The 82960-nt window shown below is 62.8% G+C and carries 81 protein-coding genes and 1 pseudogene; 32 read left to right on the forward strand and 50 right to left on the reverse strand.

All coding sequences use genetic code 11. The features are described 5' to 3' along the window. Positions 1 to 107 precede the first annotated feature (107 nt). Positions 108 to 500 (reverse strand): DUF4870 domain-containing protein, encoded by a 393-nt coding sequence (locus tag B7O88_RS10220; protein WP_088275763.1) that lies wholly within the window; start codon positions 498 to 500, stop codon positions 108 to 110. A gap of 150 nt (positions 501 to 650) precedes the next feature. Further along, positions 651 to 1370 carry a ribonuclease PH gene (gene rph / locus B7O88_RS10225; RefSeq protein WP_088275940.1) on the reverse strand — a complete coding sequence of 240 codons (720 nt, stop codon included), beginning with the start codon at positions 1368 to 1370 and terminating at the stop codon, positions 651 to 653. 120 nt (positions 1371 to 1490) lie between these two features. Here rph and B7O88_RS10230 point away from each other — a divergent pair, with 120 nt between their 5' ends. Further along, entirely contained in the window at positions 1491 to 2357 is an 867-nt protein-coding gene (locus B7O88_RS10230; RefSeq protein ID WP_088275764.1) for a YicC/YloC family endoribonuclease, read from the forward strand. 45 nt (positions 2358 to 2402) lie between these two features. Here B7O88_RS10230 and B7O88_RS10235 read toward each other — a convergent pair whose 3' ends face one another. From B7O88_RS10235 to puuE, 3 genes are read right to left on the reverse strand one after another with little or no spacing between them, the layout of a single operon-like run. After that, entirely contained in the window at positions 2403 to 2903 is a 501-nt protein-coding gene (locus B7O88_RS10235) for an ureidoglycolate lyase (protein ID WP_088275766.1), read from the reverse strand. A gap of 10 nt (positions 2904 to 2913) precedes the next feature. Further along, positions 2914 to 3759: a bifunctional allantoicase/(S)-ureidoglycine aminohydrolase gene (locus B7O88_RS10240; protein WP_088275767.1), complete on the reverse strand. Its 846-nt coding sequence runs from the start codon at positions 3757 to 3759 to the stop codon at positions 2914 to 2916. Then, positions 3756 to 4697: an allantoinase PuuE gene (puuE, locus tag B7O88_RS10245; protein ID WP_088275768.1), complete on the reverse strand. Its 942-nt coding sequence runs from the start codon at positions 4695 to 4697 to the stop codon at positions 3756 to 3758. The genes B7O88_RS10240 and puuE overlap by 4 nt, the downstream gene beginning before the upstream one ends. Positions 4698 to 4847: 150 nt before the next feature. On the opposite strand from puuE, the gene B7O88_RS10250 reads away from it, so the two are divergent. Together B7O88_RS10250 and B7O88_RS10255 are read left to right on the forward strand one after the other, a co-directional pair. Further along, entirely contained in the window at positions 4848 to 5591 is a 744-nt protein-coding gene (locus B7O88_RS10250; RefSeq protein WP_088275769.1) for an aspartate/glutamate racemase family protein, read from the forward strand. A 96-nt stretch (positions 5592 to 5687) separates the two neighbouring features. Then, positions 5688 to 7046: an NCS1 family transporter gene (locus B7O88_RS10255; RefSeq protein ID WP_088275770.1), complete on the forward strand. Its 1359-nt coding sequence runs from the start codon at positions 5688 to 5690 to the stop codon at positions 7044 to 7046. Between the two features lie 39 nt (positions 7047 to 7085). Here the strand turns inward: B7O88_RS10255 and B7O88_RS10260 are convergent, their stop codons facing one another. The 3 genes from B7O88_RS10260 to B7O88_RS10270 all read right to left on the reverse strand — a co-directional run bounded on the left by B7O88_RS10260 (position 7086) and on the right by B7O88_RS10270 (position 9647). Next, positions 7086 to 7841, reverse strand: a complete 756-nt coding sequence (locus B7O88_RS10260) for a GntR family transcriptional regulator (protein ID WP_088275772.1) — start codon at positions 7839 to 7841, stop codon at positions 7086 to 7088. Between the two features lie 114 nt (positions 7842 to 7955). Beyond that, positions 7956 to 8267, reverse strand: coding sequence for an EthD family reductase (locus tag B7O88_RS10265; RefSeq protein WP_088275773.1), 312 nt, complete (start codon positions 8265 to 8267; stop codon positions 7956 to 7958). A 102-nt stretch (positions 8268 to 8369) separates the two neighbouring features. Further along, positions 8370 to 9647, reverse strand: a complete 1278-nt coding sequence (locus B7O88_RS10270) for a DUF2254 domain-containing protein (protein WP_088275774.1) — start codon at positions 9645 to 9647, stop codon at positions 8370 to 8372. A gap of 128 nt (positions 9648 to 9775) precedes the next feature. On the opposite strand from B7O88_RS10270, the gene gmk reads away from it, so the two are divergent. From gmk to B7O88_RS10290, 4 genes are all read left to right on the forward strand, one after another. Continuing rightward, on the forward strand, positions 9776 to 10399 hold the full coding sequence (gene gmk / locus B7O88_RS10275) for a guanylate kinase (protein ID WP_088275775.1): 624 nt from the start codon (positions 9776 to 9778) through the stop codon (positions 10397 to 10399). A gap of 88 nt (positions 10400 to 10487) precedes the next feature. Continuing rightward, positions 10488 to 10748 carry a DNA-directed RNA polymerase subunit omega gene (gene rpoZ / locus B7O88_RS10280; protein ID WP_088275776.1) on the forward strand — a complete coding sequence of 87 codons (261 nt, stop codon included), beginning with the start codon at positions 10488 to 10490 and terminating at the stop codon, positions 10746 to 10748. A gap of 64 nt (positions 10749 to 10812) precedes the next feature. After that, entirely contained in the window at positions 10813 to 12957 is a 2145-nt protein-coding gene (spoT, locus tag B7O88_RS10285; RefSeq protein WP_088275778.1) for a bifunctional GTP diphosphokinase/guanosine-3',5'-bis pyrophosphate 3'-pyrophosphohydrolase, read from the forward strand. A gap of 17 nt (positions 12958 to 12974) precedes the next feature. Next, positions 12975 to 13355, forward strand: a complete 381-nt coding sequence (locus B7O88_RS10290; protein WP_088275779.1) for a RidA family protein — start codon at positions 12975 to 12977, stop codon at positions 13353 to 13355. 190 nt (positions 13356 to 13545) lie between these two features. On the opposite strand, the gene B7O88_RS10295 is transcribed toward B7O88_RS10290, so the two are convergent. After that, a complete protein-coding gene (locus B7O88_RS10295; protein WP_088275780.1) occupies positions 13546 to 14388 on the reverse strand; it encodes an SDR family oxidoreductase in 843 nt (280 codons plus the stop codon). A gap of 161 nt (positions 14389 to 14549) precedes the next feature. On the opposite strand from B7O88_RS10295, the gene B7O88_RS10300 reads away from it, so the two are divergent. From B7O88_RS10300 to B7O88_RS10310, 3 genes are all read left to right on the forward strand, one after another. Continuing rightward, positions 14550 to 15464, forward strand: a complete 915-nt coding sequence (locus B7O88_RS10300; protein WP_088275781.1) for a hydrogen peroxide-inducible genes activator — start codon at positions 14550 to 14552, stop codon at positions 15462 to 15464. Positions 15465 to 15482: 18 nt separating this feature from the next. After that, positions 15483 to 17558, forward strand: a complete 2076-nt coding sequence (gene recG, locus B7O88_RS10305) for an ATP-dependent DNA helicase RecG (protein ID WP_088275782.1) — start codon at positions 15483 to 15485, stop codon at positions 17556 to 17558. A 96-nt stretch (positions 17559 to 17654) separates the two neighbouring features. Beyond that, a complete protein-coding gene (locus tag B7O88_RS10310; protein WP_088275783.1) occupies positions 17655 to 19067 on the forward strand; it encodes an aminoacyl-tRNA deacylase and HDOD domain-containing protein in 1413 nt (470 codons plus the stop codon). A 51-nt stretch (positions 19068 to 19118) separates the two neighbouring features. Here the strand turns inward: B7O88_RS10310 and B7O88_RS10315 are convergent, their stop codons facing one another. The 3 genes from B7O88_RS10315 to rubA form a co-directional block, all read right to left on the reverse strand. Continuing rightward, positions 19119 to 19391, reverse strand: coding sequence for an HU family DNA-binding protein (locus B7O88_RS10315; protein WP_088275784.1), 273 nt, complete (start codon positions 19389 to 19391; stop codon positions 19119 to 19121). Between the two features lie 210 nt (positions 19392 to 19601). Further along, a complete protein-coding gene (locus B7O88_RS10320) occupies positions 19602 to 20756 on the reverse strand; it encodes an NAD(P)/FAD-dependent oxidoreductase (RefSeq protein WP_088275786.1) in 1155 nt (384 codons plus the stop codon). A gap of 42 nt (positions 20757 to 20798) precedes the next feature. Continuing rightward, on the reverse strand, positions 20799 to 20966 hold the full coding sequence (gene rubA / locus B7O88_RS10325) for a rubredoxin RubA (RefSeq protein WP_088275787.1): 168 nt from the start codon (positions 20964 to 20966) through the stop codon (positions 20799 to 20801). Between the two features lie 101 nt (positions 20967 to 21067). On the opposite strand from rubA, the gene B7O88_RS10330 reads away from it, so the two are divergent. The 4 genes from B7O88_RS10330 (at position 21068) to phoR (ending at position 24718) form a co-directional block, all read left to right on the forward strand. Next, positions 21068 to 21643 carry a chorismate--pyruvate lyase family protein gene (locus B7O88_RS10330; protein WP_235821149.1) on the forward strand — a complete coding sequence of 192 codons (576 nt, stop codon included), beginning with the start codon at positions 21068 to 21070 and terminating at the stop codon, positions 21641 to 21643. 29 nt (positions 21644 to 21672) lie between these two features. Continuing rightward, positions 21673 to 22563, forward strand: coding sequence for a 4-hydroxybenzoate octaprenyltransferase (ubiA, locus tag B7O88_RS10335; protein ID WP_088275788.1), 891 nt, complete (start codon positions 21673 to 21675; stop codon positions 22561 to 22563). Positions 22564 to 22671: 108 nt separating this feature from the next. Further along, positions 22672 to 23361 carry a phosphate regulon transcriptional regulator PhoB gene (gene phoB / locus B7O88_RS10340; protein WP_088275789.1) on the forward strand — a complete coding sequence of 230 codons (690 nt, stop codon included), beginning with the start codon at positions 22672 to 22674 and terminating at the stop codon, positions 23359 to 23361. A gap of 64 nt (positions 23362 to 23425) precedes the next feature. Then, entirely contained in the window at positions 23426 to 24718 is a 1293-nt protein-coding gene (gene phoR, locus B7O88_RS10345) for a phosphate regulon sensor histidine kinase PhoR (protein WP_268806998.1), read from the forward strand. Here phoR and B7O88_RS10350 read toward each other — a convergent pair. Both B7O88_RS10350 and B7O88_RS10355 read right to left on the reverse strand, forming a co-directional pair. Continuing rightward, positions 24715 to 25623 carry a response regulator gene (locus tag B7O88_RS10350; RefSeq protein WP_088275790.1) on the reverse strand — a complete coding sequence of 303 codons (909 nt, stop codon included), beginning with the start codon at positions 25621 to 25623 and terminating at the stop codon, positions 24715 to 24717. The genes phoR and B7O88_RS10350 overlap by 4 nt on opposite strands. A 189-nt stretch (positions 25624 to 25812) precedes the next feature. Beyond that, a complete protein-coding gene (locus B7O88_RS10355; protein ID WP_088275791.1) occupies positions 25813 to 26967 on the reverse strand; it encodes an iron-containing alcohol dehydrogenase in 1155 nt (384 codons plus the stop codon). Between the two features lie 280 nt (positions 26968 to 27247). Here B7O88_RS10355 and B7O88_RS10360 point away from each other — a divergent pair, with 280 nt between their 5' ends. Continuing rightward, positions 27248 to 27547: a c-type cytochrome gene (locus B7O88_RS10360; RefSeq protein WP_228246055.1), complete on the forward strand. Its 300-nt coding sequence runs from the start codon at positions 27248 to 27250 to the stop codon at positions 27545 to 27547. Positions 27548 to 27608: 61 nt separating this feature from the next. Here the strand turns inward: B7O88_RS10360 and phoU are convergent, their stop codons facing one another. The 5 genes from phoU to B7O88_RS10385 all read right to left on the reverse strand — a co-directional run bounded on the left by phoU (position 27609) and on the right by B7O88_RS10385 (position 34274). Further along, entirely contained in the window at positions 27609 to 28343 is a 735-nt protein-coding gene (phoU, locus tag B7O88_RS10365) for a phosphate signaling complex protein PhoU (protein ID WP_088275794.1), read from the reverse strand. A gap of 18 nt (positions 28344 to 28361) precedes the next feature. Continuing rightward, positions 28362 to 29195 (reverse strand): phosphate ABC transporter ATP-binding protein PstB, encoded by an 834-nt coding sequence (pstB, locus tag B7O88_RS10370; RefSeq protein ID WP_088275795.1) that lies wholly within the window; start codon positions 29193 to 29195, stop codon positions 28362 to 28364. Positions 29196 to 29222: 27 nt separating this feature from the next. Beyond that, positions 29223 to 30893 carry a phosphate ABC transporter permease PstA gene (pstA, locus tag B7O88_RS10375; RefSeq protein ID WP_088275796.1) on the reverse strand — a complete coding sequence of 557 codons (1671 nt, stop codon included), beginning with the start codon at positions 30891 to 30893 and terminating at the stop codon, positions 29223 to 29225. 17 nt (positions 30894 to 30910) lie between these two features. Continuing rightward, positions 30911 to 33187: an ABC transporter permease subunit gene (locus tag B7O88_RS10380; RefSeq protein WP_088275797.1), complete on the reverse strand. Its 2277-nt coding sequence runs from the start codon at positions 33185 to 33187 to the stop codon at positions 30911 to 30913. A 118-nt stretch (positions 33188 to 33305) separates the two neighbouring features. Next, on the reverse strand, positions 33306 to 34274 hold the full coding sequence (locus tag B7O88_RS10385; protein WP_088275799.1) for a PstS family phosphate ABC transporter substrate-binding protein: 969 nt from the start codon (positions 34272 to 34274) through the stop codon (positions 33306 to 33308). A gap of 246 nt (positions 34275 to 34520) precedes the next feature. Between B7O88_RS10385 and B7O88_RS10390 the strand changes: the two genes are divergently transcribed. The 3 genes from B7O88_RS10390 to B7O88_RS10400 are packed head-to-tail and all read left to right on the forward strand — an operon-like array spanning position 34521 to position 36890. Then, a complete protein-coding gene (locus B7O88_RS10390; RefSeq protein WP_088275800.1) occupies positions 34521 to 34913 on the forward strand; it encodes an acyl-CoA thioesterase in 393 nt (130 codons plus the stop codon). 40 nt (positions 34914 to 34953) lie between these two features. After that, positions 34954 to 35514, forward strand: a complete 561-nt coding sequence (locus B7O88_RS10395; protein ID WP_088275801.1) for a TRAP transporter small permease subunit — start codon at positions 34954 to 34956, stop codon at positions 35512 to 35514. Further along, positions 35514 to 36890, forward strand: coding sequence for a TRAP transporter large permease (locus B7O88_RS10400; RefSeq protein WP_088275802.1), 1377 nt, complete (start codon positions 35514 to 35516; stop codon positions 36888 to 36890). The genes B7O88_RS10395 and B7O88_RS10400 overlap by 1 nt, the downstream gene beginning before the upstream one ends. Positions 36891 to 36936: 46 nt before the next feature. Here the strand turns inward: B7O88_RS10400 and B7O88_RS10405 are convergent, their stop codons facing one another. From B7O88_RS10405 to B7O88_RS10430, 6 genes are all read right to left on the reverse strand, one after another. Then, entirely contained in the window at positions 36937 to 39000 is a 2064-nt protein-coding gene (locus B7O88_RS10405) for an LTA synthase family protein (protein WP_088275803.1), read from the reverse strand. A gap of 26 nt (positions 39001 to 39026) precedes the next feature. Beyond that, positions 39027 to 39431, reverse strand: a complete 405-nt coding sequence (locus B7O88_RS10410) for a diacylglycerol kinase (protein WP_088275805.1) — start codon at positions 39429 to 39431, stop codon at positions 39027 to 39029. Next, entirely contained in the window at positions 39421 to 40131 is a 711-nt protein-coding gene (locus B7O88_RS10415) for a lipopolysaccharide kinase InaA family protein (protein ID WP_088275806.1), read from the reverse strand. Before B7O88_RS10415 ends, B7O88_RS10410 begins: the two co-directional genes overlap by 11 nt. Beyond that, the gene (locus B7O88_RS10420; RefSeq protein ID WP_088275807.1) at positions 40128 to 40820 is read right to left on the reverse strand and encodes a class I SAM-dependent methyltransferase; all 693 of its coding nucleotides are present in this window, start codon (positions 40818 to 40820) and stop codon (positions 40128 to 40130) included. Before B7O88_RS10420 ends, B7O88_RS10415 begins: the two co-directional genes overlap by 4 nt. A gap of 138 nt (positions 40821 to 40958) precedes the next feature. Continuing rightward, positions 40959 to 42221 carry a sensor histidine kinase gene (locus B7O88_RS10425; RefSeq protein WP_088275808.1) on the reverse strand — a complete coding sequence of 421 codons (1263 nt, stop codon included), beginning with the start codon at positions 42219 to 42221 and terminating at the stop codon, positions 40959 to 40961. Then, a complete protein-coding gene (locus tag B7O88_RS10430; RefSeq protein ID WP_088275809.1) occupies positions 42218 to 42895 on the reverse strand; it encodes a response regulator transcription factor in 678 nt (225 codons plus the stop codon). The genes B7O88_RS10425 and B7O88_RS10430 overlap by 4 nt, the downstream gene beginning before the upstream one ends. 114 nt (positions 42896 to 43009) lie before the next feature. Here B7O88_RS10430 and B7O88_RS10435 point away from each other — a divergent pair, with 114 nt between their 5' ends. Genes B7O88_RS10435 through B7O88_RS10445 form a run of 3 tightly spaced genes read left to right on the forward strand, consistent with a single transcriptional unit; the run spans position 43010 to position 46411 of the window. After that, complete coding sequence (locus tag B7O88_RS10435) at positions 43010 to 44971, forward strand: LTA synthase family protein (RefSeq protein ID WP_088275811.1); 1962 nt, start codon at positions 43010 to 43012, stop codon at positions 44969 to 44971. Beyond that, positions 44968 to 45711 (forward strand): phosphatase PAP2 family protein, encoded by a 744-nt coding sequence (locus B7O88_RS10440; protein WP_172409663.1) that lies wholly within the window; start codon positions 44968 to 44970, stop codon positions 45709 to 45711. The genes B7O88_RS10435 and B7O88_RS10440 overlap by 4 nt, the downstream gene beginning before the upstream one ends. Beyond that, the gene (locus B7O88_RS10445; RefSeq protein WP_088275812.1) at positions 45698 to 46411 is read left to right on the forward strand and encodes a dual specificity protein phosphatase family protein; all 714 of its coding nucleotides are present in this window, start codon (positions 45698 to 45700) and stop codon (positions 46409 to 46411) included. Before B7O88_RS10440 ends, B7O88_RS10445 begins: the two co-directional genes overlap by 14 nt. A gap of 4 nt (positions 46412 to 46415) precedes the next feature. On the opposite strand, the gene lepB is transcribed toward B7O88_RS10445, so the two are convergent. From lepB to uvrD, 7 genes are all read right to left on the reverse strand, one after another. Beyond that, the gene (lepB, locus tag B7O88_RS10450; RefSeq protein ID WP_160003178.1) at positions 46416 to 47270 is read right to left on the reverse strand and encodes a signal peptidase I; all 855 of its coding nucleotides are present in this window, start codon (positions 47268 to 47270) and stop codon (positions 46416 to 46418) included. 54 nt (positions 47271 to 47324) lie between these two features. Next, positions 47325 to 47720, reverse strand: coding sequence for a DoxX-like family protein (locus B7O88_RS10455; protein WP_088275814.1), 396 nt, complete (start codon positions 47718 to 47720; stop codon positions 47325 to 47327). Beyond that, positions 47713 to 48114 carry a thiol-disulfide oxidoreductase DCC family protein gene (locus tag B7O88_RS10460; protein WP_235005772.1) on the reverse strand — a complete coding sequence of 134 codons (402 nt, stop codon included), beginning with the start codon at positions 48112 to 48114 and terminating at the stop codon, positions 47713 to 47715. Before B7O88_RS10460 ends, B7O88_RS10455 begins: the two co-directional genes overlap by 8 nt. A gap of 64 nt (positions 48115 to 48178) precedes the next feature. Then, the gene (locus B7O88_RS10465) at positions 48179 to 48580 is read right to left on the reverse strand and encodes a nuclear transport factor 2 family protein (protein ID WP_088275815.1); all 402 of its coding nucleotides are present in this window, start codon (positions 48578 to 48580) and stop codon (positions 48179 to 48181) included. 82 nt (positions 48581 to 48662) lie between these two features. Then, positions 48663 to 49124, reverse strand: a complete 462-nt coding sequence (locus tag B7O88_RS10470) for a GNAT family N-acetyltransferase (RefSeq protein WP_088275817.1) — start codon at positions 49122 to 49124, stop codon at positions 48663 to 48665. Between the two features lie 79 nt (positions 49125 to 49203). After that, positions 49204 to 50304: a TRAP transporter substrate-binding protein gene (locus B7O88_RS10475; RefSeq protein WP_088275819.1), complete on the reverse strand. Its 1101-nt coding sequence runs from the start codon at positions 50302 to 50304 to the stop codon at positions 49204 to 49206. Between the two features lie 171 nt (positions 50305 to 50475). Then, positions 50476 to 52650 carry a DNA helicase II gene (gene uvrD / locus B7O88_RS10480; RefSeq protein ID WP_088275821.1) on the reverse strand — a complete coding sequence of 725 codons (2175 nt, stop codon included), beginning with the start codon at positions 52648 to 52650 and terminating at the stop codon, positions 50476 to 50478. A gap of 207 nt (positions 52651 to 52857) precedes the next feature. Here uvrD and B7O88_RS10485 point away from each other — a divergent pair, with 207 nt between their 5' ends. Continuing rightward, the gene (locus tag B7O88_RS10485; RefSeq protein WP_088275822.1) at positions 52858 to 55725 is read left to right on the forward strand and encodes a putative bifunctional diguanylate cyclase/phosphodiesterase; all 2868 of its coding nucleotides are present in this window, start codon (positions 52858 to 52860) and stop codon (positions 55723 to 55725) included. A 7-nt stretch (positions 55726 to 55732) separates the two neighbouring features. Here B7O88_RS10485 and zwf read toward each other — a convergent pair whose 3' ends face one another. After that, complete coding sequence (zwf, locus tag B7O88_RS10490; protein ID WP_088275823.1) at positions 55733 to 57172, reverse strand: glucose-6-phosphate dehydrogenase; 1440 nt, start codon at positions 57170 to 57172, stop codon at positions 55733 to 55735. Positions 57173 to 57334: 162 nt separating this feature from the next. Between zwf and hexR the strand changes: the two genes are divergently transcribed. Further along, on the forward strand, positions 57335 to 58204 hold the full coding sequence (gene hexR / locus B7O88_RS10495) for a transcriptional regulator HexR (protein WP_088275824.1): 870 nt from the start codon (positions 57335 to 57337) through the stop codon (positions 58202 to 58204). Here the strand turns inward: hexR and arsJ are convergent. The 3 genes from arsJ to B7O88_RS10510 all read right to left on the reverse strand — a co-directional run bounded on the left by arsJ (position 58179) and on the right by B7O88_RS10510 (position 60845). Then, positions 58179 to 59411 carry an organoarsenical effux MFS transporter ArsJ gene (arsJ, locus tag B7O88_RS10500; protein ID WP_088275825.1) on the reverse strand — a complete coding sequence of 411 codons (1233 nt, stop codon included), beginning with the start codon at positions 59409 to 59411 and terminating at the stop codon, positions 58179 to 58181. The genes hexR and arsJ overlap by 26 nt on opposite strands. After that, complete coding sequence (locus tag B7O88_RS10505) at positions 59411 to 60418, reverse strand: ArsJ-associated glyceraldehyde-3-phosphate dehydrogenase (protein ID WP_088275826.1); 1008 nt, start codon at positions 60416 to 60418, stop codon at positions 59411 to 59413. Before B7O88_RS10505 ends, arsJ begins: the two co-directional genes overlap by 1 nt. 70 nt (positions 60419 to 60488) lie before the next feature. Beyond that, positions 60489 to 60845: a metalloregulator ArsR/SmtB family transcription factor gene (locus B7O88_RS10510; RefSeq protein ID WP_276527216.1), complete on the reverse strand. Its 357-nt coding sequence runs from the start codon at positions 60843 to 60845 to the stop codon at positions 60489 to 60491. Between the two features lie 98 nt (positions 60846 to 60943). Between B7O88_RS10510 and arsB the strand changes: the two genes are divergently transcribed. Together arsB and B7O88_RS10520 are read left to right on the forward strand one after the other, a co-directional pair. Next, positions 60944 to 62002 carry an ACR3 family arsenite efflux transporter gene (arsB, locus tag B7O88_RS10515; RefSeq protein WP_088275829.1) on the forward strand — a complete coding sequence of 353 codons (1059 nt, stop codon included), beginning with the start codon at positions 60944 to 60946 and terminating at the stop codon, positions 62000 to 62002. An 18-nt stretch (positions 62003 to 62020) separates the two neighbouring features. Then, a complete protein-coding gene (locus tag B7O88_RS10520) occupies positions 62021 to 62299 on the forward strand; it encodes a peptidylprolyl isomerase (protein WP_088275830.1) in 279 nt (92 codons plus the stop codon). Here the strand turns inward: B7O88_RS10520 and B7O88_RS10525 are convergent. Next, positions 62287 to 62856 (reverse strand): helix-turn-helix domain-containing protein, encoded by a 570-nt coding sequence (locus B7O88_RS10525; RefSeq protein WP_088275831.1) that lies wholly within the window; start codon positions 62854 to 62856, stop codon positions 62287 to 62289. The two genes, B7O88_RS10520 and B7O88_RS10525, sit on opposite strands and share 13 nt — an antisense overlap. Positions 62857 to 62979: 123 nt before the next feature. Between B7O88_RS10525 and B7O88_RS10530 the strand changes: the two genes are divergently transcribed. Further along, the gene (locus B7O88_RS10530) at positions 62980 to 64140 is read left to right on the forward strand and encodes a benzoate/H(+) symporter BenE family transporter (RefSeq protein ID WP_088275832.1); all 1161 of its coding nucleotides are present in this window, start codon (positions 62980 to 62982) and stop codon (positions 64138 to 64140) included. Here B7O88_RS10530 and B7O88_RS10535 read toward each other — a convergent pair. Next, complete coding sequence (locus B7O88_RS10535; RefSeq protein ID WP_088275833.1) at positions 64131 to 64685, reverse strand: DUF1003 domain-containing protein; 555 nt, start codon at positions 64683 to 64685, stop codon at positions 64131 to 64133. The genes B7O88_RS10530 and B7O88_RS10535 overlap by 10 nt on opposite strands. 32 nt (positions 64686 to 64717) lie before the next feature. Further along, positions 64718 to 65479 (reverse strand): TOBE domain-containing protein, encoded by a 762-nt coding sequence (locus B7O88_RS17800; protein ID WP_160003177.1) that lies wholly within the window; start codon positions 65477 to 65479, stop codon positions 64718 to 64720. A 76-nt stretch (positions 65480 to 65555) separates the two neighbouring features. On the opposite strand from B7O88_RS17800, the gene modA reads away from it, so the two are divergent. The 3 genes and pseudogenes from modA to modC form a co-directional block, all read left to right on the forward strand. Continuing rightward, positions 65556 to 66305 carry a molybdate ABC transporter substrate-binding protein gene (modA, locus tag B7O88_RS10550; protein ID WP_088275834.1) on the forward strand — a complete coding sequence of 250 codons (750 nt, stop codon included), beginning with the start codon at positions 65556 to 65558 and terminating at the stop codon, positions 66303 to 66305. A gap of 2 nt (positions 66306 to 66307) precedes the next feature. Further along, complete coding sequence (gene modB / locus B7O88_RS10555; protein ID WP_088275835.1) at positions 66308 to 67003, forward strand: molybdate ABC transporter permease subunit; 696 nt, start codon at positions 66308 to 66310, stop codon at positions 67001 to 67003. Continuing rightward, positions 67000 to 68073 (forward strand): annotated as a pseudogene (gene modC / locus B7O88_RS10560) (molybdenum ABC transporter ATP-binding protein); the annotation flags it as partial. The gene modB and the pseudogene modC, both read left to right, overlap by 4 nt. On the opposite strand, the gene B7O88_RS18290 reads toward modC, so the two are convergent. Next, positions 68069 to 68776, reverse strand: a complete 708-nt coding sequence (locus B7O88_RS18290; RefSeq protein ID WP_088275838.1) for a restriction endonuclease — start codon at positions 68774 to 68776, stop codon at positions 68069 to 68071. The pseudogene modC and the gene B7O88_RS18290 overlap by 5 nt on opposite strands. A 33-nt stretch (positions 68777 to 68809) precedes the next feature. Beyond that, complete coding sequence (locus B7O88_RS10570) at positions 68810 to 69112, reverse strand: ArsR/SmtB family transcription factor (RefSeq protein WP_088275839.1); 303 nt, start codon at positions 69110 to 69112, stop codon at positions 68810 to 68812. 101 nt (positions 69113 to 69213) lie between these two features. Here B7O88_RS10570 and B7O88_RS10575 point away from each other — a divergent pair, with 101 nt between their 5' ends. Together B7O88_RS10575 and B7O88_RS10580 are read left to right on the forward strand one after the other, a co-directional pair. Then, the gene (locus B7O88_RS10575; RefSeq protein WP_088275840.1) at positions 69214 to 70317 is read left to right on the forward strand and encodes an NADH:flavin oxidoreductase/NADH oxidase; all 1104 of its coding nucleotides are present in this window, start codon (positions 69214 to 69216) and stop codon (positions 70315 to 70317) included. 79 nt (positions 70318 to 70396) lie between these two features. Next, on the forward strand, positions 70397 to 71017 hold the full coding sequence (locus tag B7O88_RS10580) for a flavin reductase family protein (protein ID WP_088275841.1): 621 nt from the start codon (positions 70397 to 70399) through the stop codon (positions 71015 to 71017). Between the two features lie 2 nt (positions 71018 to 71019). Here the strand turns inward: B7O88_RS10580 and B7O88_RS10585 are convergent, their stop codons facing one another. The 6 genes from B7O88_RS10585 to B7O88_RS10610 form a co-directional block, all read right to left on the reverse strand. After that, a complete protein-coding gene (locus tag B7O88_RS10585) occupies positions 71020 to 71352 on the reverse strand; it encodes a DUF3325 family protein (RefSeq protein ID WP_088275842.1) in 333 nt (110 codons plus the stop codon). After that, a complete protein-coding gene (locus tag B7O88_RS10590) occupies positions 71349 to 72920 on the reverse strand; it encodes a PepSY-associated TM helix domain-containing protein (RefSeq protein WP_088275843.1) in 1572 nt (523 codons plus the stop codon). Before B7O88_RS10590 ends, B7O88_RS10585 begins: the two co-directional genes overlap by 4 nt. Beyond that, positions 72917 to 73219, reverse strand: coding sequence for an iron transporter (locus tag B7O88_RS10595; protein ID WP_172409664.1), 303 nt, complete (start codon positions 73217 to 73219; stop codon positions 72917 to 72919). The genes B7O88_RS10590 and B7O88_RS10595 overlap by 4 nt, the downstream gene beginning before the upstream one ends. Before the next feature lie 96 nt (positions 73220 to 73315). After that, complete coding sequence (locus tag B7O88_RS10600; protein ID WP_088275844.1) at positions 73316 to 75373, reverse strand: TonB-dependent receptor domain-containing protein; 2058 nt, start codon at positions 75371 to 75373, stop codon at positions 73316 to 73318. A 141-nt stretch (positions 75374 to 75514) separates the two neighbouring features. Beyond that, positions 75515 to 76849: a sensor histidine kinase gene (locus tag B7O88_RS10605; RefSeq protein WP_088275845.1), complete on the reverse strand. Its 1335-nt coding sequence runs from the start codon at positions 76847 to 76849 to the stop codon at positions 75515 to 75517. Next, the gene (locus tag B7O88_RS10610; RefSeq protein ID WP_235005771.1) at positions 76846 to 77556 is read right to left on the reverse strand and encodes a response regulator transcription factor; all 711 of its coding nucleotides are present in this window, start codon (positions 77554 to 77556) and stop codon (positions 76846 to 76848) included. Before B7O88_RS10610 ends, B7O88_RS10605 begins: the two co-directional genes overlap by 4 nt. Before the next feature lie 189 nt (positions 77557 to 77745). Here B7O88_RS10610 and B7O88_RS10615 point away from each other — a divergent pair, with 189 nt between their 5' ends. Further along, on the forward strand, positions 77746 to 79335 hold the full coding sequence (locus tag B7O88_RS10615) for an ABC-F family ATPase (protein WP_088275847.1): 1590 nt from the start codon (positions 77746 to 77748) through the stop codon (positions 79333 to 79335). A gap of 15 nt (positions 79336 to 79350) precedes the next feature. Here the strand turns inward: B7O88_RS10615 and B7O88_RS10620 are convergent, their stop codons facing one another. Genes B7O88_RS10620 through B7O88_RS10630 form a run of 3 tightly spaced genes read right to left on the reverse strand, consistent with a single transcriptional unit; the run spans position 79351 to position 82604 of the window. Then, positions 79351 to 80055: a DUF1294 domain-containing protein gene (locus tag B7O88_RS10620; protein ID WP_088275848.1), complete on the reverse strand. Its 705-nt coding sequence runs from the start codon at positions 80053 to 80055 to the stop codon at positions 79351 to 79353. Positions 80056 to 80097: 42 nt separating this feature from the next. Then, positions 80098 to 81246 (reverse strand): glycerate kinase, encoded by a 1149-nt coding sequence (locus B7O88_RS10625; protein ID WP_088275850.1) that lies wholly within the window; start codon positions 81244 to 81246, stop codon positions 80098 to 80100. Continuing rightward, positions 81246 to 82604: a GntP family permease gene (locus tag B7O88_RS10630; RefSeq protein ID WP_088275851.1), complete on the reverse strand. Its 1359-nt coding sequence runs from the start codon at positions 82602 to 82604 to the stop codon at positions 81246 to 81248. Before B7O88_RS10630 ends, B7O88_RS10625 begins: the two co-directional genes overlap by 1 nt. Positions 82605 to 82960 lie beyond the last annotated feature (356 nt).

Here is an 82960-nt window from a genome sequence, read left to right on the forward strand (position 1 = left end):
GATGATCCAGGGCCAGCACCCCTGGTGCAACAGAATCAATCGAGTTAGCCGCATAAACGAAAAACACCCCCGCAGCCATCGGCTCCGGGGGTGTTTTTTTGCTTCGGCTATTTAATCAACCGCCAGCAGAACGGATAGCGGTAGGCCTGACCCTCATTGGCCTTGATCGCGGCAATGATGGTCAGCACCAGCGCACCCACGCCTACGACCCACATCAGCAGCAGGCCGATAACCACCAGCGCCAGCAGCAGACAGACCAGCATCAGCAAGGCGACCGTGATCTGAAAATTCAGCGCTTCCTTGCCCTGATCATCCACGAAGGGATCCATGTCCTTTTTCAGTTGCCAGATGATCAAGGGACCAACCAGATTACCGAACGGAATAATGAATCCGAGCAGGGCTGACAGGTGCACGAACAACGCCCACTGACGCGCTTCCGGACCAGGGGCACCGGGCGGCGGTGGCGGCGTGTTGTCAACTTGGGTTACGGGATCAGTCATCGCAGGCACTCCTTGGCGTCAAAACAGATTCAGGCGAGTTTTAGCAGAGTTTACACACCCTGCCTATGGTGCTACCCGCGCCAGCGTGCATGCCACACAAAAAAAGGCCGCTCAGTGGCGGCCCTCATCGATATAACTACAGACCCGCAATCAGTCTTCCAGCGCAGCGCGCTGCAGCGCGAACAACTCGTCAGTCCCCTTGCGCGCCAGCGTTAGCATGGCGTTCAGATCCTCGGCACTGAAAGGTGCCGCTTCGGCGGTGCCCTGCACTTCGATAAAACCGCCCTTGTCGGTCATCACCACATTCAGGTCGGTATCGGCAGCCGAGTCTTCCGGATAGTCCAGATCCAGCACCGGCACACCCTGATAGATGCCGACCGAGATCGCGGCAATCATCTGCACCTCGGGCACCTTCTTGATCGCACCGCGCTGCTTCATGGCCCGCAGTGCATCGACCAGCGCCACGCAGGCACCGGTGATCGACGCGGTACGGGTACCGCCGTCGGCCTGAATAACATCGCAGTCGATGTACAGGGTGTTTTCACCCAGCGTCTTCAAATCAACCGCAGCGCGCAGCGAACGACCGATCAGGCGCTGAATTTCCAGTGTGCGACCACCCTGCTTGCCTTTGCTCGACTCACGCTGCATGCGCGAGCCGGTAGAGCGCGGCAGCATGCCGTATTCGGCGGTGATCCAGCCCTGACCGCTGCCACGCAGGAAGCGCGGCACCCCGGCCTCGACACTGACGGTACAGATGACCTTGGTGTCGCCAAACTCGACCAGCACGGAGCCTTCGGCATGCTTGGTGTAGTGACGGGTCAGGGTAACCTGGCGCATCTGGTCGGCGGCGCGTTCGCTGGGGCGTTTCATCATCTGGAATCCTTGTACTGCAGGTGGGAAGACCGCGGAGTATAGCACCCCGACGATACCCCCGGACCGCAGCAAGGCGCTACAATGCCCATCCGCCAACCAACCAGACAGAGGATCAGCATGGTTTACAGCATGACCGCCTTCGCCCGCAGCGAACTCAGCACCGATCAGGGCAACCTGGCCTGGGAACTGCGGTCGGTGAACCACCGCTATCTGGAAGTCACCCTGCGCCTGCCCGAAGCCTTCCGCGAGCTGGAAGGCCCCTTGCGCGAGCTGCTGCGCAAGCAAGTGGCCCGCGGCAAGGTCGAGTGCACCCTGCGCTTCAATCCGGCCGAGCAGCAGTCCAGCGAGCTCAGCCTGAACCAGCCACTGCTCGATCAGCTGATCCGCACCACCGAGCAGCTCAGCGCCCGCCTGCAGAACGCCGGCCCGGTCAACCCACTCGAGCTGCTGGCCTGGCCGGGCGTGGTGATTGGCGAGAAGACGGATCAGGGTGACCTGGTCAAGCAGGCACGCCAGCTGTTCGATCAGGCCCTCAAGGAACTGAAGGAACACCGCGCGCGCGAAGGCGCCGAGCTGAAGCAACTGATCGAGGACCGCCTGAGCAGCATCAGCGAGCGCACTGCAGTGATCCGCGAAATGATGCCGACCCTGCTGACCACCCACCGGCAGAAGCTGATCGACCGCCTCAACGACGCCAAACTCGAGCTGGACAGCACCCGCGTCGAGCAGGAAATCGTACTGCTGGCGCAGAAGATCGACGTGGCAGAAGAACTCGACCGCCTCGATACCCACGTCGCCGAAACCCGCCGGGTGCTCGACAGCAAGGACGCCATCGGCCGCCGCCTGGACTTCCTGATGCAGGAGTTCAACCGCGAAGCCAACACCCTCGGCTCCAAGGCCATCGACACCCGCAGCACCCAGGCGGCGGTGGATCTGAAGGTGTTTATCGAGCAGATGCGCGAGCAGATCCAGAATATCGAGTAAGCCCATACCGCTCCGTTGCGGAGCGGTATCAAACTCAGCGCAGGATCATTCCAGCGTCACCCGGATGTTGATCGGCTGCTCGTCACAGTTGTGCCCGGCCCCCCCGCGATCGACCACCAGAAACTCCCCTTCACGCTCCAGCACCGACTGGATGGCATGCCAGGTGCCAATGCGGTAGTTGACGCCCTGACGACCGTCAGTAATGAAAGCGCGTACCTCGGCCGGATCAATCACATCACCCGGCGGCGCCACCACAATCAGAAACTGCTCCTCGTGCAGCGGCATGAAGGCCTGACTGCCGAGCGGATGGCGCTCCAGAAAAGTCAGCTCCAGCGGCACGGTGACCGGCTGGCTGACAAAGATGCTGATCAGCACCCGTGGTGATTCACCGGCCACCTCGACCTTGGCCAGATCATGATGGCGACGGGTACGACCCGAGTTGATCAAGAAGTGCTCGGAGCTGCGTGAGTCGATCACCTCACCGAAGGCCGCGAAGGCCTCCGATGTCAGGGGCTGGGCAGTCAGTTGCAATGCGTCAGCGCTCATCCCCTGCTCCTCAACGGCCGAAGGTCGGCAGTTTCATGTGGCGGTTGACGTCTTTGTACAGCAGGTAGCGGAACGGGCCCGGGCCACCGGCATAGCAAGCCTGCGGGCAGAAGGCGCGGAGCCACATGTAGTCGCCGGCTTCGACTTCAACCCAATCCTTGTTCAGCAGGTACACCGCCTTGCCTTCCAGCACGTAGAGGCCGTGCTCCATGACGTGGGTCTCGGCAAAGGGGATTGCGCCACCCGGCTGGAAGTTGACGATATTCACGTGCATGTCGTGGCGCATATCGCTCATGTCGACGAAGCGGGTGGTGCTCCAGGCGCCGTTGGTGCCGGGCATTTCCAGCGGGGTAATGTCGTTTTCGTTGGTGACGAAGGCTTCCGGCACGTCAACGCCCTCGACTTTCTCGTAGGCCTTGCGTACCCAGTGGAAACGCACCACCGCGCCGCTGTTGTTACGCACCTGCCAGTCACTGTTCGGGGGGATAAAGGCGTAGCCGCCGACGCCCATCTGGTGGGCCGTGCCGTTCAGGGTCAGCGTCAGGCCGCCTTCGACAATAAACAGCACACCTTCGGCACTCGGGTCGGTCTCCGGCTTGTCGCTGCCGCCGCCCGGTTGCACTTCCATGATGTACTGCGAGAAGGTCTCGGCAAAGCCGCTGAGCGGACGCGACAGCACCCACAGACGGGTACCGGTCCAGCAGGGCAGGTGGCTGGTAACGATATCGCGCATCACGCCCTTGGGAATCACCGCGTAGGCCTCGGTGAAGACCGCGCGGTCGGTGGTCAACTGCGTCTGCGGCGGGTGCCCGCCGGTTGGTGCGTAGTAGCTGCGGGGTTCGGATTGCTTACTCATGCTGACTCCTGGTTCTGTGCGGGATGATGCTCGGCCCAGTGACGGGCGATATCGACACGGCGGGTAACCCAGACCCGATCATGGGATTCGATGTAATCAAGAAAACGCTGCAGCGCGCGGAAGCGGCCGGGGCGGCCGATCAGCCGACAGTGCAGACCGATCGACAGCATCTTCGGCAGCTCTTCACCCTCAGCGTAGAGCACGTCGAAAGCGTCTTTCAGATACTGGAAGAAGTGGTCGCCCGTATTGAAGCCCTGGGGTGAGGCAAAGCGCATGTCGTTGGTATCCAGCGTGTAGGGCACGATCAGGTGATTATGCAGCGCGCCGGCGCTGTCCGCCTCACGGGTCCAGAATGGCAGATCATCACCGTAATAGTCGCTGTCATACAGAAAGCCGCCCTGATCCAGCAACAGACGCCGGGTGTTGGGGCTGTCCCGCCCGGTGTACCAACCCTCCGGCTGGGCGCCGTAGAGGCGCTGGAAGATGTCCAGTGCACGCTGCAGATGCTCGCGCTCAACCGCTTCGGGGATGTTCTGGTAGTGAATCCAGCGCCAGCCGTGGCAGGCGATCTCGTGGCCCAGCTCATGGAACGCCTGCGCTACTTCCGGATGCCGCTCCAGTGCCATCGCCACGCCAAACACGGTCAGCGGCAGGCCGCGCCGCTCAAATTCGTTGAGCAGGCGCCAGACACCGACCCGCGAGCCGTACTCATAGATCGACTCCATACTCATGTGGCGATCATCGAACGCCGCCGCACCAATGATTTCCGACAGAAACTGCTCGGAGTGACTGTCGCCGTGCAGCACACAGTTCTCACCGCCCTCTTCGTAGTTGAGCACAAATTGAACGGCGATCCGCGCACGGCCGGGCCAACGGGCTTCCGGCGGGGTGCGACCGTAGCCGATCAGATCGCGTGGATACACAGCGCTATCGCTCATTAAGACACCTCTTTCGCTGAAGAAAGCCCGCAATTCGACCACGCAGCGTTTATTACGCGCGATAACTGCAGGGCATTTTGATTTTTTGACTCGAGTGATTGTATACAATTAGTCTATTGTTTTGTGTACATACATTGGCAGGCCAGATTCATGCATATTCGCGTCATCAACCCGAACACCACCCACGCCATGACCGAGACCATCGGCGCGGCGGCCAAAGCCGTTGCCGCACCCGGCACGCGGATCACCGCCAGCCAGCCAGACAGCGGCCCGGTGTCGATCGAGAGCCATTTTGACGAGGCGGTCAGTGCTCTGGGCGTTATCGAGGAAGTACGTGCGGGTGAGCGCGAAGGCACCGATGCCTACATCATCGCCTGCTTTGGCGATCCCGGCCTGTATGCCGCCCGCGAGCTGACCCGCGCCCCGGTGATCGGCATCGCCGAAGCCGCCTTCCATGTCGCCAGTCTGATCAGCACCCGCTTCTCGGTGGTTACCACCCTGCCGCGCACCCTGATCATCGCCGAGCACCTGCTCGACAATTACGGCTTCCGCCACAGCTGCCGACGCCTGCGCGCGGCCGACATTCCGGTGCTGGATCTGGAAGAGAACCCGGATATCGCGCTTGAGCGCATCATCGACGAGTGCCTGAAGGCCAAGCGCGAAGACAACATCGGTGCCATCGTGCTGGGTTGCGGCGGCATGGCCGACCTCACCCCGCAGATCAGCGATGCGGTCGGTCTGCCCGTGGTGGAGGGCGTCACCGCGGCAGTGAAGCTGGCCGAAGCCGTGGTTGGGCTGGGGCTGGGTACCAGCAAATTTGGCGATCTGGCGTTTCCGGGCAGCAAACGCTTCACCGGACGCTTTGCCGAGTACTCTGATCTGGCCCACGGCTGATCAGGTGACAGCACGCCCCGCGGGGCACACAAGAAACCGCAGGATCGGATGATCCGGGGAGACAACAATGCATAACACAGCCCACGGGGGAGTCTCATGAACACTGACGCCAGCACGCTCACCACCGGCAGCCAGCCGAGCAACGAAACCAAGGCCGCCGGCGAGGAGTCTCTTGCGCCCCAGAAAGTCCGCATCATGGGGCGCCTGTCCTATCTGCTGGCCTGGTTTGGCGGTTGCGTTTCCATCGGCACCTTTACCATGGGCTCCAGCGTGGTCGGCAGCCTCAACCTGATTCAGGCCACCATCGCCATCGCCATCGGCTGTTTCGTTATTGGTATTGCGCTGGTGCTCAACGGCGCCGCCGGTTACAAGTACGGCATCCCGTTCATGGTGCAGGCGCGCAGCGCCTTCGGCTTTGCCGGCACCCGACTGCCCGGTCTGGTACGCGCGGTTCCCGCGATCGTCTGGTACGGCTTCCAGAGCTGGATTGGCGCCGGCGCCCTGAACATGGTGTCCGCTACCCTGTTCGGCTTCGATAATCTGGTGTTCTTCTTTATCACCTTCCAGTTCCTGCAGATCGGCCTGTCGGTCATGGGCTTTCAGGGCATCAAGTGGCTGGAGAATGTCGGCAGCGCCTTTATCCTCGCCTCGCTGGTCTACATGTTCTACAGCACCGTGCAGCGTTACGGCGACGAACTCTCGAGCAGCCTGCTGACCATGCAGGGCTCATGGGGCCTGCCGTTCTGGAGCGCGACCATGCTGTTCCTCGGCATCTACAGCACCATGATCCTCAACGTCAGTGACTACGCCCGCGAGCACAAACACGGCACCGGCCCGGGTCTGCTGACCACCATCTACTCGATGTCGATTCTGCCCTGCACCCTGTTCATGGGCCTGATCGGCTACATGGTCTCCGAAGCCACCGGCGTCGCCGACCCGATCCAGGTGTTTGCCAACGCGGTCGACAACACCCCACTGCTGATGACCACCCTGCTGTTCATCGCCTTTGCCCAGGTCACCACCAACGTACTGAACAACGTGGTGCCGCCGACCTACGTGCTGATGGATGTATTCAAGCTGAAGTTCCGCCCGGCCACCGTCATCGTCGGCCTGCTGGCCTTTGCCACCTTTCCGTGGAAACTGGTCAGCGAGGATTCGGCCGCCGGCCTGCAGGTGTTCGTGCAGACCTACTCGGCGTTCCTGGGCCCGATCTTCGCGATTCTGGTGGTGGACTATTACCTGATCCGCAAGCGCACGCTGAATCTGGAGCACCTGTACGACGCCAACGGCCCGTATCAGGGCGTCAACTACGCCGCGCTGATAGCGACCGCCATTGGTGCCGCAGTCGCGCTGAACGTATCCAGTGTGTCGTGGTATGCCAGCCTGATTCCGGCCGGGCTCAGCTACTATCTGCTGATGCAATACTGGGGTCCCTGCCAGCGCTTCCTCCGCTGAGCCCCGAGGCTGCCGACGGTGCCTGCACCGTCGGCGTCATCAGCCGCGATAGGCGGCAAAGATATCCTGCAGATCCGGCGTGGTTTGCGGCGAGTCGGCAATCGCCAGCGAGCCCTCAATGGCATCCAGATGCTGCGCCATAAAGGCGGCAGCCGCCTCACCATCCCGACCTTCCAGCAGAGTGATCAGGCGGTTGTGATCGGTGCAATCGCAGCCCAGATTCCCGGCGTTGCCGTACACCGCCAGAATCAACGATGAACGCGAACACAGCTGGACGACAAAACTCGCCAGCGTCTGATTGCCGGCCAGCACCGCCAGCTGACTGTGAAACTCCGCCGAGCACTTGATCGCCGCACTCTGATCGCGCGCCGCCAATGCCTGCTGCTCCTGCTCGGCCAGCGCGCGCAAGGCCGCCAGTGCCGCCTCATCAATCTGCCGTGCCAATTGCCGCATCAGGCCACATTCCACCATCCGCCGCGCATCAAAGACTTCCCGCGCCTCCTCGGCGGAGGGCCGGGTGACACTGGCGCCCTTGCCGGGGGTCAGGGTAATCAGCTGATCCATGGCGAGGCGCTGCAGCACCTTGCGAATACCGGTCCTGCTGACCCCAAACACCTCGGCCAACGCATCCTCGCGCAAGCGCGCGCCCGGCTGCAGGCGGTGCTCGATGATGGCGTCGCTGATGGCCTGATAGATTCGATCCTGACGCAGAGCGCCAGCACCGGAGGCTGGCGTTCTGGAAACAGCTCTTTTGTCAGCAGCGCGCAACGCTGATGCAACCCGACGTGCGGTCATCAGGGGGGGTCCTCGACAGGATGAAAGGGCAAGGCGCCCTATTGTAGCGGGTTCAGGGCAACGGGTGCTGCCAGTTGATCCGCGCCCGATGATCAGGCGCGGCCAGCGGGAGAATCAGGCAACAACCTGACTGATGGTGACAACCGGCGTGATGTCCGTGTAATTGGCCATGTCCTGATTCAGCGCCTTGCCGCCGGCGGCGAAAGCGGCCTGAAACTGCGCCATATCGGCAAAGAACAGATGCGCGCAGGCCACAAACTGCGGCGCCTGCCCCGCGCCATCGGCCAGGCACTGGTCCACTTCGAGCTTGAGCAAGCCGTGTGCATCCAGCTGCTCATGGATCAATCTGGCGTGCTGCTGCTGGTAATAGCTGTGGTCAAAACGCGCATTGTCCTGCGCGGGGTAGGCAACGGTGATTCGAATCATGCTGCAGAACTCCACTATTTGTTTGAACGGTCTGGCGGGGTCGGTCCACGATAACACCCGTAACGGCGATATTGCCGTTACCCCGAGATGCCGAATGCGGCGCTATAACTGGCGCCGCAGAACGTCCTGGCCGGCTTCCAGCCGCTCGACCTCCGCGCCCAACCGCTCGCGGTCGACAGCCAGCGGCATAACCTGATCAGCCAGCGATCGGGCCTCGTGCGCCAGCCGCCGGGCGGGCGCAACGAATCGCTCATCCCGAGCGGCGAGCGCCTGCAGCGACTTGAGCAAGCGCAGCTGAACGTCAATCCGCGCCGCGCCATCACGGGCGATGGGGCCAAACAGGTCATCAAACAGATCGTCCAGCGCCAGCGTCACCAGCCAGACCTGCGGATAGCGCACCTCATCCGGTTGCGGCTCGCAATGATCCACCCAGGCCGACAACAGACGCACGCCACGGCCGAGAATGTCGATGGCCGTGCCAGGATCATTGACCGCCGGCGACAGCGCGCGTGAAGCGATCTCCGACAGAACCGACAACCCGAAGCGGGGATCCTGATCAAAGGAGCGCATGTCGCCCAGGGTAAAGGCGTCCAGCAGCTGCGACTGCACGGTTTCGTCGGCATCGCCTTCAAACCACAACACGGGCGCCGCCGGATGCACAAAGCAGCCGGGCTGCACAACCACGTACAAACGCAGGCTGTGCTCCTGCGCGCAATCGGCCAGCGCGCCGACATCCAGATGCTGCAGATAGAGGGCATCACAGGGATACAGCGGCCTGGCGCTGGACGGAAGCCGTTGCGGATCCAGCAGACGGGCACCAAGGCAGGCATTGGCTATGCGATCCGCCAGCGCCATGCGGGTGACCGCCTCGACCCGGGCGGTGGTATCGCCCACCCGCCCGAAGCGCGACAGGTGCTCAATCCAGCGCAGGATGGTGACCACGATCAGCACAATCACCAGCAGCGTTACGGCAAACAGCACAACGCGTCCGCTCTCGTCGTATGCCTCCGTGCTTAACGCAATCAACCCCACCAGGCTGAACAGAAACGCCCCGATAAAGGTTCCCAGTACATTCTGCGTGGTGGTGTCCTGCATCAGCAGCCGAGTTGCCCGCGGCGTCGCATTGGCAGTCGCTGCACTGTATGCCGCCACCATGACACTCAGCGAGAAGGTGGTCACCGCCAGCATGCTGGAGGCCAGAATGTCGAGAATGCGCTCGACCGCATCAGCCCCGATGGTGACCGGCAACGGGCCAGGCAGCAGCCGCTGGACCAGAATCGACAGCAGCGCCGCAACCACCGCCAGCAGGGCATACAGGGAAGCACGCACCCAGAGCGTGCGGGTCAACTGCGCCAGCAGCCATTGCCATTTTGAAATCATCCCTGCTCCTTCCTCCGGTTTCGACCTCAATCAACAGCTTAGCGGAAGCGACGACCAGCCATGACGCCACCGCACGAAATCCCTATAATTGCGCGCTTACCCATTACACACCGCAGGAACCCTGTCCGATGACCCATGCCACCGGCACGCTGTACATCATTTCCGCCCCGTCCGGAGCAGGCAAAACCAGCCTGGTCAAGGCACTGATCGAACAGACACCCAACCTGCACGTCTCGGTTTCGCACACCACCCGCCCGATGCGCCCGGGCGAGGCTGATGGTGTTAACTACCACTTCACCGACCGTGACAACTTCCTCAAACTGGTGGAAGCCGGTGATTTCCTTGAGCACGCCGAAGTGTTCGGCAACCTCTACGGCACTTCGCAAACCGCCGTAGAACAGGCCCTGGCCCGTGGGCATGACATCATTCTGGAAATTGACTGGCAGGGCGCCGAACAGGTTCGCCGCAAGCTTCCGCAGGCACACTCGATTTTCATCCTGCCGCCGTCACTCGAAGCGCTGCGCTACCGCCTTGATTCCCGTGGCCAGGATGATAACGACGTGATTGATCGCCGCATGGCCGAAGCCGTTGCCGAGATGAGCCATTACGTCGAGTTCGACAGTCTGGTCATCAACGACACCTTCGAGCACGCCCTCGACGACCTCAAGGCCATCGTACGCAGCTACCGACTAAAGACTACTGCCCAGAGCGCGCGTCACGCCTCCCTGCTACAGGCGCTCTTGTCAGACTGAAGCCTCAGCCAGTAAACTGTCAGGTCCTGCGTCCGGCCCCGTGCCGGGCGCGTCGATTTGTTCACTTGTTACCTTTCCGGAGTACCCCATGGCCCGCGTCACCGTTGAAGACTGCCTGGAAAATGTAGATAACCGTTTTGAACTGGTCATGCTGGCCTCCAAGCGCGCCCGTCAGCTGGCCACCGGCGGCAAGGAGCCCAAGGTAGCATGGGAAAATGACAAGCCGACCGTCGTTGCCCTGCGTGAAGTCGCCGAAGGCCTGGTTTCCAATGAAATCCTCGCCGAAGAAGCCCTGCAGGATCAGCAGGAGCCGCTGTACTCGCTGGAAACTACCGAACTGGCCGAGTAAACGGATTGCGCAGGCCGGGCATTCCTGAGGTCATCACCCGTTACCACGGGTGCGGGAGAGCTGCATGTCTGCGATAGAAGTTTTTGCCGACACCCTTGGCAATTACCTTGAGCCGGATCAGGTCAACCTGGTCCGGCGCGCCTATTTCTACGCCGAGCAAGCCCACGACGGCCAGACCCGACGCAGCGGCGAGCCTTACGTTACCCATCCCCTTGCCGTAGCCAATATCCTGGCCGACATGCACATGGACCATCAGAGCCTGATGGCGGCCATGCTGCACGACGTAATCGAAGACACCGGCATTCCAAAGGATGCTCTGGTCGAGCAGTTTGGCGACACCGTTGCCGAGCTGGTGGACGGGGTCAGCAAGCTGACCCAGATGACCTTCGAGAGCAAGGCCGAAGCCCAGGCCGAGAACTTCCAGAAGATGGCCCTGGCCATGGCCCGCGATATCCGGGTGATTCTGGTCAAGCTCGCCGACCGCCTGCACAACATGCGAACCCTGGGTGCGCTGGCACCGGAGAAGCGCCGCCGTATCGCCAAGGAAACCCTTGAGATCTACGCGCCGATTGCCAACCGTCTGGGTATGCACAGTCTGAGCACCGAGTTCGAAGACCTGGGCTTCAAGGCCATGTATCCGATGCGCTCGATGCTGATTGACCGCGCCGTGCGCAACGCCCGCGGCAACCGCAAGGAGCTGCTGAACCGGATTCTCGAGTCGCTGCAGGCCTGCCTGGAACGCGAGGGTCTTCAGGGCAAGGTGATGGGGCGCGAGAAGCACCTGTACGGCATCTACCAGAAGATGCGCGGCAAGAAGAAGTCGTTCAATGAAATCATGGACGTCTACGCCTTCCGCATCATCGTCGACAAGCCGGACACCTGCTACCGCGTGCTCGGCGCCGTCCACAGCCTGTACAAGCCATTCCCCGGCCGCTTCAAGGACTACATCGCCATCCCCAAGGCCAACGGCTACCAGTCCCTGCATACCACGCTGTTCGGCATGCACGGGGTACCGATCGAAATCCAGATCCGTACCGACGAGATGGAAGAGCTGGCCAACAACGGCATTGCAGCGCACTGGGTCTACAAGTCCAAGGACGAGGTCATCAACGGCAACCACGCCCGTACCCGTCAGTGGCTGAAAAGCGTACTGGAGCTGCAGCAGAACGCCGGCAACTCGCTGGAGTTCATCGAAAACGTCAAGATCGACCTGTTCCCGGACGAGGTCTACATCTTTACCCCCAAGGGCCGCATCATGGAGCTGCCCAAGGGGTCGACCCCGGTCGACTTTGCCTACGCGGTGCATACCGACATCGGCAACAGCTGCATCGCCTGTCGCGTCAACCGACGACTGGCGCCGCTGTCCGAGCCGCTGGAAAGCGGCGAAACCGTCGAGATTATTACCGCCCCGGGCGCCCGCCCGAACCCGGCCTGGCTCAGCTTCGTGATTACCGGCAAGGCCCGCAGCAACATCCGCCACTTCCTCAAGCACCAGCGCCATTCAGAGTCCATCGCCCTCGGCGAACGCCTGCTCGACAAGGTACTGGCGAGCTTCGGCACCCAGCTCAGCGACATTCCGGAAGCGCGCATTCAGGCCGTGCTGACCGATTGCCAGATGGAACTGATGGAAGATCTGCTGGCGGATATCGGCCTCGGCAACCGCATGGCATACGTGGTCGCCCGGCGCCTGCTGGCCGCCGAAGGCGCCAGCGAAGAGGAAGACACCCAGAAAATCAGCCCCGACAGCAACACCGACAACAGCGAGAAGCCGCTGGCGATCCGCGGCACCGAAGGGCTGGTGGTCAGCTTCGCCCGCTGCTGCAACCCGATCCCGGGCGACCCGATCGTCGGTTATCTGTCCTCCGGCAAGGGCATGGTCATCCACCAGGAAAATTGCCGAAATCTGGCGGATAACCGCCATAACAGCGAGAAGACCCTGCACCTGACGTGGGATAAGGACGTCAGTGGCGAATTTACCGTCGAGCTGCGCGTCGAACTGGAACACCAGCGCGGCATCATTGCCCAGCTCGCGACCGGCATCACCGTCGCCGACGCCAGCATCGACAAGATCAGCGTCGACGAACGCGACGGGCGCGTCAGCGTCGTGCAGCTGGTCGTTCGGGTACGCGACCGCCTGCATCTGTCGCAACTGATCAAGCGCATCCGCAACCTCAAGGGCGTGATGCGCATTACCCGTCTCAAAAACTGAATTCCGTCGGAGAACACATGAACAAGCAAGTCATTACCAGCGAACACGCCCCCTCTGCCATTGGGCCTTACTCCCAGGCAATCAAGGTCGGCAACACCGTATACCTGTCCGGCCAGATCCCGCTGGACCCGGCCACCATGGAAGTGGTCGAAGGCTTTGAAGCGCAGGTCTGCCGCGTATTCGACAACCTCAGCGCCGTTGCTGAAGCCGCTGGCGGCAAGCTGCAGGACATCGTCAAGCTGAACATTTTCCTGACCGATCTGGGCAACTTCGCCAAGGTCAACGAAATCATGGAACGCTACTTCGAGAAGCCCTACCCGGCCCGCGCCGCCATCGGCGTAGCCGCGCTGCCCAAGGGCGTGCCGGTCGAGATGGACGGGATTATGGTGGTGGGCTAACGCCCCCCCCCTGAGCGGCAAGCTACAAGCCGCAAGCTAAAAGACAAAACCGCGCGGTTTCGACCTGCGCGGTTTTTTTTCGGCCCCACTACCACAAACCGGCTTTTTGCTTTTGCTTTTGCTTGAAGCTTGTAGCTTGTAGCTTGTAGCTTGTGGCGGCTTGTGGCGGCTTGTGGCGGCTTGTGGCTAGCTAGTGATTAAGCAGCGTCGCATATCCCTCTCGATAGGTCGGATACTGCGGTGCCCAGCCGCTTTCGCGCGCCAGTTCGTTGCTGCAGCGCTTGCTGCCCATTCGAGTACTGGCCGGGCCATCGGCCCGAGCCTCTGCTCCGACCTGCTCGCGCAGCCACTGGACGACCTCGTGCAGCGGTGCCGGCTCATCGTCCACGCCAAGGTAACAAGGCGCCAGCAGCTCGCGTGCTTCAGCCTGCAGCAGCAGGTGCTCAAGCAAGCCGACGGCATCATCACGATGAATCCGGTTGGTGTATTGCGGCGGCTCGGCCGGAACCGTCATGCCGGCACGCGCCTGCTCGATCAGCCGGTTTCTACCTGGCCCGTAAATGCCCGCCAGCCGCACTACCGACGCCGGCACACCGCTGCGCAGGGCAACATCTTCCGCGGCCAGCAGGGCCCTGCCGGTCTCGCTGTCGGCCTCGGCACGGCTGTTCTCGGTGACCCACTCACCATCCTGCTGGGCATAGACACCGGTGCTGGAAACCTGCAGCAGATGGCGCAGCCCACGCTTGCCCTGCCCCAGCCAATCGATCACATGCGCCAGCCCCTGCACGTACAGACGCTGGTACAGCTCGGCATCGCGCTTGCCTGCTGCCGGACAAAACACCAGATAATCGACCTTCTCCGGCCAGTCCGCAGGGCACTCGGCAGCGCACAGGTCCGCCGCAATCGGCAGTACGCCGTCCGGCAACCTGGTGACATCACGACGCACACCGTAAACCTGCCAGCCACGCGCCAGCAGCCGCACCGCCAGCGCCGACCCCACATCCCCACATCCGGCAATGACCACGCGCCGCATCGGTTTCTCCCATTCTGTGTCCGCAAAGCGCCACTGTACCAGCCGGAGGCCGACGGCCACACCGCCAGCAAGGGCACTTCGATTGTTTTACTCTATCAACCAACCGGCTATGCTACAGCCCATTGTTTGACCCTCTTCCGTAGCCAGACAGACTGCAGCCAATGACCCTGACCGAACTCCGCTACATCGTCACCCTTGCCCAGGAACAGCACTTCGGCCACGCCGCCGAACGCTGCCATGTGTCCCAGCCGACCCTCAGCGTGGGAGTCAAGAAGCTGGAGGAAGAACTGGGCGTGATGATCTTCGAACGCAGCAAAAGCGCCGTTCGCGTCACCCCCATCGGTGAGCGCATTGTTACCCAGGCGCAAAAGGTGCTGGAGGAGGCGCTGGCTATTCGCGAACTGGCGACCGCCGGCAAGAACCAGCTGGCCGCGCCACTCAAGGTCGGCGCCATCTATACCATCGGGCCGTATCTGTTCCCGCACCTGGTACCGCAGCTGCACCGGGTCGCACCGGAAATGCCGCTGTACATCGAAGAAAACTTCACCCACGTACTGCGCGACAAGCTGCGCAATGGCGAGCTTGATGCGATCATCATCGCGCTGCCGTTCCAGGAGCCCGACGTGCTGACCAAGCCGCTCTATGACGAGCCGTTCAGCCTGCTGATGCCGGCCAGCCACCCCTGGGCGGCACGGGACAGCGTGACCCTGGACGAACTGGACGACAACAAGCTGCTGCTGCTCGGTGAAGGGCACTGTTTCCGCGACCAGGTGCTCGAAGCCTGCCCGACCCTGCGCAAGGGCGACGACCAGCACAAGCACACCACCGTCGAATCCAGCTCACTGGAGACCATCCGCCACATGGTCGCCTCGGGGATCGGCATGACCGTCTTGCCGATGTCTGCTGCCGACGACCGCTATTACAGCTCCGACCTGCTGGTTACCAAGCCGTTCAAGGCACCAGCGCCGTATCGCACCGTCGCCATTGCCTGGCGTGCCAGCTTTCCGCGCCCGAAAGCCATTGAGCTGCTCAGCGACTCGATTCGTCTGTGCTCGGTCAATCAACCGTCAAGCTGATGCGGAGCCAGAGACAGCGTGGGTGAACAGACACCGCTGACCGTGCTCAAGGGGATTGGTCCAGCCCTCGCGGACAAACTGGATCGGCTCGGCCTGTCATCGGTACAGGATCTGCTGTTTCACCTGCCGATGCGCTATCAGGATCGCACCCGTGTCACGCCGATTGGCGCGTTGCGCCCCGGGCTCGACGCGGTCATCGAAGGCACGGTGCTTGGCGCTGAGGTGGTCATGGGCCGGCGCCGCAGCCTGCTGTGCCGCATTCAGGACGGCAGCGGTACCCTCAGCCTACGCTTTTACTATTTTTCCGCCGCGCTCAAGGCCAACCTCAGTCGCGGCAGCCACTGGCGCTGCTATGGCGAAGTGCGGCCGGGCGCCTCCGGACTGGAAATCTATCATCCCGAGCTGCACAACCTCGACGGCGCCGAGGCGTTGCCGGTCAGCGATACCCTGACACCGATTTACCCCGCCACCGAAGGGCTGTCGCAACAGCGTCTGCGCAGTCTCAGTGACGCGGCGCTGGCCTGGCTCGCCAAAGGCAATCACCTGACCGAATGGCTGCCGCCGGAGCTGGCCGAGGCCTATCAGCTGCCGCCGCTGCGCGAAGCAGTGCAGTTGCTGCACCGCCCGCCGCCGGACATCGACCTCGAGGCCCTGCAGGACGGCCGCCACTGGGCCCAGCACCGACTGGCGTTCGAGGAGTTGATGGCCCATCAACTGGCCATGCTGCGACTGCGTGCCCAGATGCGGGCGCACAAGGCGCCGCCGATGCGCGCAGCCGGTGAGCTGGCCGAGCGTTTTGTCGCGCAGCTGGGCTTCCCGCTGACCGGCGCCCAGCGCCGGGTGGCTGACGAGATTCTGCTTGATCTGGCGCAACCACGGCCCATGCTGCGTCTGGTGCAGGGTGATGTCGGTGCCGGCAAGACCGTCGTTGCCGCGCTCGCCGCGCTGCAGGCCATCGAAGCCGGCTGGCAGGTGGCGCTGATGGCACCGACCGAGATTCTGGCCGAGCAGCACTTCAACAACTTCCAGCGCTGGTTTGCCGCACTCGGCCTGTCAGTGGCCTGGATCGCCGGCAAACTGAAGGGCAAGGCGCGCAGCAACCAGCTGCAACTGATCGCCAGCGGCGAAGCGGTAATGGTTGTCGGCACCCACGCGCTGTTCCAGGACGACGTGCAGTTCCGCAATCTGGGCCTGGCGATCATCGACGAACAGCATCGCTTTGGCGTCCAGCAGCGCCTGGCACTGCGCGACAAGGGTGCCGCCGGCGGTGTCTCGCCGCATCAGCTGATCATGACCGCCACACCGATCCCGCGCACCCTGGCCATGAGCGCCTACGCCGACCTGGACACCTCGATCCTCGACGAGCTGCCGCCCGGACGCACCCCGGTCAATACCGTACTGATTTCCGATAGCCGCCGCGCGGAGGTCATCGAGCGGGTTCGCGCCGGCTGCGCCGAGGGTCGACAGGCCTACTGGGTCTGCACCCTGATCGAAGAATCCGAACAACTGCAGGCGCAGGCTGCAGAGGCAACCTGGGAGTCGCTCTGCGAAGCCCTGCCGGAACTCTCCATCGGCCTGATTCACGGGCGCATGAAGCCGGCTGAAAAGGCCGAGATCATGGCCGCCTTCAAGGAAGGCGACCTGCATCTGCTGGTCGCCACTACGGTGATCGAGGTTGGCGTGGATGTGCCCAACGCCAGCCTGATGATTATCGAAAATCCGGAACGTCTGGGCCTGGCCCAGCTGCACCAGCTGCGCGGCCGGGTCGGACGCGGCAGCGCAGCCAGCCACTGCGTGCTGCTCTACCATGCGCCGCTGTCGGCCCTTGGGCGCGAGCGCCTGGGCATCATGCGCGAAAGCACCGACGGTTTCGTCATCGCCGAAAAGGATCTGGCCCTGCGCGGCCCCGGCGAGGTACTGGGGACCAGGCAGACCGGCCTGGTGCAGTTCCGTATTGCCGATCTGGTGCGTGATGCCGACCTGCTGCCGGACGTCCAGCAGGCAGCGCAGCAACTCGCGCGCAGCCACCCGGAGCGGGTACAACCGCTGCTGGATCGCTGGATAGCCGACGGCCAGCATTTTGCCCAGGTCTGAGTGCAGCTATGCTGCAATCAGACGAGCCGCTAGAATCAAGCAAGCATCCTGCAACACCGGGGCACCAGCACCGCCTGACTCAGCAAGGAACAGATAATGAATAATACCGCCGCTTCCGAGCCACTTGGCGCCAGCCTGCCCGATCTGATTGAAAAGCTGCTGCAGCAGCAGGGGATCGCCTATCAGCTGCGCCCCGCCAACGGCAGTTGGCCTGCCTCGCAGCGTATTCAGGCGAGCCTGCTATGCGACAGCGTTGGCACCGTCCTGACCCTGATCCCGAAAGATCATCTGCTCGACCTCAAGGCCCTCGGCGCGCTGCTCGGACGCCAGCTGGAGCCGGTGCGCAACCGCGAACTGCAGCGCATCCTCAGCAAGCATCAGCTGAACCAGCTGCCGGGCCTGCCAATCCTGTTCAACTCGCCCTGTGTCTGTGAGCGCAGCTTGCTGGATCACAGCGAGCTGATTCTCGACAGCGGGCTGGATGGCTGGAGTCTGGTACTTAATCAGGCCGATGCCCGCACGCTGCTGGCCAAGGTCAGTCTGGCCCAGTTTGCCGTCCCGCTGGCCAGCCTGGATACCCGGGCAATCAGCGCCGCGCAGGATGACGAGGACCTCAGCAACGCCGTGCAGAACTTCACTGCCCTGCGCATGAAGCAGCGCCTGGAAGAAACCATCGAGATCCCGCCCCTGCCGGAAACCGCGCAGAAGGTGATGAAGCTGCGGGTCAACCCGGATGCCGGTGTAGATGATCTGGCCGACGTGGTCGAAACCGATCCGAGCCTGGCGGCGCAGGTCGTCAGCTGGGCCGCATCGCCCTACTACGCCGCTCCGGGCAAGATTCGTTCGGTCGAGGACGCCATTGGCCGGGTGCTGGGCTTTGATCTGGTAATCAATCTGGCGGTTGGTCTGGCGCTGGGCAAGACCTTCAAGCTGCCCAACGATGCGCCTGACCGCGCTACCCCTTACTGGGAGCAGGCGATCTACACGGCCGCAGTGATCGAAGGACTGGCCAAGGCCATGCCGCGGGAACGGCGCCCGGAAATGGGCCTGAACTACCTGTGCGGCCTGCTGCACAACTTCGGCTACCTGGTGCTGGCGTATATCTTTCCGCCCTACTTCCAGCTGATCTGCCGCCACATCGAGGCCAATCCGCATGTCCAGCCTCACCAGATCGAGCAGCACCTGATCGGCGTTACCCGCGACCAGATCGGCAGCTGGCTGATGCGCTACTGGGACATGCCAGACGAGGTCTGCACCGCCCTGCGCCAGCAGCACAACGCCCATTACGCAGGCGACGATTGCGTGTACGCCAACCTGATCTACCTGTCACTGGCGCTGCTCAGCGAACACGATATCGGCAGCGGTCCGCGACTACACATTACGGATGCACTGCTGCAACGCCTCGGGCTGGAACGGGAAAGTGCAGACAAGGTAGTACACAAGGTGCTGGATGCGCGCGATGCGCTGCGCTCACTGGTTAGCCGCTATCAGGGCAATGCCCGGGACTGAGGTGAGCCGGGTGGCAGGGGCCCGACTGGGCCCCTGGCGCGGAAATCAGACTCAGTTGACCGCGTCGCGCAGGCTTTTGCCCGGCTTGAAGGAAACGGTATTGCTGGCCTTGATCTTGACCGGTGCACCGGTCTGGGGATTTTTGCCGGTGCGTGCGCCACGATGACGCTGCAGGAAAGTACCGAAACCGACAAGTGTTACGGAGTCCTTGTTGCTCAGCGCCTGGGTAATTTCGTCCAGCACGGCGTTGAGTACTCGATTAGCCTGATCCTTGCTCAGGTCCGCCTTTTCGGCAATCGCCGCTGCGAGATCTGGTTTGCGCATATAAAGCCTCATTGTCTGTTGTTTTTGTTGTGACCGCCGCGTCCTCGGGGCGGGCCTGCCAGACGCTCCCGAGCCCGGTCGGGCGGTCTGTAAAGGCTCGCTCAGCATGGCACGACTGAATTCGTTTCGCCAGTCGTCGCAGGCCTGAAGCCGGGCAAAATCACGGATTTTCCCGACAAAAGGCCAAACTGTCCCACATTGTCGGTGAGATCAGTCCAGCCAGGCGGGCAATTCGCGGGTCAACTGCAGCTTCTCCGCAACAGCGACACCGGTCAGCGCAAAGCCATGCAGCTGACCATTGGCGTCGACAAAACGCGCGCGTACGTCACGCCCCTCGACGTCGCACTGCCAGCTTCCGGCAACGCCACTCAACGGCGGCGTTACCACCAGAGGACAGGCCGGTGTCTTGACCATGATCGGCATCGCCGGATAGCCCACTTCGGTCGGCGTGCCGCTGAGGGTTTTTGCCAGCGCCCGCGCCGAGGTCATCAGCGGCATCACGTACATCAGGTTGAGGCCTGCCACCTCGGCGCAATCGCCCAGCGCATAGACATGCGGATCACTGGTGCGCAGCTGCCTGTCCACCTGCACGCCGCGCCCTGCCGCCAGCCCGGCGGCTTCAGCCAGTTCCGAGCGCGGCACCAGGCCAATCGCCGACAGCCCCTGATCAGCGACCAGCTCAACGCCGGAGTCGAGTCGCACCCGAAGGCCGTCGCCCTCCAGCGCCATATTCTCGATCGCACAACCGAGATGGAATTCAACACCAAGCTCTTCCAGCCCGGCCTGCACTGCAGCCGCAGCCTGCTCCGGCAACAGTTGCGGCATCAACCAGGGATCGGACGCCACCACAGTCACCTCGAAACCGCCGAGGCGCAGATCATTGGCGAACTCGCAACCGATCAGGCCGGCACCTACGATCAGCACACTCCGACGCCCGTTCAGCGCCGCACGGAACCGGCCATAATCGGCCAGGTCATTGATCGACAGAAGACGTTCGGCCAGCGCCTCCCGCCAGGGCAGTGTGCGCACCTGCGCCCCGGTGGCGAGCACCAGATCACTGTAGGGCAGGCTGCGCTCACCCAGGCGAACCAGGCGCTCACGGGTATCGATGGCAGTCACCTCCTGCCCGGTCAACACCTGGGCACCCAGCTGTTCGGCCATGGCCTCGCCATCCTGCATGGCCAGCTCGTCAGCCTCCTTGCCCTTGGCAAAGCCGGTCGACAACAGCGGTTTTGAATAGAACCGGCCGTCATCGGCACTGATCAGCATTAACGGGCGCTCGGCATCGAGCTTGCGAAATTCCTTGGCCAGGTTATACCCGGCCAGACCTGTGCCAATAATGACCAGGGGGGCGTTGTCAGACACGTGGCATCTCCTGCGGTGACATGAGTTGGATCAAAGGCAGGCTTAGCCGATCTCGATCATTTCGAAATCTTCCTTGCCGACGCCGCAGTCCGGACACATCCAGTCCGCAGGTACATCTTCCCAGCGGGTGCCAGGGGCAATACCGTCATCCGGCCAGCCTTCGGCCTCGTCATAGATGAACCCACACACGATACACTGCCACTTCTTCATGCTTGTTTCCCACGGTGTTCAGAATTAAGGTTTCGCGACACTACCGCAATTACCTTGCAAGTCCAAGGCCAGCCGGACCGTGCCCGCTGCAGAGGGCTTTCGTGGTACCCTTTACCCACTATTTCCACGCTGCCTGCGCGTCACCCATGCCCGATATGCTGCCTGACTGGTATCCCGCCAAGCGCCACCCCGCGCCTCCGGATGCTCCCCTGTTCGACTGGCTTTGCCACGAAGGATCGCTCACCCTCAGGTTGACCGAGGCCGGCGACCGGGACTTTCGTGTCGAACTGCTGAAGCAGGCACCCGAGCCCGCCCATGATGACGAAGCTGCGGCCCTCGGGCTGCCTCCCGGCACCCTGGTATGGACCAGAGAGGTATTGCTGCATACGGCCGGAGCGCCCCGGGTCTACGCCCGCTCGGTTGCACCGACCAGCGCGCTGGGCAATGCAGCGGTGGAGCTCGACAGTCTGGGCACAACCAGCCTGGGTCACCTGCTGTTCCGTAACCCGCAGATCCGCCGGGGGCCGATCGAGATCAGCCGCTACCCCGCCGACCGGCTGCCGGACAGCTGGCGCAGCGAGGGCCTGTGGGCACGCCGCTCGCACTTCTCGGATGGCAAGTTGCAGCTGCTGGTATGTGAAGTATTCTTGCAGGGCTGGCCGCTGGCCAGCACCTGAGTGTCTGTCTTCTCACGGGAGAACCGCTTTTGCTTGGCCTGCTGATCAAACCCATTGCGCGCATCAACCCCAAGGTCAATGACTACATTCAGCTGATGCGACTGGACCGCCCGATCGGCACCTACCTGCTGCTCTGGCCAACACTCTGGGCACTCTGGCTGGCCGCCGAGGGGGTTCCGGATATCAGCACGCTGATCATTTTTGTCGTCGGCGTCATCCTGATGCGCGCCGCAGGCTGCGTCATCAACGACTACGCAGACCGCCACTTCGACGGCCACGTCCAACGCACCCGCGAGCGCCCGCTGGCCACAGGGCGTATCAGCGAACGCCAGGCCCTGATCACCTTCGCCATTCTGGTCGGACTGAGCGGCCTGCTGGTGCTGCTTACCAACGCACTGACCATCAAGCTGGCCTTCGTTGGCGTAGCCCTGGCCGCCCTCTATCCCTTCTGCAAGCGCTTCACCTTTTATCCGCAGGTGATTCTTGGCGCGGCCTTCTCCTGGGCGATTCCGATGGCCTTTGCGGCCCAGGCCGAGGCACTGCCTTTGCCCCTGTGGCTGGTGTTCCTTGCCAATCTGCTCTGGACCGTGGCCTACGACACCGAATACGCCATGTGCGACCGCGAAGATGACTTGCGCATCGGCATCAAGTCGACCGCCATCCTGTTCGGCGAGGCCGACAAGCTGATCATCGGCCTGCTGCAAGGGCTGACTCTCATCTGCCTGCTGCTGACCGGGCTGCGTTTTGAGCTGGGGCTATACTACTACCTCGGCCTGCTGGGCATGACGCTGGGCTTTGCCTGGCAGCACTGGCTGATCCGGGACCGGGACCGTAATGCCTGCCTCAGCGCCTTTCTGGCCAACCACTGGGCCGGGATGCTGGTTTTCATCGGGATTGCACTGAACTATTGGCTTGCCTGATCCAGAGCGGCCACAGCAATGTCGGCCGGTCGTTGCAACGTCATACAACTGCAACAAAAGTGTTATCTAATCGGCGCATGACTCACAGCGGCAACAAGACGGTGAACCATGTCTGGCAAAAGCATTTTGATCGTTGATGACGAAGCTCCGATCCGCGAAATGATCGCGGTGGCCCTGGAGATGGCGGGCTACACCTGCCTCGAAGCTGAAAATACACAACAGGCCCACGCCTGTATCGTCGACAGCAAGCCCGATCTGATCCTGCTCGACTGGATGCTGCCCGGCACCACCGGTATCGAGCTGGCCAGACGCCTCAAGCGCGACGAGCTGACTGCCGACGTGCCGATTATCATGCTCACAGCCAAGGGTGAGGAAGATAACAAGATCCAGGGCCTGGAGGTTGGTGCCGACGATTACATCACCAAACCGTTCTCTCCCCGAGAGCTGGTAGCACGCCTCAAGGCAGTGCTGCGTCGCGCCGGCCCGGTCGACAGCGAGGCACCCATCGAGGTGGCCGGACTGATGCTGGACCCGGTCAGCCACCGGGTAACCATCGACAATGCCGCCGCCGAAATGGGCCCGACGGAATACCGCCTGCTGCAATTCTTCATGACCCACCAGGAACGTGCCTACACCCGCGGCCAGTTGCTGGACCAGGTTTGGGGTGGCAATGTTTATGTGGAAGAGCGTACCGTGGACGTGCACATCCGCCGCCTGCGCAAGGCGCTGGGTGAAAAATACGAACATCTGGTCCAGACCGTGCGCGGCACCGGCTACCGGTTTTCCACCAAAGCCTGACAGCCAGGCCGCGACACAGGCCGTTACCCTGATCGGGATGCCGTTGTTTTGAAGAGGATCTTCAGTGGCCAAGAATAGCTTCAGTCGTGTGCTCGGCCAGGTCCTGCTGCTGGTAATGATCTGTCTGCTGCTGGGCTGGATTGTCGGCCAGCCTGCCTGGGCGCTGGTAGTCGGCCTGGGTGGCTATCTGGTCTGGACCCTTCGCCAGATGGCCCGTTTCTCCGACTGGCTCAGTGCACACCCCAACGATCCACCGCCGGAAGCCCGTGGCGTATGGGGCGAGATTTTCGACAGCATCTACCACCTGCAGCGCCGCGACAACAAGATGCGCTCGCGGCTGCAGGCGGTGATCGACCGCATCCAGAGCTCTACCTCCGCCCTGCGTGATGCCGTGGTCATGATCGACAGCGAAGGGCACCTGGAATGGTGGAACCACGCCGCCGAACGCCTGCTGGGGCTGCGCACCCCGGACGACAGCGGCCAGCACGTCGGCAACCTGATCCGCGATCCGCGCTTCATCGAATACTTCGAGCGCGGCGAATTCCGTGATCCACTGGAGATTCCGGCGCCAACCAACCTTAACGTTCAGCTGCAGTACGCCATCACCCGCTACGGACCCGGTGATCGGCTCATGGTCGTGCGCGACGTCACCCGACTGCACAATCTGGAGCAGATGCGAAAGGACTTTGTCGCCAACGTCTCCCATGAGCTGCGAACACCGCTGACGGTGGTAGTTGGCTACCTGGAAACCTTGCTGGATATGGAAGACGAGCTCAATCCGCGCTGGAAACGACCCCTTCAGCAAATGCAGCAACAGGCCAACCGCATGCAGGCGCTGCTGCACGACTTGCTGCTGCTGGCCCGACTGGAAACGTCGGACAACCCCGGCGAGCAGGAGCGGGTTGATGTGCGCCCGCTACTGGAGCATATCCGCAAGGATGCCGAGGCGCTGTCCGGCGAACGCGGTCACCGCATCGCCCTGCAAATTGAGGGCAATACCCGAATGCACGGCATCGAAGGCGAACTGCGCAGCGCGTTTTCCAATCTGGCGTTCAATGCCGTGAAATACACCCCGGACCACGGCGAAATTACGCTGCGCTGGTGGAGTGACGAGCAGGGCCAGCATCTGAGCGTCAGCGACAATGGTGTCGGTATCGCACCGCAACATATCAACCGGCTGACCGAGCGTTTCTACCGGGTCGATACCAGCCGCAACAGTACCACTGGGGGCACCGGTCTGGGTCTGGCCATCGTCAAGCATGTGCTGCTGCGTCATCAGGGCCGACTGGAGATCACCAGCGTGCCGGAGCAGGGCAGCATCTTCAGCTGCCACTTCCCGCCAGGCCGGGCTGCCTAGGCGCTGGGCGAATAATGTGACTGGGCAGTGCCGGACGCGATCAGGCGAGACAGGTAATCCAGCTTCTCCGGGTCCTGATCGACGAACTTGATCGTCACCTTGACCCACTCGCAGTCCATCTTCGCTTCCAGCGCTGCCACCGCGTGCACATAGCCATTGATACGCGCAACCGAACGATCCGAATCCTGCTCCAGATCCAGCACTCCGCTTTCAAACACCTGCGGCAGCCGGTCGCCACGACGTACCACAACCAGGGCATCACGCAGGCTGAGGGTCTTGATTACACAGGCGAATTGCTCGCCGGCAAGACGCAGCTGGCCCTGCCCGCGTACCGACTGGGTACTGGTGGCTGGCGCGGCCTTTTCCGGCGCACGATTACTGTTCAGCAACGGCGAGCTGACCGGTGCTGCCGCCGGAGCGGAAGGCGCCTCGGCAGGGCGACCGGCGGTCAGGTTTGCGACCGATCCCGCGGCGATTCCCGTGCTTGGCCGTGGCGCTCCACCGACCTGAAACTGCGCCAGCTTGCCGGCACGATGCAGCGCCTTTTTAACCTTGGTAATCAACTGCTCATTGCTGAATGGTTTGCCGACATAGTCGCTGACACCCGCCTGAATAGCCTCAACAACATTGGCCTTGTCACCACGACTGGTCACCATAACAAACGGCACACCCGCGCCGTCGGGCTGTGCACGAAACCATTGCAGCAGTTCCAGCCCGCTCATCTCCGGCATTTCCCAGTCGCACAGAATCAGATCGAACTGCGCTCGCGCCAGCATCTGCTGAGCCTTGCGGCCGTTGGTCGCTTCCTCGATCTGCAGGCCCGGGAAGTAACTGCGCAGTGCTTTCTTGACCAGGTCGCGGATAAAAGGCGCATCATCGACGACCAGGACCGATACTTTCGACATAGTGAATTTTCCTGAAGTGCTGCGTCTAGCTTAACGCAGACTGGAGAAAAAACCGCACTTCGTATTGCGTTTGCAGCCGGCGCCTTATGTGCCGCATCAGCGCCGCTGATAGTTGCCAAGATCGTTTTGCCCATGAACACACGACATAAAAAAACCGGGCAAACGCCCGGCTTTCTCGGTACGGCGCAATTACAGCTCGCCGCGCAACGCCTTGAGGAAGATCGCCTGATACTGCTCGGCGTTGTAACGCTGCGGGTTGGTGCTGCCGGCAACATCCTTGGCAGACATCGCGCCAATGGTTTCTGCCTGGGCATCGTCGATGTTGATCTCGGCCAGGGTATGCGGAATACCCAGGTCGGCACGCAGATCCAGCACCCAGTCCAGCATGCCATCGAAGTTCTGCTTCTGCAGACCCAGATAGCGAGCGGCGCGCGCCATTTCCTCTTCGATCACCGGGCGGTTGGCCTGCAGCATATAGGGCATGACAATCGCGTTCAGCAACCCGTGGTGGGCGTCATAGACAGCGCCGAGGCTGTGGGAAACAGCATGAATACCACCCAGACCACGCTGGAAGGCAACCGCACCCATGCTCGAGGCAACCTGCATCTGCAGGCGGGCCTGGATGTCATCGCCCTGCTTGGTCGCGCGCGGCAGGAAGTCCTTGACCAGACGCATGCCTTCCAGCGCGATGCCTTCCGCCATCGGGTGGTAGACCGGCGCACAGAAGGCTTCCAGGTTGTGCGCCAGCGCATCCATACCGGTAGCGGCGGTCAGCTTGGCCGGCAGGCCAACGGTCAGCTCGGGATCCAGCAGCACGATACCCGGGACCATTTTCTGGTGGAAGATGACCCGCTTGACGTGGTTTTCGTCGTCGGTGATCACCACCGCCTGACCCACTTCGGAACCGGTACCTGCGGTAGTTGGCACGGCGACCACCGGCAGCATCTTGCTGGCATCAACCGAACCGGGGCCCGCTTCCCACAGCGTGCAATCCTGATGGGCAACCAGCGCAATGGCTTTGGCCGCGTCAATGGCGGAACCGCCACCAAAGGCGATGACACCGTCGTGGCTGCCGGCCTTGAGAGCGGTTACGCCATCGGCCACGTTGCCACCGGTAGGGTTACCCTTGATAGCGCTGAACAGCCCGACCTGCAGGCCGGCGTCACGGCACAGCTGCAGCGCAGCCTCAACCATCGGCAGGGCCGCCAGGCCCGGGTCCGTCACCAGCAACGGAGAGGTCATGCCCAACTGGCGGCAGGCTTTCGGCAGCTCACTGATGCGCCCTGCACCCACGCGCACGGCGGTGGGGTAATGCCAGTTCATGCTGTAAGACTTGATCTCCATGGTATCTCCGAATTATCAGGTTTTTATGGGTGCAGACGTCCGCCACTGGCGCCCGCCTGTTTTTTTATTGGTCTTCGGGTGCGGGCAAACGCAAGATACAAAATGCAATTATGTCCCGCAACATACTCAAATCTGCCTCTTTCGTCCATGCTTGCTGCGACAAAAGAGCACTTGTCAAAGCAACGCGCAGCGTCCATGTTAGGGACTCGTACCGCTACGATTACACAAGCAGGCCAACCTGCACATAACAGCCCGTGAGGAACACCTGATGAAACACCTGATGATCTCTGCCCTGGGCGCAGCAGCACTGCTGGCGTCAGGCTCGCTGTTCGCAACCGATGGCGAAACCCTCTACAAGACCAAGGCTTGCGTCGCCTGCCATCAGATCGACACCAAGGTCGTAGGACCATCCTACAAGGACGTCGCCGCCAAGTATGCCGGGCAGGACGGTGCGGTGGAAACCGTGGCCGGCCACATCAAGAACGGCATTTCCGGCCTTTGGGGGCCGATTCCGATGCCGGCCAACCAGGTGACCGACGAGGAAGCCCGTATTCTGGCCGAGTGGGTGCTCAGCCAGTAATAACAAAACTCCAACAAAAAACCCGCCACCAGGCGGGTTTTTTGTTGGCTCGGATACCGACTCACTCGTCAGCACCGTCCTTTTTTACTTCGGCTTCCATGCGCTTGAGGCCGATGTGACGGACATCGGTACCCTTGACCAGATAGATGACGTGTTCGGCAATGTTCCGCGCGTGGTCACCGACCCGCTCCAGCGAGCGCAGTACCCAAAGGATGTTCAGAACCCGGCCAATGGAACGCGGATCTTCCATCATGAAGGTCACCATCTCGCGCATCGCGGTCTTGTATTCCTGATCAACCGCCTTGTCCTCACGGGCAACGGCAAACGCCTGTTCGGTGTCCATGCGGGCGAAGGCATCCAGCGCTTCCTGCACCATGCGGCGCACGTGGTGACCGATATGGCGACACTCGACGTAGCCACGCGGTGCCTGCCCCTCCTCCACCAGATCAAGCGCACGCTTGGCGATCTTCGACGACTCGTCGCCGATGCGTTCCAGATCAACGATAATCTTGCTGATGCTCACGACCAGACGCAGGTCGCTGGCAGCGGGCTGGCGACGCGCCAGGATGCGCAGGCAGTCCTGATCGATATCCAGCTCCATCTGGTTGATCGCATCGTCCTTTTCACGGACTTGCTGAGCCAGCCTGGCGTCGCCTTCAACCAGTGCAACGATGGCATCGTTGATCTGCTTCTCGACCAGGCCACCCATTTCCAGCAGGTGGGTACGGATTTCCTCCAGCTCGTCGTTGAACTGCTGGGAAATATGCTGAGTAAACGCTTCTTTATCTGACGGCATGATGCATGTCTCCCTCGGTTAGCCGTACCGACCGGTGATGTAGTCTTCCGTCTGTTTCTTCGACGGATTGGTGAACAGCGTGTTGGTGTCACCAAACTCGATCAGTTCGCCCATGTACATGAAGGCAGTGTAGTCAGACACCCGCGCCGCCTGCTGCATGTTATGGGTCACGATCACAATGGTGAACTTGGACTTCAGCTCGTTGATCAGCTCTTCGATCTTCAGGGTGGAGATCGGGTCGAGCGCCGAGGCCGGCTCGTCGAGCAGCAGTACTTCCGGCTCAACCGCAATGGTGCGGGCGATACACAGACGCTGCTGCTGACCGCCCGACATACCGAGGGCCGACTCGTTCAGACGATCCTTGACCTCATCCCACAGCGCCGCACCCTTGAGTGCCCACTCGACTACCTCATCCAGCGTACGCTTGTTGTTTACACCCTGAATGCGCAGGCCGTAGGCGACGTTCTCGTAGATCGACTTGGGGAACGGATTGGGCTTCTGGAACACCATGCCGACACGGCGGCGCAGTTCGGTGACGTTCACGTCCTTGCCGTAGATGTTCTTGCCGTCGAGCAGGATTTCACCGTCTACGCGGCAACTGTCGACCAGGTCATTCATACGGTTGAAGCAGCGCAGCAGGGTCGACTTGCCGCAGCCGCTCGGGCCGATGAACGCGGTTACCCGGTTGCGCGGAATCCTCATGCTGACGTTGTGCAGGGCCTGCTTGGTGTCATAAAACAGGGACAGGTCCGGCACTTCCAGCGCAATGGACTCCTTGTCCATGTTCAGTTCCTGCTGGGAGCGCCCCAGGGCGCTCATATCCATGGCATGGGTTTTGGTGGTGTTAGACATAATTGTGCGTCCGCCTAGAAAGAGTGATCAGTTTTCCAGCGCCTTGTACTTTTCGCGCAGGTGGTTGCGAATCGAAACCGCAGCAAAGTTGAGCGCGGCAATGACGCCCACCAGCAGCAGCGCAGTGGCATATACCAGCGGCCGCGCTGCCTCGACGTTGGGGCTCTGGAAGCCGACGTCATAAATATGGAAGCCCAGGTGCATGAACTTCTGATCCAGGTGCAGATAGGGATAGTTGCCATTGAGCGGCAGGGTCGGTGCCAGCTTGACCACACCGACCAGCATCAGCGGTGCCACCTCGCCGGCGGCGCGGGCAACGGCGAGAATCAGACCGGTCATCATCGCCGGGCTGGACATCGGCAGAATCACCTTCCACAGGGTTTCCGACTTGGTTGCACCGAGGGCCAGCGAGCCCTCTCGCAGCGACCGTGGAATCCGGGTCAGGCCCTCTTCAGTCGCCACAATCACCACCGGCACGGTCAGCAGCGCCAGGGTCAGTGAGGCCCACAACAGACCGCCGGTGCCCAGGGTCGGCGCCGGCAGCGACTCGGGGAAAAACAGCTGGTCGATATTGCCACCGAGCAGGTAGATGAAGAAGCCGAGACCAAATACGCCGTAAACGATCGAGGGAACACCGGCGAGGTTGTTCACCGCGATGCGGATGGTGCGTGTCACCGCACCCTGCTTGGCATATTCGCGCAGGTAGACCGCAGCCAGCACACCGAACGGCGTAACGATGATCGACATCAGCAGCACCATCATCACGGTACCGAAAATCGCCGGGAACACCCCACCCTCGGTGTTGGCCTCACGGGGCTCATCGCTGACGAACTCCCACAGCTTGCTGAAATAGTGACCAACCTTCGCAGTCGGGCCCATGGCGTTGGGCTGGAATACGCGCACTACCGCACTCAGGTTGATGTCCTTTTCGCGGCCGTCCATCGCTCGCACGCGGATGCTGTCGCGATTGAACTCCCGATAGAGGTCGATCAGGTTGGCTTCCAGCTCCGCATACAGATCATTCTGAACCTTGCGCTCGGCTTCCAGCTGCGCCTTGCGGTCATCGGTCAGCGCATTGTCCAGTTCGTAGCCACGCTCGCGAAGACGAATGCGCTCCAGCTCGGCGTTGATCTTGCCGATAGCGCCGGTCTCCAGCGCATGGATCTCATCGTAAATACCCAGTGCCCGGTCAACCGCCGGCTGCAGTGCTGTCCAGGCCTGATCGCCTTCGGCGATGAGCTGACCGGCCTGCTTGACCTGCAGCAGATAGCCATAGAAGTTGCCCCACTCGCGACGCTCGATAACAACGATATCCTCGGGCGTGCGCTCGTTTTCCAGCCAGTCGGCGACGATCCAGCGGAAATCCGCGCCGTACAGGTCACGATTGCCGACTTTCAGCAGCTCGCGATCCATAAACTCGGTTTTTTCCGGATCCACCGGCAGGCCGGCACCATGCAGACGCTCGGTCGGCACCTGTTCGCGGGTAGTGACCTCACCGATCAGGGTAATGGTCGGCTGACCGGGTATGGTGTATTCCGCCTCGATGACGTCAGCCGGCCAGAAGTGGCTCAGGCCGCGCACAGCGATCAGCAGCAGCAGACCCAGGGTCATGATCACCGCGATGGCGACCGCGCCTGCATTCATCCAGACCCAGGGGCTGCCCGATTTGAACCAGGTTGTGAAGTTGCCTTGTTTCACTGTCTAGAGTCCTGTGGTCAGAGAGAGGCGTATTTCTTGCGCAGGCGCTGACGAATCAGCTCCGCCGCCGTGTTCATCAGGAAGGTAAAACTGAGCAGCACCAGCGCTGCCAGGAACAGCACCCGGTAATGGGTACTGCCCACTTCCGATTCCGGCATTTCGACCGCGATATTGGCCGACAGAGTGCGCATGCCTTCGAAGATGTTCCAGTCCATGATCGGCGTGTTGCCGGTGGCCATCAGCACGATCATGGTTTCACCTACCGCACGGCCCATGCCGATCATCACCGCGGAGAAGATACCCGGGCTGGCGGTCAGAATGACCACGCGACTGAGCGTCTGCCACGGGGTGGCGCCCAGCGCCAGCGAGCCTTGAGTCAGGTGGCGGGGCACACTGAATACCGCGTCTTCGGCAATCGAGAAGATGGTCGGGATCACCGCAAAGCCCATGGCCAGACCCACCACCAGTGAGTTGCGCTGATCGAAGTTGATGCCCATGTCGCGGGTCAGGAACACCCGCATGTCGCCACCAAAGAACCAGGCCTCGATATAGACGCTCATGGCAAAACAGGCCCAGCCCAGCAGCATCACCACCGGGATCAACAGCACCGCTTCCCAGCCCTCGGGTACCCGCAGCCGGATACGTGCCGGCAGACGGCTCCAGCCGTAGGCAAAGGCGATAAACACGATCGGCGTCAGGATCAGCAGAGAGACGATACCCGGCAGATTGTCTTCCAGCAGAGGCGCCAGCCAGAGACCGGCGAGGAAGCCGAGAATCACCGTCGGCAGCGCCTCCATCAGCTCGATAATCGGCTTGACCTTGCGGCGCAGCGCCGGCGCCATGAAGTAGGCGGTGTAGACCGCGGCGGCGATCGCCAGCGGCGTTGCCAGCAGCATGGCGTAGAAGGCCGCCTTGAGGGTACCGAAGGTCAGCGGCGCCAGGCTCAGCTTGGGTTCAAACTCGGAGGTGGCCGAGGTCGACTGCCAGACGTAATCCGGCTCCGGATAGCTTTCGTACCAGACCTTGCCCCACAGCGAGCTCCAGGAAATCTCCGGGTGCTCGTTATGCACGTCCCAGTAGCTCAACTCGCCGTTACCGTGCTCCACCAGCAGATGATCGGCACGCGGACCGATGGCTACGGCGCTCACCGTACCCTCGCCCAGCGGCTCGACCAGCAGATTATTGTGCGCGGTTGAGTTGTAGATGCCCAGCTGACCAGCCGTATCGACAGCAAGGAACACCTTGCGACGCTCTTCAGGCTGGATCAGCGCAATCGACTCGCCCTGCTGCTGATCGAAATCACGTACTTCGGTCAGCAGCGGGTGGCCGTTGCCACGCACCATAAACCATTGTTTCAGCTCGCCGCTGCTGTCACCGACAATCAGCGAAATACCGCCGAGCATCAGATTGACCGAAGTAATCGAGGTGCCCATGCCCTCAACCACCTTGTAGCGACCATTGAGCTCGCCCTTTTTGCGCAGCGCCAGCACATCGATGTGCTGCTCACCGTTGACCACATACATCCACTGACGCAGCGGATCGATCAGGATGCGAGTGACCTCGCCTTGAGCGGGGTCGAGTGCCAACCGGGATTCGCTGCGAGTTTCGGCACCGGTCATCATGTTGCGCTTGATGCTGACACTGGTCGCCACCAGATCGCTGCCGATGCTGCCGGCCAGGGTCAGACCGTTACTGTCGCTGCTCATGGCGACCTGATCCAGTGCACGCCCCTGCTCGTCCAGGGTGATCGCTTCCTGACCGTAGGGGAAGTTAAGGCTGGGCGTAATCAGCCGCACATCGTCCGGATAGGTCACCTTGTAGTCATGCTGGGCAATCAGCACCTGGCCATTGCTCAGCCCCACCACAAAGCGACGGGAATTGGGGGTTTCCACACTAAAGCTGGTCACCTGCGCACCGGCCGGAATCGGCAGCTGCTGTTGCAGCACCGCCTTGCCGTCACGGGCATTGAAAAAGCTCACCTGGCCGCTCCGGGCCACGCGAATCGCCACCTCGCCCTGCTCTTCCATCGCCAGCATCAGCGGCGGATCGTCGGCCTGCACCCAGCTTGCACTGTAACGCTCGCGTTCCTCGATCTCGGCCCCACCGAACAGCGGCAGCACCTCATACAGCAGATAGAGGAAAATCAGCAGGACAGCGACAATAACGCCAAGACCACCGACCGCAACGTACCAACGGGTAAAATGGTCCTTGAAATGACGCATGGCCCGATGGCGCTGCATCGCCGGAGTATTGAAGTCGACGCTGGACGTCTTGGATGGGGATTGGGTAGTCATGGCGCACACCCTACAGGGTCAATGTGACGAATTGATTACAGCCTGGTGACGGCAAAAAAGGGGCGTGTCAGTGACACCCCCCTTTTTTGCCCGGCATCCGTGCCCGACAGCTGCGAACTTAGAAACCCAGTTGCTCGTGGACGTTGTCCACAGCGCGCTTGGGCATCGGCACGTAACCGTCCTTGAAGACCACTTCCTGACCCTGCTTGGACAGCATCATCTTGACGAACTCGCGCTCCAGCGGAGCCAGCTCGCCGTTCGGGGCCTTGTTCACGTAAACGTAGAGGAAGCGCGACAGCGGGTAAGTACCGGCGATAGCGTTCTCTTCGTTGGCTTCGATGAACGGCTGACCTTCTTCTGCCGCCAGCGGGATGGCGCGAACGCTGGAGGTACGGTAGCCCAGACCGGAGTAGCCGACCGCGTTCAGCGACTGGCTGACCGACTGAACAACAGAAGCAGAGCCCGGCTGTTCGTTCACGCCGCTGCGGAAGTCACCCTTGCACAGCGCATTTTCCTTGAAGTAACCGTAGGTACCGGAAACCGAGTTGCGGCCGTAGAGCTGGATGTCACGATCAGCCCAGGCACCGGTCAGACCCAGCTTGCCCCAGGTATCCAGATCTTCACCACCGCACAGGCGGGTAGCAGAGAAGATACCGTCAACCTGAGCCATGGTCAGGCCTTCGATCGGGTTGTCCTTGTGAGCGAAGACAGCCAGGGCGTCGATAGCAACCGGAACAGCGGTCGGCTTGTAGCCATAACGCTCTTCAAATGCCTGGATCTCGCTGTCTTTCATCATGCGGCTCATCGGAGCCAGGTTGGAGGTACCCTCGGTCAGAGCCGGCGGCGCAGTGGACGAACCTGCGGCCTGGATCTGAATGTTGACGTTGGGGTACAGGCGCTTAAACTCTTCGGCCCACAGGGTCATCATGTTGGCCAGAGTATCGGAGCCGACGCTGGACAGGTTGCCGGATACACCGCCGACACGCTGGTAGTCTTCCAGGGCCGGATCAACGGCGGCAAAGCTGGAGCTGGCGGCGACGCCGGCGGCAGCGAAGGTCACAGCAGCGAACAAGCGCTTGAGTTTCATGTCATTCTCCTGTTGAGGTAGTGTTTGCAACACGCGACTCAGTATTGGGATGCGATGTGACAACTCTATTCAGGAATTATGACAATTGTGTGAAGGGCGCAAACTCCGCGAGATAGCGGGCACAACGCGCTCACACAACGATTGAGAGCCTGCCCCCAATCCCTTACCATAGGCGGCTTGCCGCGCGATCGGCGTTCCGCCGAAGCTTGGCACAACAATTACAATAGACCACTGTCGAGTCTACCAATGCACGAATTAGATACCGATCCCGTGCCACAGGGCGAACTGGCGCTGAAAATTACGGCCCTGCCGCGGGACTGCAACAGCTTTGGCGACATTTATGGTGGCTGGCTGGTAGCCCAGATGGATACCGCCGGCACCAGTATCGCGGCCCGCATAGCACGCGGCCGCGTTGCCACCGTTGCGATTGACCGCATGGGGTTCATGGTGCCGGTTCCGGTTGGCGCCCAGCTCGCGTTCCATGGCGAAGTACTGGATATCGGCCGCAGCTCGATCAAGATCCTGGTCGAAGTCTGGAGCGAAGATCTGGCCCACGACGAAAGCCGCAAGGTAACCGAAGCCACCTTCGTCTTCGTAGCCATCGACGATCGCGGCCGCACCCGGGTCATCCCGTCCTGATCTAGACGGCTGCCCGGCGGCCCTGACGGACTGCTGTCACATGTTCCAACGCCTTACCGCTGCGGGCCTCTCACTGGCCTGCCTCATCGACCGTGCCACCAGCCTGCTGGGGCGTAGCGTTGCCTGGCTGACACTGCTCATGGTACTGCTCACCTGCGCCGTGGTGGTGCTGCGTTACGGCTTCGATATCGGCGCCACCGCCACCCAGGAACTCATTCTCTACGCGCACTCGCTGGTGTTTCTCGGCGCCGCAGCCTGGGCTCTGCAGCGCGATGCCCATGTACGCGTCGACATTTTCTTCCGCCGCCTGCAGCAGCGCGGCAAGGCGCTGGTCGACCTGACCGGCAGCCTGCTGTTTCTGCTGCCCATGTGCCTGTTTCTGGCGTACAACTGCTGGGATTACGTCGGCATGTCGTGGCAACGACAGGAGCGCTCGGCCGATGCCGGCGGTCTGCCCTGGGTCTATCTGCACAAGAGTTTCATCCTGCTGCTGGTCGCCAGCCTGCTGCTGCAGGCCGTGGCACAGATCCTCAAAACGCTGGCGGTACTGAGTGGCGTCCGGCCAGGACACCTGCCAGCCAGTCATGAGGAGCACCTGTAATGGGCGGGGAATTCATGGCGATTGCGCTGTTCGTCTGTCTCTGTCTGGCGTTGATGGCCGGCTACCCGGTGGCTTTCACCCTGGGCGGCATCTCGCTGCTGTTCGCCGGTATCGGCATCGTCTTTGACCTGTTTGAGCCGAGCTTTCTGGGCGCCCTGCCGAGCCGACTGTATGGCACCATGACCAATCAGACACTGATGGCGGTGCCGCTGTTCGTGTTCATGGGTGTCATGCTGGAGAAATCACGCATCGCCGAGGATCTGCTCGACGCCATGGCGCGACTGTTCGGTGGTTTGCGTGGCGGACTGGCCTTCTCGGTCTGCATTGTCGGGGCGTTGCTCGCCGCCAGCACCGGCATTGTCGGCGCCACCGTGGTCACCCTCGGCCTGCTGGCGCTGCCGACCATGCTGCGCCGCGGCTACGACCCGGCGCTGGCTACCGGCACGCTGGCGGCAACCGGCACCCTCGGGCAGATTATTCCGCCGTCGATCATTCTGGTGCTGCTCGGTGACGTGCTGTCCAACGCCTATCAGCAGGCGCAGCAACGGCTCGGCATTTTTTCACCCAAGACCGTCACCGTCAGCGACCTGTTCGTCGGCGCGCTGCTGCCGGGATTGCTGCTGGTAGTGCTGTATCTGCTGTATCTGGCCTTTGTCGCCTGGCGCCAGCCGGAAAAACTGCCAGCGCCGACGCCGCAAGAGCGCAGCGCCGTCTCAATCGCCCAATTGCTGCGCAGCCTGCTGCCACCGTTGCTGCTGATCGTGGCGGTGCTCGGCTCCATTCTGGGTGGTGTCGCCACACCGACCGAGGCCGCCGCTGTCGGCGCGTTGGGGGCAGGTCTGCTGGCGCTGGGCAAGGGGCAGCTGAGTATCGTCAAGCTGCGCGAGGTGGCCCAGGCCACCGCCGAAATCAGCGCCATGGTATTCATGATTCTGCTCGGCGCGTCGATCTTTTCGCTGGTATTCCGCGGGTTCGGTGGCGACGAGCTGATCCACGAGCTGTTCCACTCGCTGCCGGGCGGCGCCTTTACCGCCACACTGGTGGTGATGCTGGTGATCTTTCTGCTCGGTTTTATTCTCGACTTTATCGAGATCACCTTCGTGGTCGTGCCGATTGTCGGCCCGGTACTGTTGAGCATGGGCATCGACCCAGTCTGGCTCGGAGTGATGATCGCGCTGAACCTGCAAACCTCGTTCCTCACCCCGCCGTTCGGCCTGTCGCTGTTCTATCTGCGCGGCGTCACGCCTGCCAGCGTCCCTACCTCGGCCATCTACCGCGGGGTATTGCCGTTTATCGTCATACAGTTGCTGATGCTGGTGATCGCCGCCTGCTGGCCAGGGCTGGTGACCTGGTTGCCCACACTGCTGGCGCAATAACACCGGCCCAACCGGGCACCCGCCCGGTCGGGCCGCCTGCAGCGCTTCAGCCATCCTTGCCGGCAGCCACCTCAACACCCACTCTATCCTCCAGCAGCGCACTGGTCGCGGTCTGCACATAGGCCTTGAGCTGCTCCTGCAGATCGTCCGGCACCTGTGCCTGCTCGGTGACAGTGGCCTGCGGACCGAGCTGGTAGCGGTAGGCACGGGGCTGCTCACCACGCGGCTGCACCACCAGTTCATCACCGCGCAACAGCCCCACCGTCTGACCGCCGCCTGACGGCTTGATCACGCCAAAGCCCTTGTCACCGGCAGGCAGCGCCAGCAGATCACGCCCCCAGCACTGCTGCTGCACCGCGCCGCCGAGGCGCCCCATGATGGTCGGCACTACGTCAACCTGGGTGCCGACAATGTCATTGCGCTGGCCAAAGCGCTCGGTGATACCGGGCGCGATCAGCAGCAGGGGCACGTTGAAGCGCAGCAGATCGAGATCGGTCAGCTGGCGCGGCGTGCCGAATCCATGATCGCCGATCACCACAAACAGCGTGTCCTTGTACCAGGGCTCATTGCGGACCTGATCGAAGAACCGGCCCAGCGCCCAGTCGGAATAGCGCATGGCGGTCAGGTGCTCGTCGTTAACACCCTGCCCGCTCACGGCACCCACCGGCAGCGGGTCTGGCAACGCGTAAGGCGTATGGTTGGACAGGGTCTGCAGCAGCGCGTAGAACGGGCGCGTATGATCCAGCGCATTCAGTTCGGTGACAGCGCGGTCAAACATGTCCTGATCGGATACGCCCCAGGTCGGGTCGGAAAAGACCGGATTGACGTAGTCATTGCGGCCGATGAAGTGGCGCATGCCCTGCTTGCCGAAAAAGCCCTTCTGATTGTCCCAGGCAAAGTCGCCGTTATAGACATACAGGTCGTCAAAACCGCGCTGGCTCAGCAGCTGCGGCAACCCGGAAAACGCATGGCCACCCTCCGGCTCCTGCATCAGGTACTCGAAGCCCGGCAGGTTGGGGAAGCAGGCCATGGTCGCGAACATGCCCTGATGGGTGTGGGTGCCGTTGGAGAAGTAGCGGGTAAACAGCAACCCCTCCCTGCTCAGCCTGTCGAACTCGGGGGTAATGCCCAGCGGCGAGCCCAGCGCACCGGTGTAGTAGCCGGCAAAGCTCTCCATCAGTACCACCACCACATTGCGCACCGGCAATACGCTATCGACAGCGGGTTCAGATACGCGACGCACCGGCGCCAGCTCAGCGTCAATCAGCCGGTCATGTTCGGTCAACAGCAGGCTTCGGGTAATCCCGGTCGCCTGGTCATCGTCCATCAAACCAAGCCAGGCGTTATTGCGATGATCAGAGAACTGCGCCTTGGCGGCCGAATACAGGGTCAGCGCCGGCGTCAGGCCGAGTTGATTGGCAAAGGTCGAATCGGTGGTGAAAGCGTCCCCCCAGCGCAGCGGCGGGCCCTGACGCAGGGTGCCACGAGCCAGAACCGTTGAACTGACCAGCAACAGCAGCAGCACCGAGATGCGAGCTGTCAGCGCACCCAGACGGCTGTGCCTACGGTTCGCTGCGGTCGCGGGCAGCCTGGTACTGCGGTCCAGCCAGCGAAAACCGCGATACATCAGCCAACTGACCAGCGCCATACCCAGCAGCAAGCGCACCACCGGAAAGCCATACCAGAGCATGCTCAGTACAGTCGCCGGATCTTCCTGCAGATACTGGAACACCAGCGTGTTCAGGCGCTGGTGAAACTCACGGTAGAAGCTCAGCTCGACAGTGCCAAGCAGGCAAAGCAGCACGGTTGCCAGCGTCAGCCACAGGCACTGCAGCGTGCGCATGGCCATCAGCCGCGCGCTGAGGACGGTCAGCATCAGCGGCGCACCGACGATAACGACGACCCGCAGGTCGAAACGCAGGCCGTTGAAGAAGGCTTCCAGCAAATCGCCACGGGTTACCTCGGCGGCCAGCTCCCAGTTCCAGGCCAGCAGCGCGCCGCGCAGCAGGGTCAGCATGAGCGTCAGCGCCGCCAGCGCACCGACGATAAATATCAGTTGACCGCGCAGGCCAACCACCGGCCGGCTGGCCGGAGCAGTAGAAAGGGTCATCAAACAGGTTCCACAGACAGGCCCGCTCAGGCGGGCGAGAACAGAATCAGGCTCCAGACGCTGGTGATCAGCAGCAACGCCAGCATTTGTGCGGCGCTGCCCAGATCCTTGGCGCGCTTGGACAGCGGGTGCAGCTCAAGCGAAATACGATCCACTACCGCCTCTATGGCCGAATTGATCAGCTCAACGATCAGTGCCAGCAGCACCACCCCGACCATCAGTGCGCGCTCTACGCCGCTGACCGGCAACCAGAACGCCAGCGGGATCAGCACTACGGCCAAAAACAGCAACTGGCGGAAGGCGGCCTCAAAGGTCAAGGCTGCCCGCAGGCCGGCGAGCGAGTAACCCGCCGCCTTGATGATCCTGACCACACCTCCGCGACTTTTCAGTTTCAGCGCATCGTCAGCGCCGGACAGGGGCTCAGGCCGCATGACGGCTGTCCCCGTTACCGCCGGTCAGGCTCTGATAGCAGGCCAGAAAATACTGCCAATCCTCGTCAGGCATCCCTTCGCGGTGGCGGCGCAGCTGGTCCAGGTCATGCCGCACCGCTCGACTGCGCAGCAGGCGACGACGGCTCTTCTCCAAATCCAGCAGTGCGACCTCGGCCCGGTCGCCGTTAACCCGGACATAGATATGCTTGGCGTACAGACAACCGTGCTGACGGCGCCCCCCGTGCAGCCGCCGCAGCACCACAGCCAACTGCTGCAGTACGGCACGTCGCCGGGTTACTGTCTCATCGCTGGCGTACCACTGGCCCAGACTGACAAAACCAGTCAGCTCTTCGGTCACCAGCAACCCTTGCCACTGTCCTTGATGCTCACGGGCAGCACAAAAAACCAGTTTGGGTACCGGCACACCAAGTTGCTCGCAGGCACGCAGCGCCAGCTCCTCCCTCAGCACCGTGGGCCGGCCAAGAGGGTGCAACCAGGTACGATAGACATGCCCAACCTGACGCTTGCTGTACAAGCGGGGCAAGCCGCGACTCTGGGGCGGCAGCAACTTGACCCCGCTCTGGCCACCGCGGCGCTGATTCGGCTCCTCTACCCACTTGCCGTCCATTTCCCACCAACGCTCGAAGCGTGCCTGACCAAAGGATGGCAATCGGCCCCGAGCCGAGATCACGGCGCTCATGCGTCCGCCTTGCGCAGCACGTAGACCCGCCACATGGCGTAGCCGGGCAGGAAATCGTGGTGGCTGATTTCGCTGAAGCCCGCCTCGCGAAACTCGGCTTCAATGACCTCGCGGGCCACAACAAAGCGGTTCTGATTCTGGCCGGCACGTCCTCGCTTTGCCCGGCGCGCTTCCAGACGACTGCGCTTCCAGGACTTGTAATTGCCATCGACCCAGAGCGAGATGATCAGGGTATCGCGGGTGACACGGGCGCATTCACGCAGCAGGGCAAGACGGTGCTCATGGTCGGCAACGTGGTGAATCAGCCGCATGCAGAAGATGCTGTCGACCGCGTTATCGCCCAGATCGATATCAAAGGCAGAGGTCTGGAACGCCTTGACCCGCCTTACCACCTCCGTCGGCTGGCCGGCCAGTGCGGTCTGGATCATGTCCGCCGAATTGTCGGCAGCCAGAATGACCCGATTCGGCGCCTCGGCCAGCAACGGCCAGAAGCGGCCAGCGCCGCAGGGCAGGTCCAGCACCAGATTGGGATCACCGGCGTCTTTCAGCGCGCGGCGGGCCAACTGCATGTCACGCCAGTTGGACAAACGACGCGACAAACCGGCCTGATGCTTGTCGAAATACTGTTGTGAGTGATCGCGGTCGTACTTGTCGGAGAACGCGAGCTCGATCGGTTTGCTTTCGGACATGACAATAACCCTGGTGGGAGTAGGTGCTGCCAGACTAGGCGCCCACGGATCAAGGTCGTGTCAAAGCGATGTCAAAATTTCGTGAAAAGCCAGAGGCCGAGCGATATCGGCCCGCGCGCTCGGCGGTGCAGCGGGCAATCAACCCAGCCGCACATCGAAACAGCTGCCGCCGGCGGCCAGCGAATGCATGCTGACTGACCAGCCCTGATGGGCGCAGATACGCTTGACCAGCGACAGCCCCAGCCCCAGCCCTTCACCACGGGCCTGGTTGCCACGGACAAAGGGTTCGAAGATGTCGCTTTGCTGGTCGGTTGGCACCCCGGGCCCGGTATCTTCCACGCGGAAGCAGCCCGCCCCCAGCAGCAATCGAACCTGCCCCTGTTCGGTGTAGTGCAGCGCATTGCGCAGCAGATTGGACATGACCGTGCCGAGCAATCCCGGATGATACTGGCCGCTATCCTCCGCCTCGACGATCAGCTCAAAACCCAGGCCCTTGTCGGCAAAGGCGCCCTGCCAGCGCTCGACCTGCTCCTGCGCAACCGAGAGCAAGGACGCATTGCCGGTCATCCTGACCGGCTGGCCCTTGGCTCGCGCCAGCAGCAGGAAGGTACCAACCAGCTCGCGCATCTCCTCGGCAGCTCGGGCGATGCGCTCGACCTGCCGTTGCTCGCGCTCGCTCAACTCGGCCGCTTCCAGCAGCTCGGTCGAGGTGGCGATAATCATCAACGGCGTGCGCAGTTCGTGACTGACATCGCCGGTAAACAGCCGTTCGCGCTCCAGCGACAGACGCAGGCGGCTGAGGGTGGAATCGAAGGCCTCGGCCAGGTGGCCAACCTCGTCGTCCGGGTATTCCGGCGCCAGTGGCGGTGCCAGCGGCAGCAATTGATCCCGGTGTCGCACCTGACCGGCCAGCCGGATGATCGGCGCCAGAATCTTTTGTGCCATCAGCAAACCCAGCAGACAGCCCAGCAGCACACTCAGCAGGAAGCCGGCAAATACTACGGCAAACAGCACCCGCTCGCGGGCCTCGAACTCAGCCTGCTCCTGAACCAGAATAAAACGCTGCGCGCCAATCTCGCGAACGTAGACATAGGCAGCCTGATCGTCGCCCACCAGTTCGCTGAAGCCCCCGTCGAGCGAGCGCAGCGACTCCGGTATCTCATAGCCCGGCATGTGAGAGGCATACAGCCGGGTCTTGCTGTCGAGCCGGGGCGGCTGACCGCGGGCCAGGTCCTGCTCCAGTACGGTAGTCAGTTCCTCGCTCATCTCCTGGGAGACCAGATGCTCCTCGACAAAATGCACAATGCCGACAATCCCCAGCGAAAACACCCCGCTGACCGCCAGCGTCATCAAGGTGAAGGCAATTACGATACGCCGGCGCAGCGGCTGTTTGCGAATCATTGCGCCGGCTCCGAAAGGCTGTAACCAACCCCGTGCACGGTGTGAATCAGCGGCGTTTCAAAGGGTTTGTCGACGATCTGACGCAACTGGTGAATATGGCTGCGCAGGCTGTCACTGTCGGGTAGCTCGTCGCCCCAGAGCGCCTCTTCCAGCACAGTACGGCGAATCACCGCCGGGCTCTTGCGCATCAGCACTTCCAGCAGCTTGAGCCCGACCGGGTTGAGCTTGAGCGCCTTGCCGGCACGGCTGACCTGAAGGGTATCAAGGTCATAGCTCAGATCGCCGACCTCCAGTCGATGACGACCGCCACCGCTGCTGCGGCGCAGGATGGCTTCAATACGGGCTACCAGTTCGGATAGCGCAAAGGGTTTGAGCAGGTAATCATCGGCGCCAACCTTCAGGCCCTTGAGCCGATCGTCCAGCGCATCACGCGCGGTCAGCATGATGATCGGCGTGTCACGACCGGCGTCCTCGCGCAGCCGCTGACACAGCTGATAGCCGTCCATGCCCGGCAGCATGATATCCAGCACAATCAGATCGTAGTGCTCGCTGACCGCCAGATGCAGCCCCGAAACCCCATCCTGGGCGCAGTCCACCGTGTAGCCCTTGAGCTGCAGGTAGTCCATCACGTTGGCGAGGATATCGCGGTTATCCTCAATGACCAGAATACGCATGCAGGAGCTCTCCAGAAAACCACACGGCTTGACGAAATTTTCACAGCGCGTTGACGCAGCGCCGACAGCAAGATCACCACACTGCGACGGTCGATTTCAACTATGGACTGTCACATGCCCCTGCTCAAATCCGCCCAGGCCCGTTTCCTTGGCTTGCTCGCAGCCCTCTGGCTCGGTGTTTTCGTTGTCACCCGTTCGATCCTGTTGCTGACCCACCTGGGCGAAGCGCAGCTCAGCGCCAGCGGTGTGCTGCGGCTGTATGGCGAAGGAATGATCTATGACCTGACCTTCCTGCTCTACGCCTTCGCGCCACTGGCGCTCTACCTGCTGCTGTGCCCTGCCAGGGTCTGGCGCAAGCGCTGGCATCTGCGTCTGCTGCAGGCAGCCATGACCTTCGGCGTCTTCCTGATGCTGTTCACTGCGGTCGCCGAATGGCTGTTCTGGGACGAGTTCGGGGTGCGCTTCAACTTCATCGCGGTCGACTATCTGGTCTACTCCGACGAGGTGATCAACAACATCCTCGAGTCCTACCCGGTCTATCCGCTACTGGCAGCGCTGACCGTCATCGCCGTGATCACCACCGCGCTGCTGCAACCACGAGTTCGCCGCATCGCCGCAGCCCCCTTGCTGAGCTGGCCCGAACGCGGCATCAGCCTGGCAGGCGCAGTTACAGCCGTCGCCCTGAGCATTCTGGTGGTTGGGCAGGGCTTTCCGCGCAGCAGCGGCGGCAACGCCTATCAGCACGAGCTGGCCAGCAACGGGCCGTACCAGTTCTTTGCCGCCTTCCGTAACAACGAACTGGACTACACCCAGTTCTACCCGCAACTGCCCGAGGCAACCGCTGCGAGCGCCCTGCGTGAGGAAGTCAGCGAAGCAAATGCCCGCTTTGTCGACACCGACCCGATGGGCGTTCGCCGGCAGATCGACAACCCCGGCCAGCCGCGCAAGCTGAACCTGATTCTGGTCACCATCGAAAGCCTCAGCGCCAAGTACATGGGCAGCGAAGGCGATGCCCGCAACCTGACCCCAAACCTCGATGCGCTGCGCAAGCAGAGCCTCTACTTCAGCCAGTTCTACGCCACCGGCACCCGCACCACCCGCGGCCTGGAAGCCATCACCCTGTCGATCCCGCCGACCCCCGGCCGCTCGATCGTCAAGCGCATCGGCCGCGAAACCGGGTTTGCCAGCCTCGGCCAGCAACTCGGCGCGCAGGGCTACGACAGCGTGTTTGTCTACGGCGGTCGTGGCTACTTCGACAACATGAACGCCTTCTTCGCCGGCAACGGCTACCGGGTAGTCGATCAGGCCAGCGTACCTGACGAGGAAGTGACCTTCACCAACGCCTGGGGTATGAGCGACGAAGACCTCTACAACCAGACCCTGAAGCTGGCCGACGCCGATGCCGCTGCAGGCAAGCCGTTCCTGCTGCAGCTGATGACTACCTCCAACCACCGCCCCTACAGCTATCCGGAAGGTCGCATCGACATCCCCTCCGGCACCGGCCGCGAAGGCGCGGTGAAATACACCGACTATGCCATCGGCCAGTTCCTCGCGCAGGCGCGTGAGAAACCCTGGTTCAAGGACACTGTCTTCGTGTTCGTTGCCGACCACACCGCCGGCAGCGCCGGCAGGGAAGACCTGCCGGTGCACAACTACCACATCCCGCTGTTCGTCTACGCCCCAGGCCTGATCGGCGCCCGCGAGGACAGCCGCGTGGCCAGCCAGATCGATCTGGCGCCGACGCTGATGGGCCTGCTGAACATGGATTACACCTCGACCTTCTTCGGCCACAACCTGCTGCGCCCGGATACCGGCCCGGGGCGGGCGCTGATCGGTAACTATCAACATCTGGGCCTGTTTGACGGTCAGGATCTGGCGATCCTCAGCCCACGCGGCCTGATCCGTCGGCACGACGACGCCATGGGCCTGAGCGTAGAAAAGGCGGCGCAGGCCACTGATCCGCTGGTCCGTCGCGCCATCGCCTACTACGAGGGCGCCAGCTACGACTACGGCCACCAGCTATTGGCGTGGCAACCTTCCAGCAGCCACCCTGTCCGTCAGGTAAGCCAGCGATGAGCCGCAGCGCGCGCCCAACCAGCCCCTTTCCGGTCGGACGCTGGCTGCTGATTCCGGCTGCGGTCATGGCGCTGATGCTGGTGTTTGACACCAGCACGCTGGACTTCTGGTTCTCCGACCTGTTCTACGTACCGGGCGACGGCTTCGTCGGCCGCCACAGTTTCTTCCTCGAAGATATCCTGCACGACCGGGTCAAGCAGGCGGTGATCGTGATCGGCGTGCTGGCGATTATCGGGTTTGTGCTGAGCCTGCTGCCGACCCGGCTGCGGCGCTGGCGGCCGGAACTGGGCTATCTGGTGCTGTCGCTGGCACTGGCTACCAGCCTGGTCACCCCGCTCAAGCAACTGACCAACGTGCCCTGCCCCTGGAGTCTGGTGCAATACGGCGGCACGGAGATTCACACACCGCTGCTGTCGGCCCGCCCGGACACTAACAAGGCCGGGCGCTGCTGGCCCGGCGGTCATGCCTCCTCCGGGTTCTCCCTGCTGGCCTTGTTCTTTGCCCTGCGTGACCGCTTTCCCCGGGCCGCCCGCGGCGCCCTGATCGGCGCACTGGCTCTGGGCACCGTGCTGTCACTCGGGCGCACCATGCAGGGCGCGCATTTCCTCTCGCACAACGTCTGGACCCTGTTGTTCGACTGGTGCATCTGTCTGCTCTGCTACCGGCTGCTGCTGTATCGGCCAGCCGTCGCAGCCCGTAACGTCAGCCAGGCTGGGGAGCTCCGCCATGAAGCCGCGTAACATATTGCTTGCAACCGGCCTGCCGTTGGCGCTGCTGAGCATCATCGCTCTGGCCCGGCCCGACGTCTTGCGCAGCGACCACGTCGACATGCCGGCCCCCACCCTCAGCGCCGGGCAGGCACGTCCAGCCAACTGGGCCACCCCGATTGATCCGCAGCTGCGTCTGTATCGCATGGGCCCCAACCTGTATCGCAGCGCCCTGCCGGACAGCGGAGACCTGTCGACGCTGCATGCGCAAGGTATCCATACCGTGATCAATTTCTACCAGCGCAACGACGACTGGCTCGACGGCAGCGAGCTGACCGCCATCCACGAACCACTGCACGCCGACCGGGTAACCGACACCGACGTGATCCGCGTGCTGCGCGCGATCCGCGCCAGTCAGCAGCAGGGTGGTGTGCTGATCCACTGCAAGCACGGGCAAAACCGCACCGGGCTGATGGCCGCCATGTACCGCATGGTGTTCGACGGCTGGAGCCGCGAACAGGCGCTGGCCGAGATGCTCGAAGGCGGCTTCGGCGACGGAGAGCTGATGACCGATGCGGTCGGCTACCTGAATCGGGTCGACGTGGCGGCCGTGCGCGCCGCAATAGACGGCGGCAGCTGCAGCACCAGCGTGCTGGCGCTGTGTCACGTCAGCGACTGGTGGCGCCACCAGAGCAGTGAGATCGATCAGCAGGTCGCGCAGCTGGAAGACTGAGCCATCAGGGTGCCGGGTGGTCCGGCTTGCTGATCAGCCAGACCATCTGGCCAACCACCCGCTCGGCAGCGACCGATCCCCAGTAACGGCTGTCGTTTGAGTTATCGCGGTTGTCACCGAGGAAGAAGTAATGCCCCTCCGGCACCCTGAAGGTCTGAATCGACTGCTGAGCCGCACTGTCCAGCTGCTGCACCCGATAGGATTGCCCGCCCAGTTGCTCGCGGTAGATTCGCACCCCATTGGCGTCTGACAGCAGCTCGCGCGGCAGGCGCTCACCATTGATCACAACCCCATCCCGCGTCAGGGCAATCACGTCACCGGGCAGCGCGATCAGCCGTTTGACGTAGAGCATGTCGTGGTCAGGCGGATAGAACACATAGACCTTTCCGCGCTGCAGGCGGGCCGCATCCAGGCGGTCGCTACCGGGCAGGGTGAAGCCAAACAGGCTGCGATGGGCAAAACCCCACTTCTGCGCCACAAACAGATTGCCCTCAACCAGCGTCGGGTGCATTGAGGCCGACGGCACCTGATAAGGCTCGTAAAGGAAGGTCCGCGCACCCAGAATCGCGAACATCACCGCCAGATAAAGCCCCACTGCCACGCTGGCACGATTGAACCAGCGGCGCGGCGTCGATGCATCGTGGCGGCGCGCGATCAGCACCGCGTGCAGCGGACAGATCAGGCTGAACGCCAGTGTCAGGGCCAGCTCGAAGTACCAGTCGATCCCGGCGACCACCAGCGTCACCGGAAGATAACCCCAGAACAGACGCGGGCGATTGACGTAGAGAAACACGAACGGCTGCAGCACGATACCCAGCAGCACAGTCAGCCAGAGGCGGGGTTTCCAGGGTGACGGCACAACAGCTCCTTGCATACAGGGCCAACGCGGCCCATCAGAGCGTTATGACCACAATCAGGCGGCCGTGTTGCAACCGGCTTCAAGGCGGATGATCAACACACACAGCAACAGCGCAGGCAGCGTGGTCGTTACCGGGTTGAATGCACCGACCAACAGCGCCGGGGTAACCCGGGCAACGCCGGCAAGCAGGCCGAGTAACCCGAGTGCGGCGGCGACCACGGGCCAGCGGCCAAACCAGCCGAACAGAATTACTAGCCCGAGCAGTACCTCGGCCACCCCGGCCAGTGATGAAATCACCTGTGCATCAAGCCCCAGACCGGCCGCCTCGATCATCTGCATTTCGACCGGACTGGGAAACAGCAGCTTGGGTATCAGACCGTGATAAATGAAAACAAATGCCAGCATCCAGCGGCACCAGCGGGCCATCTTCAGCAGGTCCGGGTTACTCATCGACAAAGCGCCCCGCGTGATCGGCCGAGGGCAGCCGGCACAGGTCATAGCGGCCAAACAGCCGGTAGCGATTCAGCGCAATACGGTCGTACAGCCAGTCGCGCAGCGGGCGCGGGATCAGCTGAAACACGCACAGAGCGCGCCATGGCCAGCCAAGCTGATGCATGACAACAAAGAACGCCGCGCTCTTCTCGAAGCGGCGCTCGCCATCCACCACCAGCATGGTTTCAAAGGTATCGGTCGGATAGTTGTGCTCCGCGAGCAGCCGCTGCCCCGCCGCCGACTGCACGCTGCACAGCCGGAACCGGCGCGCGGCATCGTGCTCGATAATAAAGTTGGCCCAGGCGCTGCAGAGCTTGCAGACACCGTCGAACAGAATGATGGGGGCGGGCACGATCTATCCTTTGCAGTTGCAGCCGGGAACACTCCCAAAGCATAACAGCCGCCAGCGGCAGATGTCAGATCACCTGCTGGTACAGTCCGGCCCGGTACTGGCAGTAAGTATCAAGGAACTCCCAGACCTCACAGATCTTTGCGTCGCAGCAGCGAAAGCGCAGCAGATACTGGTTCAGATAGGGCTCACCGCTGCAGGTCTGCGCCGTCAGCTCGAAATGCACGACGACATTGTCGCCTTCCCATATCAGCGCATGGCGACGGATCTGCAGGGTAGCAAAATCCAGCCAGCCGGCCCCCTTGGCCATCATCCCGAGAACACCGTCAATGCCGGAAAAAACGCTGCCGAAAGGGTGCGCCGGCGGCAGGTGCCAGCGAATATCCGCAGCCAGATAGTCGGTAATCGGTGCCGCACTGCGCCCCTCTACCGAATCGAAATAACGCTCAACCAGTTCCTTGCTGTTCATGTTCAGCCTCACAATGAATTCAGCAAAGCCTGCCCGAGCCTCTCGGGAAACAAATCGTTCAGATGGAGGAGACGTGCCGGCGTCAACCCGCCCCAAGCAACTTGCTGAAATGCAGAAACTGCCGGTCACGCTCCCAGCCACTGGCTTCGTACAATCGCTGCGCCGAAGTGTTGTCGGTCGCGGTTGCCAGCTCTATGCGCACCGCGCCCTGCGCACGCGCCTGATCTTCGGCAGCCGCCAGCAGGGCTCCGGCAACGCCCTGACGACGATGGCCGGAGCCGACATACAGGTCATACAAGATGCTGATTGGCGCCATGTCGACCGAACAGAACGTCGGATACAGCTGACAGAATCCGGCCAGCTCGCCTTCGCCGACCATCGCCATCAGCACCACTGAGTCGCCACGCTGCAGACGCAGGCGCAGATAGTCGATCGCGCCCGCCCGATCGGCCGGCTGCTGATAAAACTGGCGATACAGATCAAACAACTCGCCCACCCGCTCGGCATCCGCCGCACTGGCGCGCTTGATATGGATACTGGGCATTGTGCTTCCTCCGCAGCGGACGCTGTTGAGACCCCGCGAGGCCTGACCGGCGCACTCGCGGGACCGGGAAGGGGCTGAATCAGCTACGCAGATCGTACATGGCCTTTTCGCTGATCGCGTGCCAGGCCTGGATCTTCTCGCGGAAGGCCTGCATGGAATCCCACACCTCACGGTTCAGCGGATCCATCGCGGCGGTCTCTTCCAGCACATCAGCACTGATGTCGCGCAGGCGCTCCAGCACCGCATCAGGCAGCCGACGCAGCTGGACGTTATGCTCGTCGACCAGGGTATGCAGCGCCTCGGCATTGCGCCGGCCATACTCATCCAGCATGGCCTGGTTGGTCGAGCGGGCCGCATCGATGACAATACTGCGCAGGTCGTCCGGCAGCTCGGCCAGCTTCTGCTTGTTGATGGTCAGCTCCAGCACCGCGCAGGGTTCCTGCCAGCCCGGGTAATAGTAGAACTGCGCCGCCTTGTGCAGACCAAAGGCCAGATCGTTATAGGGGCTGACCCAATCGGTCGCATCGATGACGCCGGTCTGCAGCGAGGTGAAGATCTCGCTGCCCGGCAGGTTGACCGTAGTGGCACCGGCACGCGACAGCACCTCGCCGCCAAAGCCCGGCATACGGATTTTCAGGCCCTGCAGGTCGTCCAGACTGTTGATCTCCTTGTTGAACCAGCCGGCCATCTGCACGCCGGTGTTGCCGCACGGCAGCGGCACCACGCCGAGCGGGTCATAGGCCTTCTGCCACAACTCCAGCCCGCCGCCCTCGTACAGCCAGGCATTCATCTCCTGGGCGTTCATGCCGAACGGCACGGCGGTAAAGAACGGCGCCGCCGCGCTCTTGCCCTTCCAGTAATAGGCCGCGCTGTGGCCCAGCTCAGCGGTGCCGCCAGAAACAGCGTCAAAGACTTCAAGCGCCGGAACCAGAGCACCGGCGGCAAACACCTGAATGCTCAGCCGGCCATTGGACAGCCGCTCAACCGTGTCCGCAAAGTGCTGGGCGGTGGTGCCCAGACCAGGAAAGTTCTCCGGCCAGGACGTCACCATCTTCCAGCGAAAGCGCTGTTCGGCTGCCGCCGGCGCACTGCCGGCAGGCGCGCTGTCGTCCTTGCAGCCAACCAGTGCCGCCGCGCCCAGACCCAGACCCGCGGCCGTCAACAATTCACGTCTATCCATTCTTTTAGCTCCAAGCTGTTAGCGGCAAGCTGCAAGCTGTCCGCGTCTGATTTTGGACTGATGCTCAAGCGCCGACAGCCGCTCCAACACTCTCACTTCGCACAATGCTTCCCGCACGCACAACCCACTTGCAGCTTGCGGCTTGAAGCTTGCCGCTCCAGGCTGCAGGCGCTACAGCGCCTGCAGCTTGGCATACGCCACCATCAGCCACTTGCTGCCTTCCGAATCAAAGTTGACCTGTATCCGTGCCTGCGCGCCGTGGCCTTCATAATTGAGCACCACACCTTCACCGAACAGCGCATGTTCGACGCGCTGGCCAAGGGCAAAGCCGGTGCTTTCGGTCGCTTCGCTGGCGAACAGATTGCCCTTGGCCGGGCCAAAGGGTCGGCTGACCTGGCTGCCCAGGCGCACTTCGCGAATCAGTTCAGGTGGAATCTCACGGACAAAGCGCGACACCTTGTTGAAGGTTTCACTGCCGTACAAGCGGCGGGTTTCGGCCCAGGTAATCACCAACTGCTGCATCGCCCGGGTAATGCCCACGTAAGCCAGCCGGCGCTCTTCCTCCAGCCGGCCCGGATCTTCCAGGCTCATCTTGTGCGGGAACAGCCCTTCCTCTACCCCGGCCATAAATACCAGCGGAAACTCCAGGCCCTTGGCGCTGTGCAGGGTCATCAGCTGTACGCTGTCTTCAAAGCGGTCAGCCTGGGTTTCACCCGCTTCCAGCGAAGCATGCGCGAGGAAGGCCAGCAGCACGTCGCCTTCCTCCTCCTCGTCGGCCATGTCGTTCTCGAAACCACGGGCGGCGGAGACCAGTTCTTCCAGGTTTTCGACCCGCGCCTGCGCCTTGTCACCCTTTTCCTGCTCATGAAAGCGCAGCAGGCCGCTTTGCTCAATGGCAATCTGGGTCTGGCTGTAGAGCGGCAGCCCTTCGGCGCGCTCGGCCATTTCCTCGATCAGCACCAGAAAGCCCTGCACCGCGTTGGCGGCGCGGCCCGGCAGGCCCTTGTTGTCGATCAGATCGCAGGCCGCCTGCCACATGGAGACATCGCGCTCACGCGCCTGCTGACGCAGCAACTCGACCGTCTTGTCGCCGATACCGCGGGTCGGCAGATTGATGATGCGCTCCAGCGCGCCGTCATCACCCCGGTTGGACATCAACCGCAGGTAGGCCATGGCGTTCTTAATCTCGGCGCGCTCGAAGAAGCGCTGACCGCCGTAGATGCGATAGGGAATGCCGCTGCGCAGCAGGGCCTCTTCCAGCACCCGCGACTGGGCGTTGGAGCGGTAGAGAATCGCCATCTCGCTGCGCGCCAGCCCGTCGCGAATGCCCTGCTCGATCCGTTCGACGATAAAACGCGCTTCATCCTGCTCGTTGAAGCCGGCGTACAGGGCAATCGGCTCGCCTTCGTTGCCGTCGGTCCACAGCTCCTTGCCGAGCCGCCCCGAGTTGTTGCCGATCAGCGCATTGGCGGCCTTGAGAATGGTTGCGGTGGAGCGGTAGTTCTGCTCCAGACGGATCATTTCGGCATTCGGATAGTCGGTCTGGAACTGCTGGATATTTTCGATCCGCGCGCCGCGCCAGCCATAGATTGACTGGTCATCGTCACCGACCACCATCAGGCTGGGTGTCTTGCCCGCGAGATGGCGCAGCCAGGCGTACTGCACCGCGTTGGTGTCCTGGAACTCGTCGACCAGAATGTGCTTGAAGCGCGCCCGATACTGCTCGCGCAGCGCCGGATTATCGCGCCACAGTTCCAGCGAACGCAGCAGCAACTCGGCAAAGTCGACGGCCCCGGCACGATTGCAGGCCTGCTCATAGGCTTCGTAGATGCGCACCATGGTACTCAGGTACAGATCACCGGCCGGCTGAATATTCTGCGGGCGCAGGCCTTCGTCCTTCTGGGCGTTGATCCACCACTGGGCCTGCTTGGGCGCCCACTGGTTCTCGTCCAGCCCAAGTTCACGGATAACCCGCTTGACCAGCCGCTGCTGGTCGTCGCTGTCGAGAATCTGGAACTGTTCTGCCAGCCCGGCCTCGCGCCAGTGCGCGCGCAGCAGTCGATGTGCCAGGCCGTGGAAGGTGCCGACCCACATGCCCTGCGGCGCGATGCCGAGCAGTTGCTCGATCCGCGCGCGCATTTCGTAGGCGGCCTTGTTGGTAAAGGTGACGGAAAGAATGCTCCAGGGTGAGGCCTGTTCGACCTGCACCAGCCAGGCGATACGGTGAACCAGGACCCGGGTCTTGCCGGAGCCGGCGCCGGCCAGCACCAGCTGTTGGCCGACCGCGGCAGTCACGGCCTGACGTTGAGCATCATTGAGCGAATTAAGCAGGTGGGAGATATCCATCGCGGCATTCTAGCAGCCCGCCGTCCCGCGCCGGAAGCCGCACGGCTAAACCGCATGGCAGACGCTTCGGATGTCATATTTTGCGACCGAGGGACTGTGCCGAACGACAGGGCTGGTGTAAGGTGATGAGCCTGATCCGACAGTAACACCCGACGTAGCACGCATGATAACAATAACAATCACGGGCCAACGGAGCGCAAAACAGCCATGACTGGCAGCCGAGCCACGTTCAGCCCCATCTCGCACAGTGATCTGCGCCTGCCGCAGATGAACCAGCTGTATGCCCAGTCACGGCTACCGCAGTGGCTGTTGCTGTGCACTGCGCTGATGGTCACGCCCCTTGTCTGGAACCAGGCATCCGCGCTGAATCTGTTCAGTTGGCTGGGAGCCCTGGTGTTGCTGGCGTTGTTGCGCCAAATGCTGGTTCGCCGCTACTGGCAGACCCCCTCCCAGGACCGCCTGCGCCGTCGCTGGAGCTTTTTCTTTCATCTCGGCAATCTGGCTTCGGGCCTTTGCCTGAGCTGGGTCTACATTGCGCTGACACCGCTCGACGACTTCGCCCGGCAGACGCTGATGTACAGCATCGCCGGCGGCGTCAGCCTGTGTGTCGGTGTGCTCTACGCCACCCGTTTCAGTGCCTTTGCCTCGTTTCTGCTGCCGGCCTGGCTGCCGCCGCTGGCCTGGCTGGTGTACGACGGCAGCGCAAGCAGCCAGAACTGGGCGATAATGTCGGGTCTGATGCTGGTGTTCATCGTTCTGACCGCCGCGTTGATCCATCGCACCATGCGTCAGGCGATGATCACCAACCTGCGCAATGAAACCCTGCTGGCCAATCTGGGCAGCGCGCACCAGCGAACCGAAGAGCTGAACCAGCAACTGACCCGCGAGATTGCCCAGCGCCGGCAGGCCGAGCAGTCGCTGCGCGACAGCCACATGGAGCTGGAGGAACGGGTCAGGCAGCGTACCGCGGAGCTGGAAGCGGCCACCCATAACCTGCGCGCCAGCGAGGCACAGCTGAGCCTGGCCATGGAAGCCAGTCAACTGGGGCTGTGGGACTGGGACCTGACCACCGACAAGGTCTATCACTCGCGCCTCAAGCCGCTGTTCGGCATGCCCGAGGATGCCGTGCCCAGCATGCTGGAGGACCTGCGTCCGCTGGTTCACCCGGCCGACGCGACCATGGTACGCAAGACCCTCGCCCAGCACATGAAGAACAAGACCCAGGCCTACCGCATGGAATACCGGGTGCGCCACGCCGATGGTCACTGGCTCTGGGTCGAGGACAGCGGCCGCGCGGTAGAGCGCGACGCCGACGGCCGGGTTCTGCGGATGATCGGTACCCGCCGCGACATCAGCGCCCGCAAGTTGCAGGATGAGCAGGCCCAGCTCTCGGCGACGGTATTCGAAGCCTCCAGCGAAGGGATCTTCATTCTCAGCCCGGCGCTGGACATCCTGGCAGTAAACCAGGCCTACAGCGTGATTACCGGCCTGCAGCAGCAGGATGCCGTGGGCCGCAACATACTCGAGCTCAGCGGATCGGATGAGCTGCGCCAGCAGTTTTTGCACCTGCAGAGCATGCTCAACAGCAAGGACCGCTGGCAGGGAGAAATGACCGCCCGTCGCCGCAGCGGTGAGTCCTTTCCAATCTGGCTGCAGATGACCGTGGTACGCAACGCCGCGGCGCAGATTACCCACTATGTCGGGTTCTTCGCCGATCTGACCACCCACCGGCAGACCGAGGAGCAGCTGCAGTACCTGACCAACTACGACCCGCTCACCCAGCTGGCCAACCGTCGCCGCTTCAGCGAGAACCTGCAGGAAGCCACTGCCCGCGCCCGGCAGAACGACAGCCAGCTGGCCCTGCTGCACATCGATCTGGACCGTTTCAAGCACATCAACGTGACACTGGGCCATGCCGTAGCCGATGCCCTGCTGCAGGAAGTTGCCCACCGGCTGAGCGCACTGCTGGGCGACACCCACGGCCTGGCGCGGCTGTCCGCCGACGAGTTTGTCGTCATCGTTGAGCAGGCCGACTGCAGCGATGCCCTCGGAGCGCTGGCCGACCAGATCCTTGAGCGCCTGAGCCAGCCCATGCTGATAGCCGAGCACGAGCTGGTGGTCACCGCGTCCATTGGCATCAGCCTGTTCCCGGCAACCGCACGCGACAGCCTGCAGCTGATTACCCAGGCCAACCAGGCAATGCAACACGCCAAGCACCTGGGCGGCAACCGCTGGCAGTTCTACACGCGCCAGCTGCGCGCTTACAGCCTTGACCGCCTGCAGCTGGAAAACCAGCTGCGCAAGGCCATCGACGAACAGCAGTTGATGGTGCATTTCCAGCCGAAACTGCACCTGGCCAGCGATCGCATCCGCAGCGCCGAAGCCCTGGTGCGCTGGCAGCATCCGATACGCGGAATAATGATGCCGGGCGACTTCATCAGTATCGCCGAGGAGACCGGTCTGATCGTCGCCCTGGGCGAGCAGGTGCTGAATGCAGCCTGCGCACAGGCCAGCCGCTGGTGCCATCAGGGTCCGGCGTCTGTTGTCGTATCGGTCAACCTGTCGGTTCAGCAGCTGCGTCAGGAGGGTTTTGCCAGCCGCGTCCGACAGGCGCTGGAACGCCATAACCTCCCGGCCCGTCTGCTGGAGCTGGAGTTGACCGAAAGCATGCTGGCCGAGCACAGCGAGGCGATCGTCGACAATATCAACGCACTGCAGGCGCTGGGTGTCAGCCTGTCGGTCGATGACTTCGGCACCGGCTATTCGTCATTGGCCTACCTCAAGCGTTTCCCGATCAGCACCCTGAAGATCGACCGGGCCTTCATCGCAGCGCTTAACGACGCGCCCGGCGACGATGCCATTGTTCGCGCCGTAATTGCCATGGCCCACAGCCTGTCGCTGCAGGTCGTGGCAGAGGGCGTGGAGACCGAGGCCCAGCTGCAGTTCCTCAAGGAAAACGGCTGCGATGATGTCCAGGGCTACCTGATCAGCCGGCCGATCGACGCCGAGACCTTTACCACCCTGCTGGAGCAGAGCCAGCCTGCCCGCGACCTGCTCGATACGCTCGGACGCTGACGCTCGCCTAGCGCTGGTCCAGCCAGCGGTGACCGCGCCGCTCGAGCAGGCTGTCGGCCGCTTCCGGGCCCCAGCTGCCGGCAGGGTAACGCTTGGGTGACCGATAGCAGTCACGCCAGCCGTCGATGATCGGATCAACCCAGCGCCACGCGGCACCGATTTCGTCCCGCCGCATGAACAGGGTCGCGTCCCCTTCGATGACATCCAGCAGCAGCCGCTCGTAGGCGTCCCAGCGGCGACGGGTAAAGGCCTCGTCGAAATTCAGGTCCAGCTCCACTTCCTGCAATCCCATCCCGCGGCCGGGCGACTTGGCCATCAGCGACAGACGAATGCCCTCATCCGGCTGCAGGCTGATGGTCAGCCGGTTGTTTTCCGGACTGTCACCATGCTGCGGGAACAACTTGTGCGGCACCGGTTTGAACTGGATGACAATTTCGGACTTGCGCTGTGCCATGCACTTGCCCGTGCGCAGGTAAAACGGCACACCGGCCCAGCGCCAGTTGTCGATCTCGACCTGCAGAGCAACAAAGGTCTCGGTGTTGCTGTCGTGGTCGACACTTTTCTCGAAGTAGTAGGCCGGCAGCCGCTCGCCGGCATGCTCACCGGCAGCATACTGGCCACGTACGGTGCGGTCCTGAACGTCCATACCGGTAATCGGCCGCAGCGCCTCGAGAATCTTCAGCTTCTCGTTGCGCACCGCCTCCGGCTCGAAATGCACCGGCGCTTCCATGGCCACCAGGCAGAGCAGTTGCAAGAGGTGGTTCTGCACCATGTCACGCATCGCCCCGGCGCGGTCGTAATAGTCACCACGATTTTCCACGCCGACACTTTCCAGCACGCTGATCTGCACATGGTCGATATGCGCATTGCGCCACAACGGCTCGAACAGGGCGTTGCCAAAACGCAACGCCAGCAGATTCTGTACCGCTTCCTTGCCGAGGTAGTGGTCGATCCGGAACACCCGCGACTCATCAAACACCTGGCCTATCTGCTCGTTGATCATGTTCGCCGTCTGCAGGCTCTCGCCCAGCGGCTTTTCCAGCACCACGCGGGCATGCTCGTCGACCAGGCCAACCGAGGCCAGGTGCTGAACTGTGGGCGCAAACAGATTCGGCAGGGTCGCCAGATAAAACACCCGAACCCGACCGGTGCCGGGCTTGAGAACCTTGGTCAGCCGCGGAAAGGCCACCCGCTGGCTGACATCCAGCGACAGGTAGTCCAGGCGCTCGGCGAACACCTCCCAGACGCTTTGGTCAAAATCGCGGCGTGAGACATGCTGGCCAACATGGCGCTTGACCAGCTTGCGATAGCTTTCAAGGCTGTGCTCGGCGCGGGCCAGCGCCAGAATCCGCGTCTCCGGGTGCAGATGACCGTCGCGATGCAGGTAATAGAGCGCTGGCAGCAACTTGCGCATGGCCAGATCGCCGGTGCCGCCGAACACCACCATGTCACACCTGATTCCCGCCCGAGCCACGTCAAATCCTCCTGCCCGCCACACCCCAGCCGTTTTTGTAGTATAACTACAAGCATTACTACACCACGGGTGATCGAACTATCCCAGATACGGCAGCCAAGCTGCCCCTCATTCGCTGCCAGACATCATGCCATCATGAACATGCTCCAGCACATCGCTGCCCACCGTGACCAGCTCAGAAAGTCCGAGCTGAAGGTCGCCGATTTTGTCATCGCGCAGGCCGCGCAGGTGATGCACTCATCGATGGCCGACCTGTCGCAGCAGGTCGGCGTCAGCGAGCCCACCATCGTACGCTTCTGCCGGGCAATTGGCTGCAGCGGATTTCAGGATCTCAAGCTGAAACTGGCCCAGAGCCTCGCCGCCGGGGCCAGTTTCGGACAGTTCTCGATCAGCGAGGACGACAGCGTCGACACCCTGTCGCACAAGATCTTTGACACCACCCTAGCCACCCTGATGGATGTGCGCGAACGCCTTGATCCCGCCGCCATCGAACAGGCCATCAGCGCCCTAACCCACGCCCGCCGCGTAGAGTTTTACGGCTTTGGAGCCTCCGGCGCCGTGGCCAGCGATGCCCAGCACAAGTTCTTCCGCCTGCTGGTCTCCACCGCCGCCTATTCCGACCCGCACATGCAGGCCATGTCTGCCGTGACCCTGGGCCCGGAAGATGTGGCGGTCGCGATCTCGCAGACCGGACGCACCAAGGACCTGCTGCACTCGGCCAGTCTGGTGGTGGAAACCGGCGCGACCCTGATCAGCCTGTGCCCGAGCCGCACACCGCTGGCCGAACTCGGTCAGGTGCACATTCCGATCGACGTGCCCGAAGACACCGACATCTACACGCCGCTGTCCTCACGCATCGCCCATCTGGTGGTCATTGATGTGCTGGCGATGGGCATGGCCATGCGCCGCGGCCCGGAGTTGGTCAACCACCTCAAGAGCGTCAAGCGCAGCCTGCGCGGCCTGCGCCTGTCGAACAAGGCTAGTCGCAGCGAGCTGGGCGAGTAGCGCCGGCCGGCAGCGCCAGCGAGATCAGACCGGCTGCCAGTACCAGCGCCGCCGACAGCCAGAGGCAGGCCACCAGCCCGTACTGCTGATACACCCAACCGGAGAGCAACGTGCCCAGCAGGCGCCCAGCCGCATTGGACATGTAGTAGAAGCCGACATCCAGCGACACCGCATCGCGCGCAGCCCAGGATACGATCAGGTAACTGTGCAGCGCCGAATTGAGCGCGAACACCACGCCAAACACCAGCAAGCCGCCGAGCAGCGCCCAGCGCGATTGCCCATCCAGCATCAACCCAAGCGCAATCAGCGCCGGCACCACGGCCAGCGCCAGCGCCCAACCAGCCGCTGCGCGTCCGCCCGGCTGGTGACTACTGCGTCGCCCGGTCACGGCTGGTGCGCGGGCCTGCACCACGCCGTAACCAATTACCCAGAGCGCCATAAAGGCACCCACCGACCAGACATCCCAGCCAAATACCGCCGACAGATAGACCGGCAGGGCGACCACAAACCAGACGTCACGCGAGGCAAACAGGCATAGCCGAGCGGCCGACAGCAGGTTGATCGCCCGGCTCTTGGACAGCAGGTCACGAAACTTGAGTTTGCCCTTGGTGCGGCCCAGATCACGGCGCAGCAGGCGCAAGCTCAGAAGCCAGACCAGCGCCAGCGCGATGGCCATCGCCAGCACCGCACCACGGAATCCGAGCAGCGCCAGCAGCCCCGCGCCGAGGAAGAAACCAACGCCCTTGAGCGCGTTTTTCGAGCCGGTCAGCAGCGCCACCCAACGGTACAGCGCACCCTGCTGTTCGTCCGGCAGCAGCAGTTTGACCGCGCTCTTGGCACTCATCTTGTTCAGGTCCTTGGCGATGCCCGACAGCGCCTGCGCCGCCATCACCCAGCCCACCGTGAGCCAGCCGGTCGGCACCGCCAGCATGCCGAGCGCCAGCACCTGCAACGCCAGGCCGATATTCATGGTGCGGTTCAACCCGATCCGCGCGCCCAGCCAGCCACCCAGCAGGTTGGTCACCACACCGAAGAATTCGTAGAACAGGAACAATCCGGCGATCTGTAGCGGGCTGTAGCCGAGCTGGTGGAAGTGCAACACCACCAGCATGCGCAGCGCCCCGTCGGTGAGAGTGAAGCTCCAGTAGTTGCCGGTGACCACCAGATACTGCCGAACCTCCGCCGGCAACTGCATCAGTCGCCGCATCAATTGCCCGCCTGCCCCACCTTGCGCGCCAGCTCGACCAGGCGGTTGCTGTAGCCCCACTCGTTGTCGTACCAGCTGTAAATCTTCACCTGGGTGCCGTTGACCACCATGGTGCTGAGCGCGTCGATGATCGAGGAGCGCGGATCGGTACGATAATCGATCGACACCAGCGGCCGTTCCTCGTAACCGAGAATCCCCGCCAGCGGGCCCGCAGCGGCGGCCTTGAACAGCGCGTTGACCTCATCCACCGTGGTCGCACGTTCGACCTCGAACACACAATCAGTCAGCGAAGCGTTGGCCAGCGGCACCCGTACCGCGTGGCCGTTCAGCTTGCCGCGCAGCTCGGGGAAGATTTCAGCAATCGCGGTTGCCGAGCCGGTGCTGGTCGGGATCAGGCTCATGCCGCAGGCGCGGGCGCGGCGCAGATCCTTGTGCGGCTGATCAAGAATGCTCTGGGTGTTGGTCAGGTCGTGAATGGTGGTGATCGAGCCGTGACGAATGCCCAGCGCCTCGTGGATCACCTTGACCACCGGGGCCAGGCAGTTGGTGGTGCAGGAGGCGGCGGTCACAATCGGGTGCGCGGCCGGGTCGAACAGCTGGTCGTTTACACCCAGCACCACGTTAAGCACCCCCGGCTCCTTGACCGGCGCACTGACTACCACCCGGCGTACGCCCTGATCCAGATAGGGTTGCAGCGCAGTGCTGGTCTTGTTGACGCCGCTGGCCTCGATCACCAGATCGCAACCAGACCAGTCGGTATCGGCAATCGCCCGGTTGCGTGTCAGCGGCAGCCGGCGGCCCTCAATGACAATCGCATCACCATCGGCCTGTGCCTCGTGCTGCCAGCGCCCGTGTACCGAGTCGAAGTTGAGCAGATGGGCGTGGGTTGCAGCGTCACCGCCCGGGTCGTTGATCTGCACAAACTCCAGCTCCGGCCAGTCCCAGGCGGCGCGCAGGGCCAGCTTGCCGATGCGGCCGAAGCCGTTGATGCCAATCTTGATGCTCATGTTGCGTCCCTCCGATTGACCCGCACCGATTGCGCCGGGCCCTTGTTCTCAGAATAGTCCCTGGCGCGGCTCAGCGACGCGCAGGAGGCTCACAGCAGGTGGCCGCAGCGCCCGCCAAACGGGCCCGCTGAGCCTCCAGCCAGCACGGCTGGCTGTGCGCGGCCTGCCTGATCACCTCACCCGCCCAAGCCGGCAAATCCGGGTGCAGCCGGTAATAGACCCACTGCCCGCGCCGCTCATCCATCAGCACATTCAGCTTGCGCAGCAGCGCCAGATGTCTGGATATCTTCGGCTGCGACAGGGCCAGCGCGCCGGTCAGCTCGCAGACGCAGAGTTCCGGGCTGTCGACCAGCAGCGCGCAGATGCGGGCACGGGTGTCATCGGCCAGCGCCTTGAACAGCGCTGGCGGCGTCAAAGGGTCATTCAACATAAAATTCACTTGTACAATCAGCCTGCGGGCAATATATATGAAATACCGTATATACGGGAAAGTGAATATTTTGTGACACCAGACAAGGTCCGCCCATGCACAGCAGCATTGAATCCACCCGCCAACCCTCACCCATGGGCCGTTTTGAACGCTACCTGACGCTCTGGGTAGCCCTCTGCATTGCCCTCGGCACCCTGCTCGGCGTGCTGCTGCCGGCCCCCATGCAGGCACTGGGCTCGCTCAGCGTGGCCAACGTCAACCTGCCGGTCGGTCTGCTGATCTGGGTGATGATCATCCCGATGCTGATGAAGGTCGACTTTGCCTCGCTCGGCGAAGTGCGGCAGCAGACCCGCGGCATTGCCATCACCCTGCTGGTGAACTGGGCGATCAAGCCTTTTTCGATGGCGCTGTTTGCCTGGCTGTTCATTCGCCAGCTGTTTGCCGGCTGGCTGCCGGCCGAGCAACTGGACCACTACGTCGCAGGTCTGATCCTGCTGGGTGCTGCGCCCTGCACGGCAATGGTGTTTGTCTGGAGCAACCTGTGCCGCGGCAACCCGCAGTTCACCCTGAGTCAGGTGGCGCTGAACGATGCGGTGATGGTGATCGCCTTTGCGCCGATTGTCGCGCTGCTGCTCGGGGTCAGCGATATCGTCGTGCCCTGGGATACCCTGCTGCTGTCGGTCGGCCTGTATATCGTGCTGCCGCTGGCGATTGCCCAGACTGCACGCTATCTGCTGCTGCGCCGCGGCAAGGCCGCGCTGGAGCAGGCACTAAGCGCCATTGCCCCCTTGTCGATGGGGGCGCTGCTGGCGACGCTGGTACTGCTGTTTTCGTTTCAGGGCGAGGCGCTGGTGCAACAACCGCTGGTGATTGCCCTGCTGGCCATCCCGATTCTGCTGCAGACGCTGTTTATCGCCGCGCTCGGCTACGGCCTGAACCGGCGGTTTGGGGTACGCCATGACGTGGCGGCACCCTCGACCCTGATTGGCGCCTCCAATTTCTTTGAGCTGGCCGTCGCGGTAGCCATCGCCCTGTACGGTTTCAACTCCGGCGCCGCACTGGCAACGGTCGTTGGCGTGCTGATTGAAGTACCATTGATGCTCTGGCTGGTCGGTATCATCAACCGCAGCCGCCCCTGGTACGAATCCCGCTGAACCGAGAGGACCCCCGTCATGCCCGTCGCCATGGCCCGCCATATTCTGGTCAAGACCGAAGCCGAAGCGGCCGCGCTGAAGAAACGCATCGCCGCCGGCGAAGCCTTCGATGTGCTGGCAAAGAAGTATTCAACCTGCCCGTCGAAAAAGCGCGGCGGCGATCTGGGTGAGGTACGTCCGGGTCAGATGGTTCGCGCCATCGACCAGATCATCTTCAAGAAGCCGCTGAAAATGGTGCACGGTCCGGTCAAGAGCCAGTTCGGCTACCACCTGGTGCAGGTGTTCTACCGCGACTGAGGCGGGTAGTAGATCAGGTCATGGAATACCGCAGGCTGGGTGCCCGCGTTGCGATAGCCATGCGGCTGATCCGCGGCGAAGCGCACCGCCTCACCTTCTTTCAGTTGCTGCCAGACGCCCCGCACCAGCAGCTCCATGACCCCGCGCACCACGATTACATGCTCAACGACGCCTTCACTGTGCGGCTCTGACAGCCGCTCATAACCCGGCAACAGGGTCAGCTCGAACAGCTCAAAGCCGTAGCGCGCATCAAACGGAAACAGCGGTGCAATCAGCATGGCATCGGCGGCCGGGCGCTGGCGCAGGGTGTCGGCGCTGCGCAGGGTAACGCCACGTTGCTCGGCCGGCGGTGGCTCGATAAAGCTCGACAGCGACGTACCAAAGCCCGAGGCAATCTTCCACAGTGTCGCCACCGTCGGACTGGATTCGCCGCGCTCTATCTGGCCGAGCATCGCCTTGCTGACGCCACATTCGGTCGCCGCACGATCCAGACTCCAGCCACGGTCAGTGCGCAGCTGCCTGAGGGTATCGGCGAGGTACTGGCTGATTTCCTGCATCACAGGTCCGCTAAGTTGAGGGCCGCACAGCATAGCAACACCCCTTTGTGCGTTATAGCGCACGGTGCTAGGATCGGCCAACCGGGCGCTATAACGCACAAACCGCCGATTGAGGATCGTCACATGCTGAAGGCCTGGTTCAACCCGTCCCACATTGCCGCCGGTTTTATCGCCGTGCTGGTGGGGTACACCAGCTCGGCGGTGATCATCTTTCAGGCCGCCGCGGCCGCCGGCGCCTCACCGGACCAGATCAGCTCATGGTTGTGGGCATTGGGCATCGGCATGGCGGTTACCAGCATCGGCCTCTCGCTGCGCTTTCGCGCCCCGGTGCTGATCGCCTGGAGCACCCCGGGCGGTGCACTACTGGCAACCGGGCTGCCCGGATTCAGCCTGAACGAGGCCATTGGGGTGTTTCTGTTCAATGCCGCACTGATCACTCTGTGCGGTCTGCTCGGCTGGTTCGATCGCATCATGCGACTGATTCCCGCGCCGCTGGCCGGCGCCATGCTGGCCGGCGTACTGCTGCCGTTCGGCCTCAACCTGTTCGGCGCGCTGCAGCAGCAAACCCTGCTGGTCGGACTGATGCTGGCCTGTTATCTGGCCGGTCGGCTGCTGTTCCCGCGGTACGTGATACCGGTCACCCTGCTGGTTGGGATACTGGTTGCCGCACTGGCTGGGCAATTGCACCTGGAACAGCTGGAGTGGTCGCTGGCTGAACCTGTCTGGACGACCCCGGCGCTGTCGGTTCCGGCATTGCTTGGGGTCGGCATCCCGCTGTTTATCGTCACCATGGCCTCGCAGAACGTGCCGGGCATGGCAGTACTGCGCGCCAACGGCTATCAGCTGCCCGCCTCGCCGCTGATGACCACCACCGGCATCACCGGCCTGCTGCTGGCGCCCTTTGGCGGCTACACCTTCAACCTGGCCGCGATCAGCGCGGCGATCTGTGCCGGCAAGGATGCCGATGCCGACCCGAGCCAGCGCTTTCGCGCCAGTGCCTGGGGTGGCTTTTTCTATCTGCTGACCGGATTGTTTGGCGCCACGGTCGCGAGCCTGTTCGCCGCCTTCCCGCAGGCACTGGTGATGGCGATTGCCGGTCTGGCGTTGCTGGGCACCATCGGCAACGCGCTGGCTACCGCGCTGCACGATGATCAGCAACGCGAGGCAGCCTTTCTGACCTTTCTGGTGACCGCATCAGGGCTGGCGCTATGGGGCATCGGCAGTGCCTTCTGGGGGTTGCTGCTGGGCCTGCTGGTGCTGCGGCTGCCACGCCGTCAAGGTTGAGCAGGACGCTGGCAAACCCCGCGGTGAATCTCGCTGGTCAGAGTTTCGATACGCTGACTCAGCTGATGAACGGTCTCGGTCAGGCGGGTGTTTTGCTCGAGTAACAGCAGCAGTTGCTCGGTCTGCTCGGCGGCGTGGGCGGCGCGCTGCTCACTGGCCTCGGCAAGCGCCTCACGGTGCAGTGCATCAGCCTGCGCCGATGCCTTGTCACGGTCTGCCTGACGGGTCTGCGCCAGCAGGATCAGGGGCGCCGCGTAGGCCGCCTGCAAACTGAACGCCAGGTTCAGCAGAATAAACGGGTAGCGGTCAAAACTGACCAGATCGGAAACGTTGATGGTGATCCACAGCGCGACGATCAGGGTCTGCGCGATCAGAAACACCGGAGTACCGAAAAAGCGGGCAAAGGCTTCGGCACGCAGGGCAAACCAGCCATCACCGAATACCGAGTCCAGATGCATGTTCGGTCGGTGAAAGCGAAAGTGATGTGTGCCGGGCACTGCGCCTGCCGCGGCGGATTCGGTTTTGCCTTGCTTGGGCGTGGTCATCGGCTGACTCCTTGGCCAACGGGATACAAGCACTATAGTGCGCAGAGGATGATCTGTTCAGGGTCAATCCACAGGGTTATCGATTCGCCAAGCCCCGGCACAGACGGATCATCAACCAGTGAGGCCACGAGCAGTACACCACCGGGCAGCTCTGCCTCCAGCGCCAGCTGATCGCCAACCTGCACCCGTCCCACTACCGTAGCGGTCAGTCGGTTACCAGACATCACGTCGCTCGCCAGCTTTACCCAGGGCGCCTTGATCAGTGCAAATACCTCCGCACCCTCGCACAATCCAAGCCGTTCACCGCTGTTACGCGTGATCACCGCAGTTAGCGCATGGCCACCATCGAGGGTCAACTCCACCCGCGTGCTCAATCCGTCCGGGCGCAGCGCGGCAACCCGGGCAAACAGCTGATTGCGCGCGCTGGTACGCAGGCGCAGCCGGTTCATCACCTGCAGGTAGGGATCGAGGCTGTCGTCTTCGCTGAGCCGTTGCAGGAAAGCCGCGTGCTCCTGCTGATAGCGCCGAAACGCCGCGACCAACTGTTCGCCAGCCCCGGTCAGCCGCGTGCCACCGCCGCCACGTCCGCCAACCGAGCGCTCTACCAGCGGGCTGCCAGACGCCTTGTTCATCGCATCGACCGCGTCCCACGCCGTCTTGTAGCTCATGCCCGCCGCGCTGGCCGCCTTGCTGATAGAGCCGGTTTCGCTGATGCAGACCAACAGCTCGATGCGATCCTGCCCCGCCAGCGGGCGACCCTGATGGGAAAACCAGACCTGTCCTTCAAGTTTCATGACCTGCGACCCGTTGCCAAACGCTATATAACGAATAATATAACGGTCAGTCGCCGTCCACTGCCAAGGAGATTCCATGCGTCTGCCGCTGCTCATCACCGCCATCGCCTGCCTGAGCGTCAACCCGCTGGCGCTGGCCGACGAGGTGCAGGTCGCGGTCGCCGCCAACTTTACCGCGCCGATGCAGGAGATTGCCCAGGCATTCGAGCAGGACACCGGACACCGCGTCGTCGCCGCCTTCGGCTCAACCGGCCAACTGTACGCCCAGATCAGCCACGGCGCGCCGTTCGAGGTTTTCCTGGCTGCCGATGCTACGACGCCGGCGCGTATCGAGCAGGACGGCCTCGCGGTCACCGGTACGCGCTTCACCTACGCCACCGGCGCGCTGGTGCTGTGGTCGGCTGACGCCAGCCTGATCAGCGATGGCGAGCAACTGCTGCGCAGCGGTAGCTTCCAGCATCTGGCCATCGCCAACCCGAAAACCGCCCCGTATGGGCTGGCCGCCACGCAGGTCATGCAGCGGCTGGGGCTGAGCGCGGCGCTGGCAGACACACTGGTCGAGGGCCAGAGCATCGGCCAGACCTATCAATTTGTCGCCAGCGGCAACGCCGAGCTCGGCTTCGTCGCGCTCTCGCAGGTCTACCGCAACGGCGAGATCACAACTGGCTCAGCGTGGCAGCTACCGGCAGATCTTTATGAGCCGATCCATCAGGACGCCGTGCTGCTCGACAAGGGCGCCGACAACCCGGCGGCGGCAGCACTGCTGAGCTATCTCAAGAGCGAGCGCGCCGCAGCGATCATCCGCGGCTACGGCTACGGTCACTGAGCGTGAGCCTGCCGCTTGACGCCGCCGACCTCGCCGCCATCTGGCTGACGCTCAAGCTGGCGGCACTGACCACCGTGCTGTTACTGCTGGTCGGCACGCCGCTGGCCTGGTGGCTGGCGCATACCCGCTCACGACTCAAGGGGCCGATCGGCGCGCTGGTTGCCCTGCCGCTGGTGCTGCCGCCGACGGTGATCGGCTTTTATCTGCTGGTCGCCATGGGGCCGAACGGTCCACTTGGCGCACTGACCCGACAACTGGGCCTCGGCACCCTCGCCTTCAGCTTCAGCGGACTGGTGATCGGCTCGGTGTGCTACTCCATGCCCTTTGTGGTGCAACCGATTCAGAACGCCTTTGAAGCCATCGGCAAGCGCCCGCTCGAAGTGGCAGCAACCCTGGGTGCCAGCCCGCTGGACCGTTTTTTCACCGTCGCCCTGCCGCTGGCCCGCCCCGGCATCATCACCGCAAGCGTGCTCGGCTTTGCCCACACCCTTGGCGAGTTCGGCGTAGTGCTGATGATTGGCGGCAACATCCCCGAGCGCACCCGGGTGGTCTCGGTACAGATCTTCAATCACGTCGAGGCGATGGACTATGCCAGTGCCCACTGGCTGGCCGGCGGGGTACTGGTGTGCTCGTTTCTGATTCTGCTGCTGCTCAACCGGCGCGGCCGTCCGAGCGTCATGCCGGGGACCCGCGCATGATTCGTCTGCAGCTGAAACAGCGGCTGGCCGACTTCACCCTCGATCTGGACCTGACGCTGCCCGGTCGCGGCGTCACCGCCATCGTCGGCCCCTCCGGCTCCGGCAAGACCACGCTGCTGCGCTGCATCGCCGGTCTGGAGCGGGCGGCCGAGGCGCGAATCGAGGTCAACGGCAACTGCTGGCAGGACAGCGAGCGCGCTGTCTGGCTGCCACCCCACCAGCGCGCACTCGGCTACGTCTTTCAGGAGGCCAGCCTGTTTCCACACCTCGATGTACAGGGCAACCTCGACTACGGTCGACGCCGCAGCCGCTCCCCGGCCAGCGATAGTCAGACAGCGCAGATCATCAAACTGCTGGGTATCGGCCACTTGCTCAAACGCGGCACCGCCAGCCTGTCCGGTGGCGAGCGCCAGCGCGTCGGTATTGCCCGGGCCCTGCTTGGCAGCCCTGGGCTGCTGCTGATGGACGAGCCGCTGACCGCCCTCGACCCGCAGCGCAAGGCCGAGATCCTGCCGTACCTGGAGCGCTTGCACGCCGAGCTGGACATTCCGCTGCTGTATGTCAGTCACGCGCCGGACGAAGTCGCCAGACTGGCCGACCATCTGGTGCTGCTGAACAACGGTCGGATGCAGGCCAGCGGCCCGCTGCAGGCGCTGCTGCCCCGTCTGGATCTGCCATTGGCACACAGCGACGACGCTCGCGTCGTGCTTGAAGGCGTGGTCAGCGGCTACCGCTCAGCCTATCAGCTGCTCAGCCTGCGGCTGGCGGGGGATGAGCACTTGCATGTTATCCATGGCGAACTGCCGCCGGGGACGCGGGTGCGGGTAGCGGTGCAGGCTCGGGACGTCAGTCTGGTGCTGGAGCAACCGCAGCACAGCAGCATGCTTAACCGCTTGCCGGCAACGGTTTGCGCCGTCGAAACCATTGCCGATGCTGCCCAGGTACTCGTCAGGCTGGATGTTCAGGGTCAGCCCCTGCTGGCCAGGGTAACGCGCTTCTCCGCTGACCAGCTGGAGTTGCACCCGGGCCAGACGCTGTGGGCTCAAATCAAGGCGGTCGCGCTGCTCAGTCAGGCTGCCGGCCCGCCGTCGTCTCGCTTTGCGACAACCATTGCAGCATCAGCCCCCGATCAATAAGACGAATGCCGCGTCGCCGTGCAGCGGCGCGCGCGGGCGTACCGATTCGTCCGCCACAGACCAGGATCACAGCCTCGGCATCCACCCGGTCGGCGCGGTCGACGGCTCGCTCCAGTTGCCCGGGCTCCAGCACGGGATCGCGCCAATGCTCGGTGACCAATAGCACTTTCTGCTCCTGTCGCTGCAGCAGCAGATCGCTACCCGAGATGGAACCAATCACCGGCTCATATCCCTCGGTCTCCAGGGTCAGTTCAATCAGATCACGCATTTCCTGCCAGCTGAGCTGCTCCAGCAGCGAGTCAGCCGCCCGTTCCTGTCGCAGCCGATCCAGCCGCCGCCGCCAGGACACCCGGTTGAACAGGTCAGCGACGCCGGCACACAGCAATGCCAGCGGCAGCAACACCTGACCGACCAGCGCAAAGCTGTGCAGCAAGGTAGCCGAGCCATCACCGATACGGCTGGAAGGAAGCGCCCACTGGGCGATGGCCCGCAGCCCGAGCCAGCAAAATGCGGCCAGCAGCAGGTAGAGCCACCACGGCACGAGGTGACGGACCAGCACGGCCTGTTCGAGGGGAGTACTACTTTGACGACGAGGCATCCCTGACTCCTGAAAGATGGCTCCATGCCACCAGACCATAACGATAGCCGCTGCCGGCGACCCGGTAAAGAATCAGCTGCGCTGGGCGAGAATTGCGTCCAGCAGACCGGGGAAGCGCGCGTCCAGATCGGACCGGCGCAGCGAATTCATGTGAGTCGTGCCGACACTCTTGGTCATGACCAGCCCGGCATCGCGCAACACACGAAAATGATGCGACATGCTCGACTTCGGTCGACCGCCATCAAGCTCGCCACAGCTGGCTTCACTGACTTCGGCCAGACGCTGGACAATTTCCAGTCGCACCGGATCGCTCAGGGCGTAGAGCACACGCTCGAGAATCAGATCGCTGGCAGGGGGGTGTTTGAACGGTCGCATGGACAAAGATCATACACAGAGGTTTACTTCCGATCCATAGTTCCAATATTATCGAACTATTGAATCAAGCCGTATTCCAATCCTGCTGCCGGAGGTTATCCATGTCAGCCCTGTTTCAACCCTTCACTCTCAAGGACGTATCCCTGCGCAACCGCATCGCGGTCCCGCCAATGTGTCAGTACTCGGCCAACGACGGCCTGATCAATGAGTGGCATGTCGCCAACTACACCAGTCAGGCCCGTGGCGGCGCCGGTCTGGTGATCGTCGAGGCCACCGCCGTCTCACCGGAAGGCCGCATCACCCCCGGCTGCGCCGGTATCTGGAACGACCAGCTGGCCGAAGCGTTCGTCCCGGTGGTGCGCGGCATCAAGGCCAATGGCGCGGTGCCGGGCATCCAGATTGCCCACGCCGGGCGCAAGGCCAGCGCCAACCGCCCCTGGGAAGGTGACGACCATATCCCCAATGACGCGGCCAACGGCTGGCAGACCATCGCCCCCTCGGCCATCCCCTTCGGCGCGCACCTGCCGAAAGTTCCCGAAGCAATGACCCTGCAGGACATCGAGCGGGTCAAGGCCGATTTCGTTGCGGCCGCACGCCGCGCCCTGGCAGTCGGCTTCGAGTGGCTGGAGTTGCACTTCGCCCACGGCTATCTGGCCCAGAGCTTCTTTTCACCGCACGCCAACCAGCGCACCGACGCCTACGGCGGCAGCGCCGATAACCGTGGCCGCTTCCTGCTGGAGACCCTGGCCGCCGTGCGTGAGGTCTGGCCGGAGCATCTGCCGCTGACCATCCGCTTTGGGGTCATCGAGTTCGACGGCAATGACGAGCAGACCATGACCGAGTCGATCGACCTCACCCGTCGCTTCAAGGCCGCCGGCATGGACATGATGAGCGTCAGCATGGGCTTTAATATCCCGACCGCCAAAATCCCCTGGGCTCCGGCGTTCATGGGTCCGATTGCCAAGCGCGTGCGTGATGAAGCCGGCGTGCCGGTCTCCTCAGCCTGGGGCTTTGGCGAGCCGCATATCGCCGAGAAGGCGGTAGAGGATGGCCAACTGGATCTGGTCATGGTCGGCAAGGCTCATCTGGCCAACCCGCACTGGTCCTACCACGCCGCCCGCGAGCTGAAAGTGGAGCGCCCATCCTGGGTCATGCCGGCGCCGTACGCCCACTGGCTGGAACGCTACCAGGCAAACGCTGATTAATTCCCCCTCACCCCTTGCGCGCGCCGCTCCGGCGCGCTGCAATGGCAGCCAACCAATCAGATCATCGGCTGAGGGCAACATGCAGGAAGACAGCTATTACTACGAACCCGCAAAGGGCCACGGCCTGGCACACGACCCGTTCAACGCCATCGTTGGCCCCCGCCCGATCGGCTGGATCAGCAGCCGCAGCAGCGACGGTATCCTGAACCTCGCTCCCTACAGTTTTTTCAATGCGTTCAATTACATACCGCCGATCATCGGCTTTGCCAGCATCGGCCATAAGGACAGCCTGAGCAATATCGAGCAGACCGGCGAGTTTGTCTGGAATCTGGCCACCCTGCCGCTGGCCGAGGCGATGAATCAAAGCTGCGCCGCGGTGGCGCCCGAGGTCGACGAATTTGCCCTGGCGGGCCTGACCGCGGTGCCGTCACGCCAGATCGACGTGCCAAGGGTGGGCGAAAGCCCGGTCTCCTTCGAATGCCGCAAGACCCAGATCATCCAGCTGCAAAGCGCGGCGGGCGATGCACTCAATACCTGGCTGGTGCTCGGCGAGGTGATTGGCGTCCACATCGACCGCCGCCTGCTGGTCGACGGTGTCTACCAGACCGCTGCCGCCGAGCCGATTCTGCGCGGCGGTGGCCCGGCCGATTACTTCCGCGTCGAGGCGGGCGCGCTGTTTCGCATGCACCGCCCCGGCTGAACTCACCCCAGCATGAACACTGGCGCCAGCAGCACGCCCAGCAGTGGCAAGCCCAGCGCCAACCTTGGCGCATAGGGCAACAGCAGTAACAGAACCAGGCCGCACAGCGACAGCATGCCCAGCCAGCCGACCAGCGCCATGCTGGCTGGCCAGATCTGCAGACTCAGCAGCAGCGCCAGCAACAGCAGCAACACGCCCAGCGGGCGGCACCACGCTCGCAAACTCAGCGGCGCCGCTGCAGCCAGTTGCTTCCAGTGCCGCTCCGTGCCCAGACACAGCGCCAGCATGCCGGCATAGCTGGAGCTCAGCGCCAGACACAACAGGCTGGCGTTCATGACTGCACCTCCGCCATCGCCGCAGGCGCTCGTCGCGCAGCCCGAACCGTTGCCGTCGGCCGCGTTGACACTTTCCACGCCGCCAGCGCCAGCAAGGCTCCGAGCCCAAGCCCGGTCAGATCAACCCCCAGTCGAATGCGGTCAGGAACGGCAAGCGCGGTTAGCAGATCCAGCAGTGGCAAGCCCAGCAGCAGCACCGCACTCGCTGCCAGTTGTTCCAGCCAGCCACGCAACGGCGCGCGCAGCCGTGCATGCAGCAGTGCTGCCAACCAGGCGCCGAAGAATACCCGCAACTCCCAGCCCTCACGCTCGGCCAGATCCGCCGGCAACAGGCGGTTGGCCCACAGCAGCGCCACGCAGGCCAGCATCAGTCCACCCACGCAGGCCAGATTGAGCCACTCCACCTGACGCAGCCAGACGCCCTGTGCCGCAGACTGCCGTCGCCGCTTGACGGTATACAGCACCAGCCCACTAGCGATCATGGCGCTGCTGACCAGACCACAGATGAAATACAGCCAGCGCATGGGGTAACCGCCAAACTGGGCAAAATGCAGCCCCGCCATCACCTTTTGCACCAGCAGGCTGGTGCGGGTCGGCGGCGGCGCGCGCAGCAGCTCGCCGGTGATCGCATTGAAGGCCAGCGCCTCGCCCTTGGTCAGCTCCAGACGACTGCCAAGCAGCGGCCGCACTTCGACCCGCGCATTGACACGGCCCGGCTGAGCGACCGACAGCGAAGACAGCATGCCGGCACCGTAATGGGCTTCGCCCAGGGTGATGAAGTGGTCAAGCGGCAGCATGGCTGCGCTCGCCGTCTGCACCTCACGCGATGGCCGACCTCCCTCACCCCTGCGCGCGCCCTGTTGCTGCTGGGCGTCCGGGCGCAGTTCACGCAACAACGCATCGCGGTCACCGCCGTACAGCGCATCGGTTGCGGCCGGCATGTAGATCAGGAAGAAGATCACCAGACCGGTGTAGGTAATCATCAGATGGAACGGCAACAGCAGAACGGCGCTGGCGTTGTGGCCATCCAGCCAGCTGCGCTGGCCCTTGACCGGGCGGAAGGTAAAGAAGTCCTTAAAGATTTTCTTATGGATGATGATACCGCTGATAATCGCCACAAGCATCGCCATCGCAGCAAACCCGACTACCCAGATACCGAGAAAGCGCGGCATATGCAGGGTGTAATGGAAACGGAAAAAGAAACTGCCTCCTGCGGTCTCTCGCGGCGTTATCTGCTCGCCGCTCTCGGCGTCGATCAGCGTGCGCTGGCCACGCCGCTGTTCACCCGCCGAGACGCTCAGCGAGGGATCGCGCGCCGTCGGCAGGCCGATATTCCAGGCACTCGCATCGCGCTGGTTGGCTGCCAGCCAGCGCTGGGCCACCTGTACGGCGCTGGCCTGGTCGACCTGCCGGTCCTGCAGCTCCGGCTGCATCCACCAGGTCAGCTCCCGATCAAACACCGCCAGGGTGCCGGTCAGAAAGATCGCAAACAGCAGCCAGCCGAGCACCAGGCCGGCCCAGGTGTGCAACGCAGACATCGACTGGGTCAATGAGGGTTGGCGACTCATCCCTGCACTCCTCCCAACCACTGCGGGCCAAAGCCGATCAGCAGCAATAACAGCGTCACCGGCAGCGCCCACAACGCATTGCGCAGCGGACGCGCGAAGACCCAGAGTACAAAGCCGCTGTAGACCGCAAACGACAGCAAGGTCGCGCCGATCAGTGCATCGACCCGCTCCAGCGGCAGCAACCGTGCCAGCGCCGCAGTAAAGCCATAGGTGAACAGATATCCACCGGCAACGGCCAGCACTATACGGCCAAGGGTGCTCGGCCAGACCACCGAGGTCTTGGAAACCGGATTACTCATCCAACACGCTCCAGCGGGCGCATGCCCGCAAATAAAACGCAGCCCACCGGCTGACCAGGTTCAGCGAGCGGGCTGCCAAAACCACTGACTGTCAGATCAGAAGTCGACCGTCATGCCCACCGTCAACCGGCGGCCATCGAGCACCACACCGTAGCTGTCGTTGGTCACTTCCTTGTTGGCGACGTTGTAGAGGCCGGCCTTGACGTTGACGTTGTCGGTCAGGCGATAGCCCGCGCCGATATCGACAAAACCGGACCCGGGCGTGCCGTCCGACATGCTGGTGCGGCCCATGTAATCGGAGGTTTTGCTGCGATAGTTACCCTGCAGCCATGCGTTCAGGCGCGCATTGACGTCCCATTCCAGCAGGCCGTTGAGCATATGGCGCGGCTGCCGGTTCAGCGGCTCGCCCTTGAACTCGCCGGACTTCTGCTCGGAACGGGTAAATGTGTAGCTGCTGGAGAGGTTCCAGTTCGGCTGGAAGCGGTAGTCGAGCGTCAGCTCGACGCCCTGCATAACGGCCTCGGAGATGTTCTTGCGGGTGCTGAGGAAGTAGTAATTGTTACCGCCAAACCCGCAGGTCCAGGTCGCCGGATCACCGCGATCACCGTTCGGGCTTTCGCAAAACCGATCCTCGGCAATCTTGTCCTTGTACTGGGTATGGAACAGCATGGCGCTGGTATTGAGCCCCAGCGCAGCGTTGTCGTAGACGTAACCGATCTCGTAGTTGGTGCTGGTTTCCGGCTTCAGGTCCGGATTGCCGATGATCAGTGCACGGGGATGCGGGGCCGGCGAGCCGCCACCGCCGGTACCACGACCGAAGCCCTCGGTGGCATCGGACAGAGTCGGCTGACGGTAACCGGTAGACACCCCCCCCTTGATCACCCACTCCGGGTTCAGCCGGTAGACGCCGTAGAGCCGTGGCGACAGCTCGCCGCCGAACAACTCGTCGTCGTTGTAGCGCAGTCCGGTGGTAACAGACAGATCGTCGGTGAGCGCCCAGTCCACCTCAGTGTAAAGCGCCGCAATCCAGCGATCGACGCTTTTTACCGCTCCCGGAATGTTGGAGGTCAGCAGGCCGTTGGTTTCATCAACAAACTCCTCCTGCTTGTATTGCCCGCCGAAGGTCACCACGTGATCACCCCAAAAGTAGCTTGCCTGGGTATTGAGCAGGCTGACCTCCTCCTGCTTGGTGCTGCCGGTACCCGGCTTGTCGGACACATCGTGCTGCAGGAAGCTGTTGATGATCAGGTCGCCATAATTGCCATCATGGCTGAAGACATAGACGTCCTTTTCATAGCGATAGGTCGACGGATCAGCGTCCGCAGCGATGCTCTTGCCCGGCGTGTGGGTATATTTCAGCTCGGATGCGGTGTAGCCGAGGCTGAAGCGATTCTGCTCGTTGGGCGTCAGGTAGAACTCGGCGCCACCCTGTTTGCGGGTACTCTCCGGCATGCTGGCGGCGGAATCGCCGCCACCGATGTAATCGCTCTCGTCGGTGCCGACATAGGTGCCGGTGAACTGCGCACCGAGCAGGCCCTGAATGATCGGGCCGGCCAGATAGAAATCAGCCTGCTGCGAGTCGCTGCTGATATCGTTCATGGCGCCGGTGTACTCGGTCGAGATGCTGCCGGCCCATTCGTCACCGCCGCGGCGGGTGATGATATTGATCACCCCGCCCATGGCTTCGGAGCCGTAGAGCGAGGACATCGGCCCGCGGATCACCTCGATCCGCTCGATCATCGAGATCGGCGGCAGGCCGATCTGCTTGCCGCCATCGGCCCCGTTGGTGTTGACCATGCGGCCGGCGGAAATCGGCCTGCCATCGACCAGATACAGCGTGTAGGAGTCATCCATGCCGCGAATGCTGATGTCCTGCATATTGCCGCCGCCGGTGACAAACACGCCGGGAATGTTGCGCACCGCATCGGTGACGTCGGAGTAGGACTGCTTTTCCAGTTGCTCGCGGGTAATGACCGAGATGCTGGCAGGCGCATCGGCGATGTTCTGCTCGTAGCCTGCGGCGGTCACCACGGTAATGGGCTGCAGCTCGACCATTTCGTCGCTTGTCGTATCCTCGGCTATCGCATTGACCGGCAGGCCCAACGCAGCGGTCGCCACCGCCAGAGCCAGTTGCTGGCGCTTGAACATTCCCATGCACTTCACTCCCCTATGACAGAATTCAGCAGACAGTCACCGAGCTATTCCCTGCGCTGCGACCCCGCGAGAGAGGACGGCAGAGCTCGATTCGCGACAAATGCTAATCATTCCTATTTGAGAGTAAAGCGCATTTACAAACTATACAGCTTGCAGCTGAATGCACACACGCAGGCCGGGCTCACCATTCTCAGCCCAGATATGTCCCTGCTGCAGGTTGATCTGACGCTGCGCGATGGCAAGCCCAAGACCAAAACCGTCGCCATCCGGCCGGGCCTTGTTCAGTCGGGCAAAGGGTCGAAAGATAACCTGTAAATCCGCCTCGGCCACGCCAGGCCCCTGATCGGCAAGGCACAGGGTCCAGCAGCCTTCGGCCTGCTCGGCACTGAAACAGACCCGCCCCTGCGGCGGTGAGTGGCGAATGGCATTGCGCAACACGTTTTCCAGCGCCTGCGCCAGCGCGTTCAGATTACCCAGCACATGGCAGCCCTGCGGCAAGGCGGTCACGATTCCCTCCGGCTGCCAGCCCGACTCGAACAGGGCGTCCTCGCGCAATACATCCCACAGCGCATTGACATCAACCGCCTCGCAATCCAGCCGCCCGGGCACGCTGTCGAGCCAGGCCAGCTCCAGCGTGCTGTCGACCAGCTCGCGCATGTTGCCGACTTCGCGCTCCAGTCTGTTACGCAGTTCGGGCAACGGCAGCTCGGTTTCGGCTGCCACACCCAGCCGACTCAGAGGGGTGCGCAACTCATGGGAAAGGTCCCGCATCAGTTGGCGCTGCTGGGCGACAGACTGGCGCAGGCGCAGGGTCAGAAACTCCAGCGAGCGCCCCAGCTCACCGAGTTCGTCGCGACGCCTTGCCAGCGATGCCGGCAGCAGACTTTGCAAGGGATCGGCACGCATCGCGTTGGCCTGTCGACGCAAGCGCTCGAGCGGCGAGATAAGCAGCCAGTAAAGCAACACGCAGAACAATACCGCGAGCAACCCGGGCACCACGTACAGCAGCATCAGATTGAGCAGCGCGCGCTGCCCCCAGGGCGCCAGTGCCTCAGGCAAACGCAGAACCAGGTAATGAGACTGATCCGGCAGCGGCACCCGGATAGTCGGCCGACCATCGCCGCGGCGGCTCATAAGCCCATCATAGTCACGGACAAAGCCGAGCATGCGCCGCTGCCGCTCGGTCAGTGCCTGCCCTGCCAGCGGTCGTCGATCCTCGTCCACCAGCGCCAGCAACTCCGGCGACACCTCAGTGCGTTGCCTGCGCCAGCGCTCCAGCGCGTCAGGGCCCTCGGCCAGCGCCTGCGCGGCCTCGGCGGCATAGCCCTGCAGGGTACTGAGCGCCCGGTCCGGCAGAAAGGACAGATAACGATCAATACGTGCGCTCAGGTAATGGGTCGCGCTGATCAGACTCAGACAGAATCCGGCCACCAGAATCACCAGCGGCCAGAACAGAGACCACCGTCCGGGCGTCAAGAGACCTGCCAGCTGAGCAGGTAACCCCGCCCCCAGACCGACTCCAGCCGCAGGTTGTGGATCCCGGCCCGGGCCAGCTTGCGACGCAGGTTGCTGATGTGCATGTCCAATACCCGGTCATGTCGGGCGTAGCCGCGGCGCAGCACTTGCTGGTACAGGAAGGCCTTGGTCAGCACCTCATCCATCTGTTCGTACAATACCTGCAGCAATCGAAACTCGGTCGGTGTGACACTCAACCAGCAATCCCCGCAACGCACGCGCATGGCAGGCTCATCAAACGCCACCAGATCGTCGTTGGCTGCCGGCGGCACAACGCAGTCGCGCTCCCGCTCGTAGGCCACCCGACGCAGGATGGCAGCGATCCGCACCTGCAACTCGCGGGTACTGAACGGCTTGGGCAGATAGTCATCGGCACCACCGTCAAACCCGGCAATACGGTGCCCTTCATCACCCTGGGCAGACATCATCAGTACCGGTGTGACGCGCTGGCACCGCAGACGCCTGAGCAGTTCCATACCGTCAATGCCGGGCAGCATCACATCCAGCAGGATCAGGTCGTAGGCTACTCGCTGCGCCAGGATCAGGCCGCTGTCGCCATCGGCAGCAACGGTGATGACGAAACCCGCGCGCTCAAGCGACGTTTTCAGATGGAGACCCAGAACCGGGTCGTCCTCGATAGCCAGAATGTGGGGTTGAAATGCTTGCACGGCGCGCCTCGTTACAAACGATAATTGTTTGCACCTGTAAAAATACTGCATCAGGGCACTGCAAAGCAAACGACCTTCGGTCGGCGCGGCCCTGTCGCCGCGTCGACGCAACCGCTACAATGCGCGGCTTTGCGCCGCCCCTCGCGGCTGCCCTTTCAGTCCGCTTCTTTGCTCAGCCAGGATTCTCCCGTGATCGCCACCGCCAACATCACCATGCAGTTTGGTCCCAAGCCGCTGTTCGAAAACGTTTCCGTCAAGTTCGGCAACGGCAACCGCTACGGCCTGATCGGTGCCAACGGCTGCGGCAAGTCGACCTTCATGAAGATCCTTGGCGGCGAGCTGGAACCCTCCGGCGGCCAGGTCATGCTCGAACAGAACGTGCGTCTGGGTAAGCTGCGCCAGAACCAGTTTGCCTATGAAGAGTTCAGCGTGATCGACACCGTGATCATGGGTCACGAGGAGCTGTGGAAGGTCAAGGCCGAGCGCGACCGCATCTACTCGCTGCCGGAAATGAGCGAAGAAGACGGGATGAAAGTCGGCGAACTGGAGGGCGAGTTCGCGGAAATGGACGGCTACACCGCCGAATCCCGGGCCGGTGAACTGCTGCTCGGTCTCGGCATTCCGCTGGAACAGCACTTCGGCCCGATGAGCGAAGTCGCCCCCGGCTGGAAGCTGCGTGTGCTGCTGGCCCAGGCGCTGTTCTCCGATCCGGATGTGCTGCTGCTGGACGAACCGACCAACCACCTGGATATCAACACCATCCGCTGGCTGGAAGACGTACTCAAGGCGCGTACCAGCACCATGATCATCATTTCCCACGACCGTCACTTCCTGAACTCGGTCTGCACCCATATGGCCGACCTGGATTACGGCGAACTGCGCCTGTTCCCCGGCAACTACGACGAGTACATGACCGCCGCCACCCAGGCGCGCGAGCGTCTGCTGTCGGACAACGCCAAGAAGAAAGCGCAGATCGCCGAGTTGCAGACCTTTGTCAGCCGCTTCTCGGCCAACGCCTCCAAGGCCAAGCAGGCCACCAGCCGCGCCAAGCAGATCGACAAGATCCAGCTGGAAGAGGTCAAACCCTCCAGCCGCGTCAGCCCGTTTATCCGCTTCGAGCAGTTCAAGAAGCTGCACCGCCAGGCGGTCACCCTGCAGAACGTCAGCCAGGGCTACGACGGCGAAGTGCTGTTCAAGGGTCTGAACCTGCAGATCGAAGCGGGCGAGCGGGTGGCCATCATCGGCCCGAACGGGATCGGCAAGACCACCCTGCTGCGCACCCTGGTCGGCGAGATGGCACCCATGGCCGGTGAAGTGAAATGGGCCGAAAGCGCCGACATCGGCTACTTCGCGCAGGATCACGCCGACGACTTCAAGGACGACTGCACCCTGTTCGAATGGATGGCACAGTGGACCCAGGGTGGCGAGCAGCTGGTCCGCGGCACCCTCGGCCGCATGCTGTTCTCCAACGACGAGATAGGCAAATCGGTCAAGGTGATTTCCGGGGGCGAACAGGGCCGCATGCTGTTCGGCAAGCTGATCCTCGGCAAGGCCAACGTCATGCTGATGGACGAGCCGACCAACCACCTCGACATGGAATCGATCGAAGCGCTCAACCTGGCGCTGGAGAACTACCCGGGCACGCTAATCTTCGTCAGCCACGACCGTGAGTTCGTCAGCTCGCTGGCCACCCGCATCATCGAGCTGTCGGAAAATGGCGTGACCGACTTCTCCGGCAGCTACGACGACTACCTGCGCAGTCAGGGCGTGCTGGTCTGATCTGACGGTTCGCCGTCAGGGCGATACAAAGGGCAATAGCGCCAAAAGGCTGCCGTCGAACACCAGCCAGTCGAGCCAGACCAGCTGGTGCAGGGCAACAATCAGCCAGAACAGAACCTGAAAGGACGCCTTGCGGGTCTTGTGGCGAAACAGCTGCTGGGCCACGAGCGCGCCTGGCCAGCCGCCCAGCAGCGCAGAGAGATGCAGAGTCTTTTCCGGCGTGCGCCAGCGCCCCGTCTCGGCACTGCGTTTATCGAGCCAATACTGAACAAAGCTGATAACGCTGATCACCCCATACGCCAGCAGCCACCAGGGCTGCCCCTGCTCCAGCCAGCATTGCAGAGTGCCGACCAGTGGCAGTACGCAGAGCAGCGCCAGCACCACCAGCTTGGCACCCCGATTATGTACCCGGTGCCGGTGTCGCCCGGCACGGCGCGCGGCCCCGCGGGCCGGAGTCGGCGTCGGCGTGCTGCGCTCGCGCGGCTTGCGGCGAATGGCCGGACGGTCCAGCGCCAGCCCCTCACCACGCATGTGCTCGGCCCGTCGTCGCCCCTGTTCGTCGGCGACCGCCACAAAGCGCACCGCCATACCGGTCACCGGCCTGGCGTCACCGCGCATGACCGAAATATGGGCAAACACCCGCTCACTGCCGTCATCGGGCTGAATGAAACCGAAGCCCTTGGCGTCGTTCCAGTTGACCAGCTTGCCGCCCTGCTCCATCCACATGCCTCCCGCGTCTCTGCGCCGGAGTATAGCCCGCCCTCAGACGCGCCGGGCAGCCATGCCGGCAATCTGCCACAACCGCGCCAGATCAGCGGCCCGCTCACTCAGCTGCGGGCCCGCCTCTGCCATGGCCTGCTCAAGACTGAGCGGTCCCGGTGCCAGACTGAAGGCCGCGCCGATGCCTTCGGCATAGAGGCGCTGATAGCCTTCACCGAGGCTGCCAGCCAGGGCAATGACCGGCACACCGGCAGCCCTGGCCAGACGCGCCACGCCAACAGGTGTCTTGCCGTGCAGGCTCTGGCCATCAAGCCGACCCTCACCGGTAATCACCAGATCGGCACCCTGCAGGGCCTCGGCCAGCCCGGCCAGCTCCGCCACCAGTTCAATACCGGGGCGAAAGCCCGCCTTGAGTACCGTGCGGGCTGCAAAACCGAGCCCGCCAGCAGCTCCAACGCCGGGCAGGTTGCGCAGATCCTCACCCAGAGTCGACGCCATAACATCGGCATAATGGCCCAGCGCGGCGTCCAGTTGGTCCACCTGCGCCGGACTCGCGCCCTTCTGCGGGCCAAATACCGCCGAGGCGCCACGTGGCCCACAGAGCGGATTGTCGACATCGGCGGCAACCAGCACTTCAACCTGCGCCAGCCGGGTATCCAGTCCGGTCAGGTCGATATGGCGCAGCCGCGCCAGCGCCGCGCCGCCCGGGGGCAGATCCCCACCATCGGCATCCAGCAGGCGCAGCCCAAGCGCGCACAGCAAACCGGCACCGCCATCGTTGGTTGCGCTGCCGCCGAGGCCCAGCACGATGCGCCGCACCCCGGCATCAAGCGCCGCGCGGATCAGCTCGCCGGTGCCGAAGCTGCTCGCCCTCAGCACATCGCGCCGCGCCGGCTCGACCAGATGCAGTCCGCTGGCCTCGGCCATTTCGATCACAGCCCGACGCCCCGGCAACAATCCCCAGTTGGCGGTTACCGGGTCACCCAGCGGGCCGCTGACCTCGGTCTGCTGGCGCTCGCCCCCGGTAGCGGCCAATACCGCATCTACCGTGCCCTCGCCGCCATCAGCCATCGGGCAGAGCAGCAGTTCAGCATCGGGACAAACCCGCGCCCAGCCCGCTGCTATGGCTTCAGCAACAGCGCGGGCACTCAGGCTTTCCTTGAAGGAATCAGGGGCGATAACCAGTTTCATCAGAGCAGTACCAGACTCAGCAACCAGACGGTAATGATCCCGGCGATGCCCTGCATCAGGGTGCCGAGGGTTTGCGCACGGTAGGCGGTGCCGACACTCATGCGGCTGAACTGGGTCACGACCCAGAAGAAGCTGTCGTTGGCGTGGGACACGGTCATCGCGCCGGCACCAATGGCCATGACGCAGAGCACCCGGCCCATCTCGCTATCCAGCCCCAGCTCCGGCAGCAGCGGTGCAACCAGCGCCGAGGTAGTCACCAGCGCCACGGTAGTTGAACCCTGCGCTGACTTCAGCGCGGCAGACACCACAAACGGCATGAACAGACCGATACCCAGCGCCGACAGGGTCGCCCCCAGATAGTCGCCTAGCGGCGTCACCTTGAGCATGGCGCCGAAGGCACCGCCGGCACCGGTGATCAGCAGGATCGGCGCCGACGCCTGAATGCCTTCAACGACGCGATCATGAAACTCCTGCCGTTTGTTGTCCGCGCGCAACAGGGTGCAGGCCAGCGCCAGGCCAACCGCGAGAGCGACCACCGGCTGACCGAGAAATGCCAGCAGCGTGTAGACGAAGCCCTCGCCCACCGGCTTGGCCGGCAGATTCGCCAGCGTACCCAGACAGATCAGGCCGATCGGCAGAAAGATCGGCGCAAAGGCCTTGCTCGCGCTCGGCAACACACCGTACTTGGCGCGGATCTGCGCGTAGTCTTCAGCGTCCATCACGTGGGTGCCGTTGTCTTCCAGCGGAATGTCCTTGCCGATGAACCGATTGGCCCACCACATCCCGGCAAAGGCAGTCACCAGCGACACCACCAGACCGACCAGAATCACCAGACCGAGATTGTTCTCCAGCCCGAGATTACCGGCTGCGGCTATCGGGCCGGGAGTCGGCGGCACAAAGGTGTGGGACGCGTAGAGGCCGGTTGCCAACGCCACACTCATGGCGATCACCGAGACCTTCATGCGCGCGGCCAGCGCATTCTTCAGCGAGTTAAGGATGACGTAGCCCGAATCACAGAACACCGGGATCGACACCAGATAGCCGATGATCGACATGGTCAGCGTCGGAAAACGCTCCCCCAGCAGCTTGATCACCGTCTCCGCCATGGTGATCGCCGCGCCGCTGCGCTCAAGGATCACACCGATAATGGTCCCCAGCACAATGACAATGCCGATATAGCCAAGAATGCCGCCAAAACCACCGGTGATCGTCTTGACGATCTCCATGGTCGGTACCTGATAGGCGAAACCGGCCAGCAGCGCCGCCGCCAGCAAGGCAAGAAAGGGGTGTAACTTGAGGCGCGATGTCGCCAGAACGATAAAGGCAATCAGGGCGACCAGAATCAGTACCAGACCCATGCTGAACTCCTTTTTATTGTGTTTGCCGCGATGGGCGGCGATGACTACCGCCATTGTCACCCAGCCCGCGGGACAAAAGCCTTATGCCCACGCACAACAATAGACGGGAATTGGCAACGCATTCTTGTTCGCTCGCCCAATAGCAATGAACCTGAAACTGGGTAGATCCGCTCTGGTTAGGGGCCCTAGAGCGTAAGGCGAGCATCCAGAGCAAACAGGACGCAGAGCGTCCTGACAAGCGCTCCCACGCGGGAGCGTAGGAGCGATCAGTACTTGGATGGTGAAGTGTGCACCCGGGGTTCGTCCCGTTTACGCGGTCGAGTAGCGCAGGTTTATCGGGAAAAAGAGTCATAAGC

This window comes from Halopseudomonas aestusnigri, from assembly GCF_002197985.1.
Lineage (GTDB): Bacteria > Pseudomonadota > Gammaproteobacteria > Pseudomonadales > Pseudomonadaceae > Halopseudomonas > Halopseudomonas aestusnigri.

What these genes read in the sequence shown, in the direction of transcription:
- B7O88_RS10220 (WP_088275763.1), bottom strand. Translation starts at nt 500, where the DNA reads ATGACTGATCCCGTAACCCAAGTTGACAACACGCCGCCACCGCCGCCC.
- rph (WP_088275940.1), bottom strand. Translation starts at nt 1,370, where the DNA reads ATGAAACGCCCCAGCGAACGCGCCGCCGACCAGATGCGCCAGGTTACC.
- B7O88_RS10230 (WP_088275764.1), top strand. Translation starts at nt 1,491, where the DNA reads ATGGTTTACAGCATGACCGCCTTCGCCCGCAGCGAACTCAGCACCGAT.
- B7O88_RS10235 (WP_088275766.1), bottom strand. Translation starts at nt 2,903, where the DNA reads ATGAGCGCTGACGCATTGCAACTGACTGCCCAGCCCCTGACATCGGAG.
- B7O88_RS10240 (WP_088275767.1), bottom strand. Translation starts at nt 3,759, where the DNA reads ATGAGTAAGCAATCCGAACCCCGCAGCTACTACGCACCAACCGGCGGG.
- puuE (WP_088275768.1), bottom strand. Translation starts at nt 4,697, where the DNA reads ATGAGCGATAGCGCTGTGTATCCACGCGATCTGATCGGCTACGGTCGC.
- B7O88_RS10250 (WP_088275769.1), top strand. Translation starts at nt 4,848, where the DNA reads ATGCATATTCGCGTCATCAACCCGAACACCACCCACGCCATGACCGAG.
- B7O88_RS10255 (WP_088275770.1), top strand. Translation starts at nt 5,688, where the DNA reads ATGAACACTGACGCCAGCACGCTCACCACCGGCAGCCAGCCGAGCAAC.
- B7O88_RS10260 (WP_088275772.1), bottom strand. Translation starts at nt 7,841, where the DNA reads ATGACCGCACGTCGGGTTGCATCAGCGTTGCGCGCTGCTGACAAAAGA.
- B7O88_RS10265 (WP_088275773.1), bottom strand. Translation starts at nt 8,267, where the DNA reads ATGATTCGAATCACCGTTGCCTACCCCGCGCAGGACAATGCGCGTTTT.
- B7O88_RS10270 (WP_088275774.1), bottom strand. Translation starts at nt 9,647, where the DNA reads ATGATTTCAAAATGGCAATGGCTGCTGGCGCAGTTGACCCGCACGCTC.
- gmk (WP_088275775.1), top strand. Translation starts at nt 9,776, where the DNA reads ATGACCCATGCCACCGGCACGCTGTACATCATTTCCGCCCCGTCCGGA.
- rpoZ (WP_088275776.1), top strand. Translation starts at nt 10,488, where the DNA reads ATGGCCCGCGTCACCGTTGAAGACTGCCTGGAAAATGTAGATAACCGT.
- spoT (WP_088275778.1), top strand. Translation starts at nt 10,813, where the DNA reads ATGTCTGCGATAGAAGTTTTTGCCGACACCCTTGGCAATTACCTTGAG.
- B7O88_RS10290 (WP_088275779.1), top strand. Translation starts at nt 12,975, where the DNA reads ATGAACAAGCAAGTCATTACCAGCGAACACGCCCCCTCTGCCATTGGG.
- B7O88_RS10295 (WP_088275780.1), bottom strand. Translation starts at nt 14,388, where the DNA reads ATGCGGCGCGTGGTCATTGCCGGATGTGGGGATGTGGGGTCGGCGCTG.
- B7O88_RS10300 (WP_088275781.1), top strand. Translation starts at nt 14,550, where the DNA reads ATGACCCTGACCGAACTCCGCTACATCGTCACCCTTGCCCAGGAACAG.
- B7O88_RS10310 (WP_088275783.1), top strand. Translation starts at nt 17,655, where the DNA reads ATGAATAATACCGCCGCTTCCGAGCCACTTGGCGCCAGCCTGCCCGAT.
- B7O88_RS10315 (WP_088275784.1), bottom strand. Translation starts at nt 19,391, where the DNA reads ATGCGCAAACCAGATCTCGCAGCGGCGATTGCCGAAAAGGCGGACCTG.
- rubA (WP_088275787.1), bottom strand. Translation starts at nt 20,966, where the DNA reads ATGAAGAAGTGGCAGTGTATCGTGTGTGGGTTCATCTATGACGAGGCC.
- phoB (WP_088275789.1), top strand. Translation starts at nt 22,672, where the DNA reads ATGTCTGGCAAAAGCATTTTGATCGTTGATGACGAAGCTCCGATCCGC.
- B7O88_RS10350 (WP_088275790.1), bottom strand. Translation starts at nt 25,623, where the DNA reads ATGTCGAAAGTATCGGTCCTGGTCGTCGATGATGCGCCTTTTATCCGC.
- B7O88_RS10355 (WP_088275791.1), bottom strand. Translation starts at nt 26,967, where the DNA reads ATGGAGATCAAGTCTTACAGCATGAACTGGCATTACCCCACCGCCGTG.
- B7O88_RS10360 (WP_228246055.1), top strand. Translation starts at nt 27,248, where the DNA reads ATGATCTCTGCCCTGGGCGCAGCAGCACTGCTGGCGTCAGGCTCGCTG.
- phoU (WP_088275794.1), bottom strand. Translation starts at nt 28,343, where the DNA reads ATGCCGTCAGATAAAGAAGCGTTTACTCAGCATATTTCCCAGCAGTTC.
- pstB (WP_088275795.1), bottom strand. Translation starts at nt 29,195, where the DNA reads ATGTCTAACACCACCAAAACCCATGCCATGGATATGAGCGCCCTGGGG.
- B7O88_RS10380 (WP_088275797.1), bottom strand. Translation starts at nt 33,187, where the DNA reads ATGACTACCCAATCCCCATCCAAGACGTCCAGCGTCGACTTCAATACT.
- B7O88_RS10385 (WP_088275799.1), bottom strand. Translation starts at nt 34,274, where the DNA reads ATGAAACTCAAGCGCTTGTTCGCTGCTGTGACCTTCGCTGCCGCCGGC.
- B7O88_RS10390 (WP_088275800.1), top strand. Translation starts at nt 34,521, where the DNA reads ATGCACGAATTAGATACCGATCCCGTGCCACAGGGCGAACTGGCGCTG.
- B7O88_RS10395 (WP_088275801.1), top strand. Translation starts at nt 34,954, where the DNA reads ATGTTCCAACGCCTTACCGCTGCGGGCCTCTCACTGGCCTGCCTCATC.
- B7O88_RS10400 (WP_088275802.1), top strand. Translation starts at nt 35,514, where the DNA reads ATGGGCGGGGAATTCATGGCGATTGCGCTGTTCGTCTGTCTCTGTCTG.
- B7O88_RS10405 (WP_088275803.1), bottom strand. Translation starts at nt 39,000, where the DNA reads ATGACCCTTTCTACTGCTCCGGCCAGCCGGCCGGTGGTTGGCCTGCGC.
- B7O88_RS10410 (WP_088275805.1), bottom strand. Translation starts at nt 39,431, where the DNA reads ATGCGGCCTGAGCCCCTGTCCGGCGCTGACGATGCGCTGAAACTGAAA.
- B7O88_RS10415 (WP_088275806.1), bottom strand. Translation starts at nt 40,131, where the DNA reads ATGAGCGCCGTGATCTCGGCTCGGGGCCGATTGCCATCCTTTGGTCAG.
- B7O88_RS10420 (WP_088275807.1), bottom strand. Translation starts at nt 40,820, where the DNA reads ATGTCCGAAAGCAAACCGATCGAGCTCGCGTTCTCCGACAAGTACGAC.
- B7O88_RS10425 (WP_088275808.1), bottom strand. Translation starts at nt 42,221, where the DNA reads ATGATTCGCAAACAGCCGCTGCGCCGGCGTATCGTAATTGCCTTCACC.
- B7O88_RS10430 (WP_088275809.1), bottom strand. Translation starts at nt 42,895, where the DNA reads ATGCGTATTCTGGTCATTGAGGATAACCGCGATATCCTCGCCAACGTG.
- B7O88_RS10435 (WP_088275811.1), top strand. Translation starts at nt 43,010, where the DNA reads ATGCCCCTGCTCAAATCCGCCCAGGCCCGTTTCCTTGGCTTGCTCGCA.
- B7O88_RS10440 (WP_172409663.1), top strand. Translation starts at nt 44,968, where the DNA reads ATGAGCCGCAGCGCGCGCCCAACCAGCCCCTTTCCGGTCGGACGCTGG.
- B7O88_RS10445 (WP_088275812.1), top strand. Translation starts at nt 45,698, where the DNA reads ATGAAGCCGCGTAACATATTGCTTGCAACCGGCCTGCCGTTGGCGCTG.
- B7O88_RS10455 (WP_088275814.1), bottom strand. Translation starts at nt 47,720, where the DNA reads ATGAGTAACCCGGACCTGCTGAAGATGGCCCGCTGGTGCCGCTGGATG.
- B7O88_RS10465 (WP_088275815.1), bottom strand. Translation starts at nt 48,580, where the DNA reads ATGAACAGCAAGGAACTGGTTGAGCGTTATTTCGATTCGGTAGAGGGG.
- B7O88_RS10470 (WP_088275817.1), bottom strand. Translation starts at nt 49,124, where the DNA reads ATGCCCAGTATCCATATCAAGCGCGCCAGTGCGGCGGATGCCGAGCGG.
- B7O88_RS10475 (WP_088275819.1), bottom strand. Translation starts at nt 50,304, where the DNA reads ATGGATAGACGTGAATTGTTGACGGCCGCGGGTCTGGGTCTGGGCGCG.
- uvrD (WP_088275821.1), bottom strand. Translation starts at nt 52,650, where the DNA reads ATGGATATCTCCCACCTGCTTAATTCGCTCAATGATGCTCAACGTCAG.
- B7O88_RS10485 (WP_088275822.1), top strand. Translation starts at nt 52,858, where the DNA reads ATGACTGGCAGCCGAGCCACGTTCAGCCCCATCTCGCACAGTGATCTG.
- zwf (WP_088275823.1), bottom strand. Translation starts at nt 57,172, where the DNA reads ATGGTGGTGTTCGGCGGCACCGGCGATCTGGCCATGCGCAAGTTGCTG.
- hexR (WP_088275824.1), top strand. Translation starts at nt 57,335, where the DNA reads ATGAACATGCTCCAGCACATCGCTGCCCACCGTGACCAGCTCAGAAAG.
- arsJ (WP_088275825.1), bottom strand. Translation starts at nt 59,411, where the DNA reads ATGCGGCGACTGATGCAGTTGCCGGCGGAGGTTCGGCAGTATCTGGTG.
- B7O88_RS10505 (WP_088275826.1), bottom strand. Translation starts at nt 60,418, where the DNA reads ATGAGCATCAAGATTGGCATCAACGGCTTCGGCCGCATCGGCAAGCTG.
- arsB (WP_088275829.1), top strand. Translation starts at nt 60,944, where the DNA reads ATGCACAGCAGCATTGAATCCACCCGCCAACCCTCACCCATGGGCCGT.
- B7O88_RS10520 (WP_088275830.1), top strand. Translation starts at nt 62,021, where the DNA reads ATGCCCGTCGCCATGGCCCGCCATATTCTGGTCAAGACCGAAGCCGAA.
- B7O88_RS10525 (WP_088275831.1), bottom strand. Translation starts at nt 62,856, where the DNA reads ATGCAGGAAATCAGCCAGTACCTCGCCGATACCCTCAGGCAGCTGCGC.
- B7O88_RS10530 (WP_088275832.1), top strand. Translation starts at nt 62,980, where the DNA reads ATGCTGAAGGCCTGGTTCAACCCGTCCCACATTGCCGCCGGTTTTATC.
- B7O88_RS10535 (WP_088275833.1), bottom strand. Translation starts at nt 64,685, where the DNA reads ATGACCACGCCCAAGCAAGGCAAAACCGAATCCGCCGCGGCAGGCGCA.
- B7O88_RS17800 (WP_160003177.1), bottom strand. Translation starts at nt 65,479, where the DNA reads ATGAAACTTGAAGGACAGGTCTGGTTTTCCCATCAGGGTCGCCCGCTG.
- modA (WP_088275834.1), top strand. Translation starts at nt 65,556, where the DNA reads ATGCGTCTGCCGCTGCTCATCACCGCCATCGCCTGCCTGAGCGTCAAC.
- B7O88_RS18290 (WP_088275838.1), bottom strand. Translation starts at nt 68,776, where the DNA reads ATGGTCTGGTGGCATGGAGCCATCTTTCAGGAGTCAGGGATGCCTCGT.
- B7O88_RS10570 (WP_088275839.1), bottom strand. Translation starts at nt 69,112, where the DNA reads ATGCGACCGTTCAAACACCCCCCTGCCAGCGATCTGATTCTCGAGCGT.
- B7O88_RS10575 (WP_088275840.1), top strand. Translation starts at nt 69,214, where the DNA reads ATGTCAGCCCTGTTTCAACCCTTCACTCTCAAGGACGTATCCCTGCGC.
- B7O88_RS10580 (WP_088275841.1), top strand. Translation starts at nt 70,397, where the DNA reads ATGCAGGAAGACAGCTATTACTACGAACCCGCAAAGGGCCACGGCCTG.
- B7O88_RS10585 (WP_088275842.1), bottom strand. Translation starts at nt 71,352, where the DNA reads ATGAACGCCAGCCTGTTGTGTCTGGCGCTGAGCTCCAGCTATGCCGGC.
- B7O88_RS10590 (WP_088275843.1), bottom strand. Translation starts at nt 72,920, where the DNA reads ATGAGTCGCCAACCCTCATTGACCCAGTCGATGTCTGCGTTGCACACC.
- B7O88_RS10595 (WP_172409664.1), bottom strand. Translation starts at nt 73,219, where the DNA reads ATGAGTAATCCGGTTTCCAAGACCTCGGTGGTCTGGCCGAGCACCCTT.
- B7O88_RS10600 (WP_088275844.1), bottom strand. Translation starts at nt 75,373, where the DNA reads ATGGGAATGTTCAAGCGCCAGCAACTGGCTCTGGCGGTGGCGACCGCT.
- B7O88_RS10620 (WP_088275848.1), bottom strand. Translation starts at nt 80,055, where the DNA reads ATGGAGCAGGGCGGCAAGCTGGTCAACTGGAACGACGCCAAGGGCTTC.
- B7O88_RS10625 (WP_088275850.1), bottom strand. Translation starts at nt 81,246, where the DNA reads ATGAAACTGGTTATCGCCCCTGATTCCTTCAAGGAAAGCCTGAGTGCC.
- B7O88_RS10630 (WP_088275851.1), bottom strand. Translation starts at nt 82,604, where the DNA reads ATGGGTCTGGTACTGATTCTGGTCGCCCTGATTGCCTTTATCGTTCTG.